Source organism: Enterococcus sp. C53 (assembly GCF_040887425.1).
Lineage (GTDB): Bacteria > Bacillota > Bacilli > Lactobacillales > Enterococcaceae > Enterococcus_B > Enterococcus_B hirae.
The window spans coordinates 57,672-144,054 of record NZ_JBFOFT010000009.1 but is presented as its reverse complement, the minus strand read 5'-3'; the positions used below and the strand labels follow the sequence as shown (position 1 = coordinate 144,054).

77 protein-coding genes and 4 pseudogenes (1 of these 81 running past the window's edge) are annotated in these 86,383 nt (G+C 37.2%); 16 read left to right on the top strand and 65 right to left on the bottom strand.

The window, feature by feature from the left end; all coding sequences use genetic code 11:
- A partial coding sequence (locus AB3I42_RS11675; protein WP_002312496.1) for a ParB/RepB/Spo0J family partition protein occupies positions 1-449 on the bottom strand: 449 nt, incomplete at its 3' end.
- Positions 450-841: 392 nt separating this feature from the next.
- Here AB3I42_RS11675 and AB3I42_RS11670 point away from each other — a divergent pair.
- The gene (locus AB3I42_RS11670; RefSeq protein ID WP_002287854.1) at positions 842-2,278 is read left to right on the top strand and encodes a hypothetical protein; all 1,437 of its coding nucleotides are present in this window, start codon (positions 842-844) and stop codon (positions 2,276-2,278) included.
- A 164-nt stretch (positions 2,279-2,442) separates the two neighbouring features.
- On the opposite strand, the gene AB3I42_RS11665 is transcribed toward AB3I42_RS11670, so the two are convergent.
- Positions 2,443-3,843 (bottom strand): glutamate decarboxylase, encoded by a 1,401-nt coding sequence (locus AB3I42_RS11665; RefSeq protein WP_002287852.1) that lies wholly within the window; start codon positions 3,841-3,843, stop codon positions 2,443-2,445.
- A 12-nt stretch (positions 3,844-3,855) separates the two neighbouring features.
- Positions 3,856-5,367, bottom strand: a complete 1,512-nt coding sequence (gene gadC / locus AB3I42_RS11660; protein ID WP_002287851.1) for a glutamate:gamma-aminobutyrate antiporter — start codon at positions 5,365-5,367, stop codon at positions 3,856-3,858.
- A 456-nt stretch (positions 5,368-5,823) separates the two neighbouring features.
- On the opposite strand from gadC, the pseudogene AB3I42_RS11655 reads away from it, so the two are divergent.
- Together AB3I42_RS11655 and AB3I42_RS11650 are read left to right on the top strand one after the other, a co-directional pair.
- Positions 5,824-6,350: pseudogene (locus AB3I42_RS11655) on the top strand (transposase); the annotation flags it as partial.
- 154 nt (positions 6,351-6,504) lie between these two features.
- Positions 6,505-7,080 carry a thymidine kinase gene (locus AB3I42_RS11650; protein ID WP_002287847.1) on the top strand — a complete coding sequence of 192 codons (576 nt, stop codon included), beginning with the start codon at positions 6,505-6,507 and terminating at the stop codon, positions 7,078-7,080.
- Positions 7,081-7,122: 42 nt separating this feature from the next.
- Here AB3I42_RS11650 and AB3I42_RS11645 read toward each other — a convergent pair whose 3' ends face one another.
- The gene (locus tag AB3I42_RS11645) at positions 7,123-7,320 is read right to left on the bottom strand and encodes a hypothetical protein (RefSeq protein ID WP_014748620.1); all 198 of its coding nucleotides are present in this window, start codon (positions 7,318-7,320) and stop codon (positions 7,123-7,125) included.
- Here AB3I42_RS11645 and AB3I42_RS11640 point away from each other — a divergent pair.
- Positions 7,286-7,489: pseudogene (locus AB3I42_RS11640) on the top strand (IS256 family transposase); the annotation flags it as partial. The gene AB3I42_RS11645 and the pseudogene AB3I42_RS11640 overlap by 35 nt on opposite strands.
- Positions 7,490-7,661: 172 nt before the next feature.
- On the opposite strand, the gene AB3I42_RS11635 reads toward AB3I42_RS11640, so the two are convergent.
- The 5 genes from AB3I42_RS11635 to rlmH all read right to left on the bottom strand — a co-directional run bounded on the left by AB3I42_RS11635 (position 7,662) and on the right by rlmH (position 11,947).
- On the bottom strand, positions 7,662-8,054 hold the full coding sequence (locus tag AB3I42_RS11635; RefSeq protein WP_002287845.1) for a hypothetical protein: 393 nt from the start codon (positions 8,052-8,054) through the stop codon (positions 7,662-7,664).
- Positions 8,055-8,481: 427 nt separating this feature from the next.
- Entirely contained in the window at positions 8,482-9,174 is a 693-nt protein-coding gene (locus tag AB3I42_RS11630; protein WP_002287844.1) for a hypothetical protein, read from the bottom strand.
- Between the two features lie 299 nt (positions 9,175-9,473).
- Complete coding sequence (locus AB3I42_RS11625; protein ID WP_002287843.1) at positions 9,474-10,643, bottom strand: IS256-like element ISEfa13 family transposase; 1,170 nt, start codon at positions 10,641-10,643, stop codon at positions 9,474-9,476.
- A gap of 70 nt (positions 10,644-10,713) precedes the next feature.
- Positions 10,714-11,265: a PD-(D/E)XK nuclease family protein gene (locus tag AB3I42_RS11620; protein WP_010723382.1), complete on the bottom strand. Its 552-nt coding sequence runs from the start codon at positions 11,263-11,265 to the stop codon at positions 10,714-10,716.
- Positions 11,266-11,467: 202 nt separating this feature from the next.
- Positions 11,468-11,947, bottom strand: a complete 480-nt coding sequence (gene rlmH / locus AB3I42_RS11615; RefSeq protein ID WP_002317110.1) for a 23S rRNA (pseudouridine(1915)-N(3))-methyltransferase RlmH — start codon at positions 11,945-11,947, stop codon at positions 11,468-11,470.
- 452 nt (positions 11,948-12,399) lie between these two features.
- Here rlmH and AB3I42_RS11610 point away from each other — a divergent pair, with 452 nt between their 5' ends.
- Positions 12,400-13,686 carry a S1C family serine protease gene (locus AB3I42_RS11610; protein WP_010737045.1) on the top strand — a complete coding sequence of 429 codons (1,287 nt, stop codon included), beginning with the start codon at positions 12,400-12,402 and terminating at the stop codon, positions 13,684-13,686.
- 57 nt (positions 13,687-13,743) lie between these two features.
- Here AB3I42_RS11610 and ytpR read toward each other — a convergent pair whose 3' ends face one another.
- From ytpR to pepA, 4 genes are all read right to left on the bottom strand, one after another.
- Complete coding sequence (ytpR, locus tag AB3I42_RS11605) at positions 13,744-14,349, bottom strand: YtpR family tRNA-binding protein (RefSeq protein ID WP_010737044.1); 606 nt, start codon at positions 14,347-14,349, stop codon at positions 13,744-13,746.
- A gap of 308 nt (positions 14,350-14,657) precedes the next feature.
- Entirely contained in the window at positions 14,658-15,125 is a 468-nt protein-coding gene (locus AB3I42_RS11600; protein ID WP_002317107.1) for a universal stress protein, read from the bottom strand.
- Between the two features lie 29 nt (positions 15,126-15,154).
- Entirely contained in the window at positions 15,155-15,475 is a 321-nt protein-coding gene (locus AB3I42_RS11595) for a thioredoxin family protein (protein WP_010737043.1), read from the bottom strand.
- Between the two features lie 536 nt (positions 15,476-16,011).
- Positions 16,012-17,091: a glutamyl aminopeptidase gene (pepA, locus tag AB3I42_RS11590; RefSeq protein WP_181914660.1), complete on the bottom strand. Its 1,080-nt coding sequence runs from the start codon at positions 17,089-17,091 to the stop codon at positions 16,012-16,014.
- A 198-nt stretch (positions 17,092-17,289) separates the two neighbouring features.
- On the opposite strand from pepA, the gene AB3I42_RS11585 reads away from it, so the two are divergent.
- Positions 17,290-17,643: a PepSY domain-containing protein gene (locus tag AB3I42_RS11585; protein WP_002317104.1), complete on the top strand. Its 354-nt coding sequence runs from the start codon at positions 17,290-17,292 to the stop codon at positions 17,641-17,643.
- A gap of 171 nt (positions 17,644-17,814) precedes the next feature.
- The gene (locus AB3I42_RS11580) at positions 17,815-18,771 is read left to right on the top strand and encodes a glycosyltransferase family 2 protein (RefSeq protein ID WP_002317103.1); all 957 of its coding nucleotides are present in this window, start codon (positions 17,815-17,817) and stop codon (positions 18,769-18,771) included.
- Between the two features lie 75 nt (positions 18,772-18,846).
- On the opposite strand, the gene AB3I42_RS11575 is transcribed toward AB3I42_RS11580, so the two are convergent.
- Positions 18,847-20,304: an NAD-dependent succinate-semialdehyde dehydrogenase gene (locus AB3I42_RS11575; RefSeq protein ID WP_368022511.1), complete on the bottom strand. Its 1,458-nt coding sequence runs from the start codon at positions 20,302-20,304 to the stop codon at positions 18,847-18,849.
- 294 nt (positions 20,305-20,598) lie between these two features.
- Here AB3I42_RS11575 and AB3I42_RS11570 point away from each other — a divergent pair, with 294 nt between their 5' ends.
- Positions 20,599-21,477, top strand: coding sequence for a cation diffusion facilitator family transporter (locus tag AB3I42_RS11570; RefSeq protein WP_010737041.1), 879 nt, complete (start codon positions 20,599-20,601; stop codon positions 21,475-21,477).
- Positions 21,478-21,540: 63 nt separating this feature from the next.
- Here the strand turns inward: AB3I42_RS11570 and AB3I42_RS11565 are convergent, their stop codons facing one another.
- From AB3I42_RS11565 to AB3I42_RS11540, 6 genes and pseudogenes are all read right to left on the bottom strand, one after another.
- Entirely contained in the window at positions 21,541-23,412 is a 1,872-nt protein-coding gene (locus tag AB3I42_RS11565) for a glycosyltransferase (RefSeq protein ID WP_131773284.1), read from the bottom strand.
- A 171-nt stretch (positions 23,413-23,583) separates the two neighbouring features.
- Positions 23,584-24,888 carry a glycosyltransferase family 2 protein gene (locus AB3I42_RS11560; protein WP_181914662.1) on the bottom strand — a complete coding sequence of 435 codons (1,305 nt, stop codon included), beginning with the start codon at positions 24,886-24,888 and terminating at the stop codon, positions 23,584-23,586.
- Between the two features lie 23 nt (positions 24,889-24,911).
- The gene (locus tag AB3I42_RS11555) at positions 24,912-25,397 is read right to left on the bottom strand and encodes a hypothetical protein (protein ID WP_081123419.1); all 486 of its coding nucleotides are present in this window, start codon (positions 25,395-25,397) and stop codon (positions 24,912-24,914) included.
- A gap of 292 nt (positions 25,398-25,689) precedes the next feature.
- A pseudogene (locus AB3I42_RS11550) lies at positions 25,690-27,824 on the bottom strand (UvrD-helicase domain-containing protein).
- 75 nt (positions 27,825-27,899) lie between these two features.
- A complete protein-coding gene (locus AB3I42_RS11545) occupies positions 27,900-29,555 on the bottom strand; it encodes an FAD-dependent oxidoreductase (RefSeq protein WP_010737035.1) in 1,656 nt (551 codons plus the stop codon).
- Complete coding sequence (locus tag AB3I42_RS11540; RefSeq protein ID WP_010737034.1) at positions 29,556-29,867, bottom strand: rhodanese-like domain-containing protein; 312 nt, start codon at positions 29,865-29,867, stop codon at positions 29,556-29,558.
- Positions 29,868-30,037: 170 nt separating this feature from the next.
- On the opposite strand from AB3I42_RS11540, the gene AB3I42_RS11535 reads away from it, so the two are divergent.
- Complete coding sequence (locus AB3I42_RS11535) at positions 30,038-30,298, top strand: metal-sensitive transcriptional regulator (protein WP_010737033.1); 261 nt, start codon at positions 30,038-30,040, stop codon at positions 30,296-30,298.
- 12 nt (positions 30,299-30,310) lie between these two features.
- Complete coding sequence (locus tag AB3I42_RS11530) at positions 30,311-30,622, top strand: DsrE family protein (protein ID WP_010737032.1); 312 nt, start codon at positions 30,311-30,313, stop codon at positions 30,620-30,622.
- 141 nt (positions 30,623-30,763) lie between these two features.
- Here the strand turns inward: AB3I42_RS11530 and AB3I42_RS11525 are convergent, their stop codons facing one another.
- From AB3I42_RS11525 to AB3I42_RS11410, 24 genes are all read right to left on the bottom strand, one after another.
- Positions 30,764-31,312, bottom strand: a complete 549-nt coding sequence (locus AB3I42_RS11525) for a CDP-alcohol phosphatidyltransferase family protein (RefSeq protein WP_034867944.1) — start codon at positions 31,310-31,312, stop codon at positions 30,764-30,766.
- Between the two features lie 203 nt (positions 31,313-31,515).
- Positions 31,516-33,414 carry a mannonate oxidoreductase gene (locus tag AB3I42_RS11520; RefSeq protein WP_081123422.1) on the bottom strand — a complete coding sequence of 633 codons (1,899 nt, stop codon included), beginning with the start codon at positions 33,412-33,414 and terminating at the stop codon, positions 31,516-31,518.
- 511 nt (positions 33,415-33,925) lie between these two features.
- Entirely contained in the window at positions 33,926-34,642 is a 717-nt protein-coding gene (locus tag AB3I42_RS11515) for an MIP/aquaporin family protein (RefSeq protein ID WP_010720960.1), read from the bottom strand.
- On the bottom strand, positions 34,643-36,466 hold the full coding sequence (gene glpO, locus AB3I42_RS11510; protein WP_010737029.1) for a type 1 glycerol-3-phosphate oxidase: 1,824 nt from the start codon (positions 36,464-36,466) through the stop codon (positions 34,643-34,645).
- A 14-nt stretch (positions 36,467-36,480) separates the two neighbouring features.
- Positions 36,481-37,977, bottom strand: coding sequence for a glycerol kinase GlpK (gene glpK / locus AB3I42_RS11505; protein ID WP_010720962.1), 1,497 nt, complete (start codon positions 37,975-37,977; stop codon positions 36,481-36,483).
- Positions 37,978-38,089: 112 nt separating this feature from the next.
- A complete protein-coding gene (locus tag AB3I42_RS11500; RefSeq protein WP_010737027.1) occupies positions 38,090-39,550 on the bottom strand; it encodes a helix-turn-helix domain-containing protein in 1,461 nt (486 codons plus the stop codon).
- Positions 39,540-40,835, bottom strand: coding sequence for an FAD-dependent oxidoreductase (locus AB3I42_RS11495; protein ID WP_368022510.1), 1,296 nt, complete (start codon positions 40,833-40,835; stop codon positions 39,540-39,542). Before AB3I42_RS11495 ends, AB3I42_RS11500 begins: the two co-directional genes overlap by 11 nt.
- 223 nt (positions 40,836-41,058) lie before the next feature.
- Positions 41,059-41,652, bottom strand: coding sequence for a hypothetical protein (locus AB3I42_RS11490; protein ID WP_034867948.1), 594 nt, complete (start codon positions 41,650-41,652; stop codon positions 41,059-41,061).
- A gap of 321 nt (positions 41,653-41,973) precedes the next feature.
- A complete protein-coding gene (locus AB3I42_RS11485; protein ID WP_181914664.1) occupies positions 41,974-42,795 on the bottom strand; it encodes a hypothetical protein in 822 nt (273 codons plus the stop codon).
- Positions 42,796-42,961: 166 nt separating this feature from the next.
- Positions 42,962-43,732, bottom strand: coding sequence for a hypothetical protein (locus AB3I42_RS11480; protein WP_368022509.1), 771 nt, complete (start codon positions 43,730-43,732; stop codon positions 42,962-42,964).
- A 397-nt stretch (positions 43,733-44,129) separates the two neighbouring features.
- Positions 44,130-44,807 (bottom strand): type 1 glutamine amidotransferase domain-containing protein, encoded by a 678-nt coding sequence (locus AB3I42_RS11475; protein WP_010737023.1) that lies wholly within the window; start codon positions 44,805-44,807, stop codon positions 44,130-44,132.
- Positions 44,808-44,842: 35 nt separating this feature from the next.
- The gene (locus AB3I42_RS11470) at positions 44,843-45,949 is read right to left on the bottom strand and encodes an NADH-dependent flavin oxidoreductase (protein ID WP_010737022.1); all 1,107 of its coding nucleotides are present in this window, start codon (positions 45,947-45,949) and stop codon (positions 44,843-44,845) included.
- A 79-nt stretch (positions 45,950-46,028) separates the two neighbouring features.
- On the bottom strand, positions 46,029-46,463 hold the full coding sequence (locus AB3I42_RS11465) for a MarR family winged helix-turn-helix transcriptional regulator (RefSeq protein WP_010720971.1): 435 nt from the start codon (positions 46,461-46,463) through the stop codon (positions 46,029-46,031).
- A 403-nt stretch (positions 46,464-46,866) separates the two neighbouring features.
- The gene (locus tag AB3I42_RS11460) at positions 46,867-47,304 is read right to left on the bottom strand and encodes a hypothetical protein (protein ID WP_010737021.1); all 438 of its coding nucleotides are present in this window, start codon (positions 47,302-47,304) and stop codon (positions 46,867-46,869) included.
- 3 nt (positions 47,305-47,307) lie between these two features.
- Positions 47,308-47,724: a DUF3021 family protein gene (locus AB3I42_RS11455; protein ID WP_010737020.1), complete on the bottom strand. Its 417-nt coding sequence runs from the start codon at positions 47,722-47,724 to the stop codon at positions 47,308-47,310.
- A 98-nt stretch (positions 47,725-47,822) separates the two neighbouring features.
- Positions 47,823-48,287 (bottom strand): LytTR family DNA-binding domain-containing protein, encoded by a 465-nt coding sequence (locus tag AB3I42_RS11450; RefSeq protein ID WP_368022508.1) that lies wholly within the window; start codon positions 48,285-48,287, stop codon positions 47,823-47,825.
- 63 nt (positions 48,288-48,350) lie between these two features.
- On the bottom strand, positions 48,351-49,976 hold the full coding sequence (locus AB3I42_RS11445; protein WP_131773285.1) for an alpha-glucosidase: 1,626 nt from the start codon (positions 49,974-49,976) through the stop codon (positions 48,351-48,353).
- Positions 49,977-50,242: 266 nt separating this feature from the next.
- A complete protein-coding gene (locus tag AB3I42_RS11440; RefSeq protein WP_010737017.1) occupies positions 50,243-51,556 on the bottom strand; it encodes an NCS2 family permease in 1,314 nt (437 codons plus the stop codon).
- Between the two features lie 229 nt (positions 51,557-51,785).
- Positions 51,786-52,046, bottom strand: coding sequence for a hypothetical protein (locus AB3I42_RS11435; protein WP_010737016.1), 261 nt, complete (start codon positions 52,044-52,046; stop codon positions 51,786-51,788).
- A 102-nt stretch (positions 52,047-52,148) separates the two neighbouring features.
- Entirely contained in the window at positions 52,149-52,505 is a 357-nt protein-coding gene (locus AB3I42_RS11430; RefSeq protein WP_010720978.1) for a VOC family protein, read from the bottom strand.
- Between the two features lie 288 nt (positions 52,506-52,793).
- Positions 52,794-53,504: a B3/4 domain-containing protein gene (locus AB3I42_RS11425; RefSeq protein ID WP_131773286.1), complete on the bottom strand. Its 711-nt coding sequence runs from the start codon at positions 53,502-53,504 to the stop codon at positions 52,794-52,796.
- A 13-nt stretch (positions 53,505-53,517) separates the two neighbouring features.
- A complete protein-coding gene (locus tag AB3I42_RS11420) occupies positions 53,518-54,042 on the bottom strand; it encodes a GNAT family N-acetyltransferase (RefSeq protein ID WP_368022507.1) in 525 nt (174 codons plus the stop codon).
- A gap of 13 nt (positions 54,043-54,055) precedes the next feature.
- On the bottom strand, positions 54,056-54,508 hold the full coding sequence (locus tag AB3I42_RS11415; protein WP_010737013.1) for a MarR family winged helix-turn-helix transcriptional regulator: 453 nt from the start codon (positions 54,506-54,508) through the stop codon (positions 54,056-54,058).
- 95 nt (positions 54,509-54,603) lie between these two features.
- A complete protein-coding gene (locus tag AB3I42_RS11410) occupies positions 54,604-55,203 on the bottom strand; it encodes an NUDIX hydrolase N-terminal domain-containing protein (protein WP_010737012.1) in 600 nt (199 codons plus the stop codon).
- 256 nt (positions 55,204-55,459) lie between these two features.
- On the opposite strand from AB3I42_RS11410, the gene AB3I42_RS11405 reads away from it, so the two are divergent.
- Positions 55,460-56,914 carry a helix-turn-helix domain-containing protein gene (locus tag AB3I42_RS11405; protein ID WP_010737011.1) on the top strand — a complete coding sequence of 485 codons (1,455 nt, stop codon included), beginning with the start codon at positions 55,460-55,462 and terminating at the stop codon, positions 56,912-56,914.
- A gap of 137 nt (positions 56,915-57,051) precedes the next feature.
- On the opposite strand, the gene AB3I42_RS11400 is transcribed toward AB3I42_RS11405, so the two are convergent.
- The 4 genes from AB3I42_RS11400 to tdc all read right to left on the bottom strand — a co-directional run bounded on the left by AB3I42_RS11400 (position 57,052) and on the right by tdc (position 64,619).
- On the bottom strand, positions 57,052-59,595 hold the full coding sequence (locus AB3I42_RS11400) for an HAD-IC family P-type ATPase (RefSeq protein ID WP_034867962.1): 2,544 nt from the start codon (positions 59,593-59,595) through the stop codon (positions 57,052-57,054).
- 109 nt (positions 59,596-59,704) lie between these two features.
- On the bottom strand, positions 59,705-61,024 hold the full coding sequence (locus tag AB3I42_RS11395) for an amino acid permease (RefSeq protein WP_010737009.1): 1,320 nt from the start codon (positions 61,022-61,024) through the stop codon (positions 59,705-59,707).
- 16 nt (positions 61,025-61,040) lie between these two features.
- Positions 61,041-62,471, bottom strand: coding sequence for an amino acid permease (locus AB3I42_RS11390; RefSeq protein WP_131773287.1), 1,431 nt, complete (start codon positions 62,469-62,471; stop codon positions 61,041-61,043).
- 315 nt (positions 62,472-62,786) lie between these two features.
- Positions 62,787-64,619, bottom strand: a complete 1,833-nt coding sequence (gene tdc / locus AB3I42_RS11385) for a tyrosine decarboxylase (protein ID WP_010720987.1) — start codon at positions 64,617-64,619, stop codon at positions 62,787-62,789.
- Positions 64,620-65,114: 495 nt separating this feature from the next.
- Here tdc and AB3I42_RS11380 point away from each other — a divergent pair, with 495 nt between their 5' ends.
- The gene (locus AB3I42_RS11380; RefSeq protein WP_010737007.1) at positions 65,115-66,545 is read left to right on the top strand and encodes a helix-turn-helix domain-containing protein; all 1,431 of its coding nucleotides are present in this window, start codon (positions 65,115-65,117) and stop codon (positions 66,543-66,545) included.
- 234 nt (positions 66,546-66,779) lie between these two features.
- Here AB3I42_RS11380 and AB3I42_RS11375 read toward each other — a convergent pair whose 3' ends face one another.
- The 3 genes from AB3I42_RS11375 to csn2 all read right to left on the bottom strand — a co-directional run bounded on the left by AB3I42_RS11375 (position 66,780) and on the right by csn2 (position 68,574).
- Positions 66,780-67,139, bottom strand: a complete 360-nt coding sequence (locus AB3I42_RS11375; RefSeq protein ID WP_010737006.1) for a DUF1622 domain-containing protein — start codon at positions 67,137-67,139, stop codon at positions 66,780-66,782.
- Positions 67,129-67,500: a DUF1622 domain-containing protein gene (locus tag AB3I42_RS11370; protein ID WP_010720990.1), complete on the bottom strand. Its 372-nt coding sequence runs from the start codon at positions 67,498-67,500 to the stop codon at positions 67,129-67,131. Before AB3I42_RS11370 ends, AB3I42_RS11375 begins: the two co-directional genes overlap by 11 nt.
- A gap of 618 nt (positions 67,501-68,118) precedes the next feature.
- Entirely contained in the window at positions 68,119-68,574 is a 456-nt protein-coding gene (gene csn2 / locus AB3I42_RS11365) for a type II-A CRISPR-associated protein Csn2 (RefSeq protein ID WP_258924867.1), read from the bottom strand.
- Between the two features lie 673 nt (positions 68,575-69,247).
- Here csn2 and AB3I42_RS11360 point away from each other — a divergent pair.
- Both AB3I42_RS11360 and AB3I42_RS11355 read left to right on the top strand, forming a co-directional pair.
- On the top strand, positions 69,248-69,376 hold the full coding sequence (locus AB3I42_RS11360; protein ID WP_010720995.1) for a hypothetical protein: 129 nt from the start codon (positions 69,248-69,250) through the stop codon (positions 69,374-69,376).
- A gap of 53 nt (positions 69,377-69,429) precedes the next feature.
- The gene (locus AB3I42_RS11355; RefSeq protein WP_010720996.1) at positions 69,430-71,124 is read left to right on the top strand and encodes an oleate hydratase; all 1,695 of its coding nucleotides are present in this window, start codon (positions 69,430-69,432) and stop codon (positions 71,122-71,124) included.
- A gap of 127 nt (positions 71,125-71,251) precedes the next feature.
- Here AB3I42_RS11355 and AB3I42_RS11350 read toward each other — a convergent pair whose 3' ends face one another.
- Positions 71,252-72,136, bottom strand: a complete 885-nt coding sequence (locus AB3I42_RS11350; protein ID WP_010737003.1) for a hypothetical protein — start codon at positions 72,134-72,136, stop codon at positions 71,252-71,254.
- 250 nt (positions 72,137-72,386) lie between these two features.
- Here AB3I42_RS11350 and AB3I42_RS11345 point away from each other — a divergent pair, with 250 nt between their 5' ends.
- Both AB3I42_RS11345 and AB3I42_RS11340 read left to right on the top strand, forming a co-directional pair.
- Positions 72,387-73,520, top strand: coding sequence for an alcohol dehydrogenase catalytic domain-containing protein (locus tag AB3I42_RS11345; RefSeq protein ID WP_010737002.1), 1,134 nt, complete (start codon positions 72,387-72,389; stop codon positions 73,518-73,520).
- A gap of 27 nt (positions 73,521-73,547) precedes the next feature.
- Positions 73,548-73,877 (top strand): YrhK family protein, encoded by a 330-nt coding sequence (locus tag AB3I42_RS11340; protein WP_207414507.1) that lies wholly within the window; start codon positions 73,548-73,550, stop codon positions 73,875-73,877.
- Between the two features lie 280 nt (positions 73,878-74,157).
- Here AB3I42_RS11340 and AB3I42_RS11335 read toward each other — a convergent pair whose 3' ends face one another.
- The 13 genes and pseudogenes from AB3I42_RS11335 to AB3I42_RS11275 all read right to left on the bottom strand — a co-directional run.
- Complete coding sequence (locus AB3I42_RS11335) at positions 74,158-74,625, bottom strand: GNAT family N-acetyltransferase (protein WP_010737001.1); 468 nt, start codon at positions 74,623-74,625, stop codon at positions 74,158-74,160.
- 272 nt (positions 74,626-74,897) lie between these two features.
- Positions 74,898-76,151 (bottom strand): PTS sugar transporter subunit IIC, encoded by a 1,254-nt coding sequence (locus AB3I42_RS11330; protein WP_010721001.1) that lies wholly within the window; start codon positions 76,149-76,151, stop codon positions 74,898-74,900.
- Positions 76,152-76,185: 34 nt separating this feature from the next.
- Positions 76,186-76,503, bottom strand: coding sequence for a PTS lactose/cellobiose transporter subunit IIA (locus AB3I42_RS11325; protein WP_349700286.1), 318 nt, complete (start codon positions 76,501-76,503; stop codon positions 76,186-76,188).
- 15 nt (positions 76,504-76,518) lie between these two features.
- Entirely contained in the window at positions 76,519-76,839 is a 321-nt protein-coding gene (locus AB3I42_RS11320) for a PTS sugar transporter subunit IIB (RefSeq protein ID WP_010721003.1), read from the bottom strand.
- A gap of 281 nt (positions 76,840-77,120) precedes the next feature.
- Positions 77,121-77,795 carry a DUF1003 domain-containing protein gene (locus AB3I42_RS11315; RefSeq protein ID WP_368022506.1) on the bottom strand — a complete coding sequence of 225 codons (675 nt, stop codon included), beginning with the start codon at positions 77,793-77,795 and terminating at the stop codon, positions 77,121-77,123.
- 53 nt (positions 77,796-77,848) lie between these two features.
- On the bottom strand, positions 77,849-78,841 hold the full coding sequence (locus AB3I42_RS11310; RefSeq protein WP_368022505.1) for an aldo/keto reductase: 993 nt from the start codon (positions 78,839-78,841) through the stop codon (positions 77,849-77,851).
- 241 nt (positions 78,842-79,082) lie between these two features.
- A pseudogene (gene msrA / locus AB3I42_RS11305) lies at positions 79,083-79,892 on the bottom strand (peptide-methionine (S)-S-oxide reductase MsrA).
- A 195-nt stretch (positions 79,893-80,087) separates the two neighbouring features.
- A complete protein-coding gene (gene truA, locus AB3I42_RS11300) occupies positions 80,088-80,828 on the bottom strand; it encodes a tRNA pseudouridine(38-40) synthase TruA (protein WP_025480461.1) in 741 nt (246 codons plus the stop codon).
- A 132-nt stretch (positions 80,829-80,960) separates the two neighbouring features.
- Positions 80,961-81,596, bottom strand: a complete 636-nt coding sequence (locus AB3I42_RS11295; protein WP_010721009.1) for a DUF998 domain-containing protein — start codon at positions 81,594-81,596, stop codon at positions 80,961-80,963.
- Between the two features lie 186 nt (positions 81,597-81,782).
- Positions 81,783-83,231 carry a response regulator transcription factor gene (locus AB3I42_RS11290; RefSeq protein ID WP_034867981.1) on the bottom strand — a complete coding sequence of 483 codons (1,449 nt, stop codon included), beginning with the start codon at positions 83,229-83,231 and terminating at the stop codon, positions 81,783-81,785.
- Positions 83,232-83,235: 4 nt separating this feature from the next.
- Positions 83,236-84,963: a sensor histidine kinase gene (locus AB3I42_RS11285; protein WP_010736994.1), complete on the bottom strand. Its 1,728-nt coding sequence runs from the start codon at positions 84,961-84,963 to the stop codon at positions 83,236-83,238.
- Complete coding sequence (locus tag AB3I42_RS11280; protein WP_010721012.1) at positions 84,956-85,570, bottom strand: YesL family protein; 615 nt, start codon at positions 85,568-85,570, stop codon at positions 84,956-84,958. Before AB3I42_RS11280 ends, AB3I42_RS11285 begins: the two co-directional genes overlap by 8 nt.
- 223 nt (positions 85,571-85,793) lie before the next feature.
- Positions 85,794-86,383, bottom strand: the final stretch of a protein-coding gene (locus AB3I42_RS11275) for an ABC transporter substrate-binding protein (RefSeq protein ID WP_081123429.1). 865 nt of this gene lie beyond the right edge of the window; 590 of the gene's 1,455 nt are visible here — the last part of the coding sequence; the start codon falls outside the window, past its right edge; its stop codon occupies positions 85,794-85,796.

Here is an 86,383-nt window from a genome sequence, read left to right as displayed (position 1 = left end):
CCAGACACTTGCTTAAAGCGAAAAATTTCTTCAATGTCCATGCCTAATTCTTTGGATATTCTCTTGTCTGACCATCCATTTTTTACTAATCTTTGGATGACAATTTCCATTCCTCTTATTTCATGGGTCCCTCTTGCACGATTGTGTCGAATTGTTGAAGCCATACGTTCTTCTATGGGTTTATCAATAACTGTTACCGGTACAACTTTTAAGTTGAGTCTTTCCTTAGCAACACGATACCTATGAAGCACATCAACCAAGATATACTTCTCTTCTTTTTCCTTGTAATAACAAACTAATGGTTGAGTAAAGCCATCTTCAATGATAGAAAGCTCCAATAAGTTCATTTCCGGAGACGCTACTCGATTGGGATTATAATCGTTCGCCTGTATTTTGGTAATTGGAACAAGCCGAACGTCCATCACAGGGAAAGTTATGTCTTTATTCATACGCTTGTATACCCTACTTTCTTAAAAAGTAGGGTATACTCAAGAATCCGATTAATTATCTTCTCAATTTGGATAATATATCTCATCAGTCTTCTTGTCACTTTATCAACATGATTTTGCTGCAAAATGGGATACCGACAGTACTGGACTGGTAATCAGGATAAAAGCAAAAATAATTAATTTGTATCCTAAAAAATCCATAAAAATTCTCTCATATTTCCGGGTATTAATTCGAGAATCACACCTATAAATTTATTACTATATAAGGGATACTTAAACCAAATACCCCATCTAATTATTTTATAATTTATATTTTTGATTCAATATATTACAGGACTATTCCGATTGGTAGAGTTATAATAGTTATGTATAAAATGACTAGGAGGAGTACTATGTTGGAAACCTATCTGGAGAAAAGTATTTTTCGTCAAGTTTACATTTGTGAGCAATTACACGAAAAAGGGACCATTCAGATTCGCGAAATAGCAGATCAATTGAACGTTTGCCCACTCACTGTCACTAACGACTTGGAATGCATTACCGACATACTCCATCAGCAAATTATTTCAGTGGAGAAATCTAGAAGTAGCTTTACAGTCGCATTCGACTCTTCGTTTTCGAGGTTGGCACTCACTCAACTCATCTATCAGCGCTCTGACTTTTTCAATGTACTAGGACATTATTTATCAGGGGAACACAATTGGAGTAATATAGCTGATACTACCTTCATTTCGTTAAGCAAAGTTTACAACTTACGAAATGAGTTGATTAATTTTTTTAAACAAATGCAGTACTTAAATGCTGATGGCCATTTTGAAATTCCTGAAAAGGATTATCGAAGTTTGTTACTAACGATAATCTATGAGACAAATCGGACAGAGTTGATCCAGCTAAATAAATCAATTATTCAAAGCGGTCAACAATTGATTGATTATGTAGAAAAACATTTTTTTTCAAGAAGTTACCCTACAGTTGAAAAACAATTTATTTTATTAGGTATCGCTATCGGTTTGCAGAGATCTAAGACTAACCCAATATATTTTAGTCAGGAAGAAAAAAGAGTTGCCCGACATACTCCCTTGTTTCAGCTAATACAGAAAGGATTAGAGCAACTTTCTTTCTCTTTATGTCATGACGAAGATGAATGCCTTTATATCTACTTTCTATTCAACTCTAGAAATTATCTATGCGATAACTTTGAATTGTTACAAAAAGACTTGAACGTTGTTTATCAAAACCATGTAGCAGATAACCCTTTGGTGATTGAGCTCAGTCAAAAACTTATCTTATCTCTGAATATATCTGAAGAAAATCAGATACTTTTTGATAAAGCACTTCTCCCGTTTATCCGCTCACTTTGGGCTGATATTCAGATATTTCAACCTGATAAGACTTACTTGTTAAATGAAGAGCAACGCGCTTTGTACTTAGAAGTTCATGAAATTCTTGAACAATGGCGAAAACAAAACAATTTATTTCTGCGTTGGAATGAGAATTCTATTCGTAAACTAACCATTAGTTTAAGTCTTTTAAATGAGCATAAACGGAAATCTCCAATTGAAGTGTTCATAGTAGCTCCGTCAGACTTTAGGTATTTATACTATCGACAACAGTTAGAAGACATTTTGGGAGAACACTTTTCTATTAGTAATATCATTTGTAAACAACTTAGAGAAATAGTAGACGACACTTTCTTTTGTACTCAGCGGATTATACTTTGCGATAGTTCTTTATACCAAGAAGGCTTAGGTAGTGAGAAAACAATTATATATCCGATTACTTTTCAAACAATTCATACTGTTATCGATCAATTGAACAAGCAAATTTGACTGAACTACTTACAATAAGAGTAATGATGAATAGAACAACAGCTAAGATTGAGAGTGTAACAAATGAATATCATATATTTATTCAAATAGATTTAAGGAGCTGTGTGGTAATCACAACTCCTTTTATTAGTTAATTAACTTCTTTTATATTTCTCTGAAGAATTTTAGTGAGTAAAGCCGTACGTTTTCACATCCTGTTTTTTATGATAAACAATATGAGCTTTATTCAACTCTTCAATTGCTTGGTTCATATCTTGTACATAATCACCAGCCATGTTCATTCCAAAGTCTGCTCGAACAACTAAGCGTTGAATAATTAATTGATCCAAGTCTTTAGGTAATGGGTAGGCTGGGACTTGCCATCCCTTCATTAACAGACGATCAGATAAATCATATAGTGTCCATTCGCGATTGGGATCTTCTTTCAGCTTATAGCACACAACTGGCAATTCTGATCCATCATTAATGATTTCAAAAATACCAGTTTTTTCGATCTCTTTGGCTAAATAAACAGCAACATCATGAGTTCTTTGGTGAATATCACGATAACCATCAAAGCCATAGCGTACAAAGTTGTAGTATTGCCCAATTAGTTGTGCTGCACTATGAGAGAAGTTGATAGCCATAGTTGGCATTTCTCCACCTAAGTAACTAACTTTAAATACTAATTCTTCTGGTAAGTATTGTTGGTCACGCCATAAGACCCAACCCACACCTGGATATACCAAACCATATTTGTGACCTGAAGAATTAATTGAGATAACATTTTTCAATTGAAAATCCCAAACTAGATCAGGTTCAGTAAATGGTGCATAAAAGCCACCCGATGCAGCGTCAACATGAATGTATACTTTATAGTCAGTTTGTTTATTGTGAGCTTCAACTAAATCATTCAGACCCTTGATATCATCATAACGACCAGTGTAAGTAATACCCATAATACCTACAATACCAATTGTGTACTCATCCACATAATCCATGACAGTATCTAGATTAATTGACATATGTTTTTCATCCATTGGGACTTCTCTCAGTTCCACATCCCAATATACACAGAATTTTTCCCAACAAACTTGGTAACCAGAAGAGATCACCAGGTTAGGTTTTTTTGCTTGAATATCAAGACCTAATTTTTCAGCACGTTTACGCCAAGCAAATTTCATGGCCATACCACCCAGCATGCAGGCTTCTGAAGAGCCGATCGTTGAAGTTCCCATGAATTTTTCATTATTTGGAGCATGCCATAAATCAGCAATCATATTTACACAGCGGTTTTCAATTTCCGTTGTTCGTGGGTATTCTGATTTATCAATTGCATTTTTTTCTAACGTTTGGGTCATCAATTTCACTGCTTCAGGTTCCATATACGTTTGACAAAAAGTAGCTAAGTTTAATCGCGCATTTCCTTCATCCAACATCTCGTCTTGTACTAATTGATAAGCAATTCGTGGTTCAATGGATTCTTTGTTTAACTTATATTTAGGCAAGTCAACATCCTCACTTGCAGAGCCAAAAATTGGTTCCAAATAGTTTTTTTCTTCTTGATTATCTTTTCCGTATAACATAATGAATTCCTCCTAATGTTTTAAAATATGTTCATCATTTTTTGTAACGTGGTGCTCTCCTCTAGCAGCTGGATAAACAGCGGGATTAACGTCTTCAGCTTTCACGTGAGTAGGTTCCTCAATAGTTGTGTGAGCACTTTTATCATGTACTTCATAAATGATAAAAGGTAAAAGAACAGTCACTACAAAGCTAATAAGTAGTATGATTTGGTATGTTCGGTGCTCACTAGCTGCAATTGAAGCTGGTGGTACAAAAGAGATAAGCAATGCGAACACTGATAAAATAAAACCAATTCCACCGATAATCGTTTTGCCAACAGTTTTTCCTGGTACATTGTAAGTTCGTTTTAAGTCTTTTTTCTTAAAAACTAATACAAAGTAACCTAGGAAAAATAGTAAATATCCTACGAGATAAATGACAACAGTTAAGGAGATTGCTACTAAGAATGATAAATTGTTGCCTCCTCCACCAAAAGTTAAGACTGCTGCCCAAATAGTAACGATAATTCCTTGTATCATAATCAACGGAACTGGAACGTCTTGTTTATTAGTTTTCCGGAAGAAAACTGGTAACAGACCTCGCTGAGCAGCTGCAAACATCCCTCGTGATGGACCAACTACCCAAGAACTAACTTCACCCATAACGCCACAGGCAATCATGAGAGCAATCACTTTTACCAACCAATGTAAATGACTGTTAAAATGTAAAATAAGCGTTTCAAATGTTTGGATTACACCAGCACTGAGAGACAAGTCATGTTGTGGAATAACCGCTGCTACTGAGAAACCGCCGATTGCATCTAAGGCGATGGCCAAAATCACTAGTAAAAACATTGCCAATGGGTAGTTTCTTTGGGGATTTTCCAGCTCATTAATATGTGATGCTGAAGCTTCTACGCCCATATAAGCCAATATAAAAGATACAAATACTACTAAAGTTGAAAGCTGAGAAAAGTCAGGAATAAAAGCTTTCGCATTAATAGCCATTTGAATCGGATTACCGCCGATAAAGTAGGCTGCTGCTAAACCAAAGAGAATGATCGAAGGAATAACAATTCCAATGACAAATCCTGCTTTAGCAATTTTAGCGGTACGATTGGTCCCGCCCAACTGTGAAAAAGTCAGTACCCAGAAAATGACTAATACACCAATAAACTTGATAAATGGATCTGTATTAAGCTCTGGAAAATTAATTACATACGACAGCGCTCCTAGTATGAAGTAGATCATTGTAATAAAACCTACTGTAATTTGAAACCATTGGAAAAAAATAGCTGCAAAACCAAAACGTTCTCCTAAAGTTTGACTAACCCAACTGAAAATCCCACCATCTTTCCATCCTTCAACTGTTGCCATTTCTGCAGCACATAAAGCAACTGGTAGAAACCATAAAATACCTCCCAAAAGAAGAAAGAAAACCAAATGTAATTGTGATGTTGCAAAGGTCGGATACTCATAAACAGTCAAAACCATGGAAGCTGTCAGGGCAAAAAAACCGAATAGAGATAACTTTTTTTTATTCATATTATTACTTCCCTTTCCTATTTAATTTGTCATTCCTACCAAGGTTATGGAAAATCGCTTATTTGAGCTTGCATTATTTTGTCCACCTCTTTTCTACAAGACAAAGTATAGCAAGCAAAATTCTTCTCCACTTCCAGAATTTTTTATTTTCATTTTTAGAAAAGTGAAAAAACTGACAACAAAAGCTTGTTTCTTTCACTCTATTAATATCTTTAGTGAAAAAGCTCGTTTTATATCGTATTCTTCCAGCGAATGTACTTCTCATAAGTCCAAAAAAAGCTGCGAAAAAGAAAGTACCTCGGTACCTACTTTTTCGTAGCTGCACATAACTTGAGCAAGTATTAATCGAAGATACTTTTGTTGAGAGTGTAAAATATTTTGTGTAAATAGAAAAAAGGAAGTCCCTTCTGTAGAATAGAGTTACCACAACACATTCACAGAAAAGAGGACTTCCATATGAACGATTTTACTACAGAAATCCTAAAGACTCTAGCGAACAAAGGCGATTTGAATGGATTATTCCGTGTCCATTTGGAAAAAGCTGTCAATACGCTTCTCAAAACGGAGTTAACGGCTTTCCTCGATTACGAAAAGTACGATCGCATTGGTTTTAACACGGGTAATTCTCGTAACGGCTCCTATGACCGTACGGTCAAGACCGAGTATGGGGAACTTCATCTCCAGATTCCGCGCGACCGCAATGGCGAGTTCAAGCAACAGACTGTTCCTGCTTATAGACGGACGAATGACACATTAGAGGAGACCGTCATTCACCTCTTCCGAAAAGGTATTACCATGTCGGAAATCGCAGACTTGATTGAGAAAATGTATGGGCATCACTACACGCCCCAAACCATGTCCAACATGACTAAAGTGCTGACTGAAGAAGTAAATGCATTTAAAGTTAGAACTCTAAATGATAAGTATGTCGCTATTTTCATGATTCCTTCAGTTTTTCAGATGATATACCACTCAAAAAACAATATGAGAGATGTTCAGGAATACCATCTCTAATGGCTTATAAATTGGTTTTAGGGATAGTAGATGTTATAGACATATCAAGGAATAAACGAGCAGCTGCATAAAAGCAGATGGAATTAAGGAATAATTGAATTGTAAAAGAAGGGAATAAATTTAATGGCACAATTATTTTACAGATATGGAACAATGAATAGTGGAAAGAGTATTGAGCTACTGAAAGTGGCTCATAATTATGAAGAACAAGGGAAGAGAGTTATCATAATGACAAGCGCAATAGATACTCGATCAGGATTTGGAAAAGTTGAGAGTCGTATAGGTGTTTCGAAACCAGCTATTGCAATTACTTCTGAAATGGATGTGTACGGAGAATTAGTGGAGATTATTGATCAGTACGGAAAAGTTGATTGTATTTTGGTCGATGAGTCTCAATTTTTAAGTAGAGAGAATATTATTGATCTATCACTTATCGTAATGAATGAGGAAGTACCAGTAATTTGCTATGGATTGAAGAATGATTTTCAAAATAATCTCTTCAAGGGATCCGAAGCATTATTGACATTTGCTGATAAAATTGAGGAAATTAAAACTATTTGCCATTTTTGCAATAAAAAGGCTGTAATGAATGCTCGTATTGTTGATGGTATTCCAGTTTATTCAGGTGAACAGATTGTAGTAGGAGGTAATGAAGATTACCTTTCGGTATGTCGCAACCACTACTACAACGAAGATTGAAATAAAAAACGTGTAATCAAATAATTGATTACACGTTTTTTATTATTCTGTTAAAGGTTGAGGATCAGAAATTTTTAGGTATCTATAATCCTCACCTAAAAATCCGTTAAAACGAAGTAAAACATCATGACCATTTAAATCAGTTGGAACTAAAATTGGAATTAATTTATCAACAGTAGTTTTGTTGTAAAGTTCAAAAGTGTTCTCCATTCCTTCTGGTTCTACAATCGAATCTTTCAATAAACAAATCAAGAAATACAGCCGCAGAAAAGAGCAGTTTCAAAATGAAGAATCACTAGAGCGTTTCCTAGTATCCATCTTTGATACATACAATCAAAAATTCTTAAATAGAAGCCATAAAGGCTTCCAACAAGTGACGGATACATTAGCTTCAATGTTTACTGAGTAACCCATTATTTTGCAGAAGGACGAGTTATTTACACAAAATTATTGACGCTCCCTGTTTGGAGTGGTAAAAAGATTGAGAAATTGTTTCATTAGCTATTACGATTATTATTGTAATATATTTTTATTGAAAATCAAAATTAAAATAATTCACTGTAAAAACAGGATTATTTTTTCTATTTTGGTAAGTCAACAGGAACATAGTTTTCAATTGATTCAATTGACTCATTTTCAATAATCTGATCCATAAATCCAGGGCAAATATTACCAGACAAATTATAAAACCTGCTTTCTTCTTCAGTCACTAAATTTTTAAATTCTTTTTCAGTTATAATAGCTCCAGTTTTCAAATTTTTATAGTATTTTGGTTTTTTTTTCAGATTTATTTTACTTTCTTCATATAGTTCGTAGCTGACAAAATAACCATGAGACAACTTTCGCTTAATAACTTCATTGCAATTTGGACAACGTATAGGCATTTCTTTTTTTCTATGTTTTACAATATTTCTAACTTCCTCATAGTAAAATAATGTACCACAATTAGAACACGTCAATCTATCATCTAACATAATAATCCCTCCAAATAAACATTATTAGTTAAAGTAAAATGAAAAATAATTGATTTACGTGTCTTTATTATAAATATGAAGTCAAAAAAAATCACCTATATTTTTTACTTAAAAGAAAAAATATAGAATTACAAGTCGTTCAAAAGTTTAATCACCTGTTATTATTACTAACTAGTTTCCATATGTTATCATCATAATTACTTCTTGATAATAATTCATATTACAAAATTATTCGGTACCTTTTGTCAAATCGAAATTTTCATATCAATAATAAGCGAGAATAATAAAAAGACTACTCTTTCGAGTAGCTATATACTGATGTCATCAAAAATAGAAAAGGAAACGGTGTTTAGATTGTATAATATTATGACATTTATATTCTATCTCATTATCTCCAAACATACCATTTGTTAAATTAAAACTATATCTATTGGATTGTATGTTCATTTACAATTTGTTGTGCTTTATTTGCGGTATCCTCTACATCATTTTTAGCTTTTTGAAGCTTTTCAATGTAATTATTCAAACTACTATTTTTTGACTTTTCTTCTTCTAGCTTTTGCTGAGTAGCTTGCAGTTGATTTTGAATGTTATTTTTTTCACTCAACATTTGATTAATTTGCTGGTTTAAACTATTAATAGTTGATTGTTCTTCATTAAATTTGTTCTTTTCATTTTGTAAACGATTATTCCAATCGCTATTTAATCGATTTATTTCAGCTACTTTTTGGTTAATTTCGTCTATTTTCGCATTAATTTCATTTTGTTTTCCTTGCAATTCAGAGTCTTTTGCTGACAATTGATTTTCTAAATTAGTTTTCTCTGATACTAATTGATTCTTGTCGTTTTCTAAAGATGCCACTTTTTGTTTGGAAACTTCAATATTAGTTCTTAGTTGTTCAAGAGTTTGGTTGTTTGAAGACAATTGTGAATTTAAAATACTAATTTTTTGCTCTTTATTTTCTAGAGCTGTGTCTAATATAGTTAAATTGTTGTTGATCTTTTCAATATTATCTTCCCCTCCCCATAATAAAATATTATCAGCATATTGCTTTCCGGAGAAAATTACTAACATCAATCCTATAATTACTCCAGCATTAATAATAATCTTTTTTCTCACTTTTATCTTCTCCTTCAAAAAATTTCCTTAAATAAGTTATTAAAAATTATTTTCTTCGTCAAGCTTTCTTTAGACACTTTCTGTTTTTTGTCTAAAAAATTATTTAAAAAGGATAGAGAAATTCAATTCTAAAACTATTTACTACAACTAATTTATTTATGTATCAATATTTTTTTACATTTTTTTATAAAAAATAACCACCCGAAGGTGGCTGAAGAATAAGCTTTTATTTGTAAGTTTCCAGAATAGGTTGTGTCAATAATTATGTGTAAATGGAAAAGCCCATTCTGTTGATCAAGTTAAAACATTGATTCTAATGTATCATGTATTTCTTTAAAACCTTTATGAACTCGGCATAGAAACTTTTGATTATAGTTGTTGAATTGAGATACTAGAAATCTCTCCAGAGATTCTTCATTAGGAAATTGCTCTTTTCTTTTGGTATATTTCTTTAATTGTTTGTTAAAACCTTCAATCAAATTAGTTGAATAAATAGTTCTTCTGATTGACGGAGGGAAATTATAAAAGGTTAATATAGCAGGATTCATGAGCAATTTAACCACTCGTGGATACTGCTTTTTCCATTTATCTATCATAAACCTTATTTGATTATTTGCTTCTTCTTTTGAACTTGCTTGGTAAACTAATTTGAAATCGCTACAGATTTCTTGTCGATCACTAACACGAACCTTATGAGCGATATTTCTAGATATATGGACACAACATTGTTGAAATTGAGCATTTGGATAAACACTATGAATACTATCGTCAATACCACTTAAACCATCTGTTACGACTAACAAAACCTCTTCTAAACCACGGTCTTTTAGATCTTGAAGAATCTCTTTCCAAACATAAGCAGATTCAGTTGGAGCTATAGTAAATCCTAGAACCTCTTTAGTTCCATCCAACCTGATACCAATTACTATATAGACAGCTTCTTTTGATACGGTTTGTCTTTTTAAGGGAATATGAGTAGCATCCATAAAAATGACTGAGTATTTAGCTTCTAAAGTTCTTTCTTTAAATGCCGAAACATCTTCAGACACAATTTTACTCATATTTGAAATAGTTTGTGGTTTGTAATAATGACCATACATTTTTTCGATTAGATCAGAGATTTCGGACATAGTAATTCCTTTTTGAACTAGCTGAATAATAGTGGTTTCTAAAGAGTCATTGGTTCTTTTATAAGCAGGTAAAGTTTGTTGAGAAAAGTCTCCATTCCTATCTCTAGGTATTACTAAATTCAATTCACCGTACTCTGTTTTAAAAGAGCGCGAATAATTCCCATTACGGGAATTACCTGAATTAAATCCAGCTCTATCATACTTTTCATAGTCAAGAAATACCGTTAATTCAGCTTGTAATAAAGCGTTAATAGCCAATTCTAGGTGACGACGAAACAAATCATCCAAATCACCTTTATTGATTAGTATTTCCATAATTTCTGTAGTAAAATCGTTCATATGGAAGTCCTCTTTTCTGTGAATGTGTTGTGGTAACTCTATTCTACAGAAGGGACTTCCTTTTTTCTATTTACACAAAATATTTTACACTCTCTTCAACGATATTCTTGTAAGTAATTATGCCCCAACTAGGATTTGTGGGTTCATTTCCATCTGGAGTTAAAAAAACAAAAATTTTTTTATAGTTAGAATAATTGCGTTCTATATATATTTGGTATTTATTAAGTTGCCCTCCAGACTCCGAAGACAGAATTTTATTTTCGATGCACACCACTATTTTATTTTTTTCCGATACCAATAAAATATCAATATTCTTATTTTCTCTGTAAACAATTAAATCTTCATAGCTATTAAGTAAAGCATCAAAATAATTGATAGCAGCTTTGGTATCATCATTAGAATCTATATACCTTTTCAAAAACATTTTAAAAAACTCATCAGATAAATTGTGGATTTCATTTGGAGCAAACAAAAAAGCTAAAAAATTACTATGTCTTATTTCATTTTTAGATAGCTTAAGTATCTGAAATATATTTGCTTTCCCAGTCCATTTAGATAGCCTTTCTTCAATATCATCCATATCCTCCAATAGATTTTTTAAACACTTTTTTTCATCTATCATATTTTTTCTCCTTGCCATTATTCTAACTAAAATTTTACGTATTTGTTTCTATGTCTACATTATCTTTTTAACAGTATCTATTTTTCTTTTGCAACTTACTTGGCTACCAAAGCAAATAAAAAAGTTATTTATAAATTTCTCCCTACCACTACCTATTGCTATTATTTAAAATAGGGATAATTTTTTCTCTTAAAAAATATCATTATTTGTGGTATGGAGCACCCGCATTGATCCGAAAAGCGCGGTAGATTTGTTCGACGAGGATCAAGCGCATGAGTTGGTGGGGATAGGTCATTTTACCAAATGAGATTTGGGCGTTGCTGCGTTTCATGACGGCTTCGCTTAAGCCGAGTGAACCACCGATGACAAAAGTGATCTGGCTTTTCCCTTGGATTCCTAGTTGGTCGATTTCTTTGGCGAAAGCTTCACTGGTTGGATTTTTCCCTTCGATCGCTAGTGCGTAGACGTATTCTTGTTCTTTGATTTTGCTCAAGATCCGCTCGCCTTCTTTTTCTTTGACTTGGCGCATTTGAGCTTCACTCAAGTTCTCAGGTGCTTTTTCATCGGGGACTTCGATTCGTTCGATTTTAGCGTATGCTTGCAGCCTTTTGACGTATTCATTGATTCCTTGAATCAAGTATTTCTCTTTTAGTTTACCGACTGAAATGATTTTGATATTCAATTGCTTTACTCCTTCATTTGTCTTTTTCATTGTTCGTTGTTCGTATTTCCTTCTTTTCTATTATAACGAAATGTTTGCTAAAAGAAAAAGCGAGTTATTTTTTATTTATTTAAAGATTCCCACATAGTTATACACATCATCCACAGGTTTATCCACAGAAAAGACGATGATTTTGGCTTATTTTATAAGTATTTCTTAAGCAAACGTATGTTTTGCACTGATTTATCCACGTTGTCCACATCTTGTGGATAAAAAAGGGTATTGTTTTTCTGCGAGTTTTCCGCTGATTTCTACACAGGATTTGTGGAAAACTTTTTTCTTATTTTTTCATCTGAACGCAATGATTTTTCCTAAAGTTTTTCATAAAAAGTTCATAGTCTCCAAGTAGACTAATCTTAACAAATAAGTCTATACTTAGAGATAGAAGAAAATGATAAATGGAGGCAGATCACATGGAGAGAAAAGATGTGACACCAAAAATGAAAAAGAATAATGGAATCTGGCGTAAGCTGGGTCTAGGCTTAGTCGGTGGAATTATTGGGGGCTTGGTAACGGCTGGTATTTTTTATGCTGTCATGGGTTCTGGAAACGCAGCGTCAAATTCGGGTGGTCATCAAAATTCAGCGGGCGAAACTGTCGTTGAGAATGTCAAAGTCAATGTCGATTCAGATATTACGAATGCGGTCGATAAAGTCCAAGATGCGGTGGTATCTGTTATCAATCTTCAAAGCCAAAATCAAGGGACCAACGGCTTTGGGCAACTGTTTGGCCAACAACAACAAGAAAGTTCTGATGATAGCAACCTAGAGGCTTCTAGTGAAGGTAGTGGTGTCATCTACAAAAAAAGTGGTAATTCCGCTTATATCGTAACGAATAATCACGTAGTGGAAGGCCAACAAGGATTAGAAGTTTTATTAAAAGATGGAACAAAAGTCAAAGCTGAATTAGTCGGGACGGATGCTTATTCTGACTTAGCCGTTTTGAAAATCAGTGCAGATAAAGTGAACAAAGTTGCTTCATTTGGTGACTCTAATTCATTGAAAGTAGGTGAACCGGCGATCGCAATTGGTTCTCCTTTAGGTTCTGAATATGCCAACTCTGTGACTTCGGGGATTATCTCTTCATTGAATCGCCAAGTAACCAGCACGAACGAGTCAAATCAAACGGTCAATATCAATGCGATCCAAACAGATGCTGCGATCAACCCTGGTAATTCTGGTGGTCCATTAGTTAATATCGAAGGTCAAGTGATCGGGATCAATTCAAGTAAAATTGCAAGTACTTCTGCTTCTTCATCAGGTGTAAGCGTGGAAGGAATGGGCTTTGCGATCCCAAGTAACGATGTAGTAAATATTATCAACCAACTTGAAAAAGATGGAAAAGTAACCCGTCCTGCTCTAGGGATCACAATGGTTGACCTTTCAGCCGTTTCAACCCAACAACAAGAACAAATCTTGAAAATTCCTGAATCTGTGACAAATGGTGTGATTGTTACCAGCGTTCAACCGGCGACACCTGCAGAAAAAGCTGGCTTGAAACAATATGATGTCATTACAAAAATCGATGATACTGATGTTTCTTCTGGTGTAGAATTACAATCTGTCTTGTATCAGAAAAAAGTCGGCGATTCAGTGAAGGTCACTTACTATCGCGGAAAAGAAAAGAAAACAACAACAATTCAATTAACAATTGATCAATCCGCATTAAAACAAAGCCAATCAGAGAACTCTGGTAACTAATAACTAATTTCCTATACAAAAACAGCACGGTTGCTCGGCAACTGTGCTGTTTTTTGCTTATTTTGGAAATGCTTCGCCAATCACTGCATCTTCTGGTAAAACAAGGATCCCTTTTTCTTTCGGTGCATCTGGTAATTGTAATTCTTTTGCCGAACAAATCATTCCGTGACTTTCAACCCCACGTAATGTTCCTGGCCAAATCATCATTCCATCAGGCATCATAGCTCCTGGTTTGGCAACAACGACTTTTTGTCCTGCTTCAATGTTCGGAGCGCCACAAACGATTTGTAAGACTTCCTCTTTTCCTACTTGTGTTTCAGTGATCGATAAGTGATCAGAATCAGGATGTGGTACGCAAGTTTTGACGTAGCCAACAACGATTTTTGGTTCATTTTCTTCTGTTAACGTTTCTTCAAAACCAGCTTCTTTGATCAAGCGGTTCAACTGTGCAATTTGTTCTTCTGTTAGTTTGACTTGTCCGTTACCTTCGATCGTAAGATGGTCGGAGATATGGAAAAAATTCCAGCCAACGATTTGTCCTGTTTCATCTTTGATTTGAGCAACATTCCATTTACGGATGACCGTATTTTCGGTTCCATTGTCATTTGAGACGATGACCATCAAGGTATCTCCCACGTGCGCTTTATTATAAGCAAAAATCATGTTTTTTCCTCCATTATCCTTTGCTGACATTTATCTTAACAAAAAAAAAGTTTTTGTGCATGCTTTTTTTCATTCTTCAAAAAAAGTGCGAACAACTATTTTCTTAGTTATGGAATCGCAAGAATTTTCAATAGCAACGAGCCTGTGAAAGATATCTTGCCCTTCACTCTAAAAACGAGTAAACAGCATGCAAAAAGTCACTCTATCAGAAAATTTGCCGGAGAATCCCAAAAATAGGAGGAACTATTTTCGGATTCTCCGGCTTATTTCTTAGAGCTAGGCATTTCACTATCTCTTAGTTAACGTATTTAATTGTCGGTGTTGTTCTCCACTTCATCAGAGACAATCAAGACATCACATGGTGCTCGGCGGATGACATAGCTGGAAACACTACCTGTCATAAATCGTTCAACCGCATTTAATCCTGATTGACCGACCATGATCAAATCGATCGCATATTTTTTTGGTAAGTTGACTGCCATTGATTCTCTAACAGAACCATAAGCGACGATTCCTTCGATTTTTTGATAGTCAACTGTTTTTCCATAAGCTTTGCAGTCTTCGATCATTTGTTTCGCTGCTTCTGTTTGTTGGTCAACTAGCGTTTGATCTATTGGGACATAGCCCATGAAATTATAAAATTGTTGGTCGATCACATTTGCTACATAGACGGTTCCGTCGTTTCTTCGAGCAACCTCAACTGCTTTTTTAAAGGCAGAAAGTGCTTGCTCACTTCCATCGATCCCGACCAAAATATTTTTATATTCTTGTTCCATCCTGATCCCTCCTAACAAATATCCAGATGTTAGCCGTTCGTCACACGATTTAAAAAATCCTCGATTTCTTGTTTTGTTTTCCGATCTTTATTCACTAGACGACCTAATTCTTTACCGTCTTTGATCACTACAAAACTTGGGATTCCAAAAATGTTCCACTCAGCGGCTACATCTATGTATTTGTCACGATCGACTTCAATAAAACGCCATGCGGCAAAATCATTTTCTATTTCTGGCATTTGAGGCTTGATAAAGCGACAATCGCCACACCAATCTGCGGTAAAGAAAAAGACACTGTTCCCTTTTTCAACGTAACCTGCTAATTCTTCTAAGTTTTTTGGAATAATCATTGCTGTCCCTCTTTTCTTCTTATATTTAAATTATACACCTTTCTTTAAAAGTCACCAACTCCTAACCAGTCCTCACTTTTGTATTCAAAAAATTCAGGTGCTTCAACCAAAAAAACGATTCACCGATTTCCCCCGTATTTACTGACTGACGTCAAAACAAGAAGAGGCCGAGACAAAACTTGTCTCAGTCTCTTCTAGTATCTCTAAAAGCGAATAAACGGTGTTCAAACATCAGCTCCTTGAAATAAGCCTGAATTTTCCAAAACATGAGAAGCTGTTTCAAAAAATTCAGGCTTATTGTCATCAGAGCTACCCGATGTTTTCACGACCTCTGATTCACGGCGTTCAAGAAGCAACTCCTCAACAATAAGCGATGATTTTCTAAAATATGAGGAGCTATTTTAAAAAATCCTCTCTTATTCGCTCGGAGCTAAACGCTTCTTTCACAGCCTCTTCTTAACTATTTATACTATCCTTCGCTTATCTCTGTTCCACGATCCATGGTTCTCGTTTCACTTCGTTTAAAGGATGTATTCTTATTTTCCGTAAACGATCGTATTGACAGTCGATTTGTCTAATCCTTTTAATGTTTGGATTAACATCTCTCTTGCTGCTTCAAAGTCACGAATGCTAAACATTGTTTGATGTGTATGAATGTAGCGTCCTACGACTCCGATCACCGTACTTGGGATTCCTTCGTTTTGTGTATGTGCCGCACCTGCATCTGTGCCGCCTTTTGAGACAAAGTATTGGTAAGGAATGTTGTTTGTTTCAGCCACGTCTAATAAGTATTCACGCAAGCGTGGTAACATGATCAATCCTGGGTCTTGGATACGCATCAACGTTCCTTCACCTAGATGTCCGAATGTCCCTTTTTTCGTTACCGTATCGTCTGCTGCTGAGCAATCGACTGCAAAGAATAAATCAGGTTTGAATTTGTTGACAGAAGCTTTTGATCCACGTAAGCCAACTTCTTCTTGCACGTTTGCTCCTGCGATCAATGTATGACCTAGTTTTTCATTTTGCAGCGCTTCTAACGCTTCTAACACCATTGTACAACCATAGCGGTTATCCCATGATTTACTGATGATATTTTTGCCATTAGCCGTTTTGATGGTTTCAGCGAATGGTACGATCGTATCGCCTGGCAATACGCCAAAGCTCATTGCTTCTTCACGTGATTCAAAACCAGCATCAAATAAGATATCTGTCACTTCCACTGATTTTTGGCCGCTTGTTCCACGTAATAAATGTGGTGGAACAGAAGAAGAAATACATGGGTAATTTTTGCCAGAAGAAGTCTTCAATGTGTAGCGTTGAGCAGAAACCACATACGGATTCCAGCCACCTAAAGGTACAACTTTGAATAAACCGTTGTCCTGGATTTGGGTTAGCATAAATCCTACTTCATCCATATGAGCCGCAACCATCACACGTGGGGCATCTGCCTCTTCATGTTGGCGTAAGCCAAAGATTCCACCTAAACCATCTAGTTGTAATTCGTCCACTAAGGGTTCCATGTGCGCTTCCATATACGTACGAATGTCTTGTTCAAAACCACTTGTTCCTTGAAGTTCTGTTAACTCTTTGATTCGTTGAAATGTTTTTTCATCCATAATAAAGTTCGCCTAAGATTCAGACTATGCTCCTCTCAAATTTATAGTTGACTGACTAATTTGTATTGCTCTTAGTCAATCACTCACATTTATTATAGCTTATTTTAATTGATAGCGGTTATTTATTTCTAAGAAAAACACAGAGTATGGTAGAATAAATGAAGATAATCTTTTTGGACAAAGAAGGAGGTAAGACGTATGTATTCTGAAGAATGTGAGTCAAATAATTTTAAAAACGGTCTTGCTATAGGTATCGGACTTGGTTTAATCAGTGGCATCACTTCAATGGTTTTGTATCAACGTAAGAAAACGTTATCAGCTGATCAAGTCTTAGAACAAGTCAAAGAATCATTCTTAAAAGAAGGCTCCATCGAGGGGTCTTGGATCTCATTTGAAAAAGAACCGACTAGAAAATTTGCGATCCATTCCAAAGCTTATCGTGGAGGGATTTCCCGCCTGGAAGATGGCGAAATCATTTGCTACGAATTTTTAGCGGATGCGTATACCGGCACCGTGTTAGAGATTTCAAGAAAAAAGAATGAATTGATTTAATAAAGCGAAGCCTCAGCCATCACCATTAATATAAAAATAGTGGTTTTATACGGGGCTTTTTACAATGGAAACAAAAAGAAGTGAAAATTCTCTCTAGGTACTAGCATTTAAGAATTTGATACAGTATTCTTAATAGAGATTTTGTTTTCTATGATTTAAGGAGAGTGAAAAATGGAACAACAAGAGAAAATTGCTGTTCTGATTCCTTGTTATAATGAAGAAGCGACGATTTCAACAGTCATTGCAGACTTTAGACGAGAATTACCGGAAGCAGAGATTTACGTATATGACAACAATTCGACTGACACCACCTATGAACTTGCCGTGGCGTGTGGGGCAATCGTCAAAAAAGAACCAAGACAAGGGAAAGGAAATGTCATTCGGCAAATGTTTTTTGATATTGATGCAGATTACTATCTCATGGTGGATGGTGATGATACCTATCCTGCCGAAGCGGTGCATGGATTACTGGATAAACTTCGCTCAGGTGAAGCGGATATGGTAATTGGTGACCGACTTTCAAATGGGACTTACTTTGACGAAAACAAACGTCCGTTTCATGATTTTGGGAATAATTTAGTGAAAAACACAATCACACGATTATATAAAACAAAAATACGAGACGTCATGACAGGCTATCGAGGATTTAATCGTATTTTTGTCAAAAGTTTCCCGATCATGAGTTCCGGATTCCAAATCGAAACTGAACTGACGATCCATGCCTTAGACAAAAAATTCAAATTGGTCGAATTGCCGATCGATTACCGAGACCGTCCAGAAGGCAGTGAATCGAAACTGAATACATTTTCTGATGGATTTAAAGTGATCATGATGATCGTTAAAATGTGGAAAGACTACAAACCATTGATGTTTTTTGGCATCTGGACCTTTTTCTTTTTTGTATTCGGCTTATTTGCCGGTGTTCCAGTGATCCGAGAGTATATGCTGACTCACTTTATCACACGGGTACCTTCTGCTATTTTAAGTACCGGATTGATGATCCTTGCCTTACTTTCATTAGTTACTGGGTTGATTTTAGATACTGTTGTAACGAATGCCAAAAAAGAATATGAACTAAATCTCTATCATGTCTATCATGAATGTCGAAAGCAAGAACAACAGAAATAACGTAGAAATAACCAAAGAAACTAGCTGGGAAGAATCTAGCTTCTTTGGTTATTTTTTTGCTTTTTGATACGCTAGTTATTTAGCTGTCCGAATCGTCACAAACTTCGCTACTACATATTCTTCCACACCGTAAGTTCCATTTTCCCGACCAAAGCCTGAATGCTTGACCCCTCCAAATGGCGTAGCTGAATTTGAAATAGCTGTATCATTGACACCGACCATCCCATATTGGAGTTTTTGGCTAACATTCGCGATCGTGTGGATATTCGTTGCGAAGAAGTAAGAAGCTAACCCAAAGATGGTATCATTGGCGTCTTTGATCACTTCCTCTTCTTCCTTAAAAGCAATCAACGGAATCACTGGTCCAAAGGTTTCTTGATAAAAGATGTCCATTTCCTTCGTGACACCATCCAAAACAGTGGGTTCAAAGAAATAACCATGCGCATACTCGCCTTCTGTCAGTCGTTGCCCACCTGCTAAAATCTTGGCTCCTTTATCTACGGCATCTTTGATTTGTTCTTCTACCTTTTCTAAACCTTCTTGATTAATCAAAGGACCTGTCGTTGGATCATCTAAGCCATTACCAACGGATACTTGTTTGATTTTTTCGACGATCAATTTCGTAGCTTCTTCTTTGATTGCTTCATGAAGAAAAATTCGATTAGGCGACGTACATACTTGTCCGTTATTGATGAATTTTGTTTTGATCAATTGATCCGTTGCTAATTCTAAATCTGCATCTGGAAAAATAATCAACGGCGCATGTCCGCCTAGTTCCATGGAAACTTTTTTCAACGTTGATGCTGCTTGTTTATTTAAGATTTGACCTACTTCTGTCGAACCAGTGAAAGTGATTTTTTGCACGTCTTCTGATTCGGTTATAATTTTACCGATCGTTGAGGAGTCTCCAGTCACGATATTAACGACCCCTGGAGGAAAGCCAGCTTGATCAAAAAGCTCCATTAACGCCAATGCAGAAAGCGGTGTCGCTTTTGCTGGTTTTAAGATAACCGTGCAGCCAGCCGCGATTGCTGGAGATATCTTACGGATAATCATATTGGATGGAAAGTTCCAAGGAGTGATTGCACCTACTACTCCAACTGGTTCTTTACGTACTTGCCATTCATTGGTTGCCGGAGAAGGAATGATCTCGCCTAAGATTCTTTGCCCTTCGGCAGCATTCCACCGCAAATTTTCAACATTCGTGTTGATTTCTGAAGCAGCTTGTTTGAGTGGCTTTCCTTGTTCCATCGTCATGATCGTAGCTAAACGTTCACTGTCTTCTTCCACTAGATCTGCCATCTTGTTCATTAATTTTGCCCGTTGAGCAGGAGAAGTTTTTGACCACTCTTCAAATGCTTTCTTAGCGGCTTTGATTGCTTCATGTGTTTCACTTTCTCCACCTTTTTGAACATTCGCTAAGGTTTCACCTGTTGCAGGGTTGATCACCTCGAAGGTACCTTCTGTTCCTGTCTGCCATTTGCCATTGATATAAAGACGAGTTTCGACTTTTGGTAAATCTCTTTTTGCCATGTGTCTCTTTCCTCCTTCTTATTCGGTACAAATCTACCCTAACACGGTTAAATTTAAAGCTCAAAGCATACGCATCAGATGACTTTCCTGCTTTTTGTTTTTAGCTGATTTCTGAATCTACTGCAGGTGTCATCATAGCTGATCCCCTTTGATTCGCTGCTCCTATCGATTCAGTTAAGCTCGGGATAGTTCCAAATTTCGCCTATCCAAAACCATTATATTTTCCACACTTTTAGTGATTTTATTCGAAAATATTATAAGATAATAAAATACTTTATGTTGGAGTGAAAATGTGTGAACAAAGACAGATATAAACAATTGAAACAAGCAGAATTAGGTGCAATCATCAGTATTGTCGCTTATATCGTAGTCTCGATACTGAAGTTGACTATCGGGAATCTCGCAAATTCTGAAGCGTTAAGAGCAGATGGCTTAAACAATTTTACGGATATCCTAGCTTCAGTTGCTGTATTGATCGGTTTGAGAATCTCACGCAAACCTGCAGACACTGAACATCGCTATGGTCACTGGAAAGCCGAAAATATTGCAAGTTTAATCACTTCGTTTATTATGTTATTGGTTGGTCTGGAAGTCTTGTACTCTTCGATTCTCTCGATTACTGACAAAAAAATGGAATCACCCGATATGACCGCAGCCATTGTTGGGATTGTCTCAGCGCTGATCATGTACGGGGTTTATCTCTTTAATAAAAAACTAGCCACAAAAGTCAACAGTCCTGGTTTACTAGCTGCTGCGAAAGACAATCTTAGTGACGCGTGGACAAGTATCGGTACGGCCGTGGCAGTGTTTGCGGCCTCCTTCAATTTGGGTTGGTTGGATAGTGCCGCTGCAATCGTCGTGGGTTTATTGATTTTAAAAACAGCGGTTGATATCTTTAGAGAAAGCTCCTTTTCTTTATCTGATGGCTTTGACCAACAAAAATTAGAGCGCTACAAACAAGCAGTCAATAACATCCCGGAAGTCCAAAGCGTGAAGAGTATCAAAGGGCGTACTTATGGTTCAAATACCTATGTAGATATCACTGTTACCATGGACCCTAATTTGACTGTCAAAGAAAGTCATGATATTTCTGATTTGATCGAACACACTTTATTTGAACAATTCCAAGTCCACGAAACAGATGTACATGTCGAGCCTGTGGAGAAGTCTTGAATAGCTGATAAAAAATGAAAAAAGAATCATTCGCTTTTTTTAAAAGCGAGTGATTCTTCTTTTTTAGCTTTCTACTAAATCATCTTCCATATCAAATTCTAGTTGTTTGGCAGCATTCAGCTGGTCACTATAATAACTCGCTAGTTCTTCCGCTGATTGTGGGGTCAAATCTTCAAATGAGAAAGTGGTGTAAGCTTCCTGTGTTTCTCGACACACTGAAGTAATCTGCAACCCTTGTTGTTGATCAACAAACATATAGTTTTCTCCCGGAATGAATGATTCCCCACCAGTTCTGATCCGAAAGCCATTAAAACTCATTTGATACATCTCAAAAATTTTCGAATCATAGGATAACTGACGATTGACTGTAATACTTAATGCTTCACTGTCACTTTCGATATCTCGGTTTTTACCGATCGTGATGGCATAAAACAAGCCATAAAGATTATAGACTGACCATACTAACGTAACAATATAACCAAATTCATAGCCTTCCCCACGAATCAATCGATAAAGAGCAATGATACAAGCAAAAAGAATCCAGCAAAAAAGAACGATATGCGGGAACACCGTACGCCAATCAAATGCGTTACTCCCGACAATTTCTTTTTTCGTTACGTTGAATTTCTTTTGTGGTTTGAAAAATTCTTTTAATAATGCTCCTGTGTGGATCGGTGCCACAAAGCAGTCATAAATGTGAGAACTCGTTAGATTTCTTATTTTAGGCACGTATAACCTAAAGGATAAGGTGATCATAACAAACGGCGGTAAAAAGAATAGTAACAATTGATGGTTGTTACTTCTAACAAGAAAAATATCAAAAACCATAAACAGCGTAGGCGCTAATAAAAAAATAATTTTCTGGAAAGAAGTAAACCAATACAAATAAGAGTTGTAATAACATAATTTTTGCATCAATGACAACCCTTTTAACTTTCGTGGCTTGAAGTGGTCAAAAATCTGCTTCGTACCTTGTGCCCAACGCGAGCGTTGGGAAGCTAGTTCTTTCGCTGTATAAGGGGTAATTCCCAATGCATAAGCCTTGTTGATAAAGAGGGTCTCGTAGCCGGCATTTTGTAACAACATCCCTGTCGCCATGTCTTCTGTAATACTATTCGTTGGAACCCCACCGATTTCTTCTAAAGCACTTCTTCTAATAATTGCATTTGTCCCGATATGGATCAGGGCGTTTTCTCGAGAAAGAGCTGGCTCCAAAAAACGCATAAATAATTCTTGCTCATTATAAAAGGAATTTCTTAAAAGCTGAAATGGATCTTTATTATAGAAGGTTTGAGGATATTGAACGAGTGCCATTTTAGGATTTTTGAAATAATTAACGGCTTCAAAAATGATATTTTTTTTGACAATAAAATCTGCATCCAATAGTAGTACGAGGTCACTAGTCGTTTGTGAGAGTGCATAGTTGATGTTGCCAGCTTTCGCATGCTCATTGCCCTCTCGTGATAAATAACCGATGGAAAAACGTTCTGCCATCTCTTTTAATTCCTCACGATGACCATCATCGCAAATATATATTTTTTTATTGGGATATCGTAACGCTTTGACAGCCAAAGCCGTGGCGATCACTAATTTACTATTTTCGTTATACGTACAAATAGACGCCGCAACACTTGGTTGAAAACTCTCGTCATAGGCCTCATAGAGATGTTCATTTGACAATTTATTCGAAAATAGGTAAATAAAAAAACCGTAGACAAATAACCCGATAAATTCTGCAATATAAAGAATGATCCCAAATATTAAAGAAACAGAACTATCTATTAGTATGGTATAAAACAAGCGCCATATCAAATAAACAACTAAAAAAGTAATCGTGATCTTTGAAAAAAGTTGTTTGACAAAATCATATTTTTTTGCCAACAAATACAACAATATAATTATTAAAAACAACCCCGTCAGATAGTACAATTCCACATTATCTCCTCCTTTATGTTTATATTAAACATTATAATAGTTATTATAAAAAACAGTTAGTAAACGGTTTCTCTGAATCATTTAGTTAGTTATGTAACCAAAAAGACTGTAGTAAAAGACGGCTTTCGTCTTCTGCTACAGTCACTTGTTTGCTAGTCCTTTTCAGTTGCATCATTCACTTTTTCGTTCTGGACTTTTCCATGTGCCGCTTCCGTATCCTAAAATCGTTTTGATTGCTGGGATAAAGGTCGTCATGATGGTGATCGCATTGACCATCCAGAATAACAACATATACAATGGGGCAAATAACATATATTTCAATTTTCTTCCTTGATCGTCTACCACCAAAGATGCAATCAGTTGAATGATGCCTGAGATCATTTCGAAGCAAACAAACAGAAAGCTAATCGTCAATGTCCGATAGATTTGTTCAAAATTTCCTTGATAAAGATAAATACCCATTAAAATAATAAAAACGAAAAATGAAATACAAAAGAACAACGACCAAATAATACTAAAAGTTTGATCAATAAACATGAACGTCCTGCCGATATTTTCAAAAGGATGGAAGAGGACTTTTTTAAAATTCGTCAACCAGACTTCCGTCCCCCCTTTTGCCCAACGTTTTCTCTGACGATAAAGCATCGGCAAACTTACTGGAACTTCCATAAAAAATATGATGGTTGGCGCAAACACCGAGATCCAGCCATTCAGCTGATGATCCCACGCAATACTGATATCTTCTGTCGCCCGATCTTGACGAAAGCCGCCAACATCGATCAATGCGTCTCTTCGATACATGGTATTTGCCCCACTGTACGCATAAAGACCGCCAAGTACACCTGCTTGTGTTCGTTTGATGATCCCTACGATGCTCGAAAATTCAACAGTCTGGGATTTTCCAAGTAAAGACGTACGATTTTTCACGTCCATATTGGCAGTAACAGCAGAGATATTTCTACCACCAGGGCGAATAAAGTAATTCACATAATTTGACAAAGCATCTGGTTCAGGTACCGTATCCGCATCATTGCTTAAGATCAACCGACCTTTGGCAAAAGCCATCCCAATATCAAATGCGTGAGCTTTCCCCTTATTTTTATCAATGCGGATCACTCGTAATTTGGGGTATTTTTTTTGTAAACGAGCTAATATTGCCGGGGTTTCGTCCGTTGAACCATCATCTGTCACTAACACTTCATAATTCCCATAATTGATTTTTGTCATTAAATAATCGATTGTGTCTTCAATCACCACTTCTTCATTGTGGGCCGGTACCATGATCGTGATAAACGGTTCGACCTCTGTCGGAATCTCCGCCCAATCAATGTGCTTATATTTAAATAAAAACGAATAGCATAATACCCCAATAAACCATGCAAAACTACCAAGGATTGGGTAAGAAACAAGGATAAAATAAATGATCGTAGCTACAAAATCCAGTAGTTCATTACCTGTATGAATGACTCTGACCATTAGAGTTCGACCCCCTCGTTTTTTTAGAGGTTTTCGATCAAATCTTTTTCAAGATTTTGCTCTTCTGATACTACGTAATAGCAAACCGCTTCACGCTCTTCCTTAGGTCCAAAGCGCATGCTGAATTCCGTTTCTAAAATATCTCGACGCTTTTCTAATTTTTCTTCATCATACATTTTTTCACTTCTTAGCATCGTTTGGTAACGACGATTATTCCAACGAGTCATGAATAAGAATAAAAGAACAAAGCCTAAAAAAGCAACCGCTAAAAATAGCAACAAAAAAGAAAACGTTTTTCGTTCTTCCGGAAACGAATGCCATTGTAATCCTCTCCCTTTCATTGAAGCCCGAAACGAAATAGTTACCCAAATAAATGGAAAAATCACGCCACACCATCCTAGAATCGCAACAATCCATTGCTTGATTTTTAACCGTCGATTTCCTTTGGCAAAAAACTTATCCTTAATCAAAAGAGTTGCTACTTCTTCACGTTTTATTCGAGTATTCATTTTTCTCCCACCTTTAAAAAATAAATTTAGTCCCCTTTTATAAAAACCTTTACATTTTTTGATGATGACAGCTAGACGAACAATTCATCAAATGACCAACTACCCTTTACTTATACTTTACTTTTATTGTGTTTATTTAATTTTGTTTATTTAATAGTAGCTTGTTTCTTGAAATATGTATGAGATTTGATCTTGACGTTAAGGTTTTCTTAATAAATTAAAATAACTAAAATAATAAAAACATAAAACAAGTTATCTTAGCGAGTCTCACTAAAGATAACTTGTTTTTTCTCTATTGATCTGTTACCAAAGAAATAACGACAGTTTTCATTGCTCGAGATATAGCCGTGTACATTTGCCTTCTTTCACGTGGGGTATTCGGTTCAGCTGTTAGATAAATCAGTACGTGATCAAATTCGAGTCCTTTAGAAAGACTCAATGGGCGTACTTGGATGTTCAGCTGATTATTCCGCTCTACTTTTTGTTGTATCATTGCGGCTTGCTGTTCTTCCAACGTAATAACTGTTAATTGTTCACCTGTGTGCTGTTGTCGTTCATTGACCTGACTGAGCCACTGATCAAAAGTCGCTGCAGTCACAAATTCCGGCTCTTCCCCATAAGGACGAACGGGAACAATAGCGATCTTTTCTTTTTCCCCTGAATATTGGGTAAAGAGAGTCGTGATTGCCCCGCTTGAACGATAACTATTCAATAAATCATATCTCGTCACAGATCGTCCAGCCGTTGAAAAATAGCTTTCAATTGCTTCAAAAGAAGTCGTGGAATTAAAAATCCCCTGATTTTCATCTCCTACGAGTGTAAAGCGAGCGTTGGGGAAGATGTTTAACAAGAGCAAAAGTTGCGCACTTGTATAGTCTTGCACCTCATCGATCAACACGAACTTTTTGACTTGGGTGATTTTTTCGATCAGCAGATGGCGCACATGCAAACGTGCGACGGCTTCATCTAATGTACAAGGAGTTGTTCGCTGATACTTATTCCCAGTGTAACTTTGATAAATCTCCTCAAATAAAAATTGTTCATCGACCCATGCCATCTGTTTGATTTGTTTCGTTACTGTTCGATATTTTCTTTGAAGCAATTGTTTGCCATAACTGACTAATTTTTCTGGCGATTCATCGGTGATCAACTGTTGGAAATACTGTTGTTGCATCTTTTCTGGTAAGGATAATAATTGATCTTTAATGGCGTCACTACCTGCTTGTTTCAGCAATTGCTTTTCCCAGTAGCGCAACAATCGGTCTTTAGTCGCTTGAAGTTTTTCTCTTAGATTCGGGTAATCGGGCGTGCTATCATAGATTTTTTTGATCACTTCTTTTGAGATCACGATTTTTTCCTTCTTTTTGATGGCTAAAAAGAAATCAGCCTGTTTAGTAAACAAGGAAGTCGCTTGCTCGATCTGCTTCATAAATGCCTGACTTCTGAGAACTGCTGTCTGGTCATCCACATCCGTCTGCGTAATCCGTTGAAAATAAGCTTTTTCTGACTCAACATTCCCTAAAAAAAGTTGATCCACCAACTGAATCATCGTGACATTCAACGGATTTTTTTCACCTAACGAAGGTAATACCTTACCGATATAATCAATAAATTGATGGTTCGGTGACAAAATCAGCAAATCATCCGCAGAAAGTTGGTTTCGGTATTGATAAAGCAAATAAGCAATTCGTTGCATGATCGTTGAGGTTTTCCCACTGCCTGCAACGCCATTGACTAAGATATTTTGGCTTGTAGTGTCTCGGATGATCGTATTTTGTTCGGATTGGATCGTAGCCGTGATTGCCTTCATCTCTGACGTCTCACTTTGTTCTAAAGCATCAAGTAAGACATCATCTTGGATTGCTACCGAGGTGTCAAAAAAGTGGAGCAATTGATCTTTTTTGATGATAAATTGACGTCGCTCATGGATCATTACCTCAATTTGGTTTTGATTCACTAAATAAGAAGAATGACCTAAATCGTTGTTATAAAAAAGAGAAGCAATCGGCGAACGCCAATCATAAACCAAGGTTTCATCTTCATCATTGGTAAAGTTAGCCGTCCCAATATAAAAAGCTTCGTGACTGTTTTTTCCTTGTGCTTCTTCCTCTAAAAAATCAATTTCGATCTTCCCAAAATAGGGACTCATCAATAGCCGTTCGATTTTTTTCAAGTCTCATTAGCTGATTGAATCTTGAGATTCAATTGATCGATTTCGCGATTTTTCATCTCGATCAGTGAATACGTATCAAGATTGTCTAAATAACTTTCAAAATTGATCCGAATATCTTCAGACATCGTTTGTAGAGAGTCCCGACCGTACGCACTGGTTTCTTGTAATAGTTGCTGATACTCTTCCTGCTTTTCTAGTAATTGCCGATAAACTGACGCTAGATAGGCTTCTTCTAAATTTCGTGTGTTGACCATACACATTCTCCTTTGATTCGAAGTAGTAGAACTAACCAGTCTAGCGCCATTTTACTAAGAATGCAAGGCAAAGCTCTATTTTTCTGGATAAATCAAGTCTTCTGGACGAACAGCGTGATACAAGGCAAAGGCGCCATCGAGATTTTGGACATGAAAGCCTGCTTGTTTCAAGATACGTTCTGCTAAGTAACTACGAAGTCCACTATGACAGCTGACAATGTATTCTTTCTCACGGTCTAATTCCGCCAATCGACAGCGTAAATCATTTAAAGGAATATTCAGCGCATCTTTAAAAGCACCGTTTTGCAACTCGCCTTCATTACGAACATCGAGTAAGATTTTTCCTTGTGCAAGTGCTTCTGGCAATTCATGCCATTGGATCGTCTCGCTTAGCCCTTCTGCGACATTCATGGCCACATATCCCAACATGTTCACTGGATCTTTCGCAGAACCAAAAGGTGGCGCATAGGTAAATTCTAATTCCGGTAAATCAAAAATCGTTAGTTGTCCTTTGATGGCTGTGGCTAAACTATCGATTCGTTTATCAACACCTTTGGCACCGACTCCTTGTGCACCATAGATTTCACCTGTCTTAGGATGAAAGATCAGTTTTAACAAAATATCTGTAGCTTCAGGATAGTAACTAGCATGGTCTTTCCCAGAAACATGGACTACTGAGAAAGGTAAGTTGGCTTGTTGGGCCATTCTTTCTGTTAATCCAGTAGAAGCGGCAGCAAGGTCAAAGACCCGCACAATTGACGTACCAAGACTTCCTCGATTGTTACGAACGATTCCCGCTATATTATCTGCTGCTTGTCGCCCTTGACGGTTAGCAGGAGAAGCAAGAGAAATCAACGCATCGGCACCTGTAATTTGTTGTTTGACAACGATGGCATCTCCCACCGCATAGATGGAAGGATCACTTGTTTGGTAGTGTTCATTGACTACGATCCCACCACGCAGCCCTGTTTCAAGTCCAGCCATTTTTGCCAATGTACTGTCTGGCTGAACGCCTACTGAGAGGATCGTTAAATCAGAATCGATCGTTGTGCCATCATCTAATCGTAACTGCTTGCCACCATGTTCAAAAGCAGTGACAGAACGTTTTGTTTGGACATGGACGCCTTGTTTAATGAGTTCATTTTGGATATGCACCGCCATTTCTTCATCTAAAGAAGGCAGGACATGTGGTGCCAGTTCTACAATTGAAACTGCCAGTCCACGTTTTTTTAAATTCTCTGCCATTTCCAATCCGATAAATCCTGCCCCTACTACGACAGCTTTTTTGGGTTGTTCTTCAAGAGCATTCATTACCATATCAATATCCGGTACATTTCTAACAGTATAAACATTTTTGGCTTCTGCTAATCCTGAAATAGCTGGTCTGACTGGTTTTGCCCCTGGGGAAAGAAGCAATACATCATAACTCTCCTGCCATTTTTTCCCGTCAGATAAAACTTCAACTTTCTTTTCATCTGGATAAACGGCTGTGACTTCATGATTGGGACGCACATCTAATTGAAAACGAGCAGCCAATGATTCTGGTGTTTGTACCAAAAGATTCTCTCTCTCACTGATCTCACCAGAGAGATAATAAGGTAACCCGCAATTGGCAAATGAGACATACGGTCCTTTTTCAAACACGACGATTTCAGCATCTTCTTTTAAACGACGTAATCTAGTGGCAGCAGACATCCCCCCTGCTACCCCGCCGACAATAACAATTTTCATTTATTTCCCTCCTACTGTTGGTTCAAACCATTGATTCATCCCACCACGTACATTGATAACATCATACCCCATTTTCTTCAACTCTTTCGTAGCTTGTTTGCTCCGCATTCCCGATTGACAGATGACATAGACAGGCGCTTCTTGTTTTCCTTTAAAACTTAGAATACGTTGAAGTGGAATATTTTTCGCTTGTCTGATATGCCCCCCTCGGTATTCTGCTGGTGTTCTTACATCGAGCAACTGAATAGAACCATTCAATTTTTCTTTTAATTCCGCTGTTGAGATTGATTTGACTGTTTGAAATAGTGACATCTTGATTTCCACCTTTTTATTTTTTGTAAATACCTTATGGGGTATATTCAACACAAAAAAGAGAGAATTGTCAACTATTCAAATTCTAGCTTTTTCAAATCGACATAATTATTTACAAAATATACCTACATAGGGTATCATCTCACTAGAAGCATAAAGGAGGTTTTCAAATGGAAATCAATGACAAGAACATCATCAATCGACTAAAACGAACAGAAGGACAAATTCGCGGCATCCAAAAGATGATTGAAGAAGAGAAAGACTGTATGGCAATTATCACACAATTAAGTGCCGTTCGTTCTAGCATTGATCGTGTCATGGGAATGATCGTGGCAGAAAACTTAAAAGACTGTTTGGAGCATCCAGAAAACAGCGCAGAAGAGCAAGCCAAAAAAATGGAACAAGCAATCAACTTGATCATCAAAAAATAAGGAGAGACTCAAATGAGAGTTGTTTTTCATATCGATGAAACGAGAAAGTGGCATGAAACGATGAATAACGTCAAGAACCTATTGAAAATCGCTCCTGAAACGACGATTGTGGTTAGTGTCAACGGTGAAGGCATCACCGGCTACCTTGATCCAGCAAATGAAGAATTTCTTGCTTTAGGGGTTACCTTCCACGCTTGTGCTAATGCGCTACGTGGCAATCACATCAGTACAGAATCCTTGCCTGAAAAGGTCATCGTGGTACCAGCTGGTATTTTAGACCTCATTGAATTACAAGAAAAAGGCTATGCTTATATCAAACCTTAAGACTACTAGCTTCGAGAGTTAAACAAGGTTCTCCTATGGAAAATAAAACAATGAGCGGAAATCCATCCCCTCATCAAGTAAAAGAACTCAAACCACTTCCTTGGCTTGAGTTCTTTTATTTGTATTTGAGACATTACTCTCTTAATTCAATAGTTTATGATATTCACGGATATACAAAACGAAGGATTGAAGCAAGCTATAAGTGATCAATCCAAAGATCCAATTGACCCAGATCGCAGGAAGTTCGGGAAACAACAGTAAAAGCACCATGCCTGCGTAAATGACCGCAGTTGCTAATTTCCCATACCATTTTGCCCCATCTAATTTCACATTTTTTCTCAATCCAATGATACCAGCAAAAAACATGAACCCTTCTTTGATCAGAAATAAACCGAATATCCACCAAATCATCGGTCGATACCAAGCCATGGAAAGGATCAAGACCAGTTGCGTCAACTTGTCTGCCACTGGATCTAATAATTTCCCCAATTCCGTGATTTGGTTGAACTTACGAGCAATAAATCCATCTAAAAAGTCAGTGATTCCTGATAGAGCAATCAAGATACCGGCAAGCATAAACGATTGCTCTAAAACAAAGTAAAAATAAAACGGCAAAAGAACCACACGAAAAATTGATAAGAGATTAGGGATCGTTCCTATTTCTTTTCGCCAATTCGAAGTCAGTTTCATCCATGACATCTCCCTAAATAAACTTTGTTCCATTTTAACCTAAATCGGTAAAAGTGCCAATTTTTTCCCGTTGTCTAAAGTCATGAGTAACTCTCCAATTTAGCTATTCACATACTTGGATCGTAAAAACTACTGGAACGACTGTCAAAAAAAGACGAGAGCTATTGGCTATTCCTCTTTAAAACAATGTCTTCATTTAACCCCTAGTCTCTTTTTTCTCGTCGTTCTTTAGCTTCTTTGGATAATTTTTTATGCGCTTTTTTCGATCCTCGCGCTAGATCTCTTTGCCATTTTCTAGTTTGAAAGTCTGTAAACAAATGGTCTAATTCATAACCGACTGGATATAACTTTTCTGCTGACATCTTTAACGTGAGACGTTTTCGTGGGACATTGATTAACTCTTTATCCAAGAAAATCGTAACCGTTTCTTCTGCTGTATCTTCATAAACTAAGGCTTCTTGTTGGTGGACCGCAGAATATACCCGATCCCCTTTCGAAAATTGCTGCACTTGTGTCTTCGTCCTAGGCACGTTTACTTTCGTTGTCTGAAACACTTTTTTGGTTGTCCGATAAGCTTTATGCTGGATATAATATTGGGCTTGTTCGATCAAGGTTTGCGACATGTTCATTTTTTGAGCGATCCATAGCGCTTGGCTTTCTCCTGTTTCCCCCACTTGAAGAAGGTATTTAGGTTTCAATGCTTCTTTATCAAATGCCATTGCGGCTGGAATAAAATCTTCATGATCATTCGCAAATTTTTTGATTTCGCCATAATGAGTAGTTGCAACGATCAATGCCCCTTGTTCATACATGGCTTCCATGATAGCAACTGCTAGCGCCGCTCCTTCATTAGGTTCTGTGCCACTGCCGATCTCATCAAGTAATACAAGGGTATTTCTACTCACCTTGCGTAACATCTCAGCAATATTTTGCATATGACCAGAAAACGTACTTAACGCATTCTCGATCGTTTGCTGATCGCCAATATCCACAAAAATCTCATCGAAAACAGCTAGCTCTGTTCCTTCGGCTGCCGGAACCTGTAAACCAAACATCGCCATCAACGTCAATAACCCCACTGTCTTTAATACGACAGTCTTACCACCTGCATTCGCTCCAGTGATCACTAATCCTCGATAGTCTTTACCAAGTTCAAAGTCTAACGGAACAGCCTTCCCTTGGATCAGTGGATGCCTTCCTTGTTTGATCTTGATGTATTCTGATTGATTGATCCGTGGTGTCACACCATGTATTTCTCGACTATACTTCCCTCTGGCGAAAATGATATCTAATCTAGTAATCGTTTCGATAATCAAATCGATTGCTTGTTCTTGTTCTGCTAAAGCACCAGTCAAATAAGCTAAAACTTGATATTCTTCTGCTATTTCTTCTGCTTTTAACAATTGATAATTCATACTCGCTTTTTCCACAGCCGTTGGTTCAATAAAGACGGTCGTCCCTTTATTTGACTGTTCAATAATCGTGCCTGGCACTTTATTTTTATAACTAGCTTTGATTGGGATCGTATAGTGATCGCCTTTTTGAACAATCATTGCTTCTTGGATCATTTCTTTGTTATGCGGATGTCTTAGAAACTTTAAAAGACGATCCTGGATTTCTTTTTCTGTTAATTGTAATTGTTTTCGTACTTTCCGTAAATTTCGTGAGGCTTCATCACTCACTTTTTGGTTCTTGATTTGTTGATAGATCAACTCTTCGACCATCGACAAATCAGGCATATTCTTACTATACACATGCAACAAGGGTGTTTGATATTGATTTTTTTCAAAAAAACGACGGATCATTCGACTACTTCTTAAAAAGTCTGCATACTCGATCAATTCAGTTGGTGTCAGTAAAAAGCCTTTTTTCACTTGGGAAGTCAACGCATCAATCCGTGTCAATCCCATAAAGGGAACGTGTTGCTGACTTTCTAAGATTTGTCGCGCTTCTTTTGTTTCTTCTTGGCGATTTTTGACTGTCTGTAGATTAGTTTGCGGGGTCATTTCTTCGATACGCTTTTTGCTATATTGTCCAATAGCTCGTTTTTTCACTTCTTCTTTGATTTGATTAAATTGTAATTTATCGATTGTTTGTTTCATATTCTCTCCTTTTTTGAAGAGATACCTGTCCTAAAATAAATAAGACCTAGGAAAAATAAAAAGATGAGGAACATCTCAAATAAGACGCGCCCCATCCCTCATTAATAGAATTGTTGGTTATGAAATGACAGGTATCATCTATAAGCATGCCAAATAAGCTTACGGCTCTATTGGCTATTCAACTTACTACGTTAGATACCTGCTACACTCATCAAAATACCTCATTCATCTAGGTTTTATTTATTTTCAAATTCACTATAGCAAGTTTAGCTGTCACTGTCAATCAAAAACGAAAGCCCTTTATTTCACTCTGGTTAGTTCAATCAAGACCCATGAACAAATCTAAAAAAATTTTCTGGTTGTCAGCAAAGCACCCCGTTGATTTTGCGATCTTCAATAACCCATTTTTAAAATGCTGTTCTTTGTCAAGTGCTAAAAAACGATAAAATAGAAGAACTATTTTACCGTTTTTTAGATTATTTATTAATGAATAACACACTTTACCGCCTTTTTATACCATCAACATATACATGCCCACAGCCACGACAGCTCCGACCATTGGCGCTACTACTGGTATCCATGAATAGCCCCAGTCTGAGTTTCCTTTGTTTGCAATTGGTAGAATCGCATGGGTCAGACGTGGACCTAGGTCACGAGCTGGGTTGATCGCATAGCCAGTTGGTCCTCCTAGGGAAAGACCGATTGCTAAGATCAAACCTCCGACAGCAAAGACATTCGTACCATCGGCAAATGAGTTTTGTCCAAACGCTAATAGTCCTAGTACTAAAACGAAAGTACCGATCAACTCGGTGATAAAGTTCGCTGGATAATTTCGAATGGCAGGACCTGTCGCAAATGTACCTAAAATTGCGCCTTGGTCTTTTGTCACACTCCAATGTGGTAAATACGTCAACCAAACTAAAACAGCACCGACGATCGCACCTAACATTTGCGCAATAATAAACGGAATCACTAGGTTCCAGCCAATTGCACCGGTCATCGCCATCGCTAAAGATACGGCTGGATTCAAATGAGCAGGTCCCATAAATCCGGAAATATAGACAGCCATTGTAACGGCTAGTCCCCAACCGAAAGCAATCACGATCCAACCAGAAGCTTGGGCTTTACTCTTGTTCAAGTTAACCGCAGCACATACCCCATCACCAAGTAAAACTAAAATCATCGTACCAATAAATTCTCCCATGATCTGCGTCATTTCTGCACTCATCTATTTTTCCCCCTTCAATTCACGTAGATCCGACTCTGCGATCAATTCTTCTAAATGAGCTTCTTGACGCTTCTTCTCTTCTGCTGACCAAGCGAAGTAAGACGCAATGGCATCAATGATCGGTTGTTTGATTGCATCAAGTTGATCACGTTCAAACAACAAGTGATTCGTGCGGCGAATCAAGTAGTCGCCTGGTGCTAATACCATTTCTTCTTCTAACCCATAACGTAAACGAGCAGATTCAGCTAAACTTAGTCCTTCATACGGTGTCATTTCTTTTGCCAAAGCAAAAATCTTTTTCGCATTGGTTCCATAAAAATCTGCAATGTATTTTGCATCAGCTTCTGCTAAACCAGATTCAACTCCGATTTTTGTCAATTCTTCCACAGTTTCTTCCAGTTTTGTTGGATCAAAATCTCCTCCAGAAACGGGATAATGTTTCGAATCGATTTCTTTTACTGACATCCGGTAGTCATCTTTCAACAACTGGCGGATTAATTTTAGTGCTCCCTCCGCCATCTTACGGTAGTCTGTGATCTTCCCACCTGATAGTGTCACCAAACCATCCGATTCACGTTCTAATGAGCTACCTCGAGAAATCGAAGAAGGGGCTTTTTCATCACGGCTGTTTTCTAAATGATTCAATACATCCTCTACTTCTAACCGAGAAGCCTTGTTTTCTTTATATTCAGTAACCGTATCAACGACTTTGCTAAAGCTTTTATCTGAAATAGAGCCGTTGTCACCACCGTTATAGTCAGAACCAGAATTACCGATCAATAATGGGCGTAACCCTGCCCAACTTGATTCGATGTCTGCGAGGGTGATGTTTGCATCTGGGTAACGATGATTGATGACATCTAATAAATAGTCCACATCTTCTTGCGTTACTTTTGGATCCGTATAGTCCCCTTGATAGTCCGTATCTGTCGTTCCAAAATACGTTTTATTTTCTCGTGGAATGGCAAAAACCATTCGGCCATCTTGTTTGCCCGTGTCAAAATATGTTGGTTGTGGAACAGGCAGTTTTTTAGCATCTACGACTAGATGAACACCTTTGGTTGGTCGCATCTTAGGTGATACCGCACGTTTGAAATTCAAGTTACGGATTTTATCGACCCATGGACCACTTGTGTTGATCACTATTTTTGCGTGGATTTCCACGACTTGATCCGTTAGCAGATCACGTGCTTTGACACCCACGATTTGATCTCCTTCATATAAAAAGCCAATCGCTTTCATTTTACTTACTAGGTAAGCGCCATCTTCTGCTGCTTTTTTGATGTTATCGATCACTAAACGTGAATCATTGTTCCGAAAATCTAGATAAACACCAGCGCCCTTTAACCCTTCTTTTTTCAAAAATGGTTCTCGTTCTAACACTTCTTCTGGTGTCAGCGTATAGTTTTCATATTTTGTTCCAGTCACATTTGCCAATTTATCGTAGAGATCCATTGCCACTTTGACTGAAAACATATTAAACGTCGTTGCCCCCTCATCTTCATAGATCGGTAGTAACATTGGATCAGGTTTTGGAATGTGTGGCGCAATACCTTGGACCACCGCTCGTTCGCCTACAGTATCTGCTACAACTTCGACGTCAAAAGTTTTAAGATAACGAATCCCTCCGTGTACTAATTTTGTGGAGCGTGAAGAAGTACCTTCTGCAAAGTCTTGCATCTCGATTAGCCCCGTTTTAATTCCTGATGCAGCGGCTTGAAGCGCCACACCAGCCCCTGTGATACCGCCACCAATAATCAGCAGATCCAACTTTTCGTGTTGCATTTTTTCAATACTTTCTTGTCTTGTTCCTCTTGAAAACATGACATTCCCTCCCTTTACTCAAATGCTTGTGTTGCTACTACCGCTTTTTTCCAACCGCCATATAATTTTTCTCTACGCTCTTCAGGCATCTCTACTTCAAACATCTTGCCCGCTTCATAAAATTCTCTGATTTCATCTGTATCTTTCCAAAAACCAACCGCTAAACCAGCTAGAAATGCCGCACCTAATGCCGTAGTTTCCAGATTTTCTGCTCGTTGGATCGGAATATTTAAAATATCTGTCTGAAATTGCATCAAATATTCATTATTCGCTGCTCCACCATCGACCTTCAAGACTGGTATTTTGATCCCTGTGTCTTCTTGCATCGTATCAATGATATCTCTTACTTGGTATGCAATCGATTGTAAGGTTGCTTTGATAATGTCTTCTTTGGTCGTCCCACGTGTCAACCCAAACATCGAACCTCTCGCAGCTTGATCCCAATAAGGTGCCCCTAACCCAACAAATGCTGGCACGACATAGACTTCATCCTCACTTGTGGAACGTTTTGCTGCCTCTTCGGAATCACTTGCTTTTTGTAACATTTGCAACCCATCTCGCAACCATTGGATGGAAGAACCTGCTACGAAAATGCTCCCTTCCAGTGCATAGTAAACTTTGCCATTGATTCCATAACCAATCGTCGTTAATAGATTGTTCTTGGATAGTTGTGGTTCTTCCCCAGTATTCATGACGATAAATGATCCTGTACCATACGTATTTTTGACCATTCCAGGTTCAAAAGCCATTTGTCCAAACAAAGCAGCTTGCTGGTCACCAGCCATCCCAGAAATCGGCACTTCACTTCCATAGAAATGATACCCTTGTGTATAACCATAAATTTCTGAATTAGAAGTCGGTTTTGGCAGCATTGCTCGAGGAATGTTCAAGAGATCAAGGATTTCCTGATCCCAATCAAGATCGTGAATATTAAACAACATCGTCCGACTTGCATTGGAATAATCCGTCACATGTGCTTGACCGTCTGTTAATTTCCATACCAGCCATGAATCGATCGTACCAAAAAGCAATTCGCCTTTTTCAGCACGTTCTTGCGCTCCCTCTACATGGTCAAGAATCCAACGTATTTTTGTAGCAGAAAAATAGGCATCAATCACTAAACCTGTTTTTTTATGGAAAAAGTCTTGGTAGCCTTCCTTTTTTAAATTATCAGCAATTGATGCGGATTGACGAGATTGCCAGACCACAGCATGATAAATCGGACGTCCAGTATCTTTTTCCCAGATCACCGTCGTTTCACGTTGGTTAGTGATCCCGATGCCTGCGATTTGATTCGGTTTGATCCCAGATTCAATAAATGCTCCTGCAATGACCGACTGTACGGAGTTCCAGATTTCATTCGCATCATGTTCCACCCAGCTCTCTTTAGGAAAATATTGCGTGAATTCTTTTTGCGAACTACCGATATGTCTACCTTTTTTGTCATAAATAATTGCTCGTGAACTTGTCGTTCCTTGGTCAATCGCCATGATGTATGTTGATTCTGTCATTCTGATCTCCTCCATTATCTGCAAACGCTTTCTAAATTTATCTTTATCTTACACCGATTCATTTTTTAGAAACTGCCAAAAAAACATTTATTTTCTGTTTTTTTGACAGTTTTTAATTTTTTGCTTTTTTTTCTTCTTCGATTTTTTGCTTTAACCTTGCGATATCATAGCTTGAAGCAAACTCTGATAAATAATAATAATTTTGATGAGGATCTTCTTGATTAAATGTAATCACTAAATCATACTTTTTTCCTGGTCGTCGATTTTCAATCTCAATTCCACTGATTCCTTTTAGTTCTCTTAACAAAAATTGTTGAAATGCCACTCGATAAATCGGTAATGTTTCAATATCGATTCCGATAGTGACCGATTTCGCAATATAAAAATCGATCATCATAAGAATATTGGCATACTGAATCATGAGATAACTTAAAGCAGCTTCTTCACCTTGTTTAGCAGGTAGTTGTGTCAGCGTTGTTTCTTTCAATCGTTCGAGTAATTGACTAAGGGAGCGGCCTAACATCTTTTTCTGTTGTTGCAGGAGATGCTCTGGCTCATAGATCATCATGACTCCTCGAAAAAAATAAAACTCATTATCGATTTGAGCTAATTGATAACCGACTGCTTTTTCTTCCTTGATCTTCAACTTTCGTGGACGATAGTGCCACAACATCGTTTCTCTAATGTACGTATCTAATACAGCTGTTGGTAATTTTTTGCTTCGGGTTAAATCATATTGATAAAAATGTTCTTCTGATAACACAGCAAACGAGACAAAAAAACTGTAAAACATTAAAGGCTCATAGCCACTGATCTCAGCAGCTGTCCGACTTAAATAAAGTGAAATGACCGGATCAAGTGCTTGATACAAACGATCCTTTTGGTAAAGTATTTTCTTTTCTTTCAATGTAGCAAACGTCGTTTTTTCACTCAATAGCCGTTTACGAGTGATCCCCAGCCAGCAGGCGATTTTACTAGCTGACTCTTGAGAGAATGTCGTTTCTAAGGCTCGCTCCAATCCTAAAATAAGTGGCGCTTTATCAGGCGTCTGTTGTAAGAAAAGGGGACGTTGTGATTCAGAGATAAATTGGAATAACACATAGTAGAAATAACGAACTTGCAATTCCTCACCATAGAGTTGGCCATTTTTGATTTGTAGAGAAAATTCTTGTAGTAACTGATTCAATTCTTTGATCTTACGAAAGACAGAAGATTCACTGATATTAAACGCTGTCGCTAGACGAACGATCGATGCTTGGTGATGTTCTAATAAATAAACAAGCAGATTGAATTTCAAGCTTTGTTGAACTAAGAATAGAATGATTTTTTCTAAGCTGACATCTTCAGCCAACTCTAATGTGACTTGAAATTCATTTCTTTTGATTGCTACTTTCTTCCCCATCATCCTACCGATCATTGGGATTTCTGCTATATATTGATCAAATGATGTTTTAGAAAGATTGACTTGTTCCCTTAATTGATTCGTGCCTACAGTTCCACCATGCAACACCATGTCCCTAAGAATCAGCACTTGCAACTGCTCTTTTTTCTCTAGTAATTGTTCAATCTTCATCGAGCGTATCAACCACCTTTATCAATTGAAGCGGCAACCGATATTCTGGCTGGAAGAATAACTCCCGTTCGAATAATTTCTCTAACGTCCAGCCTTCCTCAATAGCGAGAGTGAATCGATCCAATAAATCGAATATCTCCTCTCGACTTCGCAACTGCGCACCAAGTAATTGTCCCTTTTCATTGCACATCACTTTGATTTTCGCCGTTTCACTATTGGTCGCAGCTAAGCGGGCAAGCAAATATGTTTTACGGACAGTCTGCGGATAAAAAATACTTTCTTCTTCCGTTAGCCCGACACTTCCTAGAAAATAGCCAAACCAATGATTTCCAATTGCTCGGTAGGTTCCCGGATCTTTCGTACGTTTGCCACTAATCGTTTGACTGACCACTTGTGCCGTACGTAGTGCATTATTGACCAAAGAGACATACATTTTTTCTTGAGTCGGTTGGAACGTCACTTGGATCGCATCACCGATTGCATAAATATCCTTCGCTGACGTTTGCAAATACTCATCGACCCAAATCGTACCATCTTCATTTAGCTTCAACTGATCTTGCCAGAGATGATTGTCTGGACGCGTGTGATTCGCTAGCAGAACTAAATCATAGCTTTCTGTTTTTTGATCCGTCACTACGGCCACTTGCTCGTTTTCTTCGAGCGTTTGTACTTGTTCATTCAAAAACAATTGGATATGCCGTTGCAATAACTCATGTGTTAACGGTTCAACCATTTCGGGATCGAAATAACGGAACAACAATGTTGGTCGACTTTCATAGAGATGGATTTCTTTTTGCTGATGATATAACCCTTCTGCTAATTCAAGTCCTACTTGTCCCGCACCAATCACAGCAATTTTTTGTGCTTTCGCAAGACTTTGTTCCAAAGATTCTTTTAAGTGGATATCTTTAACAGAGCGGATCTGCGTACTTTTGTTTCCATTTTTGAATTGCTGACTCGAACCCGTTGCAATCACCAATGTATCAAAAGTAAGCTGTCGCCCATTTTGGATAAACACAGTCTTCGTGGCTATTTCAAGTGAAACGACTTCCGTGCGTACTTGCACATCAATTGCGTATAGCGCTTGCAATTCTTCCTTAGTCAACCAATAAAGTTGCTCTTTACTTGTGAGTTGCTTTTTTAACAGTAAATTGAGTCCACTCGGTATAAACCCAATCTTGTCTTGTTTTTCCAAAAGTATGATCTCACTGTCAGGACAACTTTTTCGCAAAGAAATTGCTGCATAGATCCCCGCAAAAGAACCACCAATGATCACGATCCTCATCCATTTCCCTCTTTTCCAATAGCCTATTTGAAGAGTATCATGTAACCGTTAATGTTTCAAAAAATGTACTCAAAAACGAAGCAAATCTTCGATCATAAGAACAGCCGTGGTGTTAGATCAAGTAGGCAACTTTTGCAGAATAAAAAAATAAGTTCGATTTTGACAATAAAAATCAAAATCGAACTTATCTTCTTTTTGAGAAAGAACTATCGTCCCAGTCTCATTAATCTATTATTAACGAAGCATCAATTACAATAAACTTTTTGTACTCCACATCATAGATTGTCCATAAATATGCTCCAAGTCCTTCTCGCCCCCCATTATAATATTGGGTAAATTCATTATTCCAAAGATAGATTTCCAACCTTTTTTTTTCTGGAAAAAGTTGCTGGTTTATTTCAATAAAATCTTCCTTTTTCCCATATAAATTTTGAGGATTATCCATAAACGCATGTTCATATGTTCCTTTTTCTTCAAAAAATTCTTCGACAGATATTTTTTTGCTATTCATTAACTCTGGATTTACTTGGATAGGATAACCTTTGATTTCATCAAATGAACGCAAATTAGTGTAAATAATCTTTTCCTCTCTTGTTTCCTGATACTTCTTTTCATATTCCCTACTAGTAAACTTTCCATCTTTTGTTTTAATCGCCCAAATTCTAAGCGCCCACAGTCTATTTTTGTAATTAAGAAAAGCTAATGCAACTTCTTGATGACTTATTATCTTTTGATAATTCTCTTCATAAAAAAAAGCATAATTCATAGCAAAACCTTTTTTTCTGAAATTCCATGTTTCTTCTTCTAATAATTCCATTTCATCACTCTCCTATACTTCCCCATACTATTTTCCTTTAATTCCATCATAAAACCTTTTTAATTATAAAATTATTTAAAACTACTTTTTCACAAAAAAAGGAAGAACGAACTTCGAAAAAATCATAAGTATTACATTGTCACTGCTTTTCCAGATCTAAAAAGATATAAAGAAGAAACAAATACTTTGCTCTATGAATAATAGTGTAGTATGGAGTAATCGAACTACAATATGTACTTGATTTTGTTGATTTCCCCTTAAAGAAAAGAGAGCCAAGGAAGTTCTACCCTTGACTCTCCTTTTTTAATCATTTTGTATCATCTACGGGATAAACAGTTCAATATCAATGACCGTAAATCGTTTTTGTTTCTTATCATAGATCGACCATAGATACGCTCCATCATCTCTTCTACCTTCATTATAAAAGTTAGTAAAATCAGTATGCCATTGATAAATGACTAACTCACTTCGATCAGGAAACAGGAGTTGATTGACTCGTTTGAAATCTTCGATTGTTCGATGGGTCTGGAGATAACTACAAAAAGCAATTTGGTATTCCCCACCCTTGGCAAAAAAAGTGGTGGAACTGATTTCATCAGCTTTCATCATTTGGGGATTGACCCGTATAGGAAAGCCGTCATAAGTATCAAACGAGGTTTCTTCCATATAAGTAAGCGTTACTTCTTCAGTTCGTTCATACAGTTGAGGAAACATAATCAATAAGGCTTCACGCTCTTTTCTAAGCTCTTTTACCATTTGGTAACGCTCTTGTTTGCGTTCTTCATACTCCATTTGTAGCTTTTTGAGATCTACTTTTCGTCCGCCTGCTTGAAGGTATCTGATCTTTCCTTGCATATCTGCTTTTACTTGGGCATCTACCCCAGCTTTTATTTTTCCCTCGACTTCTGGGGTTAGTGTGATCTCAACTTCTGGCACTTCGGCTAATTTTTGAGTTAATCCAGGCACAAATTTTGGTGTCCAGATACACCATGCCCGATTAGCATATGTAAGAAATGCCCGTACTGCTTCACGATGACTTTCATATCCTCGATACTTTTCCTCAGTAAAAAAAGCACAATTGACCGGCTCAATTAGATATTCATTACATTCATAATAGAACGTTTCTTTTTCTAGCAATTCCATTTTTCCACTCTCCTCTACTTAGCTACGCCTCACTTTATTTTATCATGAAGACGACTGAAGTAAGACAACTACCATAAACCTACTTTTTCATAAAAAGAGAAAGAATTGAACACCAAATAGCTAGGAAGTTTTTCCCTTAACTCCTTTCTTAAACACTTTTTATCACTTATGGAATAATTAGGGCAATATCAATCACTGTAAATCGTTTCCTTTTTTTGTCATAGATCGACCATAGATACGCTCCATCATCTCTTCTGGGTTCATTATAATAATTGGTAAAATCAGTATGCCATTGATAAATGACTAACTCACTTCGATCAGGAAACAGAAGTTGATTGACTCGTCGGAAATCTTCGATTGTTCGATGGGTCTGGAGATAACTACAAAAAGCAATTTGGTATTCCCCACCCTTGGCAAAAAAAGTGGTAGAACTGATTTCATCAGCTTTCATCATTTCGGGATTGACCCGTATGGGAAAGCCGTCATAAGTATCAAATGAGGTTTCTTCCATATAAGTAAGCGTTACTTCTTCAGTTCGCTCGTAGAGTTGTGGAAATCTGATCAATAATGCTTCACGCTCTTTTCTAAGCTCTTTTATCATTTGGTAACGCTCTTGTTTGCGTTCTTCATGATCAATTTGTAGCTTTTTGAGATCTACTTTTCGTCCGACGGCTTGAAGATATTTGATCTCTCCTTGTATATCTCCTTTTATTTGGGCATCTACCTCAGCTTCTATTCTTGCTTCGACTTCTGGGGTTAGTGTGACCTCAACTTTTGGCACTTCGGAAAATTTTTGAGTTAATCCAGGCACAAATTTTGGTGTCCAAATGCACCATACCCGATTAAAATACGTGAGAAAGGCCAGTACTGCTTCTTGATGACTCGTAATCCCTTGGTTATTGTCTTCTTTAAAAAAAAGCACAATGGACGGGTTCAATTAAATGATCGTTATACTTATAATAGAACGTTTCTTTTTCTAGCAATTCCATTTCATCATTCCTTTCTTCCTTAGTTACTTTCTATGTATCCGCTTTTATTTTACCATGTTTTTTTACCTCTCATACTCCATAAAAAAATCAATTTTTAGACTTACGTTGTACATTCTTTTTATTTTTTTATAGAAATAGAGGGCAAAATCTGAAGCGACTCCAAACAGTTAGACTAAAAAATCTAAATTTTGGAGGACGTTTCAGATTCCACCCTCTACTTTATAAAGTTTTCTTCTATTGTTAAATTGGATTGTTTTTTGGCAGACTTACTATAATGCTGTAATAAGAAGGCCTACGTCGGAACTGTTTATTTTCGTTTTTTGCTTAACTTTTTCCCTTAACAACTTACTTCTTCAAAGATTCAACGACTTTGATTCCTAATTGATGGGCAGATTGAGGATTCTGTCCGGTCAACAACTGTCCATCTGCATGTACGACCGCTGTAAAAGCTGGTCCTGCTTGATAGTTTGCTCCTTTTTCTTTCAAGGCATCTTCTGTTAGAAAAGGTACTTTGTCCGTTGTTCCATTCGCTGTTTCTTCTTCGTTACTAAAACCAGTGACCGTTTTCCCCGCTAAAATCGGTTGACCAGAAACGTCAACTACAGGAAGTAACCCGACTACACCATGACAAACAGCTGAAACGATTCCGTCATTTTGGTAGATCGATGAAGCAATTTTTCCTAGATCCGTTGCTTCAGGAAAGTCCCACATGGTTCCGTGTCCACCGGTATAATAAATCGCACGATACTCGTTTGGGTCGACTTCAGCTGGACTCAAGGTGCTTCCTAACGCTCGGTTACGGAAATCTTCGTCCTGATAATAGTTCCAATCGATTTCATCCATCGCTTCCAGACTCTTCGGCTCCAAAGGAACATACCCACCTTTAGGACTGACAAAATCAGCTGAGATATTATTTTTGACTAAAGCATCATAAAAATGAGTCAGTTCACTCAGCCACAGCCCTGTTGGACGGTCGGTTCCTTTATATCTTTCCACATTCGTTAAGACGATCAATACTTTCATTGTTCTCTCTTCTTTCTTTACTAATAAATCTTCACTTATCTATTAGTATTTGATTGATAACGGATCTGTAAAAAATTATACAATGGATTAGGTAAATAGAGTTCTTGATATGCTTTTGCAAATGGTTTGGTCACAAGTTCTGTATCGCGATTTTCCATTAATTTGACCGCCCATTCGGGGTCAACTAATAGTTGCTGACCGACTGCAACAAGTTCTGCATCAGATAAAACGGCTTCAACATCTTGGCGATTACGGACATTCCCTACACCCACTAATGGTATTTTTCCTTGCACTGTTTCATGGAGATAGTGAAGCATCGATTGCTCATTGTATTTCTCAGAACGAGCAACACGATCATACGTACTTAATGAAACATGAAGGTAATCCAATTTTGTTTCACGTAATTTTTCCATTAACCATATGGTATCTTCAAAACGGATACCAGGCGTTTCAAATTCTTCTGGTGAAAAGCGATAACCTACGATAAAAGGCTTTGTTGCGTATGTTTCGACAGCTTGAAACACACTTTTCACTACTTCATCAATAAAGCGATAGCGATTTTCTAAGCTTCCGCCCCATTGATCTTCACGACGATTAGAATGTGGCGAAAAGAATTGTTGGATCAAATACGTATTAGCACCGTGTAATTCTACACCATCAAATCCAGCTTCGATCGCTCTTCTAGTTGCTTCACCAAAAGCCTTGATTGTTTCTAAGATTTCGTCTTCTGACAAGGCACGTGGTGTTTCCGCATTAGGTCGTTCTGCAGGGATTGCGCTAGCCGAAACAGTTTGTTCGCCTGATAACGTTGCTCGACTCGTCATACGTCCGCCATGGAAGATTTGTACGATCGCTTTTGCCCCATTTTCTTTGATTGCCTTTGCCAAGTCACTGAGCCTAGGTATCATTTCATCATGCGCTATGCTAAGTTCACCGGGCCAGCCTTTTCCTATATCTTGCACATTCGCAGCCCCTGTAATAACAGCGCCTAGTCCCTTCGAACGTTCTTGGTAATACGTGATCTCATCTTCCGTAATCACACCATTATAAAAACTTAACTGGGTGGTCATAGGTGCCATCATCAAACGGTTAGGTAATGTCACACCAGAAGGAAAAGTGATTGTTTCGTTAAAATTTGCCATGGTGATTCCTCCATTCAGTTCTCTTCGTTTATTAAAACACATAATTAGTTGCGCATACAACTAACTAGATTAAAAAAATTTATTTTTTTTGTAGTTTTTCAGTGGCTGAATTGATTGCTTTAGATAAACATTCACTTTCTACAGATCCTAGAATCTCTTGATATGCATGATGTAGTTCTTCCCAACTACTATCGATTTCTTTTACAAATTCCCGTCCTTGATCCGTCAGATAAACTAATGACAAGCGTCCATCACTGACTGTTTTGATATAGCCTTTGTATTCCAATTTTTCGACAAAACGAGCAATCGTTGAAGGTGCAGAACAAAGTAATTGGGCGATATCCTTTTGTGGTAACCCATCTTTTTCTTTTAAAATCAATAAAATAAACCCATATGTCGGTGTCAAACCCGTTTTCTTAAATGCTTCATCTGCCATTTTATTCAACAGGCGATCTAATTTTTTCACACTAAAAAACAGACAATCATTTAACGCTTGTTCAATCGGTTTTCCCATGTTTTCTCCCCCTAATATCCGCGTAACATATCATAGTATGATTTTTGTTATTTGTCAAAAAAGGCTGTAGTAACAAGGGAAAACAAGAGCATGTAAAATTCCTAGAAAGAATAATATAACCTGTTTTAGGGGATATAAAAACGCAGAAACAAGATTCAAGCACCTTCAAACAATGGGCTGCACCAAAAATTTGAAATAAGATAAGTAGAGAACAGATACGGCAAAAAATTGTCTTGGTATTTTTTATCATTTTTGAAGTCTTCTTACTTTCTTGATGTTTCATACTGTTATCTTTTCACATGCTCTCCTTGTTGAAGAGAGGTCTTATTCCATTCATAAAAGAATGATTCAAAAAAATTGTCACTAGGTACCGCCGAATAAGAAAAAAATGCGACTGATTGGTTTATACTTTTTTCAGATAAACTACTTTGGCACCTAATAATGAGACACCGATATGCAAAGTTTCAGCAACTGCAGGTACGCTTTCACCAAAAGGCAATACGCTGACACGATTGATGATGACCCCTATGATAAATACAAGGACGGTCAGCCAAGTTCCCTTTTTTACCCATTGCTGGTCACTTTGTCTTTGATAGATTTTTACAGTTTGGGCACGTAACACGCCAAAGATGAACCCCAGCAAAACAGACAAAACAATAAGGATAAGGGTATGGTTAGTCTTAATGATTTCTTGCCAGTTGCTTATGATTAAATAAAGTCCAACTAATACAATGATGATTTCACTTTTCATCGTGTCTTTGATTGCTCTTTCTTTAAGTAATCTCTGTAAAATAAAGAGAATCAATACTAACACAATGAGATAATTTTGTAGATGTTCCACGTTTTATTCTTCTTTCTTTCCTGAAATTCCTGAATGCCGTGTATTGATTATTTGGATTCGTTTATTTAACAATCGGGCTCGTAAAAAGTTCCTGATGATCAAACAAAGCCACACAATGAAATAGATACTCACAAAGGTTAGCGTGTATCTCTCAAGATGAACAGACACTCTTCCATTTAACAGCACCAACAAGAAATAACTAAAGGCATACGTACTAATAAAATGCAGCAGTATAATCTGAAGATAATTAAGCTTCTCAATTCGCTCGATCAGCGATACTACGCCAATAAAAGCCGAGAGAAAGAAGACAAAAAGAATCTCATTTCTCGTGATCTCATGGGTTTGTGAAACTAATTTGAACAGCAAGAAAGCAAAGCTTCCAATACCAATACTTCTCATCATACGTTGTATCAATTTCATCGGGCTCTCCTTTTCATCTTACCAGCTATCAGGTACATTTATTCTACAAGGTTTCCTTCTTGAAGCTAGTTTGATTGTCATTTCTTGCATTTTTCTTGTCACTTGTTGCGAAAAGTCTGATCGATTTTTTCTTTTAATGCTTTGGAAAAATAACAGCTAACGAGTAACTCTTCTGTATTTTGTAATGTGACATAGAGATTTCCATTTAAAAGCGACGAATTGATTTCTTTAACCATATAGATATTTAAAATAGTCGTTTTCGATATTTGGATAAATGGTTCTGGGAGTTCTTTCATTAACTGAGCTAGTGTCAATCTTCGCTCATACACTTCATTTTCCGTATAAAAGAAACATTTGCGATCAAGGTATTCGATATAAAAAATCGAGAATAAATCTAAATAGACATCTCTTTCTTTTTTATAGTCTCTCACTAAAATAGTTTCCACTTTGTATTTCTCTAAAATATCAGCAATCGAAGTTAAAAATGGTACCTTTTCATGAACTTGAAAAAGTACCATCTCCTCTTGTTTTTTTGGAATCAAATCAAACAATACTTTCATCATGGTCCTCACACTTGTCTAAATTTCTTTTATCATACTCTTTTTTGAGGTGTTCGGACAAGTCATTTATTTGCTCGTCTTCAAAACAAAAGCTTCATAAGGACGTAAATTCAGTTTGCCTGTTGGTATCTGTTTTTGTGGATAGTTTGAAATGACTAGTGTCATCGCTTGATCAGCCAATGTGTATGGCTGATTTTTTTCAGACATATTGCAAACGACTAACCATTGTTCATTATTCAACGTCCGATAATAGGCAAATACGTCATCGGGCGTATCTGTTACCAACTGATAATCTCCCCAGACGATGAGTTCATTGTTTTTCCGTAACTCGATCAATTGCTTATACGTATAAAAAATAGAATCTTTCTTTACTAAGGCTGTTTTCACATTGATCGTTTGGTAGTTTGGATTGACGTGTAGCCAAGGAGTTCCTGTGGTAAATCCAGCATGTTCACTATTATCCCATTGCATCGGTGTACGCGCATTGTCACGCCCTTTTGCATTGATCGAACACAAGATTTCTTCCGGAGTAAATCCTAAAGTTAACCGTTCATGATACATGTTGATCGTTTCAATATCTTGCGCTTCAGAAATATCCTTGATCGGGTAGTTTGTCATCCCGATTTCTTCTCCTTGATAAATATAAGGTGTCCCTTTCATCATATGAAGCAAAATCGCAAACATTTTACCACTTTCTTCTCGATAATCTTGATCATTCCCCCAACGTGAGATGATCCTTGGCAAATCATGGTTATTCCAAAATAGACTGTTCCATCCTTCATTCCCTAAAGAAGTTTGCCATTTTGATAATACCTGTTTCAACTCAGGAATACTTAATGGTTTTAAATCCCATTTGTCTTTTCCTGCCTGTTGATCCAAACCGACATGTTCAAATTGAAAGATCATCGATAGTTCATTTCTCTTGGGATCAGAATAAAGCTTGGCAATGTCCGTGGTTGCTCCCCAAGTTTCGCCCACTGTCATCAGATCTTTGTTTCCAAAAGTAGCTTGATTCATCTCTTGTAAATAGTCATGAAGTTTGGGACCATTACTTGTTATTTCTTGATCAGGTAACTTCCCAATCGTATCGATCACGTCCATTCGGAAACCACCGATTCCCTTGTCGATCCAAAAGTTCATCATCTGATAGATCTCTTGACGTAAATGGGGATTTTCCCAGTTTAAATCTGGTTGCTTTTTACTATAAAGATGTAAATAATACTGACTAGTTGTTTCATCAAACTGCCAAGCGGAGCCACTGAATATCGACCGTAATTGATTAGGCTCATTTCCATTGATTGGGTCACGCCAAATGTAATAATCCCGATACGGATTTTCTTTACTTTGACGAGCTTCGATAAACCAAGCATGTTCATCTGACGTGTGGTTGACGACGAGATCCATAATGATTTTTATTTCACGTTTCTTTGCTTCTGCAATCAGTTCCTCCATATCAGCCATCGTGCCAAATTCGGCCATGATTGCTTGATAATCACTGATATCGTAACCATTATCGTCGTTAGGAGATTCATATACGGGAGATAACCATATCGTATCGATCCCTAAATAATGCAGATAATCCAATCGAGTGATCACTCCTTGTAAATCCCCGACTCCATCCCCATTCGTATCTTGAAAACTATGAGGATATACTTGATAGACAACTGATTGATGCCACCATTTTTTCTCCATACTTTCCTCCATTGGTTAAAGATTATTGATCCCTCGAAAAAATTGTAACGCTTTCAAAAACGAGAGTAAATAGCCATTATTCTCCTTATTTCTTTCACCACGCCTAAACCTTGATGCTATCGTCTTTTACTTTCAGTTGTTACCGATAACAATTTTTTCCAAAAAAGAACCCTGGCATTTGTTTTCTCGCTAACAATAGCGAGATCTCCATTTGCCAAGGTTTTTTTACTTGTCACACATCATAAAAATTAATCAACTAAATCAAGTTAACTAATGTTCAGTATCCACATGAAGCCAATAAAGACAAAGAATAACAGATACATGATCGGTGATACTTCTTTTCCGCGTTTTGCTGCGATCATAGTAATTGGATAGAAGATAAATCCTAATGCGATCCCATCAGAAATACTGTAAGTTAACGGCATACCGATCAAGATCAAGAAAGCTGGAATGGCGATCTCTAACTTGCCCCATTCGATTTGACGCAACGATTGTGCCATCAATACACCGACAATGATCAGTGCTGGTGCTGTTACTTGTGAAGTCACTACTGATAGCAAAGGTGAAAAGAATAAACCGAATAGGAATAAGATCCCGGTCGTTACTGCAGTAATCCCAGAACGGCCACCAACAGCGATTCCGGCAGAAGATTCAACGAAAGCCCCAACTGGTGAAGTTCCTAATAAAGAACCTGCAAGCATGGCTGTTGAATCAGAAGCCAACGCTTTCCCAACACGAGGCATTTTGTTATCTTTCATAAAACCAGCTTGATTAGCTAAACCGACTAACGTTCCTGCTGTATCAAAGAATGTAACTAATAAAAAGGTTAATACGACTACCCACATTTGTAGTGAGTTGATGTCTCCGATATGTTTCAATGCAACTAAGAATGTTGGCTTTAAACTTGGTGCAGCTGAAACTAATTGAGAAGGCATAGGAATAAGTCCAGTCACTAATCCAAGAATTGTGCTAGCTACCATCCCAATAAAAATACCTCCTGGAACACGTCTTATCAATAAGATTGCTGTCACAACTAACCCAAAAATCGTCAACCATGTTGAACCTACGCTTAGTGATCCTAACCCCACTAATGTGGATTCATTTGAAACGATGACTCCTCCTTCATTCAAGCCAAGGAAAGCAATAAATAAGCCAATCCCACCTGAGATCGCATATTTTAAATCAGCTGGAATTGCATCAATGATCATTTCGCGTAATTTGAAAATCGTGATTAAAATAAAAATCAAAGAAGCAACGAACACGCCTGCTAAAGCTGTTTCCCAAGGAATCCCCATTCCCAAACAAACGGAATAAGCAAAAAAGGCATTAATCCCTAATGCTGGCGCAGTACCAATCGGGTAACGTGCTAAGACCCCCATTAAAATACAGCCGATCGCACTTGCTAATGCTGTAGCCGTAAACACCGCACCTTCGTCCATTCCTGATGCGCCTAAAACTGTTGGATTGACAAATAAGATATATGCCATTGAGATAAATGTTGTAAAGCCTGCAAGTATTTCTCTTCTGACGGTGGTACCTAATTTTTCAATCTCGAAGTAGGAAAGTAGTTTTTCCTTCATCTTTCATCCCCCTAAAACCGAACATTTATAAAAAAGTCCCTCAAAATTTTGAATTATTTAAAAACAACGTGTTTAATCATATACTAAATCAGAACATAAGTAAACAAAAAAGTCGGATTTCAAGCAAAATCCGAACTTTAAGTTTTTTTGATCGTTATGAACTGATTTAACAGTTTTTTTAATAGAAAAGGAGCATTTCAAACAAAATAGCGTACCAAATCGGTTTGCTTTAGCTATTTTTTAGCTGCTCTTTTCCGATGCGTTTTTGTTCTTCAGCAATGAATCCCTTGATGTCACTTTCTGCCGAAAAATATTTACTAATTTCACTAGAATTAGTCAACGAATTCAAGCCGCCATATCCTGTATCTACCATTTTCCCCCAACCTTTTGTTGGCTTTTTCCCTGTCTTCAAGTTTTTCATACGGATTTTTTCACTTTTTTCTTCTCGTCGTCTCTGTGAATATTCTTCCATTTTTGCGATTAGATTCATGACAGTCTCTCCTTTCCTTCAAAAATTTGTTATTCATTTATTTAAATTCCTTGTCCTGTGCATCTCCTTTTCAAACACCAGGACCTCTTCTGATTTCAAACATTACAACTTACCGATCACAAAATAGTTTCCTTCTGGATCAGAAAAGTTGAACGTCTCTACGCCATTGTTCTCCATGATTTCACCAGCATTCTCTATTTTTTGATAGATCTCCTCAAATTGATCCGTAAAGAAAATGATCGAAGGAGTCGTACCTAACACTTCTGGCGAAAATCGTTGGACAAAAACTTTTGGAAAAATCCCTAATTCAAATTCTGGTGAAAGTTGCACGATCGTACTTTGAAATTCTTCTGGTAACTCAATCGTTTCACTAACTGTTGCGCCTAGAGTTTCGACAAAAAATTGACTAAGCACTTCAACATTTTCTGCATAAAGCATGACTCTGGTTTTACCGATCATCTCTGATCCTCCTTTGATGGTGTTGATCCTTTTCATTAAGTATATCATGAAAGCGGATAATCAAAGAATTCTCGGTTTAAGAATCGAAAAATCCGACAAGATTTGACAGACTGTGACGATTCTTTGTCAGTTTGTCTTGTTTTGATAAGATTTGATGGCACAACAGTGAAACGAAACCATTCAAAACTACACTCGTTAGAGAAAACAAGATCACATAGAAAAATCCCTCGTTTTTCTATGTGATCTTATTGGTTGAGCTACTTTTTCTTCCTACGTTTCGCTCCTACTTCAAATGTTCATTTCTGGATGTTCCTTCGTTAGCGTAAATGTTTTCCCTTCTACGCCAAATGTTTGTTCCACGCGTTTTTTCAATTCTGTCATTGCTTTTGCGCCACGTGATGCTTGCTCTTTTGTGACTGATTCAATAACCAAAATGGCTTTAGTCGTGTCTTCCGTCAACATTGTCCGTTGCGCTTCTCGCCAGTTGAAACTGCGACAGATTGCTCCTTCGTTATCGTAATAAATGATTTCTTCTGGTAAAGCTGGTGCATCAGCTTCTGCTCCTAGAGGTAAGAAACTTTCACCACCATGAGCTTTTCCTAGATGAAGATCCCCTTTGATTTTTTCTTGATCTTCTCCTCCACATGGCACACCAAATGTTAGAGAAATACTGTTATAGATATCGACTAATGGGTTGATAGGGAAAAATTCACGTTCTTGGCTAGCTCTTTTTAATAACGCTTCAATCGATGAACGGGCTCCTTTTTTGGTTTTAAAATGTGAAAAAGCTTGACGCCATTGGGCAATGACTTCATTTTGACTGAATGTTTCTTCTGTCAAATATCCTCTTGCTTCTTTCGCTGCATCATTCAATAGTTGATGGAATTGTTCTTCTTTGGCTTTATCTACATGATTATCGATACCTTCGACTACCAAAACTTCAATTGTTGCTTCTGGAAAGACTTCCCAAAAATTTTGTTCTGCGATGATTTTTTCCATGTTTCTACTCCTTTTATTTCTGTAAATTTTTGACATATAGATAATCTGTCTGAGCATCATCTCCCATATAAAAAATATGTTGGCTATGATGTTGGAATCCATGTTTTCTATAAAAAGCTAAGGCAGGATAGTTATGTTCCCATACCCCTAACCAAATCGCCTCTTTTTGTTTTTCTTGCGCTTTTTGCACAGCAAATTCGATCAATCTAGATCCAATCCCTTTAGATTTAAATGGCGATCGGACATAAATACGTTCGATCTCTAAAAATCCTTCTCCCATTGCTTCTGTTTGTGCTTGCCCTATATTTAATTTTAGATAGCCAGCAATCCGGTCATCTAGTAATGCCCAATAAAATTCTGACTGTTCCTCTTGTAGTTCTCGCCTCAATTTATCGAGCGCATAAGCTTCATCCAAATAGGTCGTCATCAATTCTTCACTGTTGTGTTCACCAAAGGTAGCTTGATAGGTCTCGATACTAATTGCCTGTAATTTTTCTACTTCCGTTTCTTTGATCCCTACGATTTCGATTGTTTTCACCGCTCCAGTCCTTTCAATAAATTCTTTTGTTTCCTTTTTTTATATAATGCCAATCTTCACTCACATTTTTCCGAACTTTTTGCAAAAGTGTGTGTAATTGCAAAACTTCTTGCTGGGATAACCCTTTGACAGCTACTTGATTGGAATAATGATGCTCTCGAAGGATAAACGGATAGACTTTTTTTCCACGATCCGTTGGGTAAAGTTTTTTTATCTTTTTATTTTTTTTATCTGGCATGCTTTTTATCAGGTCTTTTGCTATCAATTTTTTCACCGCACGTGCCGTTGTTGTTCGGTCAACGTTGATCATCTCAGCTAACTTTTCTTGAATAATGCCAGGATGTTCACAGATTCGTACTAAATACAGATATTGTCCTCTTGTCAAATCAACTTCTTGAAACTCAATGTTACTAATCGAGTCCAAGGCACGGGCAATTGCTCCAATCTCTCGAATGATTTCGTCCATTTTAGCCCTCCCTTACCTAGCTTTAGTATGATTTTACTCTTTTTTATTGCATTTGCAACAAAAAATCACTAAAAATAAAAAACTACCTTCCCTGATCAATCACAATAAGGCAAGGTAGCTTTTTCTAAAATCAATAGTTGCTCTTTGGTCGTACGTTTCAGCGAGAGTTTTGGTAAATCATTTAAGTGGAAGAATTTCATATTAGAAGTTTCATGGTTTGCCACAAACGTACCTGACAAGATAGCGCAAGAAAAAACAATTTTATAATACTGAAAGGCTTGAGGGATGTCTGTGCGCAGATTCGTATCAAATATCGCTAATAATTGACCTACTTCTACCTCTAATCCAGTTTCTTCTTTGACTTCTTTACGTATATTTTCTTTAGGAGACAAACCAACTTCTGCAAATCCTCCTGGTAATGACCATTCTTGTGTTTTTGTATCTTCGATCAATAGAATCTTCTCGTCTTGTTTGATCCATGCACGTACGTCAACTTTTGGTGTTGGATATCCTTCATGAGCTTCTATTAGGCTTGTCCATTCTTCCTTTGTTTCCAATCCCACTTCACTCAGCAGCTTCAACGAGATTTCTTGCAGCTCTTCATATCGTTCTTTGTCAAACACGTCTTTCCCATAAAGCAATCCAGCTTGAGCAATCGCTAGTAAGCGGCGATAATCGTTTAGTCTGTTTTCCATTCTACTCACTCCTCTCACATGACTATCTTTTTACTTATTTTAGTATAAGTCAAATTTTTTAGCTAACTTCTACTTTAAATAAACGAAGGCTGATTGAAGTAAAAAAATCCAAAAAACTCATCCTTTATTTGATATTGTGCCTTTTTTCATTATACTAATGGTAAGCGCTATCTAAAATAATCAGGTTTCATTATGAAGATGCGGCGAAACGAGTGTCTTCCTCACTTGTCATACTTAACAAAGAAAGGTTGATCCGATGTATTCTTTAATGAAAAAAATCATTACTGAAAAAGATATCAAACGCCAAGTCTCTTTAGTGGAACTATTACTGAATCACTCGCAAATAACTGTGAACGAATTGGCCGAAGTTGTCAATACCACAGAGCGTACGATTTTTTCTGATCTTCAAACAATCAAAACCCAATTACCTAAAGGCTGGCTAATCAATAGTGACCAATCAGGGATTCAACTAAAAAACGAACAGAATCTCCTGACAAATGAACTGTGGGAAATTTTTCTGACACAGTCGATCAGTGTCCAATTATTGAAAGAATTATTAACGATTAAAGAAGTCGCTACCCCCACCTTTTTAGCACGTAACGGCTTGTCTTACGAAACATTGAATCGTCATGTCAAAAAATTGAATCAACAATTAGTCGTCTATGAATTACAGATCGAACAAAACCGCCACCGTTTGTCGTTTTCAGGTGAAGAAGAAACCATTCGGCTATTTTATCATCGGTTACTTATGCCGTTTACCCATAACAACTATTTTTTCGAGGATTACTCGATCCATGAATCACACTACTTCCGATTTCTCAAACGTTTACGACAAGCTGAGTTAGCTGTTGATACCGAAGAGGTATTCGGGATTTGTTGGTTTTTTATCAACACGATTCGGATCAAAGCTGGTTGTCGAATCCCGACTTCATTGTTTTCTACCCAGGATCAATTATTTTTACTCTATGCTCCTGAATTAGAAAAACTGTACCGAACTGAAGGGGTCTATCTTAAAGATAAAGAAGCAGCGTTTGCTTTTTCCTGTTTTCTTGACAGTTGGAACTATAACAACTCTTACCCGCCTATGATCTTGGATATTTTACACCGTCACCCTGCAGAAACAAACATTCGTGAATTTGTAAATCGTCTATCAGAAAGCTTAGCTATCAAAGAGTTAGAACAAACAAACTTACCGGAAAATTTGATTTTACTACTCCTGAAATACTATGAATCACCGTTATTGATCGAACAAACAACCAAACAATATCACTATTATTTAAAAGAATATGAACAAGAATACCCAGAGTTATATCCTCATAAATTCGCTTTGTTGCAACAAGTTAAAGAATCGACGAGCATGGTCAAAAAGGTCACCAATGAGACTTATTTCTTTTATTTACTTTCTTTATTGATCCAACAGACACTTTTAGCCGTGCAGCCGTATCAAGCAACGATTTATTTTATTTTTCAAGGGGAACCTTCATGGAAAGCTTTTTTGCAACAAGAATTAAATGCTTATTTAGGCAAACGAGTGATCTTGGAACCCATTGAATTGAGTCAATTGTCAGATATCACTATCAAGAAAAATGATTTATTAGTTTCAAATATTCCGATCGATACACCGCCAATGCCTGTCATTTATCTTTCAACGATCCCGACAAAAAATGAATTGGATCGTTTAAGTGACTTATCGTTGCGATCGTATTTGTAACTCACACTTAGTTTTTTTATGCTCTGTCTTAACATCGATCAATGATCAAGTAACTAACAAAAGCTTATAAATGTCTATTTGGTAATGGCCAAAGAGTACGTTTATAAGCTTTTATTTCCTGTTTGTGGTGGTACTTTTTACGTGGGTAACTCAGCATTTCTTTTTTTGGCGATCATCTTACTGATCCGCTTTTCGATCTCAACGATTACAAAAAGTATTAGAATATTTAGTAAGATCGGTAGTTGCTCTGTCAGGGAAAGACTTGTTGTCCCAATTAGCTGTTGTGCGATCGGTAAGTAAATCACTCCTGCTTGCAAGAGGACCAACATCCCGAGTGACAAGAACAACGCTTTGTTTTCAAATAAACTACGATTCAATGAAGGATCAAGTAACTCGCGGCAATTGATCATATACACAGCTTGAGCAGCTACGATATTTTGTAAAAGCATGGTTTGTTGGAGCGCTTGTCCTTCAAAGCTCATTGCTAGTAAATAAGCAGGAATCATGATCAGCAATGACACATAAAAGATTCGGAACACACTGTAGCGGGTGAGAATCCCTTGCTTTGGATCTCTCGGTGAGCGACTCATCGTGTCCTTACCAGCTTTTTCAAATCCTAAAGCATAGGATAACGTGATCGTAGTAACCATGTTCACCCATAAAATTTGGACAGGTGTCAGTGGTAACGGCTGGTTAACGAGTAGTGCCCAAATAATGACCAGTCCTTGGGCTAAAGCTGTTGGTAAGAAAAAATTGATTGTTTTTTGAAGATTGTCGAGAATCCTCCGCCCTTCTTTGACCGCTTTAGCGATCGTATGGAAATTATCATCACCCAGTACCATGTCCGCTGCCTGCTTGCTCACTTCACTCCCTTTGATTCCCATAGCGATTCCTACATCAGCACGCTTCAAAGCTGGCGCATCATTCACACCGTCACCCGTCATTCCAACGATTTCTTCATTTTTTTGAAGAGCATCCACGATCCGTAACTTGTGTTCCGGTGTCGTTCGGGCAAATACATCTACTGATTTCACTTGTTTCGCTAGTTCTTCATCGGATAAACGATCAATGTCAATTCCTTCTAACACGTTTTTTGTGTGTTTGAGACCGATTTGTTCAGCAATTGCCTGCGCAGTGTCTTTATGGTCTCCTGTGATCATTTTCACCGAGATCCCTGCATTTTGACATTCTTTGACTGCTCGGATCGCACTCTCTTTTGGTGGATCGATAATTCCTGCAATCCCTACAAAGGTCAGTTCATTCAATTGATCATGTCCCAATTCTTGATCAGGAGCAAGTGTCTTATAAGCAAAGCCTAAGACTCGTTGTCCTTTTTGGGCGAGTTTCATCGCTTCCTCTTGCCATTTTCCGACTTGTTTCGGTGTCAAGTTCGCTTTTGCTAGTAATACTTCTGGTGCCCCTTTGACATAAACAATCGCATGTTCCTGTTTGTCATGCATTGTTGCCATGTATTTATAGCTTGAACTAAATGGGATTTTTCCTTTGACTGGCTCCAAAGGTAGTGATGCTTTTGCCGTGTAACGTAGTAAAGCAAGTTCGGTCGGGTTTCCTGTTAATTCGGTCACGTTTTGATTTGCTTTGGTTTGGATCTCTTGGCAGTTTTTCATGATTGCCAACATGGTTTCTTCTTGATCCGTCACTGTTTCGACAACACTCATTTCGTTTTTTGTCAGGGTTCCTGTTTTATCCGAACAAATCACGGTCATAGAGCCAAGAGTTTCCACAGAAGGCAAGCCTTTAATGATCGCTTGCTCTTTAGCCATTTCGTTCACACCTAAAGAAAGGATCATCGTGAGTACTGCTGGTAAACCTTCCGGGATCATCGAAACGATCAAAGCAATAATCGTTGAAAATAAGAAGTTCATTTCCAAGCCATATCTAAATGTCGTGAAAAAGAGTAAGAACAAGCTAAGGAAAAGAATCCCACGAAAGATCTGCTTGTTTAGTTGGTTGATCTTTTTAACGAGTGGTGTAGTTTGTTGTTGGACTGATTGTAGTGCCTGATTGATTTTCCCGATTTCAGTGGTATCTCCCGTTTCGATGACCACACCAATCGCAGTCCCTGTTTGAACTAAGGTACCAGAAAATGCCAGATTCTTCTGATCTCCGGTTGAGACAGTTGTCGTCAATCGTTCGCTAGTCTTTTCAACTGCTTCCGACTCCCCCGTCAATGCGGCTTCTTCTACCATGAAGTCATGGACCTCAATCAAGCGAACGTCTGCAGGTATAACATCGCCTGCTTTCAACGCTAACAAATCACCTGGTACTAATTCCTTAGCTGGAACCAATTCTTTGATCCCTTCTGTGAAAATCACCGCGTTCTGTCCTAAAAGTTTTTCTAAGCCGTTTAACGCTTCCTCAGCCTTTCGCTCTTGCCAATAACCAACAAAACTATTGACGAGAACGACTGCCAGAATAATACTGCCTTCAATCACTTCTCCTGTAAAAAATTTTAACAAAGAAGCAACCAATAAGATAATCATCAATAATTCTGTCAAATGCTTCAAAAACTTTCGTAATGGACTAACTTTCTTTTTTACTTCTATATGATTATAGCCGTTTTCTTTTAAACGACTGATACGCTCATCTTGGTTTAGCCCATCTGGAGTCGTTTTGAGTGTCTTCATCACTTCTTGGGCTGTTTCTTTATACCAGACCATCGCAATCCCTCCTCTTTCGGTTGTGATACTTTTATTATAGGTAGGAGAGACTTGATTTAACGTCAATTATTTCAGAGGGCCCTGAAAAAAATAGGGGAAAAATATCGAATCATTTTGGAGAGGTCTGACGAATCCGTTGATAGATCAAGTTCAAGGCACCAAACCAAACAACGGAAACTACGGGAATCACACGAGTAGTTGGTTCAAAAAACAAACTGATTCCTACCAAACCAAAAAAACATAGAATGAGTCGATCTTTCCATTTTTTCAACTGACTTTTCGTTAATTTTAGATGGGCAAATAAAATAGCTGACCAGACAAATAAGAACGAAATCGTGGTCATGCCTGCAAGTAATTGAAATAAAATCCGACTATCTGATACAAAAAAGTGTAAACAAAGTCCTAATAAAAACATGCCTCCAGTAAATAAGATACCGTGCAAGGGCACACCTCGAGAAGATAATGTTAGAAACCATTTGGAAAGATTTTTTTCTTTTGCCGTATTATATAAGATACGACTCGTACTATAAATGGCACTATTCGTGGAAGAAAGGGAAGCAACCAAGATGATCAAGTTGATGACTCCTGCCCCTTTGCTACAATGAATGAACTGTAACATCGTGACCAACGGACTTTCTTTTAAATCTAAAGATTGCCAAGGAACGACTAACAAAATCGCCACGATCGTTCCAATATAGAAAAAGAGGATACGTGCGGGTAAACATTGGATCGCTTTTTTAAGGTTTTTCTGTGGATCTGCTGTTTCGCCCACCGTTAAACCGATCATTTCAACTCCGGCAAAACTAAATAAAACCATTGGAAAAGCAGCAACTAAGCCGGTTAGTCCAAATGGAAAAATGGTTTGGAGCTGATCAAAATTTTCTCTGACACCAATTCTTGGTGACTTGAAGTACAAAAAGCAAACGCCAATCCCTAAAAGAATAAATAATAAAATCCCAAAAATCTTGATAGTTGAAAACAAGGATTCCAACTCACCAAACCAACGAACCGCAACTACGTTAATAATCACTAAGGCAATAAGTGCGAAGATCCCACTGATTAAGGGAGAGAGTGCTGGTAACCAAAAGCGGATATATAAACCAATCGCTGTCAATTCGGTCAATCCAGCACCCATCCAACATAACCAATACGTCCAGTTGACTAAAAATGCCCATCGTTCGCCTAAATAGTATTGGATGAAATCGCCGATCGATTGAAACTCATTATTGGATAAAAAGAGCTCACCCATCGCATACATCAACCCATAAATAGCGAGGCCGCAAACAAAATAAGTAAGCAAGACAGCAGGTCCCGCCAACTTGATTGCTTTGGCAGAACCTAAGAATAGTCCAGTCCCGATCGCACCTCCTAGCGCAATCATCTGGATATTCCGGTTCGTCAAAGTTTTCTTCATTGTGGTTCTTTCCATCTTACTCACCTTTTCTTTATTCTTGATTCAATTTTTGTTGGACTTCTTGTTCCCATGATGGTTTTCTGATTTTATCAATACATAATGGGGCAATGAATAAGATCAAACTAATCACCGTTACTGCGAAAAAGTTGATCAACGTTCCAGCTTGCATCGTCAAACCTACCGAACAGCCAATTGCTGCAAAAAGAACAAGTACAACGATCCATGCACCTAAATCACCCTTACCACCTTTTTTACCGATTCTAAATGGTCGGGCAAGTTCAGGTTTGGCTTTTCTTAATTTCAAAATAGCAATCCCCATAATGACATATACAATACAATAAATCACTGTCGTGGAGTTCACTAACATCAGAAATGCCTGATTGACACCTGGTATCAACAAATAAAACAAAGCAAAGATCGAAATAATCGTTGATTGTGTTAAGATTACTGATTTTGACACATCAAATTGGTTCGTTTTCCAAAAATTGAATTTTGGTGGATATGCTCCTTTTCTCGCACTTGCAGTGACTGTTTTGGCTGGTCCTGAAGCCCATGCAGATAATTGGACAGCTACACCTACAAAGACTAATAGACTGAAAATATTAACGATGATATGTGGTAATCCTAGAATCTGACAATAGATTGAAATGGATTGCGCAATATTATTCAACTCCATTTGGCCTTTAGGTACCACATTTGCTACGACTAACGCATTCAACGTATTCACAAAGAAGAGAAAAATCAATGCAGCAAAGATCCCTTTAGTATAAGTTTTTACAGGATTTTTCAAACGGGTGATGTAGACAGATGACATCTCGATCCCCGTAAAGATAAACATGATTGGTGCAAAGTAAACGAATGATTTCGCTGTTTCTGCATCAGGGATCAATTTAGCCCAAGAAAAATGACCTAATGTTGCATGTGGTTGGATACCGACTTTGATCCATGAAAAAATACCTAAAAGAAGCATAATTGCTAATGGAATATATAGACCTAACCAAACACCGGTCTTCCCACCAATTTTAGCCATATCAAATTTCAAATTTAATAATGTAATGATCCAATACACGACTAGAATAACGATCAAAGTAAATTTACTATTCAACCCTAAAGGAACGTTATCAATCATATTACCCAATAAAGGTGCTAGCGCTGAAGCGACCATCACCATCCCTGGAAACATTTGGACCCATAAAAGCCATGAGACAACAAAGCCCCATTTTCGTCCTAAAGAATTTGAGACCCAGAGTTCTGGTCCACCTTTTTGGGGAAACATCCCAGCAAATTCACCTGAGATCAACGAAATAGGAAAAGCATAAAATAATACCGCTACAAGCATATAGAAAAGCATCGTCCAACCCGTGGCTGCAACATCAGGAATGTTCCGAACACTAGCAACTAAGGCACAAGTCATACCGATGAATGTCAGTGTAGTGATTTGTGAAGTTTTCGAATCTGTCATTGTTATTTTCCTTCTTTCCATCAACACAGAATAAACTATCTAATTTGAACGTTACAGGGGGGAAAAGCTATGAACGAAAAAAATTAATGGCAGTACTTCATTTTGAAAAAGAACTGCTTGCGTTTACCCGATTACTCACTAGTCTTCAACTATCTGAGTTTGACATAATCTTGATATCTTGAATCGGAAAAGCGTTTGAACATCCACTCTTTCTACTCTGAATACAACAATTCAACGTGCATCATCTATCTTCTTTGATCATAGCTTCCTGTAACACCGTTCTTCACTAGACAGTTTATCGGTTAATTTTTATTGTTATAAGATTTCATTGAGTGTTTTTTCCATGGCTTTGGTAATGCCTTGCGTATAGAACTCGAAAATCTTGTCATCATTAAGATATGGTGTCATAATTGCCGCTCTTAGCAATGTCACTTTTTGTTCTTTTTGCCATTCTTCTTTCGAAAGACCTATCCGTTCAATGAAAGGAAGTGGGGAATCTCCATATTCTTCTTTCATAAAGGTCGTATGTGAAGTAATGAAATGTTCACTATAAACATCCCCTTCCATATAAGAAGAACGATTGAACATTTTTTCATTCAATTCATTGATCGTTTTTAAATCCGTGCATCCTTTGACTTTAAATACCCAATTGACCATATTAAAATCTGGATGATTCAAAGGATAAACTTCAATCGTTTTCCCTTTGATGGTAAAGCTCAATTGTTCTAAAAATGCTCGGAATCGTTGAGCTGCTTCAATCGAGGCACCAATCAATTGACCATAACCAGTAATGTTCAATGGCAATACACGATGAGCAGTCCAAACAGCAGCAGCCGTTGCCCCGGCTTTTGATCCTTCTAAAATATAGGCGCCTAACATGTCCGGTGCTTTTACTGATTTTTCAAAAACATAAGGAGCAAAATAGGAAATAATGTTACGCATTTCTTTGTGTTTGATTACGATACCTCCAGCAGCATAAGGAACATAGCCCATTTTATGCGGATCGATCGTGACCGAATCTGCCTCAGAGATTGCTTTGAACCCATCGTAAACACTTTGATCAATGGAAACATCATAATTAAATACATGATGTTCTTCAAAAAAGTCTGGCAGAGATTCATAAGGTACAAACTCGCCTGCTTCATTTAAGAACAATGCACGTGCATATCCGCCATAAGCTGCGTCAACGTGAAGATAGAAATAAATTCCTTCTTTGTATAATTTTTCTCGCAATTCGACGATTTTATCTACACTATCCACTTGGCCTTCTTCCGTAGTCCCAACGACCGCTACCACACCTAGGACTGGAATTTTTTGTGCGGCTAATTCACGGATCGTTTTTTCTAAAATAGCAACATCCATACGATAATCTTCTTGAACTGGGATAGCGATCATTTGATCTAACCCAATCCCGCAAATGTCTAAAGCTTTCATCCATGAATAATGCTTCGTTTGTGGCACTAACCATTTGCCAAGTTCTTGGAGGTGTTTCCCACTACGAGATGAAGCTGCTTTGACAGCATCTAATTCTTCATCACTGAAGGTTCCAACCATTTCTAAGATTTCTTCGACAGAAAGATTCAATAGTTCCCAATCTGTTTTATCTTTGACTTTTTCAGGATAAACTTCCTTCACTGCAAGGGGAATAGATTTGATACAACGTGCATACCAAAGACCTTCAAGGTTTGCGATCGAGCCATCTGCTGTAATATGGCCCCAGCCACCGGTCATATTGAATAAATCAGCAAAATCTTGTCCTACTTCTGCCTCCATTTGTGAAGTTGCCATAGAAGATTCCAATGCCACATTATTCGGATTCCAAAGCATAGCAAAGTTATAAGCAAGCAAGGCAGGCATCAATGTCTCAGCGTTCATTTGACCCCAATAACGCCCAGCAGAATGCCAAGGGATCGATCCTGCACGCATCCGTTGACTGACTTCATCCAAAACTTCCACCATATGCTCACGAGTGGCGATATATCGAGGTGCTTGTTTGTCGGCTTCACTAATGGCTGCAACGTCACCAGGAAGATAATTCTCTCTCCAACCTAAATGTTCATCGACCATCTTGTTCAATTGCATTTTGTAAAATGCGCCATTTTCTGATTTGTCGCCAATAAAGACGGCTTTGATATCCATATCTTTCATGTCTATTACCTCCATATTGTTCTCGTTGGCCAACGATTTTGTAACTGCAGATGAAACCATCCATCTGTATCACACTACTGACTATAGAACAAAAAATGAGATAATTTTTTTTATAACATTGTAAAATAACCCCTTTTTTTAGAAAAAAATAAAGAAAGTCTGATTTTTCAGAATTTTCTACTCATAATAACGAATATTTTATAAAAACATGAGATAAAAAACTGTCGTTTCTTAAGTGTGTTTAAAAATAAATACGTATATTAAAAAAATAATTATTTTATTTATCCGTTTACTCATCCATTTTTTACTTTTATTGTATTTTTTTCACAAGAATTTTTTCTCTTTATATTTTTATAAAACATCGTTTTATAACAAAAAAGCTTGTCATCACAAGCTTTTTCATTCATATGAAAAAAAATAAAGGTGTTTTAAACTTTAAATCATGGCATAATGAATAATACATTGTTCAACCATCTACAAAACGGAGGAGTTTTAATGTTTGAAGACTATTTGGAAAAAAATATTTTACGCCAGTTATTTCTTTGCGGTCAATTCTATCACAAAAAAGAAATCGATTTAGACGAACTATCCCATTTATTACAAGTCTGCAAAACAACGTTACTCAATGACATCAAAGCGATTCGAACTGAACTCAAGGATGAGATCATCTATAGCCACCGAGAAAAAGATACTTGTTCCTTGTATTTTGATCCTACGATCCCTCGTTTTCGCCTGATACAAAAATTAGCACGCCCTTCTTTATTTCTTAAAACTTGTCAGTTATATCTTGAAAATGAACCTGATTATCTCCAACTGACTGAAATCGAGTATATTTCTGTTAGCAAAGCGTATTCATTAAAAAAACAAGTACTTGCTTATTTTGAAGATTGTGACATTCAAATCCAACACCACTCTCCACGATTTACGGAGATCGAACGTCGTTTATTATTATTGAATGTGACTTATCGAACGGGCACCTTGAAGATCCCAACACTTCCAGCAGACTACTTCCTGGCAATAGATGAATTTATCGAATCGGTAACCTTTAATAGTAGGCGTATCTACGATAAAGACAACCGTGAGATCTTACGTATTGGATTGTTGATCAGCTATTTGTCTCAAAAAAAGCATCCTTTATCGATTGAACAAGATTTTATATCCGAACTTCAAAAACGCCCCATTTATCAATATGTGATGGATGCATGGCATACAACTAAACTAAAACATTATTATCAAGAAAATGAAGTATACTTTGCTTTGATCTTATTTAATCTCAGTGATTATGGCTTCAATTCTTACCAAGCAATCGAAGAAGACTTCTGTCACCTCCATCAAGTTTTCATTGAAGATAGCCAATCAATCAAGCAACTGATTACCCAGTTTGAAAGCTATTTCAATCGAAAATTCATCGGTAACCGAGCATTCGAACGCGCTTTAATTCGTTTGATGCGCACCGCATGGGATAATTATCAACTCTTTGTACCTGAAAAATTTTATCTTCTGTCCCCAGAACAGCAATCCTTATTAGCCGAAATACAGCCTTTATTCAACCAATGGTTAGCCCAATTACCTTATAGACTACGACTTAAAATCAATTGTTTGGACGCTTTCGTTATTGAATTAAGTGGCATTTTACGCATTAATAAAACAAAACTCCACGTCCGTATCGTTACCAACTCAGACGTAAAATATCTGATTTACCGAGAAGCCTTAGAGTCCGTCACTACTTTCGATATGGAAGTCGATCCCGTTGTTTATCAGCACTTAGACGAAGCGATAAAAAGTGCTGCACAACAAGAAAACACTCGGATTTTATGTGAAAAAACTCTCTATACGCCAGAAGCAGAACAGTTTCCGACAATTGTTCCCGTTTCCGTAGACACAATTGAAAAATCGATTGTCTGGGCAGTTCAAGCAGTTCGATAAGCCGTGTTGGGAAAAAACGGCGTATGCTTCGCTGAAAGCCAGCTTCCAGTGAAGAAACCAAGTTGTTAGAACAACTGTTTAATAACGTTCGTTCTGTAAAATGGCTGATGTTAGGCAATTAAAAAGCAAAACAAAAAATCTCAAAACATGGAAAGTCGTTTTGAGATTTTTTCTATATTGCAAATGTTTCTACGTTGGCGCGCCATAATAAACTAATTGAGTGATACTTATAACTTATTGTCGTGCATCCGAGCCGATTTCTTTATTTAAAAAGAACGAAATGATCGTTCGGATCACAACCAAAGCAGCTAACTGGAAGACATCTTCCAAGGTTGGTTTGATAATGGACTCAATGATACCAGCTGAGATCAGGACTTCTAAACTCAACAAGATATAGCCACCTAACATTTTTTTGATTGCATTGTTTTGGTTAATCCGCTCTGCTTTGATTCTTCGTTCCGTAAAAGAAAAGTAGAGAAAATCTTTGATAGCTAACCAGGCACCCCAGAGAATGATTAAAATAGCAAAAACGTCTAATATGATGACTAATTGTTCCAAATAAGGGGCAAGTTTCTCGATCAAATTAATTTCCATTATGTGTTCCTACCTTTACTTGCTTTTTATCTTGTGTTTCTAAATTCAAGAAATAGGAAATAATCGTTCGAATAATGATGATCACTGCTAATTTTAAAATATCTGTCCAAGTTGGTTTGATAACTGATTCAATGATATCTGCTACCACTAGCACCTCTAGACTCAGCAAAATATAACTAGCCAATAATTTGCGTACTTCCGCATTTCGGAAATTACGCTGTTCGTAGTCTTTTTTCAGTGGGTGCCAGTCAAAAAGATTTTTTAAGACTAAAAAAATCCCTACCAGCAAAATAATGATTGAAGCAATATTCAAAATTGCGATCAACCAGTCCAAATAAGTTATCAAATTTGTATCAAACATCTCACTGTCCCCTCTCACATTCATTTTAGTTCACGAACAAATGCCTACTGTTTGATGATAGAGAAAAAGCACGAAATTAGCAACTCATCTTTTCTTTGAGAAAATGAATTCGTTTCAATGTTGATAAGACTGAACAATTGTGTCCTGTTCCGTAAACATACCCATTCATTTTTAAAAGGCACGATTCCCCCTTTCAATGATCAAAACTTAGCAGATTCAACAACTGAAGACACTTTCCTATATATAAGTAAAAAAAGAGCCTACTTTTCATGATAAAGTAGGCATCTTCATTTATTCAAAACAACATAACTCTAAAGCTACCTCTTATCATAGTTGATGAGGTCAGCACTCAAAATAACACAAAACTAAAACAGCGATCGAGTAAAGCACAACGCTTCTACATTTTGGAAACATTCAAAACAACATAGCTCTAAAACAACGACGACGAGTGGTTAGAGCTTGCGAAAGTTTTGGAAGCATTCAAAACAACATAGCTCTAAAACCTCGCAGAAAAATTTTTTTCTCACGAAATCTCGTAATCGCGCTACTCGTCCATAGCAAAACTTTCGTCTTGAATGCTCATTCATGCTGTTTTTTGTTATTTTGATTGTTCTTATTTTACCACATTTCTTCACACAAAAAATAGTCTTGATCTAAAACAGTTTGCTTCAATCCTTTTATTTTTCGTGGTTCGATAAAAAGGACAGGCATATGACACAAAGAAATATATTCCTGTAGTTCAGCCATTTCTGTGGTTGTTAAGTACGCTCCAACATTGATAAAAACCAAGCATTTCTTTTTCACTAGATACTTATAAATCTGTAAAATCTCCATTATTTTTTGAAAGATTAATTCTGGTTGCGTCGTAATTCTTATTTTTAATGCTTTGAATAGCTCAACCATACTCATTTCTTCACAGACTAAATCTAATTCATGTTCTAAGAGTTCCTCACTAATCCATTCCTGAACCTTGGTGGTTAATTGATCAATCCTTGATTTTAGTTCGATGTTTTCATTTAATTGTTGCTCTAAGTCAGCATAGATATCTAAACCAATCGTATAGTCCTTTGTCATTCACTATCCATCCCTTCTTTTAACATTTACACAACTTAGCAAGTTGTCTTCTTTACAATTGCCAACCATCATGAATAGTTAGACAAAGTGATTTTCTTTTTCTACTTGTAACTCTTTGGTATTATGCTATAATCAATTTGTTGGTAGCATTCAAATCAACATAGCGAGTTAAAATAAGGCATTGTCCGTTATCAGCTTTTAAAGCAAGCACTGTCTCGGTGCTTTTTTATTTTGCCTTTTTTGTTATATATAGAATTTTTAACAGTTTTACTATAACACAAAATTTTTATGCGATTTTTATTTTTGAAAGCATTTTATTTAGAATTTTGATTTTAAAATCAAATCTAATGAAACTTTTTTTAAAAAATAATTCTAATTACCTAATGATTCATCAGATATAAAATAACACAAACCTCTTACATATCCTTTCATTGCTATCTGGCAAACCATTCTTTCCAGATTTTCTGCCAATCTTGATTTTCTTCCCAAGCTTTCCATTTTTTCAGCTGACCAACTTTTCGATTCCATTGACTTACTTTTGCTCAAAATTAGACACTCTGTTCAATCTGTCCAAAGTTTGGATATTTGATTACCCTATCATTTGGCAATTAGAATGAAAGGTTCTATCCTTTTACATAGAAGGACGAGAGAAAAAACAAAGGAGGAACATCTTATGAGTAAAAAATGGATCAAACTAGGTATTGGACTAGGCATATTAACATTGGGTGCTGTTTATCTTGGTAAAAAGACAGGCTTGTTAGAAGATGATCGTCATTTGTATGATGAATTTGAATCGATCTAGTCAAAGAAACGAATCGTCAGACTGTTCACTTGTAAAATACTGGAGGAATCACAATGAGAAAAAGTAAAGCAATAATGATTGGCGCTGGAATCGCCAATATGGCAGCTGCTGTTTATTTGATTCAAGAAGGAAACTGGCGTGGTGATCAGATTACGTTTTATTCTTTAGATGACCATGGCTCCAATGATGGTGCCCCAACGGATACCGTTGTCGATGAATATTGGAATAAAAATCATCCCTTAGAAAACAAAAAGGGCTATATCGCCCGTGGTGGACGTATGCTCAATTATCGAACATACGTGGATTTGATGGATCTCTTAAGCCGAATCCCCTCTGTCACCGAACCAGGAATGACTGCGGCTGAAGATACTAGAGATTTTGATGCAAAACACCGAACATTTGATAAAGCACGTTTGATGGAAGGCGGAAAAGGGATTATTGACGGTGGCAAACTAGGATTTAACAATAAAGATCGTTTGTTATTGACTAAGCTGATCGCCATGCCTGATTCAGAAGAAGAAAAATTAGATAATGTCACAATTGAAGAATACTTCAAAGATGATCCTCACTTCTTTGAGACAAACTTTTGGTTTATGTGGGAAACAACTTTTGCTTTTCGTACTCGTAGTTCTGCCCAAGAACTTCGTCGCTATATGCATCAAATGATTTATGAATTTACACAAATCGAACATTTGGTAGGAGTAAACCGAACTCGCTACAATCAGTATGAAAGTATCATGTTGCCATTGATCAATTATTTAAAAGACCAAGGATGTCAAATCATTTTGAACCGCCGCGTAGTCGATTGGGAATTCAAAGAAACTCCGATGCAAGATGAAATTACAGTGACTGGCTTAAAAATGATCAACACGTTAACCAATGAGGAAGAACACGTCGTGGTTGATGGTGATACGGGTGTGCTTTTCACTAACGGATCAATTACTGATTCGGCTACACTAGGTGACTACGATACACCAGCTGTTGAAAATATGGATTATGGTGCTGCTTCTAGCTTGTGGAAGAAAGCCAGTGAACGTTTCTATAATTTAGGTAACCCTGACAAATTTTTTGCCGATCGTGATGCCAGCGAATGGGTCAGTTTCACTTTAACAACTAAGGACCATTTGCTTTTAAATGAAATTACTCGGATCACGACACAAGTCCCTGGTAATGCATTGAATTCATTTATCTCCACTACACCAATCACACCACTCGGACAAAAAGATGTCAATATGTCGATCGTCGTTCATCACCAACCACATTTTACTTCACAAAAACCAAACGAAACCGTCATTTGGGGATATTTCTTATACCCTCGACGTCGTGGAGAATTTGTGGATAAGCAATATATCAAGATGACTGGGAAAGAAATGTTAGAAGAATTGATCGGACAACTTTCGAAAGTCGATCCTGGTCCTGAAAATATTCGAACGAAGGAAACCGAGATTTTTGATAGCGTTGTGAATAATATTCCTGTGTATATGCCTTATGCTTCTGCATTATTTAATAATCGAGCAAAAAGCGACCGACCAAAAGTGATTCCTCAACACTCAACGAACTTGGCATTTACTGGAGAATTTGTCGAACAACCTTATCAAATGATCTTTACGGAACAAAGTGCCGTACGCTCTGGCGAGATCGCTGCTTTCCATTTTGCTGGTATTCCAATGTCACGTCTTGTTAAAACTCCAAGATATGACAAAGATATTCCTACATTGATGCGTGCTGCTAAGAAAATGTTTGAATGATCGATGCAATAAGGTAGCAACAAGGAACAACCGCAACAAAAAATGACTGTCACTTCCTAGTAACGGGAGTGACAGTCGTTTTTTAGTATTTCATCATTCAACGAATGATTTTTATTTAGCTATTATCTCAGGCTTTTTTTAAGGTACTACTTCCAGTTTTCAGCCACTTTTTATTTTGCCGTTTCTGCAGAAGCTTACTTCCCCCACCGAATAATACAGCACAAAACAAAAGAATGCCCCCAATAATCGCTGGATACAGCAGTAGATCTTGCACGTAATGTGTCATTAATTGTAAAGTCGCTTGTGAATGAAAAGCTATATTATGTAAAACGTCTTGTATATAAAGCAATCCTGCTAAAACGCAAAACATACTTCCAGTTGTTCCCAAAATAAACATACCATAACGTAGGAAAGAAAAGGGTGTTTTGTTAATTAACCGATATAAATAGACTAGCCAAAACGCCAATAGACCCAGACAGATGTAAAAAAGAGGTACCACTATTTTTCGAGCAGACACGATGTTTTCGATAAAAATAGTCAAGTATCGATCACCTAATGCACTTTGGAAGTGATACATGTAAATAAAGATCATTGTCTCGATTTTATTTTTCTCCTCTTTATCGATAGTCAGTTGTTTTTTTGTTGCAACTGTAGCCACCGCTTGAGCAATTATCTCACTCACCTCATTGCTGTCTCTTAGCTCATAATTTGTTTCTTCATATGTATGTTGGATAAATGGTCGAAGGGCTTCTTCGACAAAACGTGGTGAAAGTGCCGTTGCAACGACCTCTGAAAATTCACTTTCTTCTGTGTTTTCTTTCCGAAAATTCTGAGCAGCTTCTGCGAGGACCAATTCGCTATACTTTGTTTTTTCGATTTGACCGAGTAAATACGCCTGATCAAAAAACGTCACTTGAATGATTCCTACGGAAATAATCACAAACAAAGTCACTGAACAAGCAAATGTGACCATCAGTTTTCTGATTTGTTCTCCCTTTTTTTCTTTTATCACAAATAACCTCCCTTTTGATCTATTTTTTAATCTGTTATTTACTTAACCTAAGAAATCAACATAATTTAATTATACTTCTAACTATAAAGCTTCTCAATGTAAACCAAATAATACACAAGTTATTTTAAAACGATTTTCCCTTTACTAAAAGCGTTTCACTACTCAAAAGCCAGCTCCTCCTTTAGAATGAAATTAGCTGTTCGTTCAAAAAATGACATGTTATAGGGTTTGAAGAAAGGAGTTTTATTTCATGAAAGCTGTTACCTGGCAAGGAAACCAAAAAATGGAAATCAGAAACGTAGATGATCCAAAAATCGTGGAACCGACAGATGCTATTATTCGAATTACCGCTACTGCGATTTGCGGCTCGGATCTTCACCTCTATCATCATGGGGAGGCTGTCTTAGAAAAAGGATATGTCGTTGGTCATGAACCAATGGGGATTGTTGAAGAAGTAGGTCCTGCAGTAAAAAAACTAAAAAAGGGTCAGCGGGTCGTTATTCCTTTTAATATTAGTTGTGGGCATTGTCATTTCTGTACCCATGAGATGGAAAGTCAATGTGATCGCTCAAATCCAGATCAACTTTATGGTGGTTTATTTGGCTTTGGCCGTTTAAACGGGAACCATTGGGGTGGTCAAGCTGAGTATCTTCGGGTACCATTTGCTGATAGCACTTCGTTTATCGTACCTGACAATGATCTTGCAGACGAAAAAGTCCTTTTCTTATCGGATATCCTTCCAACTGCTTATTGGAGCGTTCAAAATGCCAACGTAAAAAAAGGCGACACTGTAGTGGTCTTAGGTTCAGGACCAGTTGGATTGTTTGCACAAAAATTTGCCGCTATGGCAGGAGCAGAGCGCGTGATTGCTGTCGATCCGGTCCAACATCGTATTGATAAAGCCGCTCGTTACAATCATGTAGAAACTTATTTGTTAGAAGATACTCAGTCTGCTGGGAAAGAACTTTACGAATTAGCAAAAGGTGGCGCTGATGTCATCATTGATTGTGTAGGGATGGATGGCTTGGAACCAGTGAAAGAAAAAGCTAAGAATCTCGTTAGTTTGCAAAGCGGGACGATTTCACCGATCCAAATGGCTGCGCAAGCTGTCAAAAAATTTGGAACCGTACAAATCACTGGTGTTTATATGACCCCGGCTTCTTCGTACCCACTACAAGAATTTTTCATGAGAGATATCACAGTGAAGCATGGTCAGGCACCGATCGTTCATTTGATGCCTAAAATTTACGAGATGATTGCTGCGGGTCTGTTCGATCCAACCCAAATCATCACACATGCGATGCCTTTAGCTGATGCTGCCCGAGCATACGAGATTTTTGACAAAAAAGAAGATAAAAATATCAAAGTTGTTTTGAAACCTTAGCTTTGTTCACAGATAGGTGAGTGAGAGATGCCAGAAATAAAACGAAAAAGCCATGAAATAGATATTGGGAAAGAAGAAGATATCGAAATTGCTGGACAACGTTTTCGTCTTTATTTCCAGAACCGCTATACATTATTGTCTCTTGCAGTTGATTTATTGACAGGGATTTTTTATATTTTTGGAAGCGTAGCGTTGTTAACAGATATTCCAGACCGTTATAGTACCTATTGTTATCTAGTAGGAGCGATCTTTTTGACTGCACGACCTATTTTGAAAATAGTACGTAATGTCTTCATCTATGACGAGAAAAAAAACAAAAAAAGAGCGAAAAAAAGAATGAATAAGAAAGCTTCCTAATTTTTCGGTAAAAAGACGGAACGCCTATTTAGGATAGCGAGCTCATTCATGCTTTTCCAACAAATCAACCATTCTAAATTCCAGGACTGATAGAACTTTCTATTGCTCCTGGAATTTTTTTGAAGCTAAAAAATAGTACCGTCCACTAAATAATACTCGAATAACCAATATACCAACAAAAATAGCATCAAAAAACAATTTCCGATTTTTCTTGGCATTGCTCACCAGAAACAAAAGATTACTGATCAGACAAAGAACCCTTTTGAGTAATCAACTCCGATCACGTTGTAAAAATCGCTAGTTGATATAAATAAACCGGGATCCCTTCATTATCTTGCACTGTCGTCAGATATTCCCACTCATATCTTTCATAAAAACCTGTATGGTCAGTCGCTACATAGAGCTGCGAAATCCCAAGCGCCCCCATATCTTTTCGAATAAATGATAAAATCTCTTTGGCAATTCCTTGATTACGATATTCTTTTTCAACAAACAACGCACAAACATTCGGAGTCAAATCTGGACGATCATGAAAATCATTCGCGATGACCCCTGCTCCAGCGATAATTTTTTGTTCTGACGTCACGACTATATACCATTGAGGAACAGCGTTAGATGATTGAAGAGAATCTTCCATGCTCTCTTGGTAAAAGGAAAGCGGAAGATGCCATTTTGACGTAAACCATTGCGCTGCCTGTTCCAACCATTCAGGTCTTTCTCTGATCTTAACCAACTCATAACCTTTCATTTCGTCCTTTCACTCCCCTATACATTTGCACTATTATAGCACGCTTGTTATCGAAATGGTTTTTTTTAAACTCCAAAAAAACCTCCTTCTATCCTTCTTTTTCACTAAGAAAAAAGAAAGCTATCCTTGAGCCATTTATCCAAAAAAAAACAGTTATCATGACCTCTGTCAGACAACTGTTTTTTTTGATCGCTCATTAAACGAAACAAGATCTTTTCACTAAAGAATAGCTACTTTTGATTGTATGTGCTGTTTCTTTCTTTTATGTGCTTTTAGCCGTTTAATGCTTCTTTTCTTTTTTCTTGAACTGTCGCTACTTTCACAAATGGTAGGTAAATCAAGACAGATAAGATTAAGTTGATAGCAGCTAAGACACCGCCAGCGATACTTTTTGTTGCTAATACCCCACCGATTACTGGTGGTGTTACCCATGGTGGCATCACCGTTGCAGCTGGAACTAGTCCGGTAGCAGTAGCAAAATAAGCAACAGATACTAAAACCATTGGGGTTAAAATAAACGGAATAAACATAATTGGGTTCAATACGATTGGTAAACCAAACATTGTTGGTTCATTGATATTGAAAACACCTGGTGCGATCGACAAGTTCGTAACAACCATATAAGGTTTATTTCTACGTCCCACTAAATAAATTGCTAGCAACAGACCTAATGTTGCCCCTGTACCACCTAAGTTGACAAAGCTATCAAAGAAAGGTTTGTTTACAATGTATGGTGCGCTATGACCAGCAGCAATCGCATTAACATTCGCTTCGATTGCTGGTGCATTGATTGTTTGCATCAAAGGGTCTACCATGTTTGCTCCGTGTAATCCAAAGAACCATAAGAATGGTGTAATGAATGCTAACAACAAAGCTGAAGGATAAGAATTGGCTAGTCCCATGAATGGTTCTTGGACAATTGTATAAAACGCGCCTACGATATCATCTACACCAAATGCAGCAAAGATCGCAGCAATCAAAGCAAAGAATGAGATCGTGATCATTGCAGGTAATAATGAAGCAAAGGCTTTAGCTACAGCTGGTGGCACGCCATCAGGCATTTTGATGATTAATTTTTCATTTCCACTTAAACGAACAAAGATTTCTGTTGAAATAATCCCAACAATAATTGCAATAAATAAACCGTTTGAGCTCATGCCCAACGCTCCGCCTAATGCGAAGAATGAACCTAAAGAAATTACTCCAGCAGAAACGCCGTCTTTACGATAACCATTTGCCAAATGATAAGCAAGTAGAAAGGCGATCAAAACTGAAAGAATCGCAAATGTACCATTCCAAGCAGCTGCGCCAAATCCTTTCCAAGCTTCGCCACCAAAAATTTTATTCATTAATTCTTGGAAACCAGGAATAGGCAAGTTATTGATCATTACTGCTAACGCACCTAAAATCATCAAAGGCATACTGACCATAAATGAATCACGAATCGCTACTAAATGACGTTGAGCACCAATTTTTGATGCCACAGGTATAAAATGTTTCTCCATAAATGCAACAAATTTATCCATGTTTCTTTCCTCTTTTCTATTTCACCAGTTTACTTTAAGCATCTAAACGTCGATATAAATCAATGATTTCTTTTGCTAAATCTGTAAATGCAATCGAAGTCATCAGATGATCTTGGCTGTGAACCGTCAATAAAGTCACTTCCATATGATTACCTTGTGCTTCTTGTGTTAACATTTCTGTTTGAGAGTGATGAGCTTGCACTAAAGATTCTTCTGCATCTTTGATTTTTGTATCAGCTAACTCAAAATCTCCTTTTTTCGCTGCAGCAATCGCTTCCATTGCATCGCTTTTTGCATTTCCGCCAAACATGATCAAACCCATGATTGCTTCAAGATTTTTTTGCTCTTGCATTGTTGGTTTCCTCCATTATTTATTGATTAATGATTCTGCTTGTTCTAATACTTTGGCACCGTTCATCATACCGTAATCTTGCATATTGATTACATCTAGAGGAATTCCTTTTGGTGCTAATTTTTCAGCAAATTGATTTTGCATAAAACGTACTTGTGGACCTAAAAGTAAAACGTCTACATTTTTTGATTCTAATTGATTGTCTGCATCTGAAGCAGATACTGCAAAGATATCAGCCTCGATTCCTTTTTCTTCTGCCGCTTTTTGCATTTTTGTTACTAATAAACTAGTACTCATTCCAGCTGAGCATACAAGCATGATTGTTTTCTTTTCCATTTTCTACACTTCCCTTTCTTGTATCTTACACTTTTATATAAAGCAATTACCGTGCCAACTTTTAAAGCGCTTTAATCCCTTGTCGTGCTAACGCTTTCAAGAGGACACTGTATAGATGCACACTTCTTTTTTCTTTGCACACTAAAATTAGTGTGCAAACGTTGATCATTTCTCTGATAAATTTGTGTAACTAATTCATGGTATCAAAAAAAATAAGCCGTAGTTTCGCAAAAATGACTCCTTTGAGCGAATTCCAGCTTATTTTTCATCTGCTTGTCCTACTATTCACTTTTGGTCGTTTCTTGAAATTTTTTGTTTAATTGGGTTAATAACTCAATTTGTAATTGTTGTAATTCTAGCATTTGTTGCCATTGCTGTGACATCAAATAATCGATTTTTTCATGCAACAAACTAATTTCTAACTCAGCTTTTAGGTTTGTTTGATAATCATGGTCGGCTGCTATCCGATCTCTAGTTGCTTGTCTGTTTTGACTCATCATAATGATCGGTGCTTGGATAGCAGCTAAACAAGAAAGCACCAAGTTCAAAAGAATGAACGGATATCGATCAAATGATAGCCCCAAAAAATGTAACGTATTCAACAAGATCCAACTACCTAAAATCACTACAAAGAGAAAGATAAACGGCCAACTACCACCAAACTTGGCAATTGCACCTGCTGATTTTTGACCAAAAGTCGCTTTTTGATTGATCATTGTATTTAAATTTTGACTAATTATTTGCTTATTTTTCAACTGCTCTAGCATTTCTTGATTAATTTTTTTTGTTTCATTCTGGTCTTGAATGATTTTTTCTTTTATATACTCAAAATGATAATTCATAAAGGTAATAAAAGGGATTTGGGACTCTATGGTCAGTTTCTTATTTTTTTGTAAAATAAATGAACGAATATCTGTATCAATTGTTTTCAGATGAACGTAATCTTGATGAGCCATGGCCACTCCTCCTTTACGTTATTTTTCTGAGAAAAAGGAAAAAACAGCTTTCATTAGTGTCCTAAGATTTGTTCAATTTTCTGTTCTTCTTCAGGTGAGAAGGAAAGATTATCCATCATCCGAACACTTTCTTCTAATTGACTAAGTCGACTAGCGCCTACAAGCACACTGGTCACTGACTCTTGTCGTAGATTCCATGCTAAAGCCATTTGTGCTAATGTCTGTCCACGCAAATCAGCTAAATCCTGTAATTGCTTGATCTTATCCAATGTAGGTGCCACTTGATCTTCTGATAGAAAAGGAATTTCTTTACGATGGGCTCGAGAATCTTCTGGAATCCCATGTAAATAGCGTTTAGTTAATAACCCTTGCGCTAAAGGACTAAAAGTAATAGCTCCCAGACCTGTCTCTTCTAAAACAGGTGCTAAATCTTCTTCTAATAACTCTCTTGAAAACATATTGTAACGCATTTGGTGGATAATAAATGGAGCGTTCATTTCACGTAAGATAGCAGACATTTTCTTCGTGTCTTCCCCGTTGTAGTTGGAGATCCCAATATACAGTGTTTTCCCTTGACGAACTAATTGCATAAGCGCTTCTGCCGTTTCTTCCAAAGGTGTATCTGGATCAGGACGATGATGATAAAAGATATCTACGTAATCTAACCCCATCCGTTTGAGGCTTTGATCACAACTAGCAATGATCGATTTACGGGAACCCCATTCCCCATAAGGTCCTTCCCACATGTGATAACCTGCTTTGGTTGAAATGATCATTTCATCACGATACGTTTGAAAGTCTTCTTTAAAGATCCGACCAAAGTTTTTCTCTGCTGCTCCTGCTGGACCACCATAGTTATTGGCTAAATCAAAATGTGTGATCCCCATATCAAAGGCACCACGTAAAATTTCCCGTTGATTACTTATAGGATCATAATCACCAAAGTTTTGCCATAATCCTAAAGACAGCAAAGGCAATCTCAACCCAGATTTTCCAGTTTTTCGATACGTCATTTTTTCGTATCGCTGCTGATTTGCTACATACATATATTCTTCTCCTCCTAAAAAAGTATACGCTTTCAAAAAAATGTGGTTTACCACTTCTTTTTCCTAATCTGCGTATGTGATATTTCGTTGTTGATAACTATTGTTCTATGTGAATTATACGCTTATCAATTGTGAATTGCTAACAGGAATCTTTTTTTGCCACAAGAAAAATCGTCGGCTCATTGGGAAAATGTCCCTAAGAAAGTAATGGAATCAGGTGACTGCTAATGAATAAGTGTACTTATTCGTCTCCTCCAGACCATTTTTTCTTTGCCCGCTTAAAAAATAAAAATTGTTGATGAGACTTCTTGATCTTCTTATAACGTTTTTGTTGTTTTTTGTAAAATTGTTGATGATAATTTTCAGCAGGCCAAAAAGTTGTTGCTGGCTTGATCTGTGTGACGATTGGTTCCGCAAACTGATGCGAAGCGATCACTTGTTGCTTGGATTTTTCTGCTAGTATTTTTTATTCTTCATTTTCTACAAAAATGATGGAGCGGTATTGATTCCCACGATCCTGAAACTGTCCAAAGGCATCTGTTGGATCGGTGACTTGCCAAAAAATCGCTAATAGTTCTTCATAGTTTATCATTCGCCGATCAAAAATAATCTCCACTGCTTCCACATGCCCAGTCGTGCCACTGCTAACTTGGTCATAGTTAGGATGTTCGACCTCCCCGCCAGTATATCCGGACAACACGGAAATAATCCCTTGCCGTGTTTCAAACGGTTCGACTAAGCACCAGAAACAGCCCCCGGCAAAGACGGCTTTTTCTTGATAGCTTTCATCGATGATCTGGTGTTTCGCAAAGTCGTAAGACACTTGTCCCATCGGATCATGGGTGATCTTCAAATAAAAGTCCATGACGTCAGGCGTCAAATTCCCCCGAAGTGCTAGTGGTCGTAAAGAGACTTCAATCATTTCAAGGATTTCTTTTCTTTGTTTTCTTTCCCCTACTTGGTTTTTCGCTTGGATCAACAATGTCCGTTCCCATTCACGGGTATTAGGGTTTAAAATGAGATTGTATAATTCTGCTAGCTCTTGCTCCACCACTTTTCCCCTCACTTCTTGGTCAAATATGTAAATTCGTCCTGAATGTATCACGAAACTAGCGAAATTGTGAATAGACCGCTTAGAGGAGTCATGGGCGAGCGTAGGCTACTCAAAAAAACTGAAACAGCCATTCTTTTGCCTACTACAGGCAATCAAACGACTCTCTCAGTTTGTTCTATTTGATATGAATGTTTATTGGTAATACACTTCGTCTAAAAATAAACCATGTGCCGGCACGGTTTCTCCTGCCTGTTGTCTTACTTTATTCTCAAAAATATCATCAATCGCCGAAACAGGTAACTTTCCTGTACCGATTTCCAAGAGTGTACCCATCAAGATCCGAACCATCTTATACAAAAAGCCATTGCCCACAAAGGTAAAGTGCAACATGCCACCTTCTTGTTCGATTGAGAGTTCATGAATTGTACGAACTGTTGATTTTTTTGATTTTTTCAAGGCAGAAAACCCGATAAAATCATGACTTCCCATTAGTTTTTGACAAGCTTCATTCATTTTTTCCAGGTCTAGTTCTTGCGGAAAATAGAAACTATGATTTCGTTCAAAAACAGTTGGAATGGGATTATTCCACACATAATAGCTATATTTTTTCCCTGTCGCATTGTATCGAGCATGAAAGCGTTCAGGCATTTCTTCCACTTTTTTGATCACGATATCTCTTGGTAAATAGCGGTTGAGAAAAGTTAGCATTTCATTACGACTCATTTGAGAAGTCGTTTTAAAGTTTGCCACTTGTCCTCTGGCATGTGTCCCAGAATCCGTGCGCCCCGATCCAATGATCTCAATTTTTTCTCCAGTCATCTGTGAGATGATTGCTTCGATTTTACCTTGGATCGTTTTATCGTCATCTCCCAGACGTTGCCAGCCTGAGTAACGTTTCCCATCATATTCGATCGTTAATTTGATATTTCTCATGTCTTTCATTAGACTCCCCTACGATATACATTTGCACATCACGATGTGCGGTCAAGGTTTAGTCTGACACATTTGTCCTGTGGTTTCAATCAGTTTTACGAATTTCCAGCATTTAGTTAGGGCTACAGTCCGCTATGCCCTAATGTGTAAGATACTTAACCACACAATTGGTAAATAATTAAAGAAGAAACTGATCCGTTGACAAAAACCTAACTGATTCAAAACCGGCAATTGATTTAATCCGGGAATACGTGCTGCGCCATAAATTCCTGCAAAAACCAAGCTGGCAACTAGTAAAATAAAAAACGATTGAGTTAATTGTGCATCGCCCATTTTGCGATACAATAAGAAAACAAATAAAGGGAACAAAATAAATCCACCATACCCAATCCCTGAACCAAGATTGTGGATCCAAGTCGAAAAATTCCAAGAAGTTTCGTTCGTGTCCACACTAAATAACCCGGTAAAAATACAATCTGTAACACCATATAGACCGATGGCAGCTGTCACTAATAAAGCAAGTGGTTTTGAAGTAGTAACAAAAGCTTGATATAACGCTGGCATTGCCAAAACATACAAGCAGCCAGATATGACCGACCAAATCAAAAATGCTTTTCGTACGGGACTACCAACATCCCCAAAAAGACTGATCACAGCAGTCATTTGATTAAGTTTGGGATAAAAAATCCCTAAAACATACGGCGTCAGAAAATCACTTACTACTCCTGACAATAAAAAATAAAATCCATATTTACGTAAAAAATCCATCCTGCATCCTCTTTTCACCAACCAGAAAAAAGAAAGTTTCATGCTCGCTTTCTTTCAAAATTCTAGACATCATCTAGAAAAATTGTACCGAATTATACTAATTTAAACAAGCTTCAAGACATGCGGCACCTTGGATTTACTTGATGAGGGTAATGAGCACTTTCCTCTGAACCACAGTAGCTGATTTTATACGATCATTCCATTCTTTTCACGATATTCTTTTGGTGACTTGCCGACGATTTTTTTGAACAACTTTGAAAAATAGGTTGTGTTGTTGTAGCCGATCTCACTAGAAATTTCATTGATATTTTGATTGCTATGCAGCAGCAACCATTTCGCTTGTTCCATTCTGAGATGATTTAAATAAGTTGAAAAACTTTTTTTCGTTTCTTTTTTGAATAATTGCCCCAAATACATCACATTCAAATGCAGGCTTTCTGAAACTTCTTTCAAGGTTAAAGGTTCTCGGTAGTGTTCGTGTAAGATCGTCATCACTCGTTCGACATTCTCGCTATATCGGACTTGTTTTTGCTGTTCCTTGATCAAAGATAGTAAGAGTTGATGCAGTTCTTGGACTGTTTTTGCTTGATTGATCTGTTGAATCCCTTTTAAATATTCATCGTCTTCTAGCCGAATCAATTCCCGGTGGATATCCATAAACAACAAAAAACTAAAATGACGGATATCATCCGGTGTCATCACAGCAGTTTGGAATTGGTCAAAAAATTGAGTGATCATTTGTTGGGCACTAGCCAATTGCCCGCTTTTTAACACACGATTAAACGAAGAAAAATCAATTGCCTGTTCTTTCGCTGCTTCTTGTTCGGCAAAAAAGATATGTTGATCTTTTTCACCGTAAAATTGATGCAGTTGTAAATTATCTTTGGCATGTTGATAACTCTCAGGGATCTTATCGGGATCTGCTGTTTCATCTCCAATACTGATCAACCAGTTTTCTTCCATACTCTTCTCTTGAATGAAGCGGCAAAATGCAGAAACTGACGCTTCTTCCAGCAACAAAGTAAAGCGTTCCATGTCTCCAAAGTTTCGTTGATAATAAAAAAGTTCTTGGTGGTTTTTCAGCCACTGATTCACTGATTTCCCGACGGATCTAGACACTTGAGCGAGTAAAACTCTTCGTTGTTTCCCTCCGATTTTGTCTAAAATCTCTTCTTCACTCACTTCATCTAATTCTTCATTGAGCCACTGACTAAAAAGGACTTCTTGATAGATTTCTTGCTGGTTTTTCTGTTCAATTTGATGATCTAATTGCTGCTTCACTTTGGTTAAACTAGCAATCAGTTCGGTTTTATTAACTGGCTTCATCAAGTAATTGATGGCCCCTAATTGCATCCCACTTTTTAAATAATCAAATTCCTGATAACCAGAAAGAATCATAAATTCAAACGCATGATGTTCCTTTTGAGCCGCCTCGATAAATTCTAAACCATTCATTTCGGGCATCGTGACATCTGTTATAACTAAATCAATGGATTGATTTTCTAAAACAGACAATCCTTGCATCGCGTTTTCTGCCGTTGCGACTACCTGAAATCCCAAACTTGCCCAATCAACAATTTTTTGCAACCCTGCCAAGATCATATATTCATCGTCGACTAATAACACTCGGTACATGTTCCTACCCCTTTTCTTTAAATGTAATAGTGACAGACAATCCTCCTTCTTGATTGGTACTTAGCTTCATCTGATAACTATGTCCAAAACTAGCACGCAAACGTTCATTCACATTTTGCAATCCAATCGATTGGTACAATTCGACTTTAGGATGCGCCAATCTTGATTCGATCTCTGCCAAGCGTTCCGGTGTGATCCCTTTGCCGTTATCCTTCACAATAATCTGGACTCGTTGCCCTTCACGAAACACTTTCACGCTTAAGGCATTATCAAAACGTGTAAAATCGACCCCATGTTTAAAATAATTTTCGATCAATGGTTGAATCACAAACTTCGGTACTTCGATACTTGCTAATGATGGATCAATGGAAAAATGATAGGCGATCCGGTTGGGGTAACGCATCTGATATAAATAGACATATTTTTCGCAAAAGTCCAGTTCTTCCTTTAAACTGATCGTCTTTTCTTGATTAGTATTGTTTCGCAACAAGGCCGAAAAAGCATACACCACATCTGCCAATTCTTCGCTGCCTTCACTTAACGCATACATCCGAATATACTCTAACGTGTTATAGAGAAAATGAGGATTGATTTGTGCTTGTAATGCACGCATGTGGGCATCTTGCTGTTTGATTTCCAATTTATAGATATCTTCAACATATTGGTTGATGCTATCCAACATCTCATTGATCCCTATAGAAAGGTCTTTTAATTCATATTCCGTTTGGGTGGTATCGATCCGCGTCTCCAAATTACCTTTGGCCGTTTCATTCATTGCATCCATCACGAGATCTACTTGTTGCGAATAGCGCTTGAAGGTTTGGTATAAAAAGAATAGCAGACTGACATCTAATAGAAATACACCGAAAATCAATGGTGTTAAATCTTGGATAACCGCTCGTCTAACCATCGAACGATCTAAAGTAGCCAATATCCGGTAATCATCGGGTAATTGTTGGTACTGGATGAAATTATTTTTTTCAAGGTTTATCAGTGGCAAAGTGGAATTTTCTTGAAGGCTGGTTGTAATCAATTGTTCTTGGGTTGCTAGTTTATCCTTTGTCATTCCTTGATCATGGAATGTGTATAAACGGTTGGTGGTACCAGAGATCATATACAATGATAAGCCGCTAAAGGTATTCAAACTCTTTAATGCCGCATCCAATTCCGCTTTTTCAAAACCGACAAACATGCTCCCGACTTCGCTTCCACCTTGCGTGATCGACATTTTGATATAAAAAGCATCTGTCAATTTAGGCGTACCACTTTTAATCACCCCTCCTTTATTTGCTCTAGAAGATTCCAGATACTCAGGCAATTGACTGAAAACAACATAGACGGAGCTGACTTCCTCATAGCTGACATAAATATCTCTCATTAGATAAGGAAAAGAGACAAAATCGGTCGTTTTTTGTTGTTGATCATAAGCGTACATCAAATATTCATTGATCGGTTTTGTCAGATAAGTAGTCGCATTCTCGATTTTATCAGAGTTCCCCAACAATTGGTCTTTAATGATTTTACTTAGTGTCGTTTTATCGTTCAGTGTACGACTGGTACTTTGTAACGCCTCACTTGTCGTTCGCTTGGCTTGCTCTTGCGTTTGTACCCACGTATGAACACTGATGATAGCAGTCGCCACCGTTGTTAATAAAATCAGGACGAGCGCATATTTTCGGAAAAGACGATTCAGAAGTGTTCCTTGTGAAAATAAAATACGCCATTTATTCATAGCTTTCTAACTGCATATCCAGTTTTTCCCGCCATTGTTTGGTTACCAGCCCATTCCAAACAGTCAATAAGCCAATCACACCAAAGAGAATCAGTCCTTTATAATTCCAAGTTAGCCAAAAAATAATGCCTCCGCCAATCAACAATTTCAAAAAGGTCGAAAAACTGGAAAAGCCTGAAACAAAACTTAACTTAAGTAGGTTAGGAATCGAAATTTCGTATTCACTATCTAAAATCAAGCTATACTGATAAGTGGAGTAAATATAAAGTAAACTAAAAATCAGGATAAAATCAGTAATCAAAAAAAGGATTCCTTGAATTTGAACAGATAAGTATAAATTATAGCCAAGCAAAAATGTCCCCGCTAAAAATAAACCAAACAACACATTCCCACGGACAAATGTTTGTTTAAATGTTTCCCACCCTCGCTTAAACGTAATCTCTTTATATTCAAAACCATAAAGATAAAACAATTCGTTGACTGTTTTATAAGCAGGTCCAATCCCTAATACGATGGCTCCCATCAGTGTATAGATCCAAAAATAAAAAGTTAATTTCATGACCACCCACACTCTGATAAATAATGTTTCTAGTGCTTTACCTAACATGCGATTCCCTCCATAAAAAATATTGTATTCCCTTTCATTATACAAGAGTAGTAAAAAAGTAAAAGAACCAGTTTGATAAAAATCCTAATGAACTTTTAGCTACTTGGTTGCTTATCTTTCATTTCTTCGGACACTAATCAAAAAGCAGAACTCTCCAAAAATTCGACATGCAAATTTCGGAAAAAGTTCTGCTTCTTTCTAGAAACTGATTCAGTTTCTTGAATTATTTACTTTCCTTACGAAATGCATCATATTGTTTTTGCATTTCTGTTAATACTTTGTCATAACCTGCTCTGTTCAAAGCATCTTTTAGTTTTGGTAATGTTTCATCAGGATCAACTGTCCCAGTATTTAATCCATCTAGGTATTGATTCATGACATTTGAGATATTACTTAGTTCTGTTTTTACGCTATCTGTATTGAAACTAAAGCCTAAGATTGGAGAAGTTTTTGCTTCTTCAATTGATTTATCTCTTTCAGCGATCATTTGATCTGTGATCGTATCTTGTGTGTATAAGATTTCATTGTTACCGGTATTCCAAGCAGACATGTGCATGTTTGGTTGGTACCCATCTAATAATTTGATCTTGTCATCGCCATCTTTTTTCCATGCTTCGCCTTCGATACCCCAAACTAAACCATTCAATAATTCTGGATCGCTATTTAATAAACCTAAAAATTCAACTGATTTTTCTTTGTTTTTAGAGGTATTTGATACGACAAAGTTGGCCATTTGTGCTTGTCCAGTTGACTTCAATGGAACAGTGATTGCTTTTGAAACCAATTCTTGTTTCGCTGCATTAGTCAAGATCG

Coding starts and splice junctions, on each gene's coding strand:
- AB3I42_RS11670 (WP_002287854.1), top strand. CDS start 842: ATGTTGGAAACCTATCTGGAGAAAAGTATTTTTCGTCAAGTTTACATT.
- AB3I42_RS11665 (WP_002287852.1), bottom strand. CDS start 3,843: ATGTTATACGGAAAAGATAATCAAGAAGAAAAAAACTATTTGGAACCA.
- gadC (WP_002287851.1), bottom strand. CDS start 5,367: ATGAATAAAAAAAAGTTATCTCTATTCGGTTTTTTTGCCCTGACAGCT.
- AB3I42_RS11650 (WP_002287847.1), top strand. CDS start 6,505: ATGGCACAATTATTTTACAGATATGGAACAATGAATAGTGGAAAGAGT.
- AB3I42_RS11635 (WP_002287845.1), bottom strand. CDS start 8,054: ATGTTAGATGATAGATTGACGTGTTCTAATTGTGGTACATTATTTTAC.
- AB3I42_RS11625 (WP_002287843.1), bottom strand. CDS start 10,643: ATGAACGATTTTACTACAGAAATTATGGAAATACTAATCAATAAAGGT.
- AB3I42_RS11620 (WP_010723382.1), bottom strand. CDS start 11,265: ATGATAGATGAAAAAAAGTGTTTAAAAAATCTATTGGAGGATATGGAT.
- AB3I42_RS11610 (WP_010737045.1), top strand. CDS start 12,400: ATGGAGAGAAAAGATGTGACACCAAAAATGAAAAAGAATAATGGAATC.
- ytpR (WP_010737044.1), bottom strand. CDS start 14,349: ATGATTTTTGCTTATAATAAAGCGCACGTGGGAGATACCTTGATGGTC.
- AB3I42_RS11600 (WP_002317107.1), bottom strand. CDS start 15,125: ATGGAACAAGAATATAAAAATATTTTGGTCGGGATCGATGGAAGTGAG.
- AB3I42_RS11595 (WP_010737043.1), bottom strand. CDS start 15,475: ATGATTATTCCAAAAAACTTAGAAGAATTAGCAGGTTACGTTGAAAAA.
- pepA (WP_181914660.1), bottom strand. CDS start 17,091: ATGGATGAAAAAACATTTCAACGAATCAAAGAGTTAACAGAACTTCAA.
- AB3I42_RS11585 (WP_002317104.1), top strand. CDS start 17,290: ATGTATTCTGAAGAATGTGAGTCAAATAATTTTAAAAACGGTCTTGCT.
- AB3I42_RS11580 (WP_002317103.1), top strand. CDS start 17,815: ATGGAACAACAAGAGAAAATTGCTGTTCTGATTCCTTGTTATAATGAA.
- AB3I42_RS11575 (WP_368022511.1), bottom strand. CDS start 20,304: ATGGCAAAAAGAGATTTACCAAAAGTCGAAACTCGTCTTTATATCAAT.
- AB3I42_RS11560 (WP_181914662.1), bottom strand. CDS start 24,888: ATGGTCAGAGTCATTCATACAGGTAATGAACTACTGGATTTTGTAGCT.
- AB3I42_RS11555 (WP_081123419.1), bottom strand. CDS start 25,397: ATGAATACTCGAATAAAACGTGAAGAAGTAGCAACTCTTTTGATTAAG.
- AB3I42_RS11545 (WP_010737035.1), bottom strand. CDS start 29,555: ATGAAAATTGTTATTGTCGGCGGGGTAGCAGGGGGGATGTCTGCTGCC.
- AB3I42_RS11540 (WP_010737034.1), bottom strand. CDS start 29,867: ATGTCACTATTTCAAACAGTCAAATCAATCTCAACAGCGGAATTAAAA.
- AB3I42_RS11535 (WP_010737033.1), top strand. CDS start 30,038: ATGGAAATCAATGACAAGAACATCATCAATCGACTAAAACGAACAGAA.
- AB3I42_RS11530 (WP_010737032.1), top strand. CDS start 30,311: ATGAGAGTTGTTTTTCATATCGATGAAACGAGAAAGTGGCATGAAACG.
- AB3I42_RS11525 (WP_034867944.1), bottom strand. CDS start 31,312: ATGAAACTGACTTCGAATTGGCGAAAAGAAATAGGAACGATCCCTAAT.
- AB3I42_RS11520 (WP_081123422.1), bottom strand. CDS start 33,414: ATGAAACAAACAATCGATAAATTACAATTTAATCAAATCAAAGAAGAA.
- AB3I42_RS11515 (WP_010720960.1), bottom strand. CDS start 34,642: ATGAGTGCAGAAATGACGCAGATCATGGGAGAATTTATTGGTACGATG.
- glpO (WP_010737029.1), bottom strand. CDS start 36,466: ATGTTTTCAAGAGGAACAAGACAAGAAAGTATTGAAAAAATGCAACAC.
- glpK (WP_010720962.1), bottom strand. CDS start 37,977: ATGACAGAATCAACATACATCATGGCGATTGACCAAGGAACGACAAGT.
- AB3I42_RS11500 (WP_010737027.1), bottom strand. CDS start 39,550: ATGAAGATTGAACAATTACTAGAGAAAAAAGAGCAGTTGCAAGTGCTG.
- AB3I42_RS11495 (WP_368022510.1), bottom strand. CDS start 40,835: ATGAGGATCGTGATCATTGGTGGTTCTTTTGCGGGGATCTATGCAGCA.
- AB3I42_RS11490 (WP_034867948.1), bottom strand. CDS start 41,652: ATGGAATTATTAGAAGAAGAAACATGGAATTTCAGAAAAAAAGGTTTT.
- AB3I42_RS11485 (WP_181914664.1), bottom strand. CDS start 42,795: ATGGAATTGCTAGAAAAAGAAACGTTCTATTATGAATGTAATGAATAT.
- AB3I42_RS11475 (WP_010737023.1), bottom strand. CDS start 44,807: ATGAAAGTATTGATCGTCTTAACGAATGTGGAAAGATATAAAGGAACC.
- AB3I42_RS11470 (WP_010737022.1), bottom strand. CDS start 45,949: ATGGCAAATTTTAACGAAACAATCACTTTTCCTTCTGGTGTGACATTA.
- AB3I42_RS11465 (WP_010720971.1), bottom strand. CDS start 46,463: ATGGGAAAACCGATTGAACAAGCGTTAAATGATTGTCTGTTTTTTAGT.
- AB3I42_RS11455 (WP_010737020.1), bottom strand. CDS start 47,724: ATGAAATTGATACAACGTATGATGAGAAGTATTGGTATTGGAAGCTTT.
- AB3I42_RS11450 (WP_368022508.1), bottom strand. CDS start 48,287: ATGATGAAAGTATTGTTTGATTTGATTCCAAAAAAACAAGAGGAGATG.
- AB3I42_RS11445 (WP_131773285.1), bottom strand. CDS start 49,976: ATGGAGAAAAAATGGTGGCATCAATCAGTTGTCTATCAAGTATATCCT.
- AB3I42_RS11440 (WP_010737017.1), bottom strand. CDS start 51,556: ATGAAGGAAAAACTACTTTCCTACTTCGAGATTGAAAAATTAGGTACC.
- AB3I42_RS11435 (WP_010737016.1), bottom strand. CDS start 52,046: ATGAATCTAATCGCAAAAATGGAAGAATATTCACAGAGACGACGAGAA.
- AB3I42_RS11430 (WP_010720978.1), bottom strand. CDS start 52,505: ATGATCGGTAAAACCAGAGTCATGCTTTATGCAGAAAATGTTGAAGTG.
- AB3I42_RS11425 (WP_131773286.1), bottom strand. CDS start 53,504: ATGGAAAAAATCATCGCAGAACAAAATTTTTGGGAAGTCTTTCCAGAA.
- AB3I42_RS11415 (WP_010737013.1), bottom strand. CDS start 54,508: ATGGACGAAATCATTCGAGAGATTGGAGCAATTGCCCGTGCCTTGGAC.
- AB3I42_RS11410 (WP_010737012.1), bottom strand. CDS start 55,203: ATGGAAAACAGACTAAACGATTATCGCCGCTTACTAGCGATTGCTCAA.
- AB3I42_RS11405 (WP_010737011.1), top strand. CDS start 55,460: ATGTATTCTTTAATGAAAAAAATCATTACTGAAAAAGATATCAAACGC.
- AB3I42_RS11400 (WP_034867962.1), bottom strand. CDS start 59,595: ATGGTCTGGTATAAAGAAACAGCCCAAGAAGTGATGAAGACACTCAAA.
- AB3I42_RS11395 (WP_010737009.1), bottom strand. CDS start 61,024: ATGGAAAGAACCACAATGAAGAAAACTTTGACGAACCGGAATATCCAG.
- AB3I42_RS11390 (WP_131773287.1), bottom strand. CDS start 62,471: ATGACAGATTCGAAAACTTCACAAATCACTACACTGACATTCATCGGT.
- tdc (WP_010720987.1), bottom strand. CDS start 64,619: ATGAAAGATATGGATATCAAAGCCGTCTTTATTGGCGACAAATCAGAA.
- AB3I42_RS11380 (WP_010737007.1), top strand. CDS start 65,115: ATGTTTGAAGACTATTTGGAAAAAAATATTTTACGCCAGTTATTTCTT.
- AB3I42_RS11375 (WP_010737006.1), bottom strand. CDS start 67,139: ATGGAAATTAATTTGATCGAGAAACTTGCCCCTTATTTGGAACAATTA.
- AB3I42_RS11370 (WP_010720990.1), bottom strand. CDS start 67,500: ATGTTTGATACAAATTTGATAACTTATTTGGACTGGTTGATCGCAATT.
- csn2 (WP_258924867.1), bottom strand. CDS start 68,574: ATGACAAAGGACTATACGATTGGTTTAGATATCTATGCTGACTTAGAG.
- AB3I42_RS11360 (WP_010720995.1), top strand. CDS start 69,248: ATGAGTAAAAAATGGATCAAACTAGGTATTGGACTAGGCATATTAACA.
- AB3I42_RS11355 (WP_010720996.1), top strand. CDS start 69,430: ATGAGAAAAAGTAAAGCAATAATGATTGGCGCTGGAATCGCCAATATG.
- AB3I42_RS11345 (WP_010737002.1), top strand. CDS start 72,387: ATGAAAGCTGTTACCTGGCAAGGAAACCAAAAAATGGAAATCAGAAAC.
- AB3I42_RS11340 (WP_207414507.1), top strand. CDS start 73,548: ATGCCAGAAATAAAACGAAAAAGCCATGAAATAGATATTGGGAAAGAA.
- AB3I42_RS11335 (WP_010737001.1), bottom strand. CDS start 74,625: ATGAAAGGTTATGAGTTGGTTAAGATCAGAGAAAGACCTGAATGGTTG.
- AB3I42_RS11330 (WP_010721001.1), bottom strand. CDS start 76,151: ATGGATAAATTTGTTGCATTTATGGAGAAACATTTTATACCTGTGGCA.
- AB3I42_RS11325 (WP_349700286.1), bottom strand. CDS start 76,503: ATGCAAGAGCAAAAAAATCTTGAAGCAATCATGGGTTTGATCATGTTT.
- AB3I42_RS11320 (WP_010721003.1), bottom strand. CDS start 76,839: ATGGAAAAGAAAACAATCATGCTTGTATGCTCAGCTGGAATGAGTACT.
- AB3I42_RS11315 (WP_368022506.1), bottom strand. CDS start 77,795: ATGGCTCATCAAGATTACGTTCATCTGAAAACAATTGATACAGATATT.
- AB3I42_RS11310 (WP_368022505.1), bottom strand. CDS start 78,841: ATGTATGTAGCAAATCAGCAGCGATACGAAAAAATGACGTATCGAAAA.
- truA (WP_025480461.1), bottom strand. CDS start 80,828: ATGAGAAATATCAAATTAACGATCGAATATGATGGGAAACGTTACTCA.
- AB3I42_RS11295 (WP_010721009.1), bottom strand. CDS start 81,596: ATGGATTTTTTACGTAAATATGGATTTTATTTTTTATTGTCAGGAGTA.
- AB3I42_RS11290 (WP_034867981.1), bottom strand. CDS start 83,231: ATGTACCGAGTGTTATTAGTCGACGATGAATATATGATCTTGGCAGGG.
- AB3I42_RS11285 (WP_010736994.1), bottom strand. CDS start 84,963: ATGAATAAATGGCGTATTTTATTTTCACAAGGAACACTTCTGAATCGT.
- AB3I42_RS11280 (WP_010721012.1), bottom strand. CDS start 85,570: ATGTTAGGTAAAGCACTAGAAACATTATTTATCAGAGTGTGGGTGGTC.